Here is a 115,343-nt window from a genome sequence, read left to right as displayed (position 1 = left end):
TTTCCCGCTTGGACGCCGTTCTTCTCGAACGACGCTTTGATTCGTCTCCGCAGCTCTCGGCTCACCGCGTATTGTCGGCCGGGGCGGGTTCTCACCAGCATCAGGTAGTCAACTTCGCCGTTGGAAACGCGCTCTATACCCGGGACTTCCGGTTGGGCAACAATGTCATCCCGGAAGTTGGGGTCATTTCGCAACTCTTCCCCCACCTCTTGTAGCAATTTGAGCACCCGCTCGCTATTTTCGGTATAAGCCACAGAGATGTGCAGGGCGACCTGCGCCCAATCCCGCGTCAGGTTAGAAACAATGTGGATCTCGCTATTGGGGACCACGTGGAGCGTGCCATCGTCATCGCGGAGATTGGTGCGCCGCATGGTCATCTCTTCCACCTTGCCATGCACTCCGGCGATTCGCACCACGTCGCCTACGCTGTACTGGTTCTCTAAGACAATAAAGAATCCGTTGATGACGTCTTTTACCAGGGTTTGGGCGCCGAATCCGAGAGCCAGACCAGCAATGCCGGCGCTCGCCAATAGGGGGCCCATGTTGATGCCCAGCACTGGCAGAATTTGCATCAGCGCCAGGAAACTGATGACGAATGTGCCAACGCTATTGATCACTCCAGCCGCAGTACGCAATTGTTCGGCCCGCACCGCCCCTGAGAGATCGTGCTTCTGGCTGAATTGCACTAGCCTGCGGGTGACCAGCCTGAGCAGCCGAATCAATGTCCCGGCCACCACCACGACCACTACGATTTTCGGAACGTCAACGCGCAAGAACTGCAGCGCATCCCCGCGCCAATCGCGGAGCACATCTCGCAGCGTGGTCAGCTCGTGGGTTGCTGGCAGCATTGGATCTAAAGTGTCCGGGCCGGATTATAACAACTAGGCGAGATGCTCATCCGAGGTGACGCGTCTTGCAGCATGGTAGATTTATTTCCAGTGAGGTGATGTTGTGTTCGCCAAAGTTTGTTGTCGAGTCGTCGTATTATTTCTTGTCATCGGTATTCATTATGGTGCAGCGCAGATAGCTCTGCCGGAGCACCAGCCGGTGCCGCCTGAGCAGCAGCGCACCCGCGTTCCGGGCGAGGAAGCTCCTGATCTGGACCAAAACCAGCAGCAACAAGAAAGAGAACGCCAAAAGAAGTTTAATGCTCAACGTCACGAATCGTTGAAGCGCGACACCGATCGCCTTTTGCAACTGGCCACCGAACTCAAGCAGGCCGTGGACAAGTCCAACGAGCACACCCTCTCGGTGGACGTAGTCAACAAGGCCGCCGAGATTGAAAAGCTGGCCAAGAATGTACGAAACAAAATGAAAGGCTCGTAGTCACGACGACCTGATCTGCTCATGCGAATTACTCTTTATCTGCTGGCGATTTGTATCCTCCTGGTCGCAACTGCCGCCGCTCAGGAAAGTCCCTATTTTGTGACATACGACCATCATCTCGAAGAGGCTGGCAACCTCGAAATTGGGATTTCCAGCACAACTGGTGTGCCGCGCACAGGAGAGCGGGCCTTTTTCGCGCCTTATTTGGAGTTGGAATATGGCGCTAAGGGGTGGTGGACCACGGAGTTCTATCTGGAAGGCCAATCCACACGCGGCGACAGCACGATTTTCACCGGATGGCGGTGGGAAAACCGCTTTCGCCCTCTGGCCAGAGAGCATCCAATAAATCCGGTGCTTTATGTGGAGTATGAAAACGTTAACGAGGCCACCCGAATCCAGAAAGAGATCGTGGGCAACGCACCACCGGTGGGGGTGCCCAATTCCGAGCTGCAGCAGGAGCACGCCCATGAAGTGGAGGCCAAGCTGATTCTCTCCAGTAATATTCGCGACTGGAATGTGTCGGAGAACTTTATCGTCGAGAAAAATCTCTCTGGCAATGAGCCCTTTGAGTTCGGCTATTCGTTGGGTGTGTCCCGTCCGCTAGCCACCATGGTCTCAGGTAAGCCCTGCCGCTTATGCCGTGAAAACTTTGCCGCAGGAGTCGAACTCTACGGTGGGCTGGGAAGCAGTAAGGGGTTTGGTTTGCACCAGACGGCGCATTATTTTGCGCCGGGCATATCCTGGCAGCTCAGCGATAATTCCTGGCTACGTTTATCTCCTGGCATCGGGTTCACTGGAGACAGCAATCCACTGCTGCTGCGCTTCGGCTACACTTACGAGATTCGCGGTTTTGGCAATAAAGTGAAATCCCTGTTTCGGAAAAAACCATGAACTTTAAGACAGCTCGCATTATGGCAGTAAATTTATTCTTAATTCTCGCCCTGCCCCTACTGATCTCCGCTCAGGAGAGCCAACACCAACCTGATCCTACTTGGCAGGCTCCGGCCGAGGAAGCAGCCAAAACCAACCCTCTCCCTGACAAGACCGAAGCCGCCGCTGGCGGTCGCAAGCTTTTTCTGCGGGATTGCGCAAATTGCCACGGCCAGGATGCCCACGGTACGGAGGACACTGAAGCTCCCGATCTCCATTTGCCGGCGGTACAGAAGCAGAGTGACGGGGCGCTGTTCTGGAAAATCTCCAACGGCAACGTGAAGCGTGGGATGCCCGCTTTCAGCCGCACGCCGGAAGCATCCCGCTGGCAGATCGTCTCCTATCTCCGGACTTTAAAGGCTGGTTCGGACAGCACCAACTCCGAGCAGCCCGAATCGCGAAAGCCCGAATCGCAAAAGAACGATCCCAAAAAATGATTCTGCGAGCGTAAAAGGAAGAAGTCGTCGCCGGCATCCTCGCAGGCGAAACTACGCTCTTTACTGCGGCGCGAACACTTCTCCCAGGCAGGAGAGAACCGTGCTCATGCTTTTCCTTTTATGGTGCCGCGTTGTGATCGGGTGGTCCGAAGAGTGCTGGAGCAGATTGCGGCCCTTCAGTATCTACCGGTGGACGTAGCTTAGTTTTCCTTCAGTCTGCTGCTACTCGCTCTTCAACCCTTGCAGACGACTGGATCCTCATCCCGTAAAAGGATCGATGAACAAAGAATACTGAGATAGCGAAGAAGCACGCCGCCAGTAACCGGCTGAGTCCCGGGCCGGCATCAAGCGTGAGCTTCACTGCGAGTTCCACCGCCAGCAAACCAAACAGCGTGGTGAACTTAATCACCGGATTCATCGCCACCGATGAAGTATCTTTAAATGGGTCGCCCACGGTATCGCCAATTACGGTCGCGGCGTGCAATTCCGTGCCCTTCTGCTGCAGCTCCACTTCTACGATCTTTTTGGCGTTGTCCCATGCTCCGCCGGCGTTGGCCATGAAGATTGCCTGATAAAGACCAAAGATCGCAATCGAGATCAGATACCCGATGAAGTAGAAGGGCTCAACAAACGCGAATGCCAAGGTGCCGAAGAATACTGCCAGGAAGATAATGAACATCCCCTTTTGCGCATACTGGGTACAGATTTGCACCACCTTCTTGCTGTCCGCGACCGAAGCCTTCTCCACGCCTTCCAATTTGATGTTGGCCTTGATAAACTCCACCGCCCGATACGCGCCCGTGGTTACGGCTTGGGTAGACGCCCCGGTAAACCAGTAGATCATTGCGCCACCGGTAATCAGGCCCAGCACAAACGGCGCGTGCAGCAGCGACAGCATGCCTACATTGTTGGTAAGGCCCTGCGTAAGTGCCATGATAATGGAAAAAATCATGGTCGTTGCGCCCACCACTGCGGTGCCAATCAGCACCGGCTTGGCAGTCGCCTTAAAAGTATTTCCGGCCCCGTCGTTCGCCTCCAACAGGTGCTTGGCACGCTCAAAGTTCACCGGCATGTTGAAGTCTCTGCGGATTTCCTGCGCCACACCCGGAATCTGTTCGATCAGCGACAACTCGAAAACGGACTGTGCATTGTCCGTAACCGGTCCATAGGAATCCACCGCGATGGTGACCGGACCCATGCCCAGAAATCCGAACGCCACCAGTCCGAAGGCAAACACCGGCGCAGCCAGCATGATCGCGGCCAGTCCGTGTAAAGAGATAATGTACGAAACCCCCATCAGGGCCACCATGGTCAATCCCAACCAGTACGCTGAAAAGTTACCTGCGACAAAACCAGAGAGGATACCCAGCGACGCGCCGCCCTCCCTCGCCGACGTAACGACTTCTCTGACGTGTCTGGATTCCGTCGAAGTGAACACCTTAACCAGTTCCGGGATGACCGCACCCGCCAGCGTGCCGCACGAAATGATTGACGACAGCTTCCACCACAGCGTCGGATCACCACCCAGGTTGGGAATGATCAAGTAGGAAATCAAATACGTCAGTGCAATCGAAAGCAGGGAAGTGAGCCATACCAGAGAGGTGAGCGGCGCCTCAAAATTCATCTCATCAACATTGCCGTATCGCGCCTTCGCGACCGCGCCGTTGATGAAATATGCGCCCGCGCTGGAGACGAGCATCATAATGCGCATCACGAATAGCCACACCAAAAGTTGCACCTGGATCGCCGGCTCCTTCACCCCCAGGAGAATAAAAGTAATTAGAGCTACACCGGTGACGCCGTAAGTCTCAAAACCATCTGCGCTCGGGCCGACTGAATCGCCGGCGTTGTCGCCGGTGCAGTCAGCAATCACGCCGGGATTCCGCGCGTCGTCCTCCTTGATACGAAACACAATTTTCATCAGGTCAGAGCCAATATCCGCAATCTTGGTGAAGATGCCGCCGGCAATTCTCAGCGCCGCCGCGCCCAGCGACTCGCCAATAGCAAATCCAATAAAGCACGGTCCCGCGTAATCACCCGGAACAAACAGCAAAATGAAGAGCATGATCAGCAGCTCCACGCTGACGAGCATCATGCCGATGCTCATGCCCGCCCGCAGCGGTATCTGCGAAATCGGCCACGGCTTACCCGCCAGTCCCGCAAATGCGGTGCGCGAGTTGGCGAAAGTGTTCACCCGGATGCCAAACCAGGCCACCCCATAGCTGCCGGCGATTCCCACCAGGCTGAACGCCAGAATGATGGCGACGCGCACTGCCTCGTACTTCAACAAAACTCCAAAATAAAGGACGATGATGACCGCGATGAATGTTTCCAGGATGAGGATGAACTTGCCTTGCGTAATCAGGTAGGTTTTGCAGGTCTCGTAGATCAGTTCTGAAATCTCGCGCATCGCGCGATGGACGGGCAGGTTCTTCAGATTCACGTACATCGCCAGTCCAAAGAGTAGACCCAAGACGCAGAACCCAATCCCGATCAGCAGCAGATTGTGCCCATTCATTCCCAGGAAGGAAACCTGCGACAGGTCGGGCAACCTTAGGTTGGCCTCGCCACCCGCCTCAGGTTGGGCCATGCAGCCTGCAGCACTGAGAGCCACCAGGCCGAACACTGCTATGGAAGTTATCGCGAAACGGCGCACCTCGGACGCTATACATCCAAGCCATGCGGGCATAGAAATCCTCCACTCACGAACGCTTATCAGGGATAACCACGTGTTTAGGCACTTCCTTCCAGCACGAGCTTGCCCCAGACAACTACATGCGGCGCTGGGGGAGGGCCCGCCGGAATCCGAACACGCTTCCACTTCCAGACAGGATTGAGCTTGGCCGCGTCGGAGCAGCTGTTGCCGGTTGCGCACATGAAGGAAGTTCTTGTCCGCAGCCCAGAACAGGCAGTAAAGCACCCTTTTATAACACGCTGGAAAGAAGGGGGTCAATTCGTGGCGCCGAGAACTGTCCACTGGTCACTGGCCGCGGGGCACTGTTATGATATTTTTGCAAGCGCGCATCACCACACTCCTCAGTAGCTCAATGGCAGAGCATCCGGCTGTTAACCGGAGGGTTGTAGGTTCGAGTCCTACCTGAGGAGCCAATTCTTTTGTGCGGCTTGCCGCAAATCCGCAAAAAGAGCTCGGGTCAAATAAGGTTCAAGAAAGTTTACTGACGGGTTGCGGGGGTGTGTTTCCAAGCCTCTTCGCGACGGGCAGCCTCTTCCGGATCGAGCTGCGCCTCGGCCTGCTGCTTCACGAATTCCACCAGACGCTCTCCAAGAGCTACGTCCCCCTCCCCGGAGGCACCGAGATTGGGTACTCGGCCACTGGCATTACGGGATGGCGTCACCCGGATTGGCTGGGAAGCATCCGATTTGTGTCTACGCCGGCACGAGGCATGTCTTTCGACACCGCCTATGCTCGCTTCGGGGAGATTTACGCAAACACCAGCAGCGCGCCAGGAGAGTTTACCGGCGCAGTTGTGAGCACTCACACGCCACTTTACGATTTCCTCTTCCGCGAGCAGAACTATAACCAGGGGCGTTGGCTCACACCCGATCCGGCGGGAATGGCCGCGGTGGACGCGACCAATCCGCAGAGCTGGAAGCGATACTCCTATGTTATGAATGATCCTTTAGCATTGGTGGATCCGCTCGGGCTCAGATGGAACTTAGTTTGTCGGGACGTGGGTGACGGAGGAACACAGTGTGTTGAAGTGTGGGAACCAGACCCACCAGTGACCTCGGACCGGCCCGATCGGGGTGGTGATCCGGGTGGGACGGGAGGTGGGCATGGTTCAAAGGAGGCCGCAAACAACTGTATGATGCCATCCAAAGTTCAAAGTGCTGTGATCCCAGTCGCGGCGACGGCCGCTAAGTTTTGGAAGAAAACTGTCTTGTGGGGCCTTGGAGGATCCGGTGGGGCTGGGTTCGGCAAGGGGTTTGGAATGTACGGAAGCGTGTCCGTACAGATAGCTGTCAGCCCAAATGGGAATGCGGCCTACGTAATTACATTTGCTGCCCCAGCGAGTGTCACTGGTGCCGGGACCTACATGTGGCTCACGCCATCAACCAAAGGTGGCGGAATCGTAGGAGGGGCGCAGTTCGGTTTCTCGAATGCAACCGATCCCTCACAATTGAAAGGGCCAGGAATAGATGCTTCCGGTAGTCTTGCCGCAGGTTTGGGAATCGGCGCCGACCTTTCCGTTTCACTAGGGGGCAACTTTCCGTCTACGTTCAACGTCACGCTTGGTTTTGGTGCCGGAGGTCACGGGTCGGCAGGAGCCAAAACCAACACAGTCGTCCTGCCAATTTGTCACAATTGACGGTACCGTGAGGGAATCTATGAGGTTGTCTGCATCACCATTCGTTGTGCAAGTGTGGATGCCAATAATGTTCATTCTTGGGGTCTACTTGTTCTTCCACGGCATGCCCCCTGAACACTGGCTGATAGGCTTGCCACTGTTGTTGATCCCAGTTTTCATGTGTACGCTTGCAGAAGTCCAGGATCAGGGTCATCGCATACAGGTCAAAAGACTGTGGCACTCAATCGATCTAGCCAAGGAAGACGTCGCAGCCATTTCTCAGTCTTTCGTAGAGGGAATTGGCGTGCTACGGCTTCGCCGATTCGTGCCTCCCTGGGGCCGGGTATACTTTGTTACCGATTGGTCGAAATTGGGAGTCGCAAGCCCAGGGAGTGAAACAGACGGTACCGACAGCAAGTCTTCACGCTACTCTTTTGCTCTTGGGATGCTTGAGTCGCTTGTTGTTGCCATTTCCGGCTTTGTTGCAGCGCGAGCCATCACAGCCAGTGTTCACGATTTCAGACTTCAAACATCTGCCTTGCGGATTGGTGCCGTCACTCTCGCCGTTGCACTATGCGTGTTGTTCGCTGTGGCGAGAGCAAGAAGACCAAGTTTTGCGAATGTTGTCCTGTTTGTGGCTACTTTCATAGGTGGGGTCGCTCTCAGGTGATTTCAACCGATTCGTCACGACCCTTTCATAGCCGCAACAACGGGAAGTCAATTCGCAGAGACGCCGATGCGCGTGCTTCACATGAATAATTACTACCTAGGGTGGGTACCTGCTAGGTAGTACCCACGCTGTGGGCAGTAGGGTTAATTTTCGAAGATGTATGGCCTGATCACCGCGTCGGCAGCGTTCCAGTTCTCCACGCAGCCTACTCCCCGCTTGGAGGATTGTTCTCGCCCGGGACCCAAAGTCCCAAGAGCCAGCCGTGCGGAGATCGCGAGACTAGCCAATGGCCCTCTGTATAGCGGTATTCGGGAAGGAGAACTAGGAGCGAATTTACGGCAACTGCGATAGTTTTTCTCATCGCCCTTACTTGCGGTCCTAGTGGGTACGGTTCTGCATTTCTGGGTTTTGATTCGCCTTGACAGGAAGGAATACCTGTAGAGTATTTTGGTCCGTGGGGATGGTTCGCCACCTACGCACAGTATGGGCGGCTCGCTCGCGTGCACTCGTGGCGGACGTGGCCGCTGTATGCTGTTTATTCTTCGTACGTCGGCTTGTTAGTAGCGGGGCTCATATTGGCGCTTAGTCCGTGCCTTTTAGACACCGTACTTGAGGTGGCGCGATGAGGTCCGCACACATTCCAGCCGATATTTTGCTTTGGGCCTTTTCCTTGGGATAGTCACGGCTCTGTTCTTCACCGTACGAATACGACGTAAGCTTCGTGAGCAGGAGAACTTTCCCAACTTGAAGATTGTTGATTCTCCGGGGTGAGTACGTGCGCAATGACTTCTATGGAGCTTTAGTGGGCTGGATTGGCTCCTCAATTGTCCTAGCTATGTTCATCTTGAGGCGGAAGTGAAGTACTCTGCGGGTAATAGTTAAGTTTTCCACAATTCCCATGGCAGTTTCTAACGGTACCTCTATCTCTCTGACCGCTGCTGCCGTCAGCCAGGCCCCCGATGTTGGCTGGATTGCAAACTTCATTTAGAGCATCCCCGATGACGTGCTGCGCGATTTCTATCGCCATAATGTCTTCCATCTCTGGAGTAGCGATGAAGTTCCTGCGATGGTTCAAGCCCTTGGGAAGCGAGTCCACCGCGGCGTCCTAAGCACAACCCGCCTGAAGAGAGAAATCGTGGCGAATACAAATTGTTACTGTCCGTCAACTGCAGCCTAAACCCACCAAAGTAAGCCAAAAAGAAAGTACCGATTCCAAGCTTTTTGTCGTGCTTGATAGGCCTGGGTTGCATGGTATGTGGTTGGATTTCCCCCTGTTAACCGGAGGGTTGTAGGTTCGAGTCCGACCTGAGGAGCCAATTCTTCTCTAGACTTAGTTCAATCTCTCGCTCTGCAAGCCATCCGTCCTCCAGCATCTTGTTGATTTCAGGTTTGACCGCAGGTTCGAGTCCGACCTGAGGAGCCAAATTTTTTTCAGGGAACCCATGAGCCGCACTTCTTCTGGTGCAACATTGAAACCCGCCTCCTGAGCCTGTCTTCACGGATCATGGCAGATAAAAAAGTTTATAAAAAAGGTACAAATCAGCTCTCGTCTGTTATTATCCGGTAAACCCCCAGCTGACGAGGTATCCCCTAGATGATGAAATCCCCTGGTGCTTTGGGATTTTTATGCCTTGCCGTTTCGCTTGCAACCGCAACTGTGCCCACCGTGAATGTCCGCAATTATGGCGCACTTGGCAATGGTGTGGCCGACGATACGGTGGCCATCAAGCGCGCGATAGCTGCCATCCCGGCAAGCGGCGCCACCCTCTATTTTCCCTGTGGCACTTACCGCATCACCTCAAGCCTCTCTCCTATCAGGATTAGCGGCGTCAGTGTGATCGGGCCGACCACAAACTGTGTGACCCTGAAGGCCACGGGAACAGCGAGCCTGACGATGCTGGAGTTGGAGGGAGCAGGACTAAACGAGTCCCAGCTCCTAACCAGCAATACCACCGCAAATACCTTCACGGTCGCCGGCGGCGGGCTGGCGAAGCTTGGGATTCATACCGGTAGTTATGTTCTGGTCTCCGATGCTGCCACCCACAGCCACGGTCCTGGCTCGCCCTTGATTGCTAATCAGCAAATGGTAAAGGTAATCAGCATTAACGGCGACACCGCAACCATTGAGAATGGCTTCTCAACTCCCTACACGGTGGCCGCGAAAAGCTACATCCAGAAGATTGGGAGTCCTGTAGTAGGCGCCCTCATTTCGAATCTGGTCTTCGATGCGACTGCCAACACGGGAGCCGCGACTTTAGGCATCAATCTTGCTCTTGCCGCGGCATCGGTGATCCAAAATGTCACGGTAAAGAACATCCTGGGAGGGGGAATCATTTTGGACTGGGGCTACAACAACCATCTTCACGACGTAAGCTGTGTGAGATGCGGAGATGGAGGTGTGGGTACCCAATCCGTGATGATTCGACGACAGAGCAAGGCAGCCGTGCAGAACCTCACCATCACCAATACCGCGACTCAGTCGGTTTTCGGATTTGCTTTGCACGAAACCCATTTCAGCACGGTGAGTAACGTCGTGGTAGACGCCGGGGGATCTGACGGCAGACCGTTCAAATTGCAGCGCTCCAGCCACAACACCCTGTCCGACGTCACGGCGAAAAATGGCGGGGGAGGGCATAATGGCATCAGCGTTACCGATTACTCCACCTACAACACGTTTAATAACTGTGTGGCGCTAAACAACACGGGTAACGGAATCCTTACTTTTGGCGACCGAAATTCTCACAACACATTTAATAACTGCATCGCAAAGTACAACACTCAGGCCCAAATTGGCCAGATGGCAGCTTGGAACGGGACGTACACCGACTACTACAACAAGATCATCGGTGGAACCTTCTGCTGTGCCCGGGCAATCCATTCACGAGTGGTTGGTATTTTTTCTAATTACACAACTCTCAGCGGCGCTACCATCAGCGACGACTTGCACCTTTCGCGGAATGGGCTAACAGTGGCAGCATCTGGAGTTACAGTGCACAACAATCGTTTCAGTGGGAACCCTCTCGGGCACGATATTTATGTCACCAGTGGCTTGAGTTCGTCCTCATATTCCGGCAATGTGACGCCCGATGGCACGACTCCCGTCGGCACACCGTAGGGGCTCCTGCCTGGTCCGCAAGCGCGACGTGTGATTCGATAGTATGATGGATGCAGGTGATATTGATGATTGCTGGAACCACTACCAAGCCCTGCCCTCGTTGTCATGGAAGACGCACAGACGGTAACGGACATCTTTGCAAAGCCTGTCACGGAGCAGGCGAACTCCCCAGGCTGGAGGTCGCAAGACCGCAGTTGGTCCAGCCTACGGTGCGACCGACGAAAATCTCGAAGGGCGTCCTCTTTGATTCGCCACCTGTCTAAGGGGTGATTCAGCCATAAATTCCTGCTTATAATTTCGGGCCGGTTGGGCTTGTCATGGCCGAGTACGGGGGAAGATCCCAGCCGCCGCATAACTCGCGCCCCTATTGGCGCAACAGAAGTTTGCTCAGCACCGCCTGTTGCTTTGCGACTAGCAATTCGACGCCCCGGCGGGCGAGGTCCATCATTTGCCGGAGTTGCGTCTCATCAAAAGGGTGCTGCTCGGCGGTGCCCTGAATTTCCACAATTCTCTTGGCACCGGTGAGGACCAGGTTCATGTCCACCTCGGCGCGTGAATCTTCTTCATAGTTCAGGTCGAGCAGCGCCACTCCATCCACGATGCCTACGCTGGTGGCGGCGACAAAGTCGCGGATGGGCGCCGAAGTGAGGGTGCCGGCTTCGATTAGCTTCTCCAGTGCTAAGCCCATAGCCACAAATGCTCCGGTAATGGAGGCGGTTCGCGTGCCTCCGTCCGCCTGAATCACGTCACAATCAATGAAGATGGTGCGCTCACCCAGGCGTGCGAGGTCGCTGACCGCACGCAGGGAGCGCCCGATCAGGCGCTGAATCTCCTGCGATCGCCCACTCTGGCGCCCACGAGCAGCTTCTCGCGGAGTGCGAGTGAGTGTCGAACGCGGGAGCATCCCGTATTCGCTGGTGATCCAACCCTTGCCGCTGTTACGCAGAAACGTGGGTACTCCTTCTTCTACGGACGCGGTGCAGATCACCCGCGTGTTGCCCACCTCAATCAACGCCGACCCTTCGGCAGTGGGAATGAAGTCGGGCACGATGCTTACCGGACGCATCTGATCGGGGGCGCGATTGTCGCTGCGATAGAACATGTCGCTGATTCTACGGTAGAAGTTGAGGCGCGAGCGAATAGGCCTGTCTTTCAGTGACAACCGATGGCGTTGCTTTCAGCCGCTCTGTGCCGTCCCCGACTTTTCTCTGAAATGTTCCAATATTGCTTCCGCCTGACTGCGTGTCACCACGGCCGACAACGCAGCCGCGTCGGCTTCTCTTACTGCTTGCAAGCTCCCGAAGTGCTGCAGCAGCCGCCGCGTGGTGCTCTCGCCAACGCCGGGGATCTCTCGCAGTTCGGTCGAGCGGTCGCGCATCTGGCGGCGCTTGCGATGAAAAGTAACGGCAAAGCGGTGCGCCTCGTCACGGATCTGCTGGATCAGGTGCAGCACGGGGGAGTGCCGGTCGAGGATCACGGGCTCGCTCTCCTGTCCGAACACGTAGATGATCTCTTCCCGCTTGGCAATCGCGGCCAGCGGCTGGTTGATGATCTGCAACGACTCCAGCGCTTCGGCGGCGGCGTGCAGCTGGCCCAGGCCGCCATCAATCAGCACCAGATCCGGCATTTTTTTCTTTTCGGATTGCATGCGCTGGTAGCGGCGGGTCACCACCTCCCGCATCGAGGCAAAGTCATCCACGCCTTCGACGGAGCGAATAATAAATTTGCGGTAGTCCGACTTCTTCATTTTCCCTTCTTCCCAGACCACCATTGAAGCAACTGTTTCCGCTCCCTGAATGTGCGAAATGTCGAAGCACTCTACCCTCCGCGGGCGCTCGGGCAGGCCAAGGGCTTCCTGGAGCGCATCCTGAATGGCGCGTGCGGCCGGCTTCATTACCCGGAACCGCTGATCAAAGGACTGTTTGGCATTGTTGCCGGCCAGATCAATGAGCGACCGTTTCTCGCCCCGCTGCGGAACCACAATCTGGACACGCGCGCGACTGCCTTGCGCCGTCACCTTCTCGCTGAGCAGGTCCTCCAGGGTGGAGTGATCTTCGAAATCAACCGGCACGAAGATGGTTCGCGGCACATATTGCGCGTCAATGTAAAGCTGCTTCAACAGGGCGGAGAAGAATTCACCTGGGTTGAATGCCTCGTGCGTTGGGACGTTGCCGTTTTCCGCTTCTCCAGCTACAGGCGCTGGCGCCACCTGGTCCCAGAAGAATTCGCGGCGATCGAGCACGCGTCCCCCGCGCATGTGGAAGAGGTTGATGGCCAGCATTTCGTTCTCATAGTGGTATCCAAAAACGTCAGCGTCATCGCCTTCGACCGATGCAATGCGCTGCTTCTCCTGGAGTTGCTGCACCGTAGACACCAGGTCACGATACTTTGCAGCCTGCTCGTAGCGCTCCTCGGCAGCCGCCGTGTCCATCCGCGCGCGGAGAGAGCGGACAAGATCAGTGGGCCGTCCTTCCAGAAACGTCTTCACATCCTGAACGGCTTCAAGGTAGGCCTCAGGAGCGGCCAGGCCCTGGACACAGGGCCCCAGACAGCGGTGAATGTAAAACTGCAGGCACGCCCGCGGATGGTAACGGTTCAAATCCACATTGCAGGAGGGAACCAGGAAGTGACGGTGGATCAGGTCCACAATGCGGTACGCCAAATTGGCAGGGAAGTAGGGCCCGTAATAGGCGCTGCCGTCTTTGCGCAAGCGCCGCGTGACATAGACCCTAGGGTAGCGCTCGCCCAGGGTCAGCTTGATATAGGGATAGGTCTTGTCATCGCGCAGCAGGATGTTGAAGCGCGGCTTTTTCTGCTTGATAAGGTTGTTCTCAAGCGCAAGAGCCTCTTTATTGTTGTCAACGATGATGTAGTCAACGTCGGTGGCCTCTCGGACCAGGGAGCCGGTTTTGGCGTCCTCGGGCCGGCTTTCGAAAAAATAGGAGCGCACCCGTGAGCGCAGGTTTTTGGCCTTGCCTACGTAAATGACCTCCCCTTCGGCGTTCTTGTAGAGATACACCCCTGGGCTGGTGGGAAGGGTACGGATTTTGGCTTGCAGATCCATGTTGCTCAGGGTCTAAGCCGCGTCAGGCGGGCTTCAATCTACCAGACGCTGGGCTCTGTAAAAATTTTACGCCCTGTGCTGGCTTTGCTCACCAGAACGAAGTTCCGGCCTGGTGCAGGTTCTTTCACATGCTGTAAGTGATTGAGGTTCTTGTTATTAGATGATGGTTGCGAGTTGCTGGATTGGCAGGGCACGTGCTCAAATGGTAAGGCTGCTGCGGGCCATCGTGCACCGCGCATAGAAGGAGCCCTCCTCATGAATCGGATTTTCCTCGGATTTTTGGCCTCCAGCCTGCTGTTTAGCGCAGGCTGTGCCACCAAGAAATACACTCGCAATGAAGTTACACCCATCGTTAATAAGGTAAATGAGCTCGACGACCTGACGGCCAAGAACACCCACGACATTAAGGATGTGGACACCAGGACCCAGCAGGGCATCCAGCAGGTCCAGTCGAAGACCGCCGAGGTCGAGACCAAGACTCAGGCCGCCGCCTCGCAGGCACAGCAGGCGCAACAGCTGGCTGACCAGGCAACCAATCGCGTGACCAGCCTCACCAACACGGTCGCCAATCTGGATAATTACCGCGTGGTTGTGGATACCTCGGTCCACTTCGGCTTCAACAAAGACAACTTGACCAGCAAGGCCAAGAAGGCTTTGGATGAGCTCGCGGTTGAGATCCCCAATACCAAGGGCTACATCATCACGGTTGAAGGCGGCGCGGACTCCGTCGGTAGCAAGGATTACAACTACGACCTGAGCCAGCGCCGGGCCGATGCTGTTATCCAGTACCTCGCGGTCAAGCACAGCGTGCCAGCCCACAAGATTTACTTGATTGGCTTGGGCAAGGACAAGCCGGTAGCGTCCAACAGCGACGCCTCGGGACGAGCCAAGAATCGCCGGGTTGATATCCGGCTGATGACCAACACCGCCGAAGGCAAGACGCCCGCAAGCTCCAGCTCGCCGAGCCCGAGCGCCTCGCTGCGGTAATAAGCTTCCCTCCTCCCCGGAGGACTTCGCCAACCAGGCCATCCGTAATGGGTGGCCTGTTTTTTTCATGCAAGCGAAACACTCACCCCCATCCCTTCTGTGGTTTCATTTGGGTTTCCGGACTAAAATATTCCCATGGTGCCCCGGTTGTTTCTCTTTGTGTTCCTGGTGTTGGGTCTTGGTTTTCCGGCGATTGCGCAAAATAACGATCACCAGCAGGCCCCCGATCAATCGAGGCCAACTCAGTCAACCGACCCGTCCGATAAATCAACCGGCCAACCCGCCGAACAGGACTCCCCACAAGCAGATTCCCCCGCCCAGAGTGCTGAGGACCAAGCTCCCACCAATCGCGACGCCAATGCGCCCGGGGCCAACCAACCACTACCCCGCTCCGCAGGGTCGGAGCGCAGCAATGATGAAAGCTCCAGTCGGGACACCCTCATTGACCTGAGCCCTCCCTCGGACGACGCCAAGAACCACCCCAACAGCGGAACCGAGGACACCGACACCGGCGACGTGCAGGAATTCCGCCCCTTTGATCCCCATCGCGCCATGAAGGACATTGAGGTGGGCGACTTCTATTTCAAGCGGAAGAATTATCGTGCCGCCATCGGCCGCTATCGTGAGGCGCTTGAGTACAAGCCCAACGATGCTATCGCTACCTACGACTTAGCGCTGGCCCTAGAGAAAGTAAATGCGTTGGATGAAGCACGCGCGAACTACGCGGCTTACTTGAAGATCCTTCCTCACGGCCCTTCCTCCGAGGAGGCGCGGGCGGCATTGCAGCGCATCGACCCGAAAGATACGGCGGCTGTGAAGAAGTAGCGATGTCTATTTTTCTACGCGCATAAACTCGCTACTGGTGGCGTCCACTGCCACCTTCAGCTTGGCATTATCGAAATTGTCTCCATAGATCACGTGCCAGACCAGTTCGTTGGCACTGGCCCTCCAATTAAGCATATAGAACACCGGTTGGTCGGGGTTTGCCTTGGTCAACTTCTCGCCGCCATGCTTCTGCGCGACCTCATATGCTTTATCAGAGTCCACCTTCAGAAATGCCATGTCGAAAACTTGGGTACTGGTATTGTTCGGGTTGTAAGTATCTTCTGTGCCCGGAGTGACGCCGGGCGAAGGAGCGTCCTCGGCTCGCAGTCCCGACCAGACGAATGACTTCACCGCCCCACGTGAAGCGGACGCGAAGGACCCGCGCCAAACGCCGGACTTGCCGTCTTTACCCGTAGATTCTTTGGTGACCAGGGACTGTAATTGGTAAGGCCTGGCATCCGACGCCCAGCCGCGCGCAGAGATGTAAAGCTTCTGAAAGGCGGTGCGACCAGTTATTTGCTCCTGCTTGGGCGCTTCCGCCGGCTTTTTTTGCTGCTCTGCTGGCTGCTTGGGTTGTGACGAGCAGCCTACCAATGTCCCCAGCACCAACAGGTACACGAAAAGCTTCGTCATAGTAGTCGTCCTCGCTAAAATTGTAAGTCGCCAGGAGAAACCTCATTCTAAACGAACGTAGTAAATTGACTACGGATTTCTGAACGGTCGGATTGGCTCAGCTATGTGGCAAGTGGATTCCTGTCTTGACAAAACGCGGCGAGCAATTGACCAAGCCGTCGACGGCTTGAGCCTTGCGGAGCTAACGGCGCACGCCGAAGGAAAGTGGAGTCCGGCTCAAATCCTGGAGCACTTGTCCCTGACCTACAGCAGTACGGTAAAAGGATTGGGACGGTGCTTGGCTGCGGACAAACCCTTGGCTACCAAGCCCACCTTGTACCAACGCGCCGCCATTGCCTTGGTGGTCGTCTGCGGCCACATGCCGGAAGGACGACAAGCGCCTTCGTTCACCCGTCCAAAAGGACTTTCCGCCGAAGATGTGGTTAGGGTCATTCAAGAAAATCTAAGCAAGATGGAAGAAATCATTGGTCGGTGCGAAGCGCGCTTTGGAAAGCGCGTCAAGATCGCCGACCACCCCGTGTTGGGGCCGCTTACCCTCCCCGAGTGGCGGAAGTTCCATTGGGTGCATACCCGGCACCACTTGAGGCAGATCGCCAGAATGCGATCTGCACTCCTGCACACACATCTACTTAAATAGGTCGGGGTCCTACTCAGAAACCGAGTTGGGCATTCCAGCCTTGCGGGCTTCGTCCTTCAGATCAGAAAGCTTTTGCTTGGCGTCGTCCACCTGCTTTTGCTTGCTCTCAATCTTATCCTTGTAGTCACTGTCCATCTTGTCCCAGTCAGCCTGACTGCGCAGCCGGTTGCCGGCGTCGGCGTAGAAGGCCGCTGCGCGCAGCCGGTACTCGCGTTGGATAACGTCTAGCTCACGCTCCAGCAACGAAATAGAATCTTTCTGGGCGGCGAGCCGCTTTTTCCAGCCGTCCATCTCATCCTGAAACTTGGTGGCGTCGCTTTTGTCCTCATCGGTTTTCTTGTCCGCGGCCTTCGCGTCTTTGTTCTGGTCGTTATTAGCAGCCTGATCGCTCCCGCTGTTATCAGAGGCTGACTCTGCACGGTCGCTCTCGGGCGCCGGTTGACCTACCACAGAAATGGTCTCCTGCGGAGGCAGAGTGTCATTGGTTACGACCTTGGCGTGGGCCTTCTTTTCCTTTCGGGTTTCCCGCGCAGCCTCAGCGACGGATTGCGCGCCCGCAAAGGTGGCCGAAATGCCGACCAGCATTGCGGCTCCCAGTAAGAGACAGCACGCCATTCTCCCGGACATCCGATTGCATGTTGATTTCATAGAATCCCCTTTTTCGGCAGCACCTGCGGGCGCCACCCAGCGTACTGTGTTTTAGGCCAGCAGGGGGAGTGCTGGCGCGTGTTCTACATAAGTTGCAACGCCGTAACAACCAGGAACGGCGGGAGAGCTACTTATAAAAAACTTTCCCAATACCAGCGCAGAATGGAGTTCCCGAAGAAGAAAGCAAGAATTGCCACGCTTCCCAGAAATACTCCAAAAGGCATTTCGTAACGACGATAAACGATCTTGGCGGACTGCCAGGCCCGCTTCCTCGCCGAGGCGGCATCCTCATGATTGCGGAGCATGCGGCGGCGAGTACGCTTGATCCAGACCGCGAGCATGGTTCCCACCCCGAAGCAAGCACCTACAATTGAGGCCGCGAAGAGGGTGAACACCGTAAGCTTCAGCCCGAGAAATGCGCCGACCATGGCCATGAGCTTCACATCCCCAAATCCCATTCCCTCAGCGCCACGCAGGCCCAAATAAATTTTGCCGGCGCCGTAAATGAAGGAAGCCCCAACAATGGCGCCCAGCAACGCATCCGCGAAAGACAGCAAGTGCGCTGAAATATCCGAGCTGACGGGCATCGATATCAGGCCCGGAATCACCCGGGCAGCCAGGTCGTTGATTGGAACAAACAAGCTGAAAACCAGTCCCAGTACCAGCCCCGGCAATGTCATCCTGTCGGGTAGAAGCTTGGTTTCAGCGTCGGTGAAAATAAGGCCAAGTAGCAGGAAGCCGAAGACACAGTACTTCACCGTGGCCACGGTTAATCCGAAACGCGCATAGCAAGCCACGAACAGAGATGCAGTCAAGACTTCCACCGCGATGTAGCGCCCGGAGATCGCCGCTTTGCAATGGCGGCAGCGTCCACGCAGCACCAGCCAACTCAGGACTGGGACGTTGTCATAAAACCGAATCGGGGTGTTGCACTTCGGGCAGGCGGAGCCCGGGTGCACCACCGACAAATGCCGAGGCAGACGGTGAATGCACACGTTTAGAAAGCTGCCAAAGAGCAGCCCGAAGACGAAAATCGTGATGGCTACGAGCGGATCCACGAGTCTGTGCTAACGCCTTCTTTCCTCAGGGTTTGCTGTCAATTATACGGCCCCGCACGGGCCCTTCTGAAGGTGACTAAAGGCACTTGTACGGGCGGGCACGTAAAGGGGCAGTAAAAAACCGGTCGCCACGTGAATCCAGCGGCGACCGGCAACTCCAAAGGAGGCACGCGGCTATTTGTTAATGTCTTCCTTGGCCTGGAGTCGCTCCACCAGACGCTCCATGAAGGGCTTGGCACCCTCCGGTGCTGCCGCTGCCGAAAGCTTCATTTCCTTCACCGCATTGTCAAAGTCGCCTTTGGCGGTATGCATGCGAGCTATTTCGGAGTGCACCAACCAGTGGTTAGGGTTTTTCTTGACGTTCATCCTGAAAACCTCGAATGCCTGCGCTTGCTGGCCCTGGGTCTGGAGCTGGCGCCCGTAGGCATGGAGCTGCTGGGCATTGGCCATGGCGATTGCTTTGTTTCGGCTTACAGTGGCCGCGTCTTTTTGGCCGAGCGCATCCTCGATCCGAGATTTGGTCAGCAGATTGTCGTAACGCTCTTCAATTTGCAGTGACTTGTCCTCATATTTCAGCGCCTCCTGGAGGTCGCCCTTGTTCTCAAGCAGGTAAGTTGCAGCATCGTCCCATGCATCCCAGGTGTAGCCGGGCCAGCCTCGCAGTTGAGCGGGCAAACTCTTGCTAGTGATCTCGTTCACATTCACGCCGACCTTGAAGGGTACCGCCACCTTTTCCCAGCGTAACGTGACTAGTGCAGATTCGGGTTTTACTTCGTCGAAGTCATAGGTGAGGGCTTCATGGAAATCACTGGGTTGGGACTTCACTTTTACTCGCAGCGCGTCTTCCGCTTCGTTGTAACTGAAACTGCCCCACGCGGTGGCGGTCTTTGAAAAGATGACCGTCCACTCGTTTTCGCCGGGAATCATGTGCAGACCGTAAATGCCTTTGGGGAGCGATTGCCCCTCAATGCTTACCGGATCGGTGAACTCAATGGTGGTGTTCTCGTTGGCCCCCGCCCGCCAGACTTTCCCGTAGGGCACGACTTTGCCCCACAACTGGCGATTGTTCACCAGCGGACGATGGTAAGTGACGGTGACGTCCGTGATCCCAATTCGCTGCGTTACCACAGCACGTTGGCTGATGAGCGGGACTTTTAACAGTGACGACTGGCCGCCATTCTGAAATTGAGCCTGGGAACTTGGCGCAGTCAAAAGCAGAGCCTCGACCATCAACACGAGTGGCAGAATCCTCTTCATCATCATAGTTGCCTCCCTTTAGCGTTTCAGACGAAACACAGACAGTACAAACGTTCCTTAGACGAGAATCCTATCGGCTGGACATTCCGGGAGCATCGGAAGGTGTCGGATGACTGGTTTTCAGGGACGAATCCCGGCTAGGGGTTTGTGAACCGCTGCAGCATGCCGTCCAGAGCTTGCGCGCCGGGATCGTCCGCGGGCAGATTTCCCGACCATTTCACATGTTTGCGATTTACCAGTCGAGTGGTCGCGGGGAGAGAATGCCACCCTTCCCTCGTTTCTTCTTGTAAGGCGACGGAAAATCGTTCAGACGGCTTGTGCCTGCACTGCTTCCACTCAAGCAACGCGGCTTCCAGACCCTCAAGCAGCGCTTCCGACGGCAACAAACAAAAAATCCAGTCATGCTGCGCCATGGCTGCATAGCTATCAGCTGTCGGAGAGGAAACGGCCTGCTCTACTTTCGCGCCATGCTGGCGTGCTAACTCCACCGTTCGGTCGCGCGACCCGTGGTCAATGACCAGCACCTCATCACACGGGCGAAGTGAATCCAAAGCGCGGCCGATGCGCACCGCGTCATTGCGGGTGTGAAGCAGGGCAGTGATCTTCTGCAAGGATCCCTTCGGCATACGGCGGACATCGTAGCATCCCGAAAACGGAGCCCGAGGACCAGACTTATTTAAGTTGAGGATCCTACTGCAGCAGCTGCCGTAAGGGGACGCTTTTGTGTCCTGGGAAGTTCGATGGTGATCGCGGCCCCGGTGGGCTGAAGGTTTTGAACAGAAATTTCGCCACCGTGCTCTTTTATCAGGCCATAACAGATGCTCAGTCCCAGACCGCTGCCTTTGCCGACAGGCTTCGTCGTGTAAAAAGGATCGAAAGCACGGTTCGGGTCGGAGAAGCCAGCCCCGCTATCCGCAAAACGAACGACGACCTTTTCGCTCCGTGGAAACATCTCTACGGTGATGCGTTGTGCATCACACCCGGCAAGCGCATCTACCGCATTGCTCAGCAGGTTCACGAACACCTGCTTCATTTGGTCTTCGTCTCCCACCACTTTCGGCAACGTGGGATCAACCTTAATTTGCAGGTTGATGTTCTGGCTGCGCAGCCGGTACTCGTACAGGCCCACCGCGTCTCTCAGCAGAAGTTCGAGATCAATCGGTGCGTACTCTACCGTTTTCCGGCGCGCGAAGCGAAGTAAGTTATCAATGATGCGCTGCATGCGGCGGCTTTCGCGGCTGATCTTCTCGATTTTGGAGCGGGCATCCTTATGCAGCGATGCCTCGTCCAGCAAAAGTTCCGCGAATCCCGAGATTGAGGTCAAGGGATTGTTCAGTTCGTGAGCCACACCCGAGACCAGCTTTCCGATGGCTGCCAATTTTTCCGACCGGACCAGCTGCCGCTGCAACGTCTTGTTCTCAAGTGAGACTGCCAGATCAGCCGCGAGCAATTCAATTTTCGACAATTCCTCAGCCGTCACTCGCGACACATCACGGGGATCATCTAGAAAAATCGAGCCCACATATCTTCCGGAAGGCGAGCGCAGCGGTACGAACACCTTATCTCCGGTCTTCCAATAAGGATTGGGTGCGTAGTCGTGACCTCCTCCCACCGGTCCGTACTTTGCCACTTGCTCATAGGTAAGGTGGAAAGAATTTGCGCCGATCGGCCGTCCCGCTCCCACCAGTTCGGCGGTCTCAATGGTGGTCCAATTCGGGGCCTTCTGCTCTAGTTCATGTCCGTGCTTTGGTAATAGTCCTCCGTACCCTGCCACATGCAAATGTCCGTCATCGTCCGCCAACATGATCGCGACCCGTCGAAAGTTGCCGTAACGGGTGATAACCTCGGCGCTTTCCTGGCACATCTGCCCGGGATCGGCACCCATCAACAGTCGCGACGTGATCTGGGCAAGGTTCTGCACTTGCTGGTTTGCTTCGTGCTCGCGCTGATTCACCTCCTCAAGGGAGAGCGACTTGTCCTCCAGCAGCGTCAGGATCATTCCAAATGCCACGAAAAACTTGGGCACATTCCACATTTCAGGATTGATGGCTACTTTAGGCAACAGGTAGTCGGTGAGCGCACCCAGGGGAAACACAGCTCCCCAGGTGATGAACCCTACCATTGTGCTCACAACCCCCGGCGACGAACGCCGATACAGACGGTAAAAGCCGATCGCGGGTAGCCAGAAGACGATTGCCAGAATCGCGGTGTCGCTGTTGTCGTATAGATGGCGGAAAGCACCGTAGATTGCCCACATGCCAATTGCGTAACAGAACGCAACTAAGCTCCACTTCCAGCCTGCAATTGGCCAGTGAGAAAACGCAAACACCAACGGCCCACCGAAGAAGATCAGGGCGAAGCAGAGGATTTGTATCCAGCGCACCTCAATGGAAGGCGCGTACAGGCAGGCATGAATACAGATCGGCAAGCCCACCACGGCGAAGAAAATTTGTCGCCAGCGGCGGCTCTCCACCAGTACTTTGGTGGTTGAAGCGATCAGTACAGTGCCGGAGAGCTCCAAGCCAACCAGGTCGAGCGCATTGAACACCTGCCCGCGCCAGCCCGGGTAAAACTCGAATACCTGAGCGATAAAGTGGAGCAGGATCAGGCTCCACGAAATAGTCCAAAGTCGCACGCTGCCTGATTTGGCATGCCGTCGCAGTGAGAGAAATATGCCAAGCAACACGCATAAGACCAGAATCGTCGGAAGCCTGGCTAGAAGTGAGGCCATTGGTTTACTAACAGCTAAACGGCGGGGGAAGCACGCACAGAATGTTAGAGGAGCCGCTAGCCGCTAGCTAGAGGACTTTGGTAACAGATGCGTTCTGGAAAGAACAACTTGGCTTTCAACTACAGAGCCCAATTCTCCGCGTTCCAATAAAAAGACCCAGGACAAGCCTGGGTCCCTTCATGCAAGCTGGCTGGAGAAGTTATTGCACCTGCTGCCTATTGCCGTTCGGACCTTGCGACGTGGCATAGACGGAAAGCGGGTTCTGCAGTTGGAAGTTCAGCACGGTCTCAGAGGGTAGTACGATCTGCTGGCCCTTAGTCGCCGCCGAAACTCCGGTCCCCGCGCCTGCGCCTACAGCGGCGCCGATAGCAGCACCCTTGCCACCTCCTGCCAGAGCGCCGATGAGTGCGCCCAGGCCAGCGCCGGCCCCCACCTTCGTGGCCGTGGCCTTGCCCCGGGAACTACCAGCTCGGGAATATTGGTTGGTCTTCAGGTTGTAGGTCTTGCCATTCACCGAGAGTTGGCTAAGCTCCATGACAATGTCCGATTTGCCGGCGAATCGCCCGGCGCTCTTCACATCATCCAGAATTCCGGTTACCTCGTAGCCGGCTGGGATTACGACATTGCCGGATTCATCCGACAAAGGCGAATTCAGCGTAGCGCGGAAAGTCTGACCGCTCTGGCTCTTCTCCGAATCAATGGTGTCGATCAGTCGCACCGCGATACTGGTGCCTGCCGGAATCACCACTGGCTTCGGAGGTGGAGGCGGGGGAGGCGGGGCTTCAGCCGGTGTTGCCGCCGAGTTCACAGGCGTTGAATGGTTCGAGGCAGCTAAATTGTTGCTGGACGACGGTGGGGCGCTACGGTGGGTAGGCCGCCGAGCTTGCCGCCTCGGAGCCGGGGCCGGTGCTGCTTGTTCCTCAGCCGGCGCCTGCTCGGCGGGTGCCTCGGCCTGAGCCGAAGTCTGCACCTGCAAATTGTTCACTACGGTTTTAACGCCGCTCACCTGGGCCGCATCAGCCGCAGCCGTTGCGCGCTCTGCATCAGTATTGGTATAGCCGGAGAGGGTCACTATGCCGTTATTGGATTGAACTGTGATTTGGCGGCTCTGAACGCCAGGATCAGCCGAGATCTTGGCCTGCACGTTGCCGGCTAGTTGCGCGTCATTGGGGGTGCGCGAGCAGCCCACCGCCAGCCCAAGAATGGTCAGCAACACAACTGCGTGTATATAGAGCGATGTCTTCGCCTTCATAAATTACTCCTCTGAATATTTCGGGGCTCTGATCCAGTTTAGATGCAGAATAGCTGGTACTCCAGCAATAAATTAAATACCTGTAGTTCAGTTACTTACCCATATTGACGTTGCGCACGTACACAGGTCGCTGGGCAGCTGTATTTCGATTCCTCTCGTCCTGGAATAGGCTCGGAACTGCGTCTGAACGGGCTATGATGGCGTTGTGGATTCCAGGAATACAGATCTCTCAGTCTTCGTCCTCGCGGGAGGGAAGAGTTCCCGTATGGGTGGCGACAAGGCGCTTCTAGAGTTCGACCGGCGGCCCCTGTTGACCAGGATGCTCGAGCTGGGCAGCAAACTCAGCGACGACGTGCGCATCGTCGGCAGCAGGGAAAAGTTTTCAGGGTTTGGGCCAGTGATTGAAGATCTATATCCGGAGCATGGGCCGCTGGGCGGAATCCATGCTGCTCTCGGCCGGACCGATCGCGAGCTGAGCCTGGTGCTTGCCGTGGATTTGCCATTTCTGAAGGCGGAGTTTCTGGCGTGGTTGATTGGCCAGGCGCGACTCACCGGCAGCATGGTGACTGTTCCACGTGGCGGAGGTGGGTTGCAACCGCTGTGCGCAGTATATCGGCGGGATTTTCGGGCTTTGGCCGAGAATGCTCTTGCACAAGGCAAAAACAAGATTGACTCATTGTTCACCCAGGCACCCATACGGATTGTCGAGGATACCGAAATTCAGGGCTTGGGCTTTTCGCCCTCAATGTTCGACAATCTGAATACGCCTGCCGATTTAGAGGCCGCGCGAGGGCGTCTAGGAGGACTCAAACCACCTGTGGAATCCAACTCCCAGAGCAGTATTGTCGAGCCGCCGGAAACCTCACCTTCGACCGAATCTGCGCCGCAGAGTTCGGGCGGCGAAGCACCTCGCAAACCTTACATCGAATTCAAAAGCGTATCTAAATCGTTCGGCAGCAATTGCGTTCTGGATGATGTCAGCTTCGAAGTTTTGCCTGGAGAAACAGTCTGCATCTTGGGACGCAGCGGTGTGGGCAAATCGGTGTCGCTGCATCACATCATGGGATTTCTCAAACCTGACTCTGGCCGCGTAATCGTCGCTTATGAAGACATCACCGACTACGCCGAGCCGGAACTGCAACGCATCCGGAAGAAAGTCACCATGGTTTTCCAGAACGGAGCGCTCTTCGATTCACTGACCGTCGGCGAGAATGTGGCATTCCCCCTGCGGGAACGTGGCGACCTGAGCGAAGAGCAGATCTACCAAATCGTGGATGGTTTGCTCGAAATGGTCGGGGTAAAGCCGATGCGCGACTTGTTGCCGTCCGATCTTTCTACTGGCATGAAGCGCTCGGTGGCCATCGCCCGCGCACTCGCGGCAGAACCAGAATGCGTGCTCTACGACGAGCCCACTACCATGGTAGATCCACTGATGGCCCAGCTCTTGGGAGACTTGATTCAGAAGCTCAAATACCAGTTGAAGCTGACCAGCGTCGTGGTCACCCATGACATGCGCCTTGCCAAAAAACTGGCCGACCGAGTGGTATTTCTGCACGAGGCAAGAGTGTTATTTTTCGGCACCGTGAAAGATATGCAGCAGTCCGATGAACCCATCGTGCGCCAGTTCCTCACCTTGGATGAATTGCATCTGGACGGCGGACCGGCTGAGGTGCGAGCTGAACCTCCGGAGGGATGCTCGCAGGCTGAAGCTCGTTAGGTCGTCGGCCGCCCGGGCGAGCTACGCCTGTCTTCAGCGCTGGGGAGCGAGTCGAGAACTCTAGTCCCGTGGGGACGACTGAATCGTTGATATTTTTTCTGAGCGTTCTTCGATTTCGAGCGGCAATCGCCAGTTTTTCGCGGAGGCATGGCCGGCTTGCATCCATCCATAACGAGTCAGCAGCGATCCCGCAATACTCGACCAGGCCGCCGTGCGGCGCATCTGGCGTGAGCCACTAAGTGCGGCCACAATCCGCAATGCCAGCGGCGCGGGTCCGGAAAGCACGCCGCCCACACGGGTAATCCATCCGCTTGTACCCCGCTTCAAAGGCCGAAGTACGGGATCGCCCCGTCGCTCAATGTGGAAGCCCTCCCAAGTTTCAAACGCGGCCGCTCCGATTCCGAGCGCGTTGAGCGCTGCGTTGCGATGGCCCAGCAGCTCCAGGATCGAGACGGCGGAGTTCAATCCGGACATTCCAAAGTGTATTGGCAGCGTGCTGATGTTCTGATTCCAGACTGGAATTGCGGTCGCGCCGATCAACACGCCGGTGTAGTTGTGGAAGGGAAGACCGAGGGCGGCGGAGAATGTCTCCGAAACATTGGCCAGCACCCTGACGGGCGTGAAGTCGAATTTCTCGCCCAGCAATTCTGCAAACGCGGTTGCGCCTGAGAAAGTGCTGAATGCCGCCAGTACCCAGGCGCCGACCGACATGGGACTTTGCTTTTTGAACACCCTGAGCATGTTGAGGAATCGTTCCGGCCGGCCCAGGTCCGCGATCAGCAAGCCGGTGGACAACATGCCGCCGCCCGCTGCGATCAGGCGTGCGTGTCGCGTGAGTTCGCGATCACGCGCCACCCAGTTGGCGACGGCGCCGATCACCGCTGCCGACCCCGCAGCGCCGCCGACGAAAAAGTAAAGAGGAACCTCCCACTTCCACTGCGGCTGCTTCAGCATAGGAATGCCGTAGTAGCCGGTTTCGGGCGAGGCCTTGGGGAAGGGAGCTCCGGGAAGGCGAACACCAGGCGCTTCTACGCGGCCCCTGGTCTCTGCTTCGCGGCGAATTTCCAGCAGGCGAGCTTCGCTGCTTGCGTCAGGTGTGCGAGGAGGCTTGCGCTCGGGCAGGGGATCGGTGCTCATCGCAGCAATCTTCTCCGCTTGCGGAAGCCCTTATCTTTGGGCGACGCCAGAAATGCCAGGAGTGCGCCGCCTACCAGCATTGCTGAGCCAATGGCCGAGGCGCGCCAGCCGTCGCGAGCATAGATAGTGGGTATCTCTGGTTTCGGCGGCAGGTTGTACGTCCGGGGATCGCCACGCATGATGAAGAATGCGTGAATGCCTTCTACGCTGGTGTCTTGCGGATCGTAGATTCGAGCGTCGTCCATGCCGCGGCTGCGCAACTCTTCAACTCGTCCTTGAGCAGCCAAGCGTAATTCGTTGATTTCGCCGAACTTGATGGATTCAGTCGGGCACGCCTTGGCGCACGCCGGCGTGAGGCCGACTTTTTGCCGGTCATAGCAGAAGGTGCACTTGAACGCACGTCCATCTTTCTCGTTTTTCTGAATAACGCCGAAGGGACAAGAGACCACACAGTACGAGCAGCCGTTGCACACGTCGGGTTGAACGTAAACACCGCCGAATTCAGTGCGCACAATCGAGCCGGTTGGGCACGCTTCTAAGCAACCAGCCTGCTCGCAGTGCTTGCACACGTCGGAAGAAAACGTCCAGGAGTTTAAGTCCGCGGCGTTGCCGCCGAATCCAGGCTGCGGCTCGTTTTCTACAAATTTCACATGCCGCCAGGTGGAAGCGCCGACCGCGCCGGTATTGTCATAGGAAAATCCGCTCCAGTTCAGGCCGTCCTCGCCCACGCCGTTCCACTCTTTGCACGCGACCTCGCAGGCTTTGCAGCCGATGCACAACGTGGAATCGGTGAGAAACGCAGTTATGCTCATGCGGGTTTCGCCAGATGTTCTTTCAGTTGTTCGAGTGCGGCCGGACCGGATGCGCGCCGGCCGGGAGCAATATTGCACACCAGCGCTTTACTTTCCATGATGCGCACGTTGGGTTCTTCAGAGATTGCAATCAAGTCGTTCACAATATCGCCCTTCACCCGACCCTTGTAGCCCCAATGATACGGCAGCCCAACCTGGTGCACGGTGCGTCCGTCGACCCACAGCGGCCGCATGCGTGTAGTGACCAGTACGCGAGCCTGCACAATGGCGCGCGGAGTAGTAATCGTCGCCCAGCCTCCGTGTTCTAATTGGACTTCTGCCGCCAGCTCTGGCGAGACTTCCGTAAACAGCTCGGGCTGCAACTCGCATAAATGCGATAGAGTTCTCGTCATACCCCCGGCAGTGTGATGCTCGGTGAGTCGATAGGTAGTCAGAACATAAGGAAAGCGCTCGTCTCCCGGCGAGAAGGCGTATGGATTATCGGTGCGTTCTTTCTTGTCCACTGCCGGATCAGTTTGCTGCTTGGGATACAGGGCATTGCGCACTGGAGACTCAAGCGGCTCGTAGTGGGTGGGAAGTGGACCATCTTTCAATCCGCTGCTTACGTAAATCCAACCCGTGCCATCTGGATGCAGGATGAAAGGCTTGTCGCCAGCCAGAGCCTCAGTACCGGTTTTCTTTTTCAGGTCACCCTTGTAACCCGGAGGCTTTTCCAGATCGAAGTCTGGCGTGTCGCTACCCGTCCATTTTTTCTTTTCTTCGTCCCACCAGATTAGCTTCTTGCGCTCGCTCCATGGCTTGCCGTCGGGGCGTGCCGAGGCGCGGTTATAAAGAATGCGGACATCACCGGGCCAGGCGAAGCCCCAGCCGTGCCCCAGCAGTCCTTTGGGCTTGCGCTTGTTGGCCTTGTTTTCCGCGGGATTAGGGAAGACACCGGAGTAAATCCAGCAGCCACAGGCGGTCGAACCATCATTCTTTAGCGATTTGAAATTCTCCAGCAGCCTGTGATCAGCAACCGTCCAGCCATTAATCTCTTGAAGTATTGCTTCAACATCTGGTTCGGCGTCCGCGCCGTGAGTGGGATAGTCCCAGGTGAGCGCGTTCAAGCCAGCGTTGCGCGGATGGGGATCCTTGCGAGCCTTCTCTTTTATGCGGCGGCCCAGATGGTACATAAACCAGGTGTCGCTGCGGGCGTCGCCGGGGGGATCGACTGCTTTGTTGTGCCACTGCAACATGCGCTGAGTGTTGGTGAAGGTGCCATCTTTTTCGCCTTGCCCGGCAGCGGGGAAGAGGAAGACTTCTGTACCGATTTTCTCGGGATCGAGTTCGCCGCGTTCTACCTCGGGCGAGTCGCTCCAGAATGACGCGGTCTCGGTCTCCACCATGTCGAGCACCACCAGCCACTTCAGCTTGGCCATCGCCTTGCGCTCCAGGCGACTATTGGGCGCGCCCACGGCTGGGTTTTGGCCCATGACGAACAGGCCTTCCAATTTGCCATCAGCCATGTCGAGCCAGTATCCGAAGTGAGAGTGGTCGCCGGTAACGCGGGGCATCCAATCAAAGCCCCAGTTGTTTTTTTCGGTGGCTGCGTCGCCGTACCAGGCTTTGAGCAAGCTTATGAAGTATTTGTCGAAATTGGCCCAGAGCCCGGTCTTAGAGCTGTGCTTCTTCAAGTATTGCTTGAAGTCGTGGGAGTCTGCCTCGAAGAATGGCATGGGGAGATAGCCGGGCAGAATGTCGTACAGAGTCGGAATGTCAGTGGAGCCTTGTATCGAGGCGTGACCGCGCAATGCGAGGATGCCCCCGCCCGGCCGACCTATGTTGCCCAACACAAGCTGTAGGACCGAAGCAGCTCGGATAATCTGCACTCCCTTGGAATGCTGGGTCCAACCAACCGCGTAGCAGATTGCCGCTGTCCTGTCCGGCCCAGAGGCTGAAGTGAAGGTCTCTGCGGTTTTCAGGAATACGTCTTTGGGAATGCCGCAGTGCTGCTCGATCATCTCCGGCGTGTAGCGAGAAAAATGTTTTTTCAGCACCTGGTAAACACAGCGGGGATGCTGCAACGTGGGATCGGTGTGGTAGTCCCTGAGTTCTCCCGCTTCGCCGCCACGATCCTTGCCATGTCCGCCGCCGGCCTCAGCGTGGCCCGGGTGCTCGCTGGCGGTATCTTTGCGCGGCGCGCCTTCGTAAAGCCAGGTCTCGGGGCTGTACTTCCGCTCCTGGGCATTCCAGCCGGAGAAAACTCCGCCCAGGTCTTCGGTGTCGCGAAAGTCCTCGCGGAGGATCATGGGTGCATTGGTGTAGTGCACCAGGTATTCGCGAAACTCCTTTCCGTGTTCGAGAGCGTAGTGAATCAGACCGCCGAGGAAAAGAATGTCGGTCCCGGCGCGCAGCGGCACCCAAATGTCGGACATTGCCGAAGTGCGGTTAAACCGCGGATCAACGTGAATGATTTTGGCGCCGCGTTCGCGAGCAGCCGTCACCCACTGGAAGCCCACCGGATGGTTCTCTGCCATCGACGATCCCATAATGAGGATCGCGTCAGCGTTGATGAGGTCTTGTTGCGCGGTGGTCGCGCCCCCACGTCCGAAGGAGGTGCCCAGACCGGGCACGGTGGAGCTATGTCATATTCGGGCCTGGTTGCTGAGGCACACCATGCCCAAGCCGCCGGTGAAGAGCTTCTTGATTAAGTAATTTTCCTCGATGTCCAGCGTGGCTCCGCCAAGATGCGCAATAGCTTTGGTGTGCGCGACTACTTGGCCGTCCTGTCGCTCAACAAAGGTGCGCTCACGGCTTTCCCAGAGGCGGTCGGCAACCATGTCCATTGCGGTTTCAAGGTCGAGATCCTCCCACTGAGTGGAATATGGGCGGCGATAACGAACTTTCTTGAGCCGCGCGGGATGAGTGTGCAGCTCGAAGGTGTCCGCACCCTTGGGACAAAGATGGCCCCGAGAAACCGGAGACTCAGGATCGCCCTCGATCGAGATCATCTTGCCGTTTTTGTGAAAAATCAGCTGCCCACAACCCACCGCGCAGTAAGGACAAATCGAGCGAGTCACCTCCGCGCCTTGGGTTTTAGGGCGGAGCTTGTGAGTGTGTTCGGTCCAGGCCTCGGGACCGGTTCCATCGCCACCAGTCTTGATCTGTTGTATCAGCGGCCAGCGGTTAAGCAATCCTTTGATCATGAGGCATCTAGATTACAGGGACGCAGTAGGAGTCAGGTCTCCTATTTGAGAACATAGAACAACAGGTCGGGTTGCCAATCGCGAACACCCGATGATCGCCGTAAGCGCGGAAAACCTTGTATTCCGCGACGGTGCTGGTCAAATGCAGCCGGGACTGGTCCTCAGCTATCAGGCGGGAGGCCGGGAATGTCCGAACGGCCTTTCTGTGCCGCTTCAGGGCCGAGCTCCCACCAACGATTGCATCCCGGAGGCGATTATGACATCTGATTTAGCCTGGGCCGTACAATGGTCGTCTAATAAATGACGCTGCTGACCATGATCATGGGGTGCATGCAATCTCGAGGTCAGGAGGGGTGCTAGTGGGCTCGGAGTGTCTGCCATTCACACAGATTCCGCACAGCACCCGCTTGTTCTCAGATTTTCTATATAACCATCCGCGTGTACAGCAGTTTTATGCGCGAGTTCCTGATCTCAAGCAATGGGCGGAGAACGAAGCCGGCCAAATAGGCTATGACGACGCACGGCGGCAGCGCGTCGCAGTCATCCTCGAGCGACAAAATCAAAGCTGGGGTGCCGGCCCTGAAACCAAAACAAACCTGGCGCGGTTTCGTAAGGGCGCGGCTTGTGTGGTTACCGGGCAGCAGGTAGGGCTTTTTGGAGGGCCGCTGTTCGCAATATTCAAGGCGCTTTCCGCGGTTCGAATGTCTGCCGAGGCGACAGCCTCAGGCGTGGACTGCGTGCCCATCTTCTGGCTCGCCACCGAGGACCATGACCTGGCGGAGGTCAATCACACCGACCTGCTCGGCCCGGAAGGAACACTGCACAGTCTGAAAACGTCATCCCATGATGTGCTGGACGCTCCTCTCAATAAGATCCCCTTAGCCTCCGACATTCGTGAGCTGGTTGCGCAAGCTGCCGAAGTTCTGGGTGAGTCTGAGATCACTGAGATTTTGCGCCAGGCATATCGCCCCGGAGTCACCTTGGGCGACGCCTTCGCCCGGCTGTTCACCAACCTGCTGAGCCGCTGGGGCGTGATCATGCTGGATGCCGCTGATCCAGAACTTCACACGCTTGCGCGACCCATCTATAGTGCCGCCGCCGAACACGCCGTTGCCCTGGATGACGCGCTGCTCCGCCGCGGGCAGGAGCTGACCAAGGCTGGGTATCACGAACAGGTGAAGGTCACGCCCCTGTCCACGCTATTGTTTACGGTTCGTAATGGGGCGCGTGTCGTCATTCACCGGGGTGGCGGCGTTACCAGCGGGGCAAATGGCAATGGCTTCCGCGTTGGGCAGGAGAAAATTTCGTCGGCCGAACTGCTGAAGCGCATCGCCGAGCGCCCGCAGGATTTCAGCGCCAACGTCCTGCTGCGGCCCGTGGTCCAGGACTTCCTGTTGCCCACGCTGGCCTATGTCGCGGGGCCGGCGGAGATTGCCTATTTTGCCCAGGCAGCGGTGGTTTACGAGAAGCTCTTGCAACGGATCACGCCGGTTCTGCCGCGCTTCAGCGCTACTCTGGTTGAGCCCAAGCCCCGAGAATTGATGGAGCGCTATCGGGTGGGGTTAAGAGACCTATTGCATGGCTTGGAAGAGGTACAGCAACTGCTGGCTACGCGAGTGTTGCCGCCGGAATTGCAGGCCGCATTCGATTCCGCCGAGAAAACGCTGGAGCGTTCGGTCAACACGATTCGAGAAGCGCTGAGGAAACTCGATCCCACACTGGTCGATGCGGCTCAGCGTGCCGCCTCAAAGATGAATTACCAGCTCGAGCAGTTGCGTGCCCGCGCCGCTCGCGCGGAGTTACGTAGAAAAGAGATCCTGGCCCGCCACGCACTCCAGCTTAGCAATTCGCTTTATCCGCGCAAGGAATTGCAAGAACGAGAGATCGGAGGTGTTTCTTTTCTCGGCCGTCATGGTCTGGAGCTGCTTGAGCGCCTGTATCAGGCGACCGGCGCTGCCTGTCCCGATCACCAGATCATCTACCTGTAACTTCTTCTTCTGATCTGCGGTATCATCAGCCTATGCCCAAGGGCGCTCCAGCTTTCGAAGTCACCTGCCCATGTTGCAGCGCGGTTCTCAAAATTGATCCGGCCACGCAGGGCATAATTTCCCATGTCGCTCCGGTACGGCCCAAGACTTTTAACGACATGGAAGAAGCCGCGCGCGCCATGAAAGAACAGGACAGCAGGCGCGAGTCGGTTTTTCGGCAATCAGTCGAGGCCCAAAAACACGCTGCTGACTTGCTGGAAAAGAAGTTCCAGGAAGCCATGAAGCGGGCCAAAGAAACGCCCGACACTGGCAAACCCATCCGCGATTTCGATCTCGACTAGCGTGCTGCTGCTCGGCCACCGCGGCGCCCGCGTCCACAGTGTTCCAGAAAACTCACTGGCAGCGTTTCAGCTTGCGCTCAACGCCGGTTGTGACGGCTTTGAGTTCGACCTTCGGCGCACCAAAGATGGGGAAGCCGTCGTCTGCCATGACTCCAGGTTGCACGGTTTAACTGTGTCACGCCGGTCTTATGAAGCCCTGGTCAAGGCCCGCCTCCGAAAACTCTCCTCTGGTAAACCCGCCAGCGTTGCGTTGACCCTGGCCCAGCAGGCGGTGCTGCTTGCCCGCCTTCAGGACGTGCTGGCGCACTATGCCGACCGTGCCTTTCTCAACCTTGAATTAAAAGTCCCCGACCTGGAAAAGAACGTCATCGCGCTGTTGCAGGCCCACCCGCCCCACCGCGGGTACGTAGTCTCATCGTTTCATCCTCAAATAGTCAAAGCCTTGCACCGGCGCGCCACAGACGTTCCATTGGGATTGATCTGTGACAGCAAGCGTCAGTTGGCTCACTGGGCCGAGTTGCCCGTCCAATTCGTGATACCTCATCACAAGCTGCTCACGCAGAAGCTGATCCAGGAATTGCACGCGGCGGGAAAGCAGGTTTTCACCTGGACCGTAAACTCGGAACGAGTGATGCACCGCGCCGCGGAATTGGGAGTAGATGGTGTGATCTCGGACGATCCCATACTTTTGGCGCGCACCTTGGGATGAAAACGGATGAGCCAGGACAGTTCACGCAGCAAAATTATTTCGATTGCAGATTAAATTCGGCGGGCATTCCGGACTTTTCTGGCTTACGCAGAAAAGCCTCCCGCTCTGCGATTGCATTCTCCAGTTCAGAGGCAATCTGCGCCTCAGCCCAGCCCATCGCTTTTCCAATCGCTAGCGCCGCCGCCGTGCTGCAATCCTCTGACCAGCAGCCACCCAGCCCCACCGGCACGCGTCGAAGCAGGACATCCGCTAATGTTACAGCGTACTCATTCTGAAATGCGCTTACCCCCTCAGCCGCAATGTGCTCTGTGTGGGGACACAGTGGCTTGCGCAGCGCCTCATCTGCCTTCGCGATCCGAGCAACAGACTCCGCTCTCGGTCCATACCACCCCGCCATTGCCCGTGCCGTATTTGCTGGAATGCCGTATTCCGCGGCCACTTGCGCGGCCCAATTACCCAACAGCGCTTCCAAATCAACAGCCGCGGACCTCACCGATACCCCTCTGGGTTCCGCTGCGCTGATTCCGACTTTGCGCGCACATTGCCGGGCCAGGCTGGCAGCGGTGGTCAGCTTCCCCCCAATCACCGAGATCAAGCGTGCCGCCCCGTCCTCCAGATGATCGTGTAGCAGGTGACGCCGGGTCACCGCCGACGGACTTTCCGCCGGCGCATAAGGCAGAGGACGAACTCCCGCGTAGGAGTACCGAATCTGGTCAAATCTGAAATCCGCATTGGGAAACTTAATACGTACAGAATCCAGTAAATAAGCAATCTCGTCCGCAGTCGGCTGGGCGATACCGGGATCTTCGGATTGTGCTACCTCGGTTGTTCCTACCAGCAGTTGACCGTTCCAGGGAACCAGAAATATCGGCCGGCCATCTACCGCTTCGGTGTAAACCGCCGCCGCCGGTATCTCAGCCGGCTTGGGCAAAACAATGTGCGATCCGCGCACGCCCCCAATCATCCGGGGAGCACGCACTCCCGCCATCTCGCAGAAGCGGTCTGCCCAAGGGCCGGTCGCATTGATGACCCAATCCGCGATTACCCGAACTTCCGTACCGCTTGGAGTGTCTTTTAGCAGCACCGATCGCACACAACCATCGCGAACTTCCAGTTCGAGGACCTCGGTGTGGCTGCGTGCTGCAGCTCCGGCTTCGGTCGCATCGAAAAGCCACTCCGCAACCAGCCTCTCCGGAAACTCACATTGCGCATCTTCGTAGCTGAAAACACTCCAGCGGCTGCCGCGATCCAGCACTCGCTCCAGTTCCGCGGCAGAGTTGCCATTGCGATGCAATCCGGTCCGGCCTGCAAAGCGCTTGTAGAGCCACAGCCCAAAACGGATCTCGAGTGCGCTCCGGCGCGCATCAGGTCCAAGGGCCAGCAGGAACTCAATGGGCCGAACCAGGTAAGGTCGCTCACGCAGAAGTTGCTGGCGCTCCCGCAAAGATTCGCGTACTAATCCGATTTCACCGTGTTCCAGGTACCGCAGCCCACCGTGGATGATCCGGGTGGAACGGCTGGTGGTGCCGGCCGCGAAATCATGCCGCTCGACCAGCAGCGTGGAGCGTCCTGCACGCGCACACTCCCGCGCAATCGCCACGCCATTGATCCCGCCTCCGATTACGACAATGTCGAAATGTCGTCCGTCTAGGCTGGGCCGGATTGGTATTGCCGTATCCACCTCGACCATTTTAGATGCGGCGCGGCAGTATGGCTTAATGTCGCACGTATCACTCGGTTCGGGAAGTTACGCTGGGTGATAGCTTCGCTCAGGCGACAACTGAGTACTGACCGCGCACCGGCAAAGGATAACTGACCACTGACAATAAGGCTCCCGCTCATTTACAGTAGTTTGCAATGTCCTCCACCGGCGAAAGGTTTGAGCGGGCAGTGGCCATCATGGCGCGATTGCGCGCCCCTGGCGGATGTCCATGGGACCGCGAGCAGACCTTCGACTCCATTAAGCCTTTTACCTTGGAAGAAACCTACGAGGTTCTCGAGGCCATAGACAACCGCGATTGGCAGGAGCTCACGGGTGAGCTGGGTGATCTTCTGCTGCAGGTTTTATTTTATGCGGAGATGGCGAAAGAGCAGGGAAGCTTCTCCATCGATGATGTGCTGGACCGTCTCTCAATGAAGCTCGTACATCGTCATCCGCACGTCTTCGGAGATGTGAAGGCAGAGACATCCTCAGACGTATTACGTAACTGGGAGGCCCTGAAAGCCGAGGAGAAGAAGAAGCGCCTCGCCGCTGGCGGAGGCAAATCAGCGCATGACAACTCTTCACCGCAATCGGTGCTCGCCGGCGTCTCATCTGGAATCCCCGCACTTCTAGAGGCTTATAAACTCAGTTCGAGGGCCGCGCACGTCGGCTTCGACTGGCCGAACATGGAAGGCTTATTTGAGAAACTGAATGAGGAAACCGACGAGCTTCGGCAACAGCTCAGCCGCTTGCCAGTTGCGCCCAAGCCGCACGACCGCGGCATTGCTGGCGCCACGGGTCAAAAAATCCCTGATGAACTGCTTGCCAAAGTCGAGGAAGAAGTTGGGGACCTTTTCTTCGTGCTGGTCAACATTGCGCGCTATTTGTCGCTCGATCCCGAGTCGGCATTGAAGAAGACCAATCGGAAATTCAAGCGCCGTTTTCAATGGATGGAAGAGCAATTACGGGCAAGAGGTCGCGAACCACAACAAGCCTCTCTCGACGAGCTCGAATCCTTATGGCAACAAGCCAAACAGCAGGAAAGCGTGACGCGATGACAGCCGCCCCGGTGAAAGCCAATCCGCAGAAGAACGCGCCCAAAACGCACGAAGTCGTTGAAGTCCGTAACTGCCGTGGATTAGATGAGTTTCGCGCCTGCATCGAGCTGCAACGCGAAGTCTGGAACTTCACCGATGCAGAACTGGTGCCACTGCGCCTTTTCGTGGTAGCTGCAAAAGTTGGAGGCCAGGCCATCGGTGCGTTTGAAGGGAAGAATCTAGTTGGATTTGCGCTCTCCGTTCCCGGCGTGCGCACCGGTCATGCTTATCTTCATTCCCATATGCTGGCCGTTAAGGAGGCCTACCGCAATCGTGGACTGGGCAGGCGGATGAAACTGTTTCAGCGTGAGGAAGCGCTCAGTCGCGGTATCGAGCTTATCGAATGGACCTTCGATCCTCTGGAAATCAAGAATGCCTATCTGAACCTGGAGAAGCTGGGAGCAATTGCACGCCGATATAACATCAATCAGTACGGAATCACCTCTTCGCCTCTGCAGGGTTTTTTGCCCACCGATCGTCTTGTAGCCGAGTGGTGGCTCAGATCGCGAAGGGTTGAATCATTGTTGACTACCGGAAAACGTCCCGTTGCCCAGACGCAAATCAAGATTTCCGTCCCCGCCAAGATCTACGACTGGAAAGCCGCGGATCACGACCGCGCCAAAGCTGCCGATGTGCAGGGCCGTAACCGCGAGCAATTCCTGCAAGCATTTGCCGATGGCTTGGCGGTCCTTGGGTATGATCGCGATGCCGTAGGGAACGGCACATTCCTGCTGGGACGTTGGGACGAGGATTGGTCGTACGCTTCCAAGGCGAACTACACAAATGAAAATTGAAGCTGTGACCCTTCGCGAAATTCATATGCCGCTGGTCCATTTTTTTGAGACCAGCTTTGGGCGGACTTATAACCGCCGCGTCATGCTGGTAACCGTCCATTGCCAAGGCTTGGATGGATGGGCTGAATGTGTCGCCGGGGAGGACCCGTTTTACAGCGAGGAGACGGTTGAAACCGCATGGTCGGTCATCACGAATTATCTCGCCCCGGCAATTATGGGTCGGGCCTTTACGGCCGGACGCGAATGCGTGCCCTTTTTTGCGCGTGTGCGCGAACACCGCATGGCCAAAGCGGCAGTGGAGAACGCGCTTTGGGATGTGGAAGCACGTGAAAAAAAGCAGCCGCTGTGGAAGCTGCTTGGCGGCACACGACAGCAGATCGCATGCGGCGTCTCTATCGGAATTCAGGACAATGTCGAGCAGTTACTTGAGAAAATCGAAACTGAACTAGCGGCCGGGTACCAGCGCATCAAGGTGAAAGTGAAACCCGGTTGGGATGTGAATGTGCTGGAGCGTATCCGCCAACGCTGGCCCGAGATTCTTTTGAGCTGCGATGCAAATTCCGCCTACACCATGAACGACGTTGAGCACCTCAAGAAATTCGACCGCTTCAAGTTGCTCATGATTGAACAGCCCTTGTGGAACGACGATCTCTATTTTCATGCCAAGCTGCAGAAGCAGCTCAAGTCCACGATCTGCTTGGACGAGTCCATACGCAACGCGCGCGATGCCGACGCTGCGGCGGAACTGCATTCCTGCGGGATCATCAATATCAAGGTGGGCCGGGTGGGGGGCTTCAGCGAGGCCATCCAGGTGCACAATGTTTCCGAGGGGCACGGGATTGCAAATTGGTGCGGCGGCATGTTGGAATCGGGCGTGGGGCGCGTCCACAATATTGCGCTCTCAAGCTTGAAGAACTTTAAGCTGCCGGGCGACGTTTCCTCTTCCAAGCGTTATTGGAAAGAGGACATCGTCGAGCCCGCAGTCGAGGTCGCGCCCAACGGTACGATCGCCATTTCTGACCAGCCAGGAACCGGATACCGGGTGCGCGAGGATCTTATCGAACGGCTTACGGTCCGGAAGGAAACGATACGCGGCGAGAGCGCTTCGATAGCGTCTTAGTGGCGAGCGCTGTCAGAGGTGGCGGCGCTCTGGTTCTCCGCCAGTACGCCATCTTCTTTCTTCAGCAGGTCAATCCCTTGCGCGAACGTCAGGTTGTTGGGCACACGGCGGAATCCCGCTGAGTCTTCCACTTCTTGAATGCGTATGGATTTAAACAGCAGGGCCTTACCCGTAAAATTCAGTTGCATGTGAGTGGTGGTCCAGTACCCCTCCGCAGCAGGTCCTTGCACTACCACGAATCGGCCACCCTGGTTGAGGTGACCCAGAATGCCCCAGCCGAAATTCACGTCTTTGAAGAGGGTGCCGTCAATCCGGGCAATGCGCTGCCGTTTTGTATCAATCAGCAGAAAGCCATTCATCCCGGTGAACACTTCCTGCTCACGGGAGGGCGGCTCGAATGCCGGGTTCGGCCAGAACTTCAGTCGCACCAGTTCGTCCCCATCTTTGGAGTGCTCAATGCCCACGTACTCATAGCGGAATGCATCGGGCAGAGTTTTCACCATCTGCAGCACGCGTTCGGAATCTTCCTTCTGCTGTTTCTGCTTTTTACGGATTTCGGAGGGATTGTTGACAATGTTCTCCAGCCGCGCCATTTCCTGCTGATGCTGCTGGGCATTCAGTGGCTTGTCATCTACCGCAACCAGCATGCCCGCTGTCCCCTCGCGGGTCTCGACATATTCGCGGGTCTGCGTGGCTTTGGCGGTCTGCCTGCGGACACGAAACATCATGGATACACCATCGGTGTTGGCCTTTACTTCATTAGCCACCGCGCGGCGAACCAGTTCATTCGCATTAATGGCTGGGGGAGCCGGCTGGCAGCATTGGCCGGACGTAGTGGTTTGGGCCTTGAGCAAAACGGGGGGTGCCAAGCTGAAAAACATCCCCATGGCCACCAACCACCGAGAGATTGTCTTGGGTCTCATTTGGAACCCTGTGTAGAGCAGTTTACCCAATTAGAGTCACTAAATACCAAAGCTGTTGCTTCTCCCTTCCCCGGCCCCCTTTCAGGCCTTAAAAAGAAGGACCAGCGTTGCCGCCGGTCCCGAGGGAGGATTAGGTGGTTTAAAGCCATGTCGACCCGCTCGAAATAGGCAGTCCCATTGAAGATACGAGCCACGCGCGAGAGAAATCGTTGTTCCCCTGGTTTTTTTCGATCTCACCCGGTTAGCGCGACCCTTCCGACCGGGTCGACGCTGTTCTTCTAGCAAGGTAGATGCCAAATTGATATCACCCGGGGCCCCCAGGCCCCCGCGGCCTTGGGACTAGTAGCGTAAGGCCGGATTGCTGGCGGAATCTACGCTCCACCTCCAAATGAGCATCCCGACGTTCTCGCGCTGGCGTCCGGTTTGGTGTCAGGCGGGGCACCTGGCAAATCTACCGGGGCAATTTGAGGGATGATGGGTTAAAATCCAAGCACCAAGCAGAGTTCCTCGTCCAGCCACACCGAAGCAAATTGCGGCCACTGACGGGCGGCTGCGAACTCATGGTTTGCGAGGAGCACGGGACTATGTGGAAGAAAAAAGACGAAGGAGAGCCCACCGGGATGTCCCAACAGCCATTCGGTAATGCGAGCCACGAGGTCGGCAGAAGGCCAGGAACGCAATCTTCTGCCTTTGACACTCTCGCAAGCGATGTGGCCAGGATAGGCAAGTCGGTCGTGATCAAAGGTGAGGTCTCCGGCAGTGAAGACCTCTACATTGACGGCCAGGTGGAAGGAAGCGTTCAGTTAAAGGGACACACTCTTACCATTGGGCCAAATGGCCAAATCCGCGCCCGGGTACAGGCGCGTGGTGTGGTCATTCACGGAAAAGTTGACGGCAATGTCGAGGGCACCGACCGCGTGGATCTACGGAAGTCCGCAGTTCTTGTCGGCAACATTTCTACGCAGCGCATTGCGATTGAAGATGGGGCATTTTTCAAAGGAGCGGTGGACCTTGTAAAAGAAGTTGCTGCGCCGCCTCTAATGGGGAAGACTGAAGCCAAGCACGAAACCACGGCGGTTGCTGCCGCAAGCTCCACTTCGCCTGCAGTTGCGGCGCGACCCACTTCGATTGCTCCGCTATCTGGTATGGAGCAAAAAAAGCCCTGATACTCCTCAAGCGCGGGATCGGGTTGAACTAACGCAATTCACTCTGGTAAAAACTTGAGCAACGAGTCGAAATGGGTTCTGTAACTCAGGGTTTCATGAAGCTCTTCCGCGGATCCTCGCGAGCTCCCGGCCATAGCGATGGCCTGACTTCCCATCCCCGGTCCATCCGTCGCTCCAGCGGCTTGGGCGAGTTTACTCGCGCCCTCGATGGACACGATACCCTTTGCGTGCTCGACGTTGGACCTACCTCAGCGTCCAACATCCGCTACCTTACCGAACTGGGCCACAAAATTTACAGCGAAGACGTGCTGCTCGCCTCCCGTGATCCCACGCTTGTGCACCGGGACAAGGACGACAACAAAATTCTCGACGAAAAGCGATTCCTGGCCGAGAACCTCGCTTACGCCTCGCAGTCTTTCGACGCTGTGCTGGCTTGGGACATGGCAGATTTCATGGAGGAGTCTCTGGTGAAACCGGTGGTGGGCCGCTTGTGGTCCATGCTGCGGCCTGGCGGTCTGGTTCTGGCCTTCTTTCACACCAAGGATGCCGGCCCGGATGCGCCGTTTTATCGTTATCACATTGGCGGCAAGGACACATTGGAAGTGCAGCCGTTGACCGTCTCAGCCCCGACGCTTCTCTCCGAAGTGGGCAATGGCGGCTACAGCCGCGGCGCCGAAGACCGGGTGCCAGCTTATCGGTTGCAACGAGTTTTCAATAACCGACATATTGAGAACCTGTTCCGCGATTTTTCCGCCATTAAGTTCTTTCTTGCCCGCGATAATGTTCGCGAAGTTCTCGTAACCCGATAATTCTTTCTTTACTATCCGGCTGGCTCTTGTTCGATCGTTCCACGCGTGCTGCGAACCAATAATTTGCCGACTCTGGCGCGGCTCGCCAGCTTGAGCAACGGAAATCGCACTACCGAGGGGAGGTTCAGCAGCCGCCGCAATCGTGAGGAATTGCGAAATAAGGGCGAAAGTTCTTGCTGGTAGGCTTCCTCGTACGCTCGCGCCGCGATGGTAAGAGAAGTGTCGCCCCGCCAGAATGGGGCGAGTGCTCGAGCTGCCATTCTTCCACTCCGCAGGGCAATCGCGATTCCGTCACCCACAAAAGGATCAATGAATCCGGCAGCATCGCCGGCCAACAGGATATTTTCGCGAAGTGCTTTCGGGCCGCGAAAGTGCAATGGAAAGGTGGTGACCAATGCCGTTGCTGGTTCCCAACTGCGACTGCGTGCATGCAGTTCAGGATCTTGTGCGAACACCGCATCCAGCGTGCTGCCCATGTTCTTTCTCACCATTGCGCACACGTTAATTAATTGGCTGTTCCCTCCGGCCAGGCTGGCCGGCTGCACGCCACAATAGCCACCTTCAAAAAAGTACAAATCTACGGAAGTCGCTGGCTTGCATTCGAAGAAGTGGGCTTTCAAGCCGATCCATTTGTCCGCGGCTCCGTTCGCGTTCCCGAGTGCTCGACCGCGACCGCTCAGGTTAGACCATCTGCCCGACGCGTCTATTACGCTGCGGCCCTGAAATTCAGCATCTGGAGTTTCCACCCTAAAAGGGCCGCTGCCGTGAATTCCACGCACCGTGGTTTGGGATCGCGCGTCAATCCCGGCGTGTACGGCTGCGTCCCAAAGTGCTGCATCCAAATCAAAGCGCGAAACGCTCACCGCAAAAGGGTGAACAGGAGTGTGTATAACGTGATTGTCAATAAAAAGCTTTGCACTTGCGATGGGGACGGCGCGAGCGAGCAAAGACCCATTTCCTAGCAACGAATTCAAGAGTCTCAGAGACTCAGCAGAAATAAACTCACCGCAAACCTTGTGCCGAGGAAACCGCCCTTTCTCCAGCATCAGGACCGTTGCGCCATGTGCGGCGGCAGTGATCGCTGCTGCCGATCCCGCGGGTCCTCCTCCAATTACAATGAGGTCGTATACGATGTTTGCCATGTTCGGACGATCTTACTGACGCCTATTAGATGGACGCCGTTTGGTCACGTGCCCTCATTTATTTCCAGGCAATGATTCCCATGCGGAAGAAGTAGTGGCGCGAGAGCTCTACTTGACGAGCTCGCGTACCTGCCAATATGTCCAGAATTTCTTTCTCGGTGTAAGCGCGGCGAACGGACGCGGGCGCATCATGCCGGGTTAGCCGGCTGCGATAGAAGGGAACACCAGCGTATACCGCCGCCGCATGCAACGGATGCCGCACCAGGTCGTTGATGACCACAGCTCTCCTCGCCACCCGCAGTCCCTCATTCACAAACTGCACGATCTCATCCGGCTCCAGATGATGCGCAAACAGCCCACAACCGGCAACATCAAAGCTTTGATCGCGGAAGGGAAGAGCGCGCGCGTCGCCGACCACTCGTTCCCTACCCGGAGCTGGACAGTTTCTGAGATGGGCAAGGGAACGATCTAGCAAGGTAAATTGCAGCGTTAGGCCTTGCTGTCGCAAGCGCTCGGCGACCACCTTAGGCACGTAACCTGCTCCCGATGCTACTTCCAGCAGCGAAAGGCTGGATAAACTTGACTTCCTCGCCACTCGCGCCAGCAACTGGCAGGTTGAGCCAATCCCCCCAAACCAGCGGTTGAAGCCGCGCAGGTCGGCCAGGGATTTTTGAATTTCAGAGGGTGTCCCCGCGTCGCTGTCGAGCAGTTCGGGGATGACGACGCGCTTCATGCCGCCGTTCTCATGCAAATGGAAGCAAGGTGGAGATGTTATTAAACCTCGGCCAGTTCTTCTTCGAGCAACTGCTTGTTGTAGAGGTCTGTGTAATAACCGTTTCGTGCGATCAATTCATCATGCGCGCCGAGCTCCACGATTCGACCGCCGTGCAAAACGGCAATCTGGTCCGCATTGCGGACCGTGGACACCCGATGGGAAATGAAGATCGTGCTCCGGCCGCCCATGATTTCGCGCAAGTGGTTCAGGATTTTGTCCTCGGTGTGGGTGTCCACACTCGAAAGGGCATCGTCCAGAATGAGGATACGGGGATCACGAATCAGTGCTCGCGCAATGGCGGTCCGCTGTTTCTGTCCGCCGGAAAGGGTAAGGCCGCGCTCGCCCACGAGGGTCGCATATTGTTCCGGAAAGCTTTCGATGTCCCCAGCGATACTGGCAGCCTCAGCGGCTGAGCGCACTTGATCCTCGTTAACGTGGTCTGCTCCCAGCGCAATATTGCCGCAAACTGAGTCGCTGAAAAGGAACGTCTCTTGCGGAACAAAGCCGATGCTGTGCCGCAGCTGGTCAAGTGGATAGTCAGTGATTGGCCTTCCGTCGAGCAGCACGCTTCCCTGCGGCGCGTCGTAGATGCGGGGAATCAGGCTCACCAGCGTGGATTTTCCTGAGCCGGTAGGTCCAACGATGGCCAGGCTGGTGCCCGCGGGAACTCGCAGGCTGACGTTCTTCAACACCGAGGTTCCGTTGTAGCTAAAGTCCAAATTGCGGAACTCAATCTCGCCTCGAATGGGCCCAGGACTGGACATTGCAACGCTGCGGACTTCGGGCCGTTCCATCAGGATCTCATTGATGCGCCCCATGGACGCGGTGCCGCGTTGAAAAATATTGATCACCCAACCCAACGCGATTACCGGCCATGTCAGCTGCACCATGTAGGTGTTGAATGAAACAAAATTGCCCACAGTCATGCGGCCTTGAATGACTTCGCGTCCACCCAGCCACAACACCAGCACCACCGCCAGACCCAACAGCGTCTCCAACGTAGGCCAAAGCATGCCCATCAGCCGAACCAATTTCAAGCTGCGCTTGATGTACTCCTGATTCGCCTTCTCGAAAGAATTGATTTCGGCCTGCTCTTGGACGTAAGCGCGTATCACCCTCGCGCCCGAAAAGTTCTCCTGAGCGCGCGCGGATATATCGGAGAACATTGCCTGGATACGTTCGAAGCGCTCATGGATCCGGCGTCCAAAATACTGCACCACAACGCTCACCACCGGCAGTGGCAAGAAGGCAAACAAAGTCAGTCGGGGGCTGATCCGCAACATGAATGCCAGCGCCGCCACTGTGAACACGATTGTATTGGCCGAGTACATGATCGCCGGCCCCAGCAGCATGCGCACCGCGTTCAGATCGTTGGTCGCGCGGGCCATAATGTCGCCGGTCCGGGTCCGCTGATAATACGAATACGAGAGTCCCTCCAGGTGCCGGAATAAATCATTGCGGAGGTCGAATTCAATGTCGCGCGAGATGCCAATCACGATCCAGCGCGTCAGGAACTGGAAGATACCCTTGGTAGCCGCTACCCCGATCAGCAACAGCGCGTAAACCAGCAATTTGTGTTGCGTGACGCCTTTCTTCAAGTCGTCTATGGCGCTGCCAAGAATCAGCGGGAAGATGACCCAGATACCATTGTGCAGAAAGACGGAGAGCGTACCCCACACGAATCCCCACTTGTACTTCTTCATGTAGGGAAACAGGGGGCGTAGGTGATTCAGCATGTGCGTTTATAGATGAGATTCTAGCAGCGCCGGCTACAGGAATAATGCGGAACTACGTCGGGACCTTCAATACCAGATAGCCTCCCACTAGTGCGAAAATCAGATCAGGGGACCACGCCGCCATCGTCGGAGGCAGCTGGCTAAAATTTCCCATTGCCTCAAAAAGCCGAGTCACAACCATGTACGTAGCGGCGATGCCCAGGGCAATACTCACTCCTGTTAGTGCGCCCCGGCGTCCTGCCGAGAGCGCAAAAGGAATTGCTAACAAAGCCATGACCACTGTTACCAGCGGGAAAGAAAACTTTTCCTGCAGCTGCACTTTCAGTCGCACTACATCGAAGCCGGCTTGCTCCAGGTCGTCAATGTAACGCCGCAGCTGTTCGGTGTTCATTTCAGAGGATTGCTTCACTTCCTTCTTGAAATAATTGGGGGGCTCATCTAGCTGCGCGAACGTTGAGACATCAAACTTGTTGTAATCCCTGATAGCTGACCCGTAGAACGTGCGCGACCATCCGCGTTCGAACACCCAATTGGGTAAGCTTTCTTCCCAGTGCGCCCGGTCGGCATAAACTCGCTTGGCAATCTGAAAGTTGATGGGATTGAATTGGAACGCCTGGATCTTGGCAAAGTGATTGAATTCTGGGTCAAAAAACTCGTAGTAATAAATAGTGGAGTTTTGCCCCACAATCCAGCGGTGGTCCGGACGCAAATATGTTTGCGGCGGCTTGCCCTTGATCAGGTTGCGTAATGCGTCCTGCCTCCGGTTCACGCGCGGCAAATAGAACTGATCAAAGAAAAACAGGCCGCCTGCCAGCACTGCCCCAATCAGCAGTAGCGGTGCAATGATACGGTAAATGCTGATGCCGCTGGCCTTCATCGCCGTGATTTCGCTGGACTTTTCCATCAGGCCCAAGGTCACCAGCACTGCAAGCAGCATGCTGATGGGCGTGGTGTTGTAGATCAGATAAGGCGCCACCGTCAACAAATACTCGCCCACAATCGCAAATGGGATGTGATTGCGAACAATGTCGGTCAACAGTTCAAAAAATGTAAAAACCAGCACCAGGATCAGAAACGTGCTGACGATCATGGCCAGGTAGGTGACGAACTCACGCAGTATGTAGTCGTCAATAATCAGCGGAAAATCCATGCTGAAAAAACGCCGACGCCTGTAGACGCGCTCAAACGTGCTGCGTTGTCTGGCGCGGGTCATGGCCTGCCTTTTCATGGCAAGCCGCTGCTGCAAATCCAACCAGAGATTCCGCACGGAACCGATTTCCATGGGCATCCGGTCCACGCGCCAGAACAGGAACAAACCTCCGGCAAAGAAGAGCGCATTCGCAAGCCATACGCCTATGACGGGAGACAACTTGCCCTGCCTCGCAAGCGACACTCCGAACAGGGAAATGAAGTAATAAGCAAACACCAGCACGATAGTGAGAACTACACCGGTGGACTTACCGCCCTTTTTCGAGGAAAGCCCCAGGGGGATTCCCACCAATCCGAGCACAAGGCACGCCGTGGGCAGCGCAAACCTGCGCTGAAATTCAATCATGTCGAGGCGCGACTGATTGGGATCTTTGGCCTTAGCGGCATCTCGCAGCAATGCCCGCATTCCCAGTTCTGCTACCGGAAGCTGGCCCTGATTTTCCGGCGCGGGCAACGGAATCGGTATATCAGTCTGCGCGAAACTGGTGATCGAATACTGTTCCGGGTGGCGCGGAACGACTTCATGTTGCGAACCATTCTTCAAGTGCAAGTGCACGGTTTGAGGGCTGTCGCTGACCGCCATTCCCTCTTGAGCGATGATGATCTTCGGAGCGGAGGGATTGCTCACATCCGCCATGAATACGTTCTTCCACACCGCCGAGCGGGAGGTAGGGATGACGTCCCCAATATACAGAACGATATTTCTGAACCCCTCGTAGAACACCCGCGGCTGCACTTCGAATGACACTTGCGAGCTCTTCAACCTGTCCTGAAGACGATCGAGTGCCGCGGCTGAGGCCGGCGCCCAGTAAATGTTATTGATCATCGCCAATCCCCAGGCTGCTACAACAAAGATTGAAGTGATACGTAGGAATGTCGAAGCGCCAATTCCGCTGGCCCGCATGGCGGTGATTTCGCTGTCCGCCGCAAGCCGGCTCAATCCAATCAGAATGCCAACCAAGACTCCCATTGGGATAGTTAGTGTTAACGCGGTGGGAATGGTGAAGAAGAACAACTCGGCGACGCTGGGCAAAGGGGCGCTGGCGCGCACCACCAATTCGAGAATACGTTCCAGGTCCCGCAGAAAAATGACGAAGGTAAACACCGCCGCGCCGATCGCGGCATGTGACAGCACTTCGGCAAGAATGTAGCGGGTAAATATCCTCATCTAAAAATCCGGCCAGCTTCAGCGCTACTTATAAGCGGCCATTTTCGAAACCGCCTAGCCGAGTCTAGCACGCACAATAACCGTACCTTCGTGCCTTCAATGCTGAGCCCAGCGCGAGCTTTTTACCAAGTTGCGCATGCTAGACTTTTTTTGTCTGCTCTGATTTTGTGGGTGATCCAATTTCATGCCCGTGATTCGTGTAGTCATCCTGTGGCACATGCATCAGCCCTTTTATAAGGACCTGATCAAAGGTGAATACCGCCTGCCCTGGGTCCGTTTGCATGCGTTAAAGGACTACTACGGCATGGTCCGCCTGGCGCAGGAGATCCCGCAAGTCCACCAGACATTTAACCTGGTACCGTCCCTGATCACGCAAATTGAAGACTATGTTGGCGGAGTGGCGCGCGACCCGTTCTTTGAGCTGGCTGCCACCCCCGCCGACGAGCTTTCGCCGGAGGCACGTCGAGAGGCATTGCTGTACCTGTTTCAAGCTAATCCCGTACACCTGATTGGGCGCTATCCCCGCTACCGCGAGCTTTGGGAGCGCTACCACGGGGCGGGCGAGGATCCAGCCCGTGCGGTGCGTTTTTTTCAAACTCAGGACTATACCGATCTGCAAGTGCTTTCTCAGTTGGCGTGGTTTGACGAATTCTTCCTGGAAGAGCCGGAAATCGCCGCCTTGGTGCGCAAAGCACGGGGCTTTTCATCAGACGATCAGAAGTTTGTAATGGCACAGCAGAAAATCTTGTTGGCCCGTGTGCTGCCTGAGTATGCTGCTGCAGCGCGCAGCGGCGTGGTCGAAATCTCGACCTCTCCGTTCTACCACCCTATTCTCCCGTTGTTATGCGACACCAATGCCGCCGCGGTTTCCAGTCCCGGCCTGCCCCTTCCGCAAAACTCCTTCCGTCATCCCGAAGATGCCCGCGACCAACTGCAGCGGGGCCTCGATTTGCACCAGCGCATTTTTGGTGTGCGTCCACAAGGTGTCTGGCCATCGGAGGGCAGCGTCTCCGAGGAAGTACTCTCTATCGCCTCCAGCTTGGGCGTGCAGTGGATGGCAACTGACGAAGGCGTGCTCGGACGCACCCTGGGGCTAAATTTCTCGCGTGATACATCCGGCCGCCTTCCCAAGGATGCGCCCGAAAAGCTTTACACCATTTACCGCTATGAAAAAGATCAGGCGAAGATGAATTTGTTCTTCCGCGATCACACCCTTTCTGACCTGATCGGCTTTGTGTATTCCGGTATGCCCGCGCAAGATGCCGTGGCCCACCTAATCGCCAGCATTAAGCAATCAGCCAAGCCTGTGATCGAAAAGGGCCGCGATGCTGTGGTGTCAATTGTCCTGGATGGTGAAAACGCCTGGGAATACTATCCGCAGTCGGGACGGGAATTTCTCCGCCGGTTCTATTCTGCCCTCGCCGCCGATCCCCAGATCGAGGCGCTTACAGCGACTGAAACGATTGCCCGCCACCAGGAGTTCGGCAATCTTAAGTCACTGGTTCCGGGTTCATGGATCAATTCCAACTTTAATGTCTGGATTGGCGCACCGGAAGACAATCGCTCCTGGGATTACCTTTCCGACGCTCGTAAATTTTACGACCAGGCTGCGCCCATCGCCGACCCCGAACAGCGCAAACTTGCGATGGAAGAGCTCTTAATTGCCGAGGGCAGCGATTGGAATTGGTGGTACGGGCCTGAACACCACTCCGCCAACGATCGTGAATTCGATGAGCTTTATCGCCAGCACCTGACCAATGTTTATCATGCGCTGGGCGCGCCCCCGCCAGCGTACCTCGCGCATCCGATTTACAGTGGAGTTGCGCGCCCTACCTTCGTCCCGCAGACCGCATACATCCACCCCAAGATCGAAGGGGATATGGTGCGCTATTTTGCATGGCTGGGAGCGGCCATGTACACCGCGGCTCGTCGTGCTGGCGCTATGCATGGCAAGCAGTTTTTCCTGGATTCTGTCTTTGCGGGCATTGACGAAATTAATCTTTATGGCAGATTGGACTTCGCGGAAACTCCCATCCAGGAAACATTTGAAATTGTAGTGAACATTGAGAGCGAGTCTTCTGGGCCGACGGCAGAGACTCTGCGTCTGGAAGTTTCTGCAGAAAATGGGGCGATTCGTTCCTGGCAGCTGCGGCCAGAAAATGGGCATGCTCCCATGGCCAGCTCCGAAAGAAATGCCCAGGACGCCAAACTGGTTCTTGCGAAGAATTTTGAATTTAGGCTGCCGCTGCGCTGGTTGCATTCGGAAATAGGTTCCCAGCATTCTGCGGCCGATCCGTCGAGGAGGTTGCGGCTGCGATTCAGTCTTTGGCGGGACCGCCTTCCCATAGACGCTTTGCCATTGGAAGGCTGGATCACACTCAGGCTGGTGAGCGAGCCGGAACTGGCAGCCTCGGCATTCACCGCGTAAGCGAATCAGACCACCATCTTCGCCAGATGCACCGAAAATCCTGTCTTGGGCAGCAGGGAAGTCAATTCGAACACCTTGAACCCATCTCCGCTGACCTCCGCATGCCGGTATAACCCGGGTTCGCTTTCTGCCACTTCACGGCTGCCATCCGTGTGGTCCACAAAAGCTTGAGCTTCCTTGAGAGTAGCTTCGCCGTGAGAGCCGCGCGTCGTCACCGCCTCGGCCGAGTAGGAGCGCACAAGCTTGGGCCAATATTTTTCCAGCAGGTTAGCGCTGGCAAATATGTCCGCCCAGATGATTTGCCCGTTCACTGCCACCACCACTCCGACCGCGTTGTGGTTACGCAACTCCCGGATGACGCTTTGGTAATCGTGTTCCATCGGAGCGGCCACCGCATCAATTTTCTTTTGCACTTCCTGGTTGCTCATGACCGTGGCATACGAAGAAGTCTTTTCCACCTCAACCGCTTGCGGCATCGGAATGATCGCGACCATCTCCCTGGCTGAATTGCCCACCTCCGACCATACTTTGCCTTGGTCCTTGTCGGCCATCGCGCGTGCTCGCACTGCTGGTTGTGCCATCTGCGTTGCCAAGGGTTTGAAGTGAGCTGTTTTTTCAGTCCAGCGCCTCGGCTCAACGCAAAATACGCTCAGGTCAATGGGGTCGCTCTTCGGAGACACAATGCGGTCCTTGCCGATCACACGGTCCTGCTTGCCTCCAGTGACGATTTCGCCGGCCAGCAGAATCAAAGGTCGGTCCGAATTGTTTACCAGAACCAGACGATTGACTTCGGCCCGGCTGGCCTGACCGTCGGGGACTGGATGACCGCTGCGCGGCCGCACCAGTGCTATATTGCCGAGCTCCGTGACCACCACTTCGCCCGAACGCAGGCCCTCATCCAGCGTAAGGAATTCTTTGGTGTCGTGCGAAGCGGATGTGACCACTGGGAAAATGCTGAGATTGCCCTTGCGAATTGGCGCAAGCACCCGGTAATCGGATGTACTCTCCAGCTTTCCTGCTTTTACTTGTGGACTGTTCCAGAATAGCAACAACGCCGCTGCTGACACTACAATCGCCGCACCATAGCACTTTGACCGCTTCATAAATCGCCTTCCCTGACCAAAGAGACCTCTCCCTTCGCCGCTAAGCACGGCGTTCGTCTCTCGGTTTTCTCTTCTGGAGAAAGAACGATGAACTCTGGATTATTTGCATCAAAAAACTGGTACCATTCAGTTCTGAAGTGGGCAGAAATTCCAATCCGGGCGAACCGCCGTTCGTAGCGGTCTTGCAGGCAATCAGTTCAGACTTGTTCCGCAAAAGCGGCGCGCAGGAATTTGGCGTCAGCGAAAGCGAATTCCGCAATCTGCTGCAACGGGTTGCTTCGAAGTGTCTGTCGGCGAGCGCGTCGGCCAAAGATGCACGCTGCTTTTTTGAGGGCCTGCACCTTCCAGAATTGGCCCTGGCCCAGGCATGCGCGGATGGCAACGATTCTGCGTGGCAGAAATTTATGCTGCTGTACCGCGCCAAACTTTACTCGATGGCCCTGCACATAGCCAAGGAGGATTCAGCGGCGCACGATTTGGCAGAGTCTGTTTACGCGGACCTGTTTGGCTTGCGGACCCGTGACGGCTGCCGCCTTTCGAAGCTATCCTCGTACACCGGACGAGGATCGCTGGAAGGTTGGCTGCGTACAGTTCTTGCCCAGCAGTACATCGATCGTTACCGCACCCAAAGACGGTTGGTGAGCCTTGACGAGCAAGTCGAGGATGTGCCGGTCCCCACAGGCAAGAACGGAGCCGATCCACTCAACCACGCCGCTGGCGTGGTAGACAGCCGTTTGAAGGCGGCGGTGGATGCGTCGTTGGCATCGCTCGCTGCCGACGAGAGCTTTATGCTCTCGGCTTACTATCTCGACCAGCGCAGGTTAGTGGAGATCGCGCAGATGTTGGGTGTGCACGCCTCCAGCATCAGCCGGCGTCTCGACAAGCTGGCTGGCATGCTGCGCAAGCGGATCGTGGCGAATCTGGTGCGGCTCGGGCTGGATCGTCGCCGAGCCGAGGAGTTGCTGGATGTGGATGTCCGCGATCTGGAGGTAAATGTCCGGCAACATTTGACGCAAAAATCGCGGGTGCCCCCGTTCTCTAAAGAAGGGCGGGCCCGTACTCAGACCAGCAATGCACCGGAGTGAAAAGGAATTGCCAGAACTACCAAAATTCGTAATTGAGCGGCTGCGGAACTCGACAGCTCATCGGGATACGCTACATCATGGGGATGCCGGCCATCCGGATGCCGATCTGCTCACCGCATTCCAGGAAAGATCGTTGACCAACCCGGAGCAGATGCGAGTGCTGCACCACTTGGCGGGATGTTCCGACTGTCGCGAGCTCCTCGCGCTCTCCCTCCCCGAGGGGGAGGAAATTCGAATCCCGTCCACGTCCGCGGCGCGCTTCCACTTCTTACGGCCGCCAATATTTCGTTGGGCCGCTGTGGCCTCTGCGGTGGCAGTCCTCGCAGTGGCTGTAATGGTTCAGCGGCCGCAGCAGACCCTACCGGCGAGATCTTCGGCAACAAAGATGGCGGCTCCGCAATTGCCGAATCCTGCCCGCGAAGTGGTCTCGGCGGCACAACCGCCAATGGCTAATGAAACACGTGCCTCCAATGAGTCTAAGCCGTCTGCGTTCGCGGCCTTGAAGGAAAGCCGACCGGCACGAAGGTCCGCTGCAAACACGTTAGCCAAGAAGGATGCCGTCCGGCTACAGGGGCTGAAGAGCGCTGCTGTCGCGACTCCTTCTGCCGACCTGCTTGCTCGTGCCGAGTCAGCCGCGGGGCGTGCTTCAGAGACGAGCGAGGTCAACGTAGCTGCCGAGACCGCTCCTGCTGGAGCCGTGGGGAAGTTACCGGCCACCGCGCCCACCGCACAGGAAGAAATCAGTTCCCGAGCGGACGCTTCACCATCTCAGTACGCCTACCCCACCACGTCGGCTCGCAGGGTAGTGTCACAGTCGGCTGCTCCCGGAGTGCTTGCTGACGCCAAGACTAAAAAACAAGTTCCACCGCTGCGCTGGTCGCTTTCACCTAGCGGCGGCCTGCTGCGTTCTGCTGACGGAATAAGTTGGATTCCCATTGCAGTCGGGGAACCGGCCTCGTTCCGGGTTTTGTCTGTCATAGGCTCAGATATATGGGCGGGCGGCTCGGCGGGTACCCTGTTCCACTCTCCCGATTCAGGGCGGCGCTGGCAGCGCATTTGGCCAAGTGTTGACGGAATAGAACTGAAAGACGATATAACCCGGCTGCAGTTCTCAGACAGCCGTCACGGTGCCATCACCACGTCCGTCAATCAGAGATGGATGACGGACGATGGTGGGCAATCCTGGCGCAAATCGCCCGAATAATCTCCCTGGCCGTCGCGAACAAAGAGAGATTCCTTGCAGCACCGGCATCCTGCCCGGCTAGGTTCAAACCTGCAGGTGAACGATCTCGGGTTTCAGCTTCAACCCGACCACGTGTAGCCGTGCCACCGTCACCGGCAGTTTGAAACGTCTTGGTCCTGCGCTGCCGGGATTTAAATAGAGCACTCCGTCGCGGAGTTCGTGCTTGGGCTTGTGAGAGTGACCCGAGATCACCGCTGCAAATCCGGCCGCAGCCGCATTCAAATCCAGTTGCGCCAAATCGTGAAGCACGTAAAGAGATACGCCTCCGACCTGGAGAACATTAGTCTCAGGCAGCTTCCGTGCCCATGCCTCCGTATCTACATTGCCACGAACCGCAGTCACGGGGGCTATCTCGGCGAGCTGTCCAATAATTTCTGGCGACCCCACATCACCGGCATGAACGATGTAATCGGAACCTTTTAGAGCTGCCAGAGCCTGCGGACGCAAAAGGCCATGCGTATCCGAGATCACTCCCACGGTAAAGCGCTTTTCACTCATCGCCCTTACGTAGATTTAGCCTTACGCTGAGAAGCCAGCGGGAGTGCCCAGAATCGCGTATTTTTGCTGCAAGAACTTCTGCAACTTGGGAGGCAGCGTGGCCGCCAGTTCCTGCCAGGTGAGCAGCTTGCATCGCAGGCGCAAGGCCACCGGCCGTACCCACTGCAAAACCTCAAACCATAAACCGATCAGGTCTGGGCGGCGAGAGTCGCACATTAAGCAAAATGAGCAGCCCGAGGCATGGGCCGCCAGCACATTGCGGATCAGCTGGTAGCTGAAGTATTCACTCGCGCTTTGAGGCAGGCGCCCGCAATCGAAAACTTCACTAAAGTCGGAATACCGCTCCACCGCCGTTTTCTCTCTCCTTTGAAAATGGGCCTCGGTCAGCTTGGCTTCCACCAGCAAGCTGCCCACTCGCATGTCCACCTCTGTGCGGTCGAAGCGGCCGCCTTGCAACGGCACCCTCGCTCGATATCCAAATTCCGGCACACCTTCGGTGTCCACGCCCAGCAGTGAAGCCACTGGCATGTAAGCCAGGATCCGCGGGTAGCAGAAAATATTCATGAGCAGCGCATCGGAGCTGTTGCAGGAGTCCAGTTCGCTCCAGCAGCCGTTGTCAGGCTGCGGCAAGCGCTTGCGTTGTGAGTGGGTCTTGGCCAGGCGGCGCTGCCAGGACGGATTCCGCAGCATGGCACGATAACTCGTAGTCAAGAAGTTCCCGTGCCGGGGTCCCTGCGGATCGGGCTCAAAGACAACCGTGGGCACTCCCCCGTAGCTCAGCCGGTGCGGCGCACCAGCGGCCGATGCATACTTTTGGCTGCATTCGCTCAGTGCCCGGCGCAACTCGGAGATATACCCCAGGTTACCGTTTCCGCGGCTGTTGGGCATAGAATTGAGTGGCTCGCGATAAGTAACGGCTCTGCTGTTAAGATAGCAGGATCACCCACGTATGAGGAGTGTGGACATCAGCGCAAGTCGCCGGGTTGTCAACTTCTTGAGCATAGTGGCGATCCTTTTAGCGTCAGCGTTACAAGCAGCGCATCTTTGTGCCAGCACAACGCTCGTCAAACACTCGAACGTAGCCGCATCTTTTGCTTCCTCCAGCGGCAAATGTCTAACTTGTCTGATGGCACAGCCTTCCGGGCCGGTAAGTTTGCCATTTGCACTCTCTTCGAACCTTCATCAAACAATCTATGTTGGTTCGTCAGCGGAGCGGACCGTCAGTTTGGAAACTCCAGCCCTGGGCCCGCGCGCTCCTCCGATCGCATAAAACTGTTCTCATCTTATCTCTCGTCGGCAAAAGGTCGCGCTGGCCGGCAGTTTCTCTCTCAATTTCGGGGACCCGAATGAAGGAGTAATGCGATGACAACCCACAGGCTCTTGCTCTTTGTGTTGATCTCAAGCTCGATGTCTCTCCAGGCGCAGAATCCCCTACCCACTCAGGCAGTGGAGCGGGCTTCGGGGGCTGTAGATGCCAGGATCAAAGCTCTCGAAGAGCGCATTATCGCGCTCGAAGGGCAGGTTCGCGTTCTTAAGAGTCAACAGGTGGCGCAAGCCGCAGCGCCGGCCCCGGCGCCAGTCGCGCCCGCGCCATCTGCCCCGGCCCCCACCGTGCAAGTAGAGGCGGCGCCTTCCGCGGGCCCCTTGCCGGTTTACGGTGGTGCTTCAGCCGCAGCCAAGGCGCTGAATCCGGACATAAGCGCCATAGGCGACTTCATCGCCACCGGGGGAGGGAATTCCATCCGGCCGTCGCCAGCTCTTCAAATGCACGAATCGGAGCTCGGCTTGCAAGCCATTATTGATCCCTACGCGCGCGGCGATTTTTTTCTGTCATTCGGTGAGAGCGGCGTGAATCTTGAGGAGGGATACATTACTTTCACGGCGCTGCCTGCCGGGTTTGTCGCGCGCGCCGGCAAGATGCGTTCAGCATTCGGTAAAGTAAATACCATGCACAATCACGTGCTGCCCTGGGTGGACCGGCCTCTGGTAAGCGAAAATCTGGTCGGTGGCGAGGATGGTATCAATGACGCGGGTTTCTCCATTGAGCGTATTCTGCCGGCGCCTAAGGGAATCTTCCTGCAAGCCACCGGACAGGTATTTCGTGGTGACTCAGATGAAGTCTTTAAGTCGTTCCGCAAAAGCGATGTGAGCACGGTAGCCCACCTGCGCGGTTACCGCGATATTACGGAGTCCACCAATCTCGACCTGGGACTCTCCTATGCGCGTGGGCACAACGATCTCGGCTCCAATTTCCTGACCCAGCTGTACGGGATCGATGCGACTGTTCGGTGGAAGCCTTTACGCCGCGCCATCTATCATTCTTTTATTGGCCGCACAGAGCTGATTTGGAGCCAGCGGCAACAACTTCCGCTGGAGCAGCGCAGCTTCGGCTTCTACACCTCAGGGGATTACCAGTTGGGCCGCCGCTGGTTCATCGGTGGGCGGTACGATTGGGCTGATCGCAGCCGCAATGGCAGGTTCACCGATAAAGGCGGGTCCGCGGTGCTGACCTACTGGCCGAGTGAATTTAGCCAGATTCGCGGCCAATATCGCTTTACCCATTACGCTGAGGGTCTGGATGCCAACGAAGTGCTGATGCAAATACAATTTTCCTTGGGAGCGCACGGCGCTCACCCGTTCTAGGAGTCTTGATGCTAAACACCAATGCCCGTTCGTTAAGCCTCATAGCTATCGTTCTGGTTCTGGCAGTCGTATTGATGCCGGTTGCTGCCCAGGCGAAAAAGCTGACTGTGGTCACTTCCACCACCGATCTGGCATCCCTCGCCCAGGAAGTCGGCGGGGATCGCATTAACGTGGAATCCATCGCCAAGGGGTATCAGGACCCGCATTTCGTGGAGCCAAAACCCAGCTTTCTGTTGAAGCTTCGCCAGGCCGACCTCTTGATCGTAGTTGGGTTGCAACTGGAAATCGGGTGGCTACCGCCGCTGATCACGCAATCGGGAAACCCTCGCATCCAGGTTGGAGCGCCCGGGTATCTCGATGCTTCGCAATTTGCCGAAATTTTGGAAATTCCCACCGGACAAGTGACCCGTGCCATGGGCGATGTTCACCCTTTGGGAAACCCGCATTACTGGCTTGATCCGGGCAACGGCAGGCGCATTGCCAAGGGAATCGCGGAAAAATTGGGCGAACTGCAGCCCAAGGACGCTAGTTATTTTCAGCAACGATTTCAGGACTTCGACAGACGTCTGACCGGAGCGGAAAGAGTTTGGGACCAGCAATTGAAACCCTATCACGGCCGCAAGCTGGTGACTTACCACCGTTCATGGCCAAACTTTGTCAAGCATTTCGGTTTGGATGTGGTGGGATACGTCGAGCCGCGCCCGGGCATTCCACCCACTCCCAGCCACACCATCGAGCTGATTCAGATGATGAAACGAGACAATGTAAAGCTAATTGTGGTGGAACCCTACTTCGACTTGAAAACGCCAAACAGTATTGCCAGCGCAGTAGGAGGCAAGGTGTTAGTCTTGCTGCCCTCGGTGGGCGGGGAAAAGCAAGTCACAGACTACTTCAAGCTCTTCGACTATGACATTGCCCTTTTAATCAAAGGCTTCAAGGAAGTTGGACAGTAGCTCCCGAGGAGGACTATGGAAATTCTTCCATTTTTGCTGGCCCCTTTTCTCGCCAGTCTCATCCTCACCGGCATCCACGCCTACCTGGGCGTGCATGTGGTGGAACGTGGCGTCATTTTCGTGGATCTTGCGCTGGCGCAGATCGCTGCCTTGGGCGCCACCATCGCCATTCTGATAGGAATGGATCCGCACGGCAGTGGCGCCTATTGGCTCAGCCTGGCATTCACATTTGTAGGGGCGGGGATCTTTTCCCTGGCGCGCACCCGCCGTGGGCATATTCCCCAGGAGGCGTTCATTGGAATTGCCTATGCCGTGGCTTCGGCTGCGGCCATCCTCGCCATGAGTAAGGCTACGGGTGAAACCGAGCACCTCAAAGACATGCTGGTCGGCAACATTCTGGCGGTTTCCAAGCACGACGTCATCAAAACCGCGGCCCTTTATGGGGTCATTGGATTATTTCATTACATCTTTCGCCACAACTTTCTTCTTATTTCCACCCAGCCGGCTGCCGCCGCGGCCAGGGGATTGAATATTCGCTTCTGGGATTTCTTGTTTTACGCGTCCTTCGGCTTTGTAGTCACCTCTTCCGTATCTATCGCTGGAGTGTTGCTGGTTTTCTGCTACCTGGTCGTTCCCTCGGTCGGAGCCATGCTGTTCGCTGACCGGATTGGCCCTCGACTGGCGATCGGCTGGACCATGGGGACATTGGTTTCCGCGCTCGGAGTCTACTTCTCGGTTTTATTCGATCTTCCTACCGGCGCCACCATTGTATGTACTTTCGGCGCCGTGCTGATCCTGATGTTTCTCCTCCATGTGATTCTGCATCGCTTGCATCCCAACCACGAGCTGCATCGGGAGATGGAAGTGAGCGCGCGAACTGGCGAACGGCAATAGGACGGTGCTCTAGATCAATACGATGGAAGTAACATTACGTAACCTCCTCGAGGTGACCGCCGTACATTGACCTTTCGTGTAAAGGTGTTAGCTTGGAACTGTAGCCTCAAGCGTCTTCCCCCGGCTTTTGAGGCGGGGGTGACACATGAAAGCGCTGCATTTTTGGTGGGTTGCGGTGGGATTCGTGGTGGCCCGTTGGGTTTTTCGTCGTCAACCAGTTGCCGACCCGGTGGCGCGGTTGCGCTCCACTGGAGGCATGTAAATCCGGGTATTTAACCGAGAACCGCTTGATTAATGATCAGCCGGAGCTTTGAGGGGTTGTGCCGCAGCGGCAACCGGGTGAGCGGCCCTCTTCTCCATTAAAACCAAGTCAATTCCTGGGTACAGTGGGCTGATTTTCTGGACAAGGTCAAGTCCTGCCAGTGCCTCATCCCTTTTGTTCTCCCGCCAGAGAGTGCTTGCCAGAGCGAAATTTGCTCGGTCGTTCGTAGGATTGATGGCGACTGCTTGGCGCAACGTTTTTTCCGCCGCTTCTAGGTTGCTCTGCTCGAGCAGTATCTCGCCCTTCACCGCCAGTGCGTTATCGTCATCCGGGTTCGCGGCCAACACGGCTTGCAGCTGTTCCAGCGCCAGCTCATAAGGATGCTCCTGGGCCCGAGTCATCGCCAGAGCGTGACTGACCATGTCCCGCTGGTGCTCGGCGGCGGTTGCATTGGCCTGCTCTGTCTTCGACACTTGCTCGATGTTCTCCAGCAGCGGCCTAATCCATTCGATATTCGATTTCGCCGGCTCGGCTGCAAGCAGCTCAACGTCGGGAGCGCTGGCGAAGCGGCATGCGGTTAACGTGTAGCCGTGTTTTTTCCCGAAGATAGCCTGACCAAATAAGATTTGCACCTTGCTGCCGATAAACTCCGGACGCAATTTATATTTCGCCGCAAAGTCCGGGCTCACTACCTCATCAGTAAAATATTCCGCCAACTCGAGTTGGGCATTCCCTATCTTTACTTGGCCCAGGTACCGTACTTGCGCGGGTTTGAACGACGGCCCCACGGTGACGACCTTGGGCGTGGCGCGCACCCTATACCCACTCGACACCATGGCATAGTAGCGGGAAGCTTCAGCCGGCCAGGCGCTCAGGTCAAATTCGATTCGCTGTTTCAGTCGGCCGTTTTCGGCAACCGTCTTTACATACGAGGGATGGTAGAGCGGAATATCAAATCCCCACACGAACGCTACCGCTGCCAGGCTTGAGTTATACAGAGGAATGGACCGGTCATCGCCCAGTTCCCAGGAGCGCTTTTCCGTCCAATCAGCCGGAAGCTTTACCTTGATGTAGCGGTCATAGACGATCTGTTGGCTCCGGGCCGGCTGGGCGAACAGAAGAAAGAAAGACATAAGCAGCGCAGCAGTAACTTTTGGGCCGTGGTTTCCAGACATGGGATGAGTGGTCCGTGAGATCTGACTAAATACTGGCATATCCGGCGCTGCAAACAAGTAACTTAGGCCGGGTGTCCGCTTGTTCTAATACCAACGTGCGGATGTCCAAGCGTTACATAACTCCCTGTCTGGATAGAATTCCAAAATAGCTTCTTTAGTTATCAATTGAGTTCGGGTTGCGTTTTGCGCGGGGTCTCCGCAGTTAGAATGCGAGCAGGAATGATTTTCGAAAGCCAATTAAGAAACATCGCGGTTTGGCTGGTGTTCGCCATGCTTGAAGCGCCATGTTTCGTGGTTCCAGCACAAGCTCAGGACGCACAAGGTGCGGCGCAGCGCCCGTTGGGTGATGTCGCCCGCGAATTACGCAACAGCAAGAAGGCAGAGCTGCCGGTCATTACCAATGAAAATTTTTCTGAGTTACGCCAGCTCATCGAACTGACCGAGCGCCGCGATCTGGCTACCGGTCTGGCGATGTTGAGAGCGTTGCAATCGGAGCAGCCTCAAAGTCCGGAAGTGACCTGCAGTTTCTCTTTTACCGCGCAGAACCATGCTGTGCTGGCTGTTCCCATGCAGCTGGATCTGCCGGACTCCGAGTTGGCGAAGCTGGACGGTCCCGCGGCGATTGCGGGAGATGACCTGCAGGTCTCGGTTTACAACGGAACTACCTGGGAACTTCAGGAAATTACGGTTGGGCTTACCATTGTCAGACGCGACAATCGTATGGCTGCCGCAACTTTCGGTCCCGCCCGCCTATTGCCGGCAACGGCCGGAGATGTCCCCGCCCCTGACTCGCAAGCTTTGAGGCGTCCAGACACCACCCTGCTTTACCACCTGAAAGGTTCAGCTGAGCCATTGAGCACGGCCATATTCAAACAACCGCTTGGGATTACGCTTGCTCCCGGCCAAGAGTGGCATTGGGCGATCCTTCAGGCTAGAGGCATACAGCGGAAGTAACCGAAGAATCGGGATTGGGTTCGAGCAACTGAGATCCAAGCGGGCAGCTAAACATTGCCTAGATCAAATTTCCCGATTAGCCGATTCCGCGTTTACGCGATTCACTTAACTTCTTCTGATTTTCCGGTGCGGGCGCTGCGATAGGCGGCATCGAGCACCAACTGATTTCTCCATCCTTCTTCTCCGGGCACCGGAAACGACGCTTTGCCTTCCACCGCGTCCGCGAATGCGTCCACTTGACGCGCGTAAGCCAATTGATTTGAGACTTCCTCGCTGTCCACCACATCCCATCCGCGTCTCAGTTGGATGAGCACCGGCCGCTCCACGTTGAGCGCATCATCCACCCGCAGCACGCCGGTTTCACCTACAAGTTCCAGAGGCGTCCGATATTCGGCTCGCGTGGAAACTGCCACCGATCCCAACGTTCCGCGCTTGAACTCGAGTCCCAGCAGCGCCGTCGCCTCCACCTGCTTGGATTCGCTGTCTGCCGTCGTACTGGCGCTGACGCGCACGATCTCGTCATTCAAGATGTAGCGCAGCGCATCAATGCAGTGCACTCCAATATCTGCAATCGGCCCGCCTCCAGAAATGGAGAGGTCGTTCATCCATTTGCGCGCATGCCCCCGGCCATTGAAGGAAAACTCGGAACGCGCAAAGATCGGCTTGCCTATTTCTCCGGCAGCCACACGCTCCCGCAAGCGTCGGACGCTCTCCTCGAAACGAAACACTTGCGCTACACCCAGCAGTAGGTTCTTTTTATGTGCCGCTTCCACCATCTGCCGGCATTCCTTAGCATTTACGCCCATGGGTTTTTCCACCAGCACCGGCTTGCCGTGGGAGAGCGCCACCAGCACGTCGTGAAGGTGCACGGCATTCGGTGTGGTGACCAGTACGGCGTCCACTTCGGGCGATTGGGACAATTGCTCAACTGAATCGAACGCGAGCGGAATATTGAACTGCTGGGCTGAGGCGCGTGCCTCCTCCAGATTTCGCCGGCTCAGCGCGCTTACCCGCGAGTTCTTGGCTTTGGCGAAGCCCGGCATTAGCCGTTTAGTGGCGTGTAGTCCAAATCCGACGATGCCGAAGCGAACCATTTCGATCTTGTCAGGCACTCACGCCATCAGCAAGTTTGCCAATTCTGGTTGCTAGCTTGTCTGGTATTTGTGTGAATTGCCGAAGGCGAAGGGTAACGTCCGGCTTGGCAAGTGTCAATGAAGCGCAGCCAGACTTCATGTTTACAGTGTGTTAATTGTGACGCTTCAATGAGCAGCTCTGCGGTTGTGCAGACTCGTTCCATCCGGAAGCCACAAAACGACCGCCGCGGACCACTTTGGTGCGTACGCCCTCAATCACGGCAGGCGGCGTGTAGGTCGTATTTTTATCCACTACGACTACCAGCGCGGCTTCACCAGGGCTATCGTTACTCGCTCCCACTCCGACCGCAAACACGGCCGGATTTCTCATTAATCCGCGAGCCACCCGCGCTTTTACTGCACTCCCACGTCTGATCTCGGCTTCCGCCAACGCCGAGCTAGTTCCTGGGACAATTCTTGTGCGCACACCGTCAATTGTCGCAGGTACTACGTCGCGCGCTAGTTTGCCCTCCAATCTGGCGCTGTTGATTGTCACCAGAATCGCGGCCTCGCCGGGACTGTCTTCACTGGTTCCCACAGCCACTCCGGACACTGCCAGATTGCGCATCAGGCGGGTAGCGTTGCGCATCGAGACATTGGCCGCTCGGGCTTTCTCAGCCTCTGGTACGGCCGTCGTTACATTCGCTGCAATTGCGCCCACGGAACCCGCAGGACAGGCAATTGAGTGCTGGCCTCCGCCAACAATTACAGGCACCGCTCCGGTGTTCGGATCTGCCAAGTGATTGAGCACTTGCGCGATCGGATTCCCAATCGTTTCAAAGGGTGCGCCGTCACTGCCCGCGAACAGCAGTGCAATCGGCTGGGCAGTCTGGGCATTTACCATTAATGAACCCGAATCTCCACCCTGACTGAATTGTTGTCCGCTGACGCTCACCTGGTTGTCGAATTCCACCACGGTAAAGTTGGGGGCAGTCTTGCTGCATTTACTTTGGTACGCCACTTTTACTCGCGCGTTAATAGCGTCAATGGTAGAGCAGGTTAGTCCCGTACTGCGACCTGCCTTGGCTACCTTCATGGCGAGCGCAGGAAGAGCGGGAGCCAGCGCTGGGGCTGCTGCACATGCTGAATTCGAAGGCGATTGCAGGCAGGTATCTGGCGAAGGGCCAAACCCGAGAATCCGGCCTGACGGATCCACCATACTTGGAGTCACCGCCGCCAGCGCCGCATCCACAGTACCCGGCACAGGCGCGCTGTCCGTCCCCCCTGACGGAAGTTGCACGAACTGGCTCAGGGTCGCCACCGGAGTCGCCCGCGTGGGGTCGCAATGATTTGGCTCCGTGTCCACCAATCCCGGTTGGCCGATCAGTTCGCCCAGCGTGGCCTGGTTGGATCTCGCTAGAACGTGGTTGTTGCTCAGGATATATTGCGTCCCTGCACGGATCACGAGTACGCCCAAAGTCCCTGAACAACACGTGGTTGTCGTCCCGCTCGTGGTCGAGTCGTTCAAATTTCCGCCCGAGGTCCCTAGTTCAATAGGGGGCGTCTGGGGTGTCTGATTGGCGGCGCCTTGAGGAGGTGAAATGGTGACCGCGGCTGAGCCCATTCCTCCCGCCTGAGCAACGGCGGAAACTGTGACCAGTGGCGGCTTTGGCACGCTGGCGGGAGCGGTATATTGCCCCGCCGAAGTGATGGTCCCCAGCGTCGCGTTACCGCCGGTGCCGCCATCCACTTGCCATGTGACAGCTTGGTTGGTGGCGCCGCTCACCGCCGCCGAAAAGTGTTGCTGAGCGCCCGGAACTAGGGTTGCGGAAGAGGGAGATACCGTCACGGTGATGGTCGATGGGGTCGAACCCGAGCCACCGCCACAGCCGATGATGGGCAAAATCGAGATCACCGCGAGCAGGCATTTGCGCGCCTGATGCATCACGTTTCGCTCCCGGGGACTTGCGCAGATTAGATGCGTTCGCAATCCCTAGTTCCCGCGCCAAAATTCCCTAAATTATAAAGTCCTAGGATGACATTCGCAGGCGCGGAACGCGCTGGCAGCGCGTTACTTTCGGGTGGCGCGAATATGGGCCGATTGCACGCCGCGGACGGCCCATTTTCGCGTTGAATTAAGGGGGAGAGCCGCCGCTTTCTTAACGACTCGAAAGCCTCACTTTGACTTCGGCTTCGGTCGGGGCGCCATTGCAGAGGGCTGGTACATAACGCCACCGGCGAACCGTCTCTACCACTTTGCGGTCGAGAGAGGCCCCAGCGCCGTCCAGAACAAACGGGCTGTAAACCTGACCGTCGGTTCCGATAATGAAGTTCACGGTAATGCTCACGTTGTCAGGAATCGCGGTCAGCACAGAATGCGGCGTCGCCAAAGCTTTGGGCGGCTGCGACGACCCACACGCCATCTCCACATCCGCCTCTTCTAAAGGCGCGAAATTGAGGATGTTCACCGAACCGCTCAGGAGGCGTTCGTTTCCAACCCGCTGGGGATGTCTTATTGGGGAGGTCCGGAAACCCTCCGGGCCAGTCGAGGCCAGGCACAGGGTTGAAGCAAGGACTGCCATCAGCGCAACCTGGGGGAGACGAGTAATCATTGTTATGACCCCTGCTCTTTTCACTCGTAACTTGCGAGCGAGAAGTCTGGCACCCTGGGGAGGGCAGCCTCATGATGGCAATTGAAGAACCAACAATCCTTTCCGGGGATCGGCGGTAAATACTTGCGGAGACTGTGAGTTACACCTACGAGCCGAAATTTGTACCGGACTCAGGTGAAATGTGTTGCAGCAAAGCAGAAACTCTCTTTGACTCAGAACCGTTTCCCCCACGGGTGGCGGCGGGCCAAGGACCGTGCTTGAATCGATTTAAGAAATTCCTTGACTCCCGTTCCTGCTGGGCATGAAAATGCCCACCTTACACGGCTCCCCCTTCATGACCTTGTTGCAATGTTTTCAGGTCCAACTACCCCAGTTGGACACGGAGATAAAGCCTCATAATCGCCCCAGCCGGTGCGTCTGGGGGACAGTATTTTTGATTCTGCTCTGTCAGGCCGCATTGGGGCAGTCAGCGCACAACCGGAATCGAAACCCCGATCGGGTGCAATCAAACCAGGCGGAACTCGAGGCCATTTCGACGCAGGCCCAGGAGGCCATGTCAGCCAAGGATTGGGCAGGCGCCTCCAAGCTATTGCAAAGACTCGCGGAGCTGGCTCCCGACACTCCCGAGGTTTTCGCCAATTTAGGGGTAGCTTATTACTCCCAAAGCCGTGTGCTGGATGCGGCCAATGTTTTCGAACGCGCACTCCGCCTGAATCCCAGGATGACCAGGGCCCAGACGATGTTAGGCCTCTGCTATGCCGAGCTGGGACGGCATCGCGAGGCAATACCTATCCTTAGATCGGCCTTTCTCCATCCGCCGGACGATCAACTAGGGAAACTCATCGGGCTCGACCTGCAGCGTGCCTATTCTGGGTTGCAGCAAAATGACAAGGCGATGGGCGTGGCCGATGAACTGCTCAAGCGCTATCCCAGCGACCCCGAAATCCTATTTCAGTCCTCGCGTCTGCATGCGGATCGAGCCTACGAGCTCATGTCTCAGCTTATGCAGCGGGCCCCCGATTCGGTTTGGTCTTACTACGCAACCGCCGAAGTTCATGAGAGCCTGCAGCACTACGATCTGGCGATCGCGGAGTACAAGAAGATCCTTGAAATAGATCCCCGCATGCCAGGTATTCACTTCCGCTTGGGGCGGGCGATCCTCCGCAGTTCTAAGGAAGCAGATGCGGTTGACGGCGCACTGAAGGAATTTGAACAGGAGCTTGCCGTTACCCCGGAGAATGCCGATGCCGATTACGAGATCGGCGAGATCTATCGCCAGCGCGGCAAATTTGGGAGTGCCATCGAGCACTTCTCACGCGCCGTCCAACACCATTCCGATTTCTCTCAGGCGCGCATGGGTCTGGCTAGCGTCCTCATGATCCAAGGAAGACCGCGGGAAGCGCTTGCACAACTGCTGGAGGCCGTTCGCAGCGAACCGGAAAACGAAGTTGCGCACTTCCGGTTGGCCGCAGCGTACAGGGCGCTGGGTGATACCGCAGCCCAGCAAAGAGAAATGGCGCTGTTTCAGAAGCTCCATTCTGCCGGTTCCCCTAGAGCGCCGCAGCTCTCCGGCGCGTCCGTGGCCGCGGATGTGACTCAGCAAACGATTGACCCCGAGAACCGGACGCCATAGCTTCCCGGGGCATAGCACTTTTCAGAACGACACGTACGGGTAGGACATTTGCAAGTGATGGTCACAAGCGGAGGTTTCATCATGCACCGGAATACGGTTGTGGGAGTGCTTGTAATTTCCTTGCTGCTCAGCTTGCCGCTTACTCGCGGTGCATTTGCCCAGGCGGTGTTTGGCAATATTACCGGCACTGTGACGGATCCTAGCGGCGCTGCCGTTCCCAACGCCCAAGTGGTGATTACCGACACGGACCGCGGCGTCTCCTACAACACCACAACGAACTCGGTGGGCAATTACACGCAAACTCACCTGCTGGCCGGGCACTACCAAGTAAAGGTGAAGGCGAGCGGGTTTACGGAGTCCTCGGCCGCTGCCGAGGTGCAGGTGGACGCAACCACCCGTGTGGACGCTCAGGTCAGCGTCGGTAAGGCAGAGAGCAGTGTGACTGTTACCGCCGAGAGCCCGCTGCTCAAGACTGACCGTGCGGACGTAAGCACCACCTTGTCCGCGGCTGAAGTGGAGCGTCTTCCCATCTTTAATCGCAACATCACGACGCTACTGCTGGCCTTGCCTGGATCGCAATTGAACGGCTTTCAACATGCCTCAAGCGAGAATCCTCAAGGCGGGCTGCAAGTCAACGTCAACGGCCAATACTTCTATTCCAATGGATTCGAACTTGACGGGACCGAAAACCACAGCAATGTTTTAGGCATTGCGGTCGTGAATCCCAATCCCGACTCGCTGCAGGAATTCAAAGTAACCTCCAGCAATTACGACGCAGAGTTCGGAAACGTTTCCGGAGCGCTACTTCAAGGGACCACCAAGTCGGGGACCAATCAGCTTCACGGTTCGCTTTTTGAATATCTCCGCAACGACGTGTTCAATGCGGCAGATCCCTTCAGCCATCTTAAGCCGCCGCTGCGCTGGAACCAGTTCGGAGGTTCAGTAGGCGGCCCGCTGCGTAAGGACAAGCTTTTCGGTTTCTTCGACTATCAGGGAACCCGGCGCAGGACGGGCGGAGCCCTTATCACAACTGTGCCCACAGCTGCGGAGCGCACTGGCGATCTGAGTGCGCTATTGGGGAACTACATTTGCGCTAACGGAACGACCTCAGCTAGCCCCTGCTCCAATCCTGTGAATGTGACCACCACCGAAGGCGCCACGGTGGCGGCGCGGGCAGGAATGGTGTTCGATCCGAGAAGCGGCAATTTTGATCCCACCACCGGAATTTTCGACGGTACCGGGCGCAAAGCTTTCTCCAGCGGCGGGCGTCTCAATGTCCTACCGACACCGAGTGCTTCCATGATGAAGCTACTCAATTTCCTACCCATGCCGAATTTCGGCGCTCCAGGCGATGTGGCAAACAATTTCGCCGCAGGCTTTTCAGAGAAGTTTAATTCCGACCAGTACGATGGCCGGATTGACTACAACTTTTCTGAAAAAATGCACTTCTTTGGCCGTTACAGTCTGGCCAACTTCGATAAGAACTCCCCCGGCGCTTACGGCGATGAGGCTGGCGGTCCTTCCGCCTTCCATTTTGCTGGCAGTTCGCTGGCGCGAAATCAGAGCCTGGCTTTGGGTGCAACCTACGCCTTGAACCCCACACTCATCACCGATTTCCGTTTCGGCGCTTACCGTTACCGGGTTCGTGTGCGGCCTGGTGGCTTCGGTACTTTTCCCGCATCCGACGCCGGTCTCATCGGCCTAAATCGTGGTACACCGGAAACCAGCAGTATGCCGGCCTTTTATGTAAATGGAGATGGCGGGTTTAATTTCGGCTACGGGCTTAACGTCAATCAATGCAACTGCCCGCTGAATGAAACCGAGAACCACTTTCAGTGGGTAGATAACTGGACGAAGCAGAGCGGCAACCACACCATTAAGTGGGGTGCAGACGTACGCCGCGCCCAAACTACCCGCATTGACAGCGGCAATCACCGATCGGGCGAATTGACCTTTGCTGACAGCGTCACTGGCAGCGCGGATGTGGACACCGCTGCAGCTGGCAACGCCACCACCGGTCTTGGGCTTGCAACCTACCTGCTCGGCGACCCCAGCTTCATCGCGCGTAACTTCACCGGTCCGGGCTTTTACCCCAGCATTCGCCAAACCCGGCTCTATTTCTTCGGGCAAGACTCATGGCGCGCCACCTCGAAGCTGACGGTTAACTACGGGTTGCGTTATGAAAACTACCTGCCCCAAACCGGCGCCAAGCCTGGTAGCGGAGGCAGCTTTGATCCCACCACGGGAGAAGTGCTTGTCGCCGGGGTTGGCTCCGTCCCTTCGAACTTCGGCATTAAGCCGTACAACTTGGGATTTGCGCCACGGCTGGGCCTGGCCTATCAACTACGCACAACGACAGTCGTGCGTGCGGGATACGGTCGCAGCTTTAACGCGGCTGGAGTAGGAGCTGTGTTCGGCCAGAACCCGGAGGTGGATCCCCCAGTGCAATTCGGTCAGTTTTTGAGCGCACCAAATAATTATTCGCCGGTGGTGCCGAATTTTCTTGCCACAGGTCCGCCACTCCCTCCGCCTGTTCCTATTGGCTCAAACGGGCGCTATCCCCTGCCTGACGGTGTTGGCGTCTATTTCTATTTCTTTCCCTTGGACACTTATCGCATTCCCCTGTCTGATTTCTGGAACCTATCCGTGCAACATGAGATTCGTTCCAATCTGACGGCCGAAGTCGCCTATGTGGGCAACGTTGGCCGGCATCTCTTCGCTAATAGGAATACGAATCAGGCCGTCCCCGGCCCAGGTGACTTCGGCCCACGCCGTCCGTTTAATAAGTTCGGTCTTTCGCAGGGCGTTTACGATGTTTGCAACTGCGATAACTCAAGCTACAACGGCCTGCAGGCAAAATTGCAGCAACGCACCTCCCATGGATTGGATTTCCTCCTGACCTATACCTGGTCGAAAGCCATGACCAACTCTGAAGGTGGCTACAACTTCTCAGACAACTACAACATTCGGGGCGATCACGGTCCCGCCAGCTTTGATCACACCCACGCCTTGACCCTGCTTCACACTTGGGACCTGCCCTTCGGCAAGGGCCGCCGCTGGGGATCGAAGACGAACAAGGTTGCGGATGCCTTGGTGGGTGGCTGGCGTTTTAGTGGAGTGACTACGCTGCTGTCGGGCGCCGCATTTACCCCCTATGTCTCCAATGCTCCGCTGCTCAATACGGATTTCAACAGCGTGCGGCCAGACATTATTGCCGATCCCCATGTCTCCAACCCCAACCGCAACTTGTGGTTTAACCCCAGCGCTTACACATCGCCGCAGCAGCCTTTCCGCAACGGCACGGCGTCCAAGGGGTCTTTGCGTGGGCCAGCGCAGTACGTCTTTAACCTGTCGCTTTCCAAGAATTTCATGATCACAGAGAACAAGAGCTTGGAATTTCGGTGGGAGAATTTCAACGCACCCAATCACACTAATCTGGCACTGCCAGGTTCAACCGTGGACGTTTCGGGAGCGGGACAAATCACCGGAGCGGCCACTGACATGCGCCAAATGCAGTTCGGATTGCACTTCCGATTTTGACGGATGACGATGAGGCCGGAGCGCAAGTTTCTCCGGCCCTTCGTGTTAGCATCGTTTTCATTTTTCTCGCTGTGAACTTGTCTTTAAGGAAATTAAGAAAGGATTTCATTCCAGCATGAGTATGCCTCTTCGGCTTCTTGCCTGCGCCGTATTGCTTACTTCGCTCAGTTGGTGCCAGCTTCCTCAAGCTCCGACGAATCCGCCTCCAGATGAGCGCTACAAGGCCGACATTCTGCTGGTTGTCGGGCATCCCGATGACGACATTGAGGTTGCCGCTTACCTGGCCAAACAGATCGAGCAACAGCACAAGCGCGTGGCCGTGGTCTATGGCACCCGCGGCAACTCGGGAGGAAACGGCGCCGGCCAGGAGCAGGCAGCCGCGCTCGCCGATGTTCGCGAAATGGAATCGCGGAAATCGCTTGCCTCATACGGCGTCACCAACGCCTGGTTTTTGCGCGGTTCGGACACCGCTAGCCAGGACGTGCTGCACTCGCTGGAAACCTGGCATCATGGCGCTGCTCTCGAGGAGATGGTGCGTCTGGTTCGTCTAACTCGCCCAGAAGTCATTCTCACCTGGATGCCCAATTTCGTCGTAGGCGAGAATCACGGTGACCATCAGGCAGCCGGTGTGATTGCAACGGAGGCTTTTGACTTAGCCGCGAACCCCGTAATCTTCCCAGAACAGGTTAATCCCCCGCGCAATTACTCCACGATCAACAACTACGGCGAAGGATTGCGACCCTGGCAACCTAAGAAGATTTATTACTTCTCTGATTCCTTGCGATTCGATTTCTACAAAGGTAATGGACCCGAATATCCCACCAGCGATGTTTCGCCGGCGAAGGGAGTTCCATACTCAAAAATCGCTGCCGATGCCTGGAGGTACTACAAAACCCAGGCCGACTTCACCGAGCAGCAACTTAAAGAATTTACTGAGATGCCGGTGAGGCTGATCTTCGGCAAGTCCCTGGTTGGCGGTTCGCCGACAAGCGATGTATTTGAGGGAATTACTGCCGCGCCTATCAACTATGTCCGCCCGCGTGGCTACCAGCCTGAAGCACGCCAAGGGGTTTCATTGGAGTTGGGCGGACCTTGGGCCTTCTACCATCGTTTCCGCACCGCCCACAATGTCGAGCATATTGAAAGTCTATTTCCTGCGGAAGCCGGAATCGCACCCGGAGACAAGTTGTTGCTGCCCTTGCTGATTCACAACGACACTGACTCGCCCAAGCAGGTGACTCTTCGCGCCACCTTGCCCGCTGGCTGGAAGCAAGAGCCCGGTGACCAGGTGTACCCGGTACGTGCGCATGATACCTATCCGGTTCAGCTCGCAATCAATCCTCCGGACGGTCAAAAGGGGTGGCAAAACTTGACGTGGACCGCGGAGAGCGACGGACAGAAGGCCGGATCAGTGGCCTTACGCGTTAACGCCGGCTCCAACGTTATGCCGCAGTAAATTCCGCTACACCATCTCTTTCACTTTGTCAGCAAGAATGGTCAGGATGATCTTTTTGCGGTTGGGCTCGCCGCGCGCTAGCGACTCTGCGAAGTGCAAAGCTTGCTCAGGTTTGATCTTTGCCGGCATCGGCGGCTCGAATGGATCCACTACGGCCCGCAATATCGCTGGCCCGGGCGCATTCAGGAATGCGTCCATGGTCTCGCCGCAGTTCGCAGGATCGTCCACAGAAAACCCAACCCCGCCACACGCGTGCGCAAATTCCGCAAAATCTATAGGCGCGTTGTCAATGACGTACTCGGGATTTCCCAGGAACACCATCTGCTCCCACTTGATCATGCCCAGGCTGCGGTTATCCACGATCACAACCTTGATGGGCAATTTGTATTTCACTGCTGTCACAAACTCGGCCATCAGCATGGAGAATCCCCCGTCTCCCACAAACGCAACGCACTGCCGGTCAGGATAGGCGACCTGCGCCGCGATCGTGTAGGGCATGCCATTGGCCATACTCGCCAGAGTGCCGGAGATGCTAAACATCTGGCCGCGCCTGGCGCGGATCAGACGCGCCCACCAGGTAGCGACGGTTCCGCAATCGCAACTCACGATGGCATCATCTCGCAGGCGCTTACCGAGTTCCCATGCCACCAGTTGCGGCTTCATCGGCTTGTCGTTGCGCGTCGCCTGCTTTTCCATCAGTTGCCACCAATCTTTCATTCCCGCCTGGGCAGCTTCCAGGAAGCTGCGGTCCTCTTTACGGGTAAGCAGCGGTATCAGGTTTTGCAGAACAATTTGGCTATCTCCCATCAGTCCAACCTCGACCGGATAGCGCAATCCAATCCGCTTGGGATCGCTATCTATCTGCACGCTCTGGGCTTGGTCCGGCTTGGGCATGAACTCCAGGTACGGGAATGACGTGCCCACCATGAAAATCGTGTCGCAGTCCTCAATTGCCTCCTGCGATGGCTTGGTCCCCAGCAGGCCTATCGGACCCGTCGTGTAGGGACTGTCATCCGGGACAGCCGCTTTGCCCAGCAATGGTTTGATAATGGGGCCAGCCAGAATGTCGGCCACCTGTTCCAGTTCATCGGTCGCATGCAGCGCTCCACGCCCGGCGAGGATCGCAACTTTCTTTCCTTCATTCAGGATGTCGGCCGCTCTCTGCAATTCGCTGAGAGCTGGAATTTTCATAGCATGCGCGCGCACAGCGGAAGTGTGGTGGGGGATGTTGCGCTTCGAACGTTTCCAGTCCTTAACGTCGATTTCCTGAAAATCCACCGGCATGGTCACGTGAGCCACGCCGTGATAGGCAAGAGCAGTGCGGCATGCCAGGTTCATCACGTTTTGAACGTGAGTTGGACCCATGATGCGCTGGTTGTAAACGCACACATCTGCGTACAGTTTGTCCAACTCCACATCCTGCTGCGTGAACGTGCCGATCAGGTCGTGGTATTGCAGCCCCGTGATGGCCAACACCGAAGCGCCGTCCATTTTGGCGTCATAAAGCCCGTTCAGCAGATGAATTCCGCCGGGACCGGAGGTGGCCACGCATACACCCAGTTTTCCCGTGTACTTGGCATAGCCGCAAGCCATGAAAGCGGCAGCTTCTTCGTGCCGGACCAGAATGAAGCGGATCTTGTCCTTGCGGGCGCGAAACGCCTCAATGATTCCGTTGATGCCGTCTCCCGGCAAACCGAAAACAACCTCAACACCCCACTCGAGCAAACATTCGACGAGCACGTCTCCTGCGGTCATAGCGACGTCCTTTCGCGGAACTCCTCAGCTTCATCATCTGCTGGAACTGATCAGTACGATGCCCGTGCAGAACGTCCCGTTTGCTAGGAGGAAAGTCGCGGGTTCAGCCCTGGTGAGAATTCCTGATCTGCATTACGACTTCTTGATGGGTGTGCCCAAATACCATTTGCCGCATTTTTTCGGCTGATGTCAGGTTTAGCGCGGTATATACTAATCCGACTTGGCCATCGCGGAGAGCGAGCGATCTGGCACCCTGCCACGGGCTTCTCTCATGGCCTGTTTCCTGGTTTATCAGTCGTTGACATGAAAGAGGACAAGAAGCCGCCGCCAAACCCCGACGATGCTACGCTCGTGCCCGAGAATATGCGTCCTGTCTCAGGCGCTCACCGGGATGCGGCCGCTACCCTGACTCCTGTCCCTGAAAGTAAAGCCTTTCCAGCGCAGACCATTTCCGGCGAGACCATTGCTCCGGGGGCCGTCGCCGCCAAGCGCGCGCCCATGTCGGCAGGTTACTGGGGATCCCCAACCGCACTCCCCGCGGGAACAATCCTTGCCGGACGGTACGAAATTCTGCAAATGCTAGGCGAAGGTGGTATGGGTGCGGTTTACAAGGCCACCGACCGCGAACTGGAACGCACCGTCGCTCTCAAGGTTATTCGGCCTGAGCTCGCTGGCAATCCTGCCATCATCCAGCGCTTCAAGCAGGAACTTATCCTGGCGCGGCAGGTTACCCATCGCAACGTAATCCGAATTTATGACCTCGGCGAAGCCGAAGGCGTGAAGTTCATCACCATGGAATACGTTGAGGGGCGCGACCTGCACAGCCTGCTGCTGGAACGGCAGAAGTTCACGCCTGAAGAGGCGGTGGACATCATGCAGCAGGTCTGCCTGGCGCTCGATGCCGCGCACCGCGAGGGAGTCATCCATCGCGACCTGAAGCCGCAGAACATCATGCGCGACGCTCAGGGCCGCGTGGTGGTGATGGACTTCGGACTGGCACGCTCACTAGAGGCGACCGGAGGCATGACCCAGAGCGGCGCTCTCATCGGCACCATGGAGTACATGTCCCCCGAACAGGCTCTGGGGACCGAACTCGATCAGCGTTCTGATCTCTTTACCGTGGGCTTGATCTTCTACGAACTGCTAAGCGGCAAGACCCCTTACAAGGCCGACACCGCCCTGGCCAGCTTGCTGAAGCGCACTCAGGAGCGTGCCATTCCTGTCGCAGACTTGGAAAGCAAAGTCCCGCGCGGCCTGAGTAATGTGGTCAGCCGGTGCCTGGAAAGAGACCTCAAGCTGCGCTACCAGACCGCGCAGGAGCTGCTCAACGATCTCAGCGTCTGGCAAGGGAACAAAGCCGCCGCCTCGCTCGGCTTCCCACCGGTCAGGCCATGGGGACAAGGTTTCCCTTGGGTCGCTGCCTCGGTGGTCCTGGTGGTGCTGCTCCTCGCGGGAACCGGTTACATCTTTCGCGACAAACTATTTTCGAAGTCAACCGCCACCAGAACCGCGCCCGCCGGTCCCCAGGTGTCTTTGGCCATCCTCCCGTTCCGCAATGCCTCGGGTGACCCATCCCTGGACTGGTTAGGACCCACTCTCGCGGAAATGTTGAACACTGCGGTTGGTCACTCCGCACACCTGCGCACGGTCTCTCCTGATCGTGTGCACCAACTTTTGACCGACTTGCGAATTGGTCCTTCCACTAGCATCGATCTGGCTACACTCGCTCGCATCGCAGAATCTAGCAACGCCGACAACGTCGTGTCGGGACAGTTTGTCCGATTGGGCGACCAGATCAAGATTGACGCCACCCTTCAGGACATAAACCGAGATCGGCGGATCCCGCTGAAGCTCGACCCTGCCGGCGAGAAGGATATTCCCGCTGCTGCGAGCCGCCTCGCCGAATCGATCCGCCAGAATCTTTCTGTTTCGCCTGACGTACTGAAGGAACTCAAGGCCAGCTCTTTCCAGCCAAGCTCCAAATCGCCACTCGCACTTCGTGATTACAACCAAGGCGTACAGCTCCTGCGCGAGGGCAAGAACCTTGAAGCGGTGAAGAGCTTGGGATCCGCTACCAAGGAGGACCCACAATTTGCCCTGGCGTTCTCGCGCTTGGCCGACGCGAACTCCGCCCTCGGTTACGATAGTGAGGCGGAGCAGGTCTCCCGCAAGGCGATCGAGCTCGCGTACCAACTGCCACTCGCGGAGAAATATCTTATAGAAGCGGCTCACGCTCGAATCGTGAGGGACAACAAGAAAGCCATCGAAGCTTACGAGAACTTGTCCAAGACTCTTCCCGACAATCCTGACGTGCAATACGCTTTGGGCAGTCTCTACCGCGATGAGGCTGATTACGATAAAGCCCGGGCGCTATTCTCACGCATCTTGCAGGCCGACCCCAAAAATATCCGGACGCTCTGGCAAATGGGTGCTGTGGAGATGATGAGCGGCAATCCGCGGGCCGCTCTCGATCCTTTAACGAAGGGTCTGAGCCTCGCAATTCAATCCGACAACCAGGAGCAAAAGGGACTGATCTTGTTGGCCATGGGTATCTCCTATCGCCTCATGAATAAGCCCGATGAGGCTTTGCGTAGTTTGCAGGAATCGTTAGACATCAATACGAAGATCGGACAGAAGCGCGCTATGGCATCCGACCTAAGCAGCATGGCGCAGGTACAGGCACTCGTCGGGAAGTCCGATTTAGCCCTGACCAGCTTTAATCGAGGATTGCAGATCGAGCGTGAAATCGGAGCCAAGAAAGAGGCCGGTGACACCCTTATTGATCTCGCTAATCTTTATCTTGACCGGGGACAATACCAACAAGCCCTGAAAATGTATAAAGAGTCACTACAGATTCAGCGCGATTCCGGCGATGAAACCAATCAAGCTCTCTGCTTGAACAATATCGGTAACGTCTACCTCCGGCTCGCCGATTATGAGGGCGCTCTCACTTATTTACAGCAGGCGTTCCAGTTGCGCCAGAAACTGAATGTCCCGCCTGACATTGCCGACACTCTCCACAATCTTGGTGTTGCCTACGGCAACCTTGGCCATGATGAGCAGGCGATGGCGGACTTCATCAAGGCGTTGGATCTTGACCGAAAGGCATCGGACAACCGTGGCGCAGCTTCCCAGTCACACAGCATGGCATTCATTTTCGCCCGTCAGGGCCGCTATGGGGCCGCCGTGAATGCGATGCAAGACACGCTCAAGTCGCTTCGAGATGCCGGGGACCGCAGCATTGAGCTGGCGCAATCCCTGAATGATTTCGGCAGATTTCTTGCGGAGGCGGGAAGGAGCGCCGAAGCCGCTGCTCCCCTGAATGAAGCAGAACTATTGGCGCGTAACCTGAAGAACAACTCATTACGCGCAAGCCTCCTGAATACACGCGGCGACGTGCTGTTCTACGCCGGAAATGTGGGCGGGGCGAAGGCGATGTATCAACAAGCCTTAAGCACCGCTTCCCAGGGCGGACAACCGGAGGATGTTCTTATATCGAAGATCAATCTTGCCAGGGCAGCGCTCGTCGAGGGACACGCGACCGCGGCCGCCAATGAATTTGCCCACCTGCAACAGCAAGCAGATTCTCTTGGCCAACGACAACGCTCGCTCGAGTGTTCCGTCTATCGAGCCGAAGCAATCGTGCAGAACAAGGACTACACGCGCGCTCGCCAGGAACTACAACAAATCCTGGGTAATAGCGAGAAGCTGGGTATGCGCATGGAGAACGCCAGGATCCATTACCTGATGGGGACCTCACTTCGGCTTTCGGGCAATATTTCGGAAGGGGCTGACCAGTACCGGCAGGCCCTACGCCTGTTAGACGACATCAAAAAGGAAGCCGGGGCAGAACATCTGCTGGACCGTTCTGACCTGAATAAAATTTACGCGGAAGCCACCCGCGGAGCCAATCTCCAGAAGACCTAACCGCCAGAGTCTCCCGTCTTGCCTACTCCTAAGCATCTCGGTCGCTCAAGATGAAGTATTGAGACTAGTCGCTACAAACATGCGGCCCAAAAAAACCGGACCGCGTTGGCGGCCCGGTTTAGTTTTCAAAGCAATGGTTACTGGACAGTAAGTGGCGCCGTATTGTTGTAGAACACAGTGCCCGACTTTATGGTGGTCGAGAACTTAAACAGTCCCGTGCAGGCATTGCTCGGGACTGGCAGAAGGAAGCTAAACGATCGATTGAAACCCACCGGCGCGAGGCGAACAGGGAATCCACCCTGTTGTGCGCCTGGCTTCGGAGGAGGTGGCAGCGACACTCTCGTCTGAGTACAGACGCCACCTTGTTTATGTGGCCCCTCAAACGTGAAAGTGAGTAGCCCATAGCCGTTAGTTGAGGATCCTGGTTGAGGACTGCAGCCCCTGATATTTCCTGCAACCGTGACTAGGCCGCCCGGAGGCACGGTTGGTGCGCCGGACCTTGGCGTAATCGTGAATGCCAAAAGCTGGCAGTCCAGATTGAGATCGATCACCGTCTCCTGACCGTTGAGACGTTTACCACCTCCACCGCTACCGCAAGGCGGGGTGGTGCAGCCCGGCTGGAAGGACTTGGTGATGTTCGTCCAGTCGGGACCCGGGACATGCCCGATTAAGTGGGAGTCGTCATCGTGAGCAATCACATATGCCCCGCTTGTGGGATCCAAACTGCTGCTGTACTGCGAGTCCAGACCGATTAAAGCCGGGTTCGGCACCGATTGATTAATGGTCGTGCAGTCGGGGAACTGATTGCCAGCCGCATCGAAACACTCGTTGGTTATGATCGCGGCGTCATTTCCGCTAACCCGCAAGCAACGCGGGTTCGCGGCCGGTGGGCCTGGGATGGAAGATCCGCCGAAATACGCGGTGTCTCCGGGATTTCCTGCCGCCACTGTGGCATCGCAAACGGCGCCATCCACCAGCCTCAGAACGTCTCTCATTTTGGCAACGCCACCCATCTGCGTGCTGGCGGGGAAGGTAATACTCTGAGTCAGCGGACCGTCCGGTAGCAGGACGGTTGTGGTGCCTGGCGCTACCGGTTTGATCTCGCCGACGGTGACGTTACTGCTAAATCCGCCGCAACTGCTGCTGTCGCTTGGACTTATATAATCGCTATCGGGCGGGCCTGTCGGCAATACGAGAGTGACTGAGCCCCCGGGAGAATCGGGCCCATCCCCAGGAGAAAGTGACCCTGTAGAGCTGTCAGATACTGTCCCGCAACCCGATGACTTACCTGAGAGAGTTATCGTTCCAGTGAAAGTGGATAGGCCATTGTTCGTGACCGTTAGGAAGCCCGTGTCAGGCGAGGCGCATACGGTTACGGCCGTGTTGCAACCCTCATAATGGTATTCTGTCGTGACATCGAGTCGGTAGCCTGGTGAGCTCTCCGTGGTGAAGGAATATTGGCCATGACTCTGGGTCACTTCGAAGCTCGGATCCCCTGGCTCGTTATCGCAACCACTCGGCGATCCACCTTGTAACACGTAAGAGTCACTAAGAATTTCGTCGCATGGACTCGACCTCGGAGCCCCGGAATGAATCTGCGAATCGGTTATGAACAGGTCAATGTTCTTGACGGCGTCACCCTGCGAAACAGTGCCTTTAATTTCGAGCACCGCCCCGGTTTGGGTTGCACCCTGCGCCCACACAATTCCGCCAACAAACAAGGTTAGCGCCACAGTACAGATACATCGTGTGACGTGCTTCATGCTTCTTCTAGATACCTTCATGGATTGCACTCCTCAGAGTGGTTGGCCCGGGGAAAAATGAAATCCCGTTCCCACCTTAAAGACAAGAAATTTGTTCTTAGGCCGATGGAACAAATAAAAGGGAACAAACGGGTGAATACGTTGGAGGATTCTGCTTTTTTGCGTTAGCCGTGTCAAGGAGTTTTTTATGAATTTATGGCTAAAACGCTCGACTGACGGGCATTTCAGAGGAAACAGAGGCCGCCGGCAGGGTCTTGCACTTCTTTGCGACAATGTCGCATTGCTTTGCCCGGTCTTGTGTAGAACTTGGGATTAAGCAGAGTTATGCACACTCGGGTCTTGCGTATTCGCCCGTGACATTGAACGCGATCAAGCCCTTGACCTGTCTTTATGGTTCCGCCCCAAAACTCGCGATACGGTACAATACAAGCCGAAGCCATACCGACGCCAACTTTTTAGGGGACGTAGTTCAGTTGGTTAGAACGCTGCCCTGTCACGGCAGAGGCCGCGGGTTCGAGTCCCGTCGTCCCCGCCATTCCTATCAATGGCTTGCGACAAGAGCGCCTGAGATACGCGACGATTTGTGTCGTCGTTTGTGTCGTAACCGCCTGTTTTGTCCTGTTGATCGGCGCGCTGTAAAAGTGACTTTGTGCGCGAGGATCTGTTGCTGGTACACGGAAAGGGCAGCCGCGAACCATGGCCGGATATTTCGGTCACCGGCCGCGGCGTCTTCGGATGTTCCTAACGCCGACTTATTGATGACGGGCCATGATGGATGAACATGGCCATTCCAGCAAAAAGCAGCAGCACCGTGAAGGCGACAGACAAGACATAGTAGACAGCCCGCACTTTGGGCCAAAGCCAACTCGGAAGCCGATCTGAAAATCTGTCACCCCATGTCGCAGTCAGGCGCGGCGGTAGTTCGGATTCTTCGGTATCGGCCTTCCATCTGGATGCGATCCAAGTGGCGCGCAGATTGGAAAATAGCACCCCTACAAAGAAGACTTTCAGTATGCTGGGTAAAATTGGAAGTTCTGCAAGCGCGAATACAAACGCCATTGCAGCGGCGTAGCGGCTGTGCTCGCGGATGCCAACACCGCTCAGATAGTAAAAAACGAAGGCTACTGCCCCCGCGATAGGATGCCCGATTGCCACCGAGCTGAGAAACGCCAGAATCGCAAATGCTGTGCACAGCAAATATCCCTGCACTCCAAGATAGTCCACATCGGCGCCACTCTGAATTGACGGCCAGAAGAGACTCTTGAGACGGCTTTCGCTACGAGGCGTGGAGTCCGCCAAACCAAGGGTTTGCATCGCGGGCGGTATATTACTCCAAGCAGTGCCGGGCATACAGGAAAACAACGCGCTCAGGCGGTCCGTTTCAGATCTCGTTCGAGATCACTCTGGATAATGTTGAGTTTTCTCTGGTGCGCCTGTCGTGCTTGGTCTGCCTTGGCAATTTCCGAGTTCACTTCGCCACCAATCAGGATTGCTGCGCCTGTCAGGTACAACCACAACATTAAAATGATCACCGCCCCGAGCGATCCGTAGGTCTGGTTGTACGAGTTGAAAAAGTGCAGGTAAATCCTTAGTCCGAAGGAAATCAGTAACCAGAGCACCACACCCACCGCAGCGCCGGGCGACACCCAATGCCACTTCGGACGTTCCACATTCGGGGCAAAGTAGTACACCAAGGCAAACCCTACGCCCATACAGGCGACCACAATGGGCCACTGCGCGATTTTCCAGGTGATCACGAAGGCGGGCCCTAAACCCACAGTGCTGCCGATAAATTCCGCCAACTTGCCGCCATACAGGGTCAACACTAAGGCGCAAAGAATCAGGGCCGCCAGCGCCGCGGTCAATCCCACCGCGACCGCTCGCTTTTTCCAATAAGGCCTGGTCTCTTTTACTCCGTATGCAATGTTCAGGGTTTCGACAATAGCTCCCATCCCATTCGAAGCTGCCCAGAGCGCGCCCAATAAGCCGAGTACGATTTTGCCGCTGCCTCGCGCCTCAATAACTTGCGTAATCGTTTGGCTCACCAGCTGGGAAGCTGATCCCGGCATCGCTTGGGCGAGGTACTGCATCAAGCTGTTTCGCAGCTCGGTTCCCGCGGAAGCAAAATATCCCAGCGCCGAGAGCAGCACGATCAGCAAAGGAAACAGTGCTAGCAGAAAATAGTAGGCGAGTTGAGCCGATCGTCCGAAGACATCGTCTTGATTGATCTGCTGGCCCACTCGTTTGGCCAGCTGCAACGGTGTCAGGCCGCCAAAACGCCATTGCGATTCCATCACCCCTCCAATCTGCACACGCGGAATTCCGGACCGGTCCTGCTCGAGGTTACGCAGCCTCTTGCTCAAATGCCCTTTGATAGCCGCGCCCGTCTCCAAAATCAGTCAGACCGGCGAGCACTGTCATCAGCACCGCTTCCGCGGTAAAAAACGTCTTCTCGCGCTCATCTTCAAAATCCATAAACCCTGGCAGGGTAGCTGTCATTGCCGCCAATCCCATATCAATCTTGCCATGTGTCGGAAAGGTCACCAGCTCAGCAATCCCGGCAGGATAATCAGTGAGCAGGCTAGTGACGGTCTCGGCTGCCCCACAAGCCAATGCGCTAATACCTGCACGTTTATTGCGTCGCATCATGAAAATCCCTCCCACAAAGAATGTGGCAGCGATCACGTAATCCAGAACGCCATGCACGTTGGGGGAAATGACTTTAGGAGCAGGCTTTGTTAAACCTTTGACAACAGCTTGTAAAATTGCCACAAATAACCTCCCGGACAAATAAATTCGCGACCAGACCTCTCTGATGTCGTTCTTCTTGATTGGAGGCCTACACATTTACAGCGGGATGGCCTCCAACCTTGGTCGAATGTTCGTAGATGCAATGTCGCGCGCGAGGGTGCTACACACGCGAAACTGAAAACCGGTGCTGAGCGGAAAGGCTTTAGCCGAGTTGACCGGCGCTTAACTCACGTGAGCTAGAGTACTCGGCGTTCTGTTCTGCTGGAGAGCTGTGTAGCAGTAGTTCAGTTACAATGAGCCTCTCTGGTTTTGATCCAACTACAAGACGGACGCCAACCTTGACGAAACCGCGCGCATTAATATTCGTGTTCTTTCTGGCTACCCTGGCCGTTGCCTATCAGCGAGAGATTGCAAGCCGTCGCACATTGCAGCTGCCCACAAGCAAGTTGCTGGTCGCTCCCGTGCCGGGTCGCTTAGGTGATACCAATGGCCTTCCTGTAACCGCTGCGTTAAGCCCAGACGGGCATTATTTGGTGACGCTGAATGCTGGTTATGGGACCGCCGAATCAGAATATCGGCAATCGCTCACCGTCCTCCACCTGGAGAGCAATCACATTTCCGACTTTCCCGAGCCGCGTCTCGCCGGTCACGCGCGTCAGTCCTTCTTCATCGGCCTGACGTTTAGTGGCGATGGACAGAGGCTCTATGCCGGCTTTGCTTCCATAACTGATCCCACCGGCAAGCGGCCACGCGACACGGGCAACGGCATCGCGGTATATGGTTTCGATCACGGGCGAATCTCGCCAGAGCGATTCATTCCAATCCCGCTGCAACCCTTGGCAAAAGGCAAGCAAGTACCCGCTGACCTGGCAAAGGTGCCCAAAGGCAGCGCGATTCCTTATCCCGCCGGCATCGCAGTGGTGCCAGGTAAGAGCGAGAAGCTGCTGGTCGCCAACAACTATTCAGATAACGCTGTGCTGCTCGACCCGAGAAAAGGAAAGATCCTGAAGCGTTTCGATCTGAGCACCGGTCCATTGGTGCCGTCGGCGTTTCCCTACGGCGCAGTCGTCACTCGTGACGGAAAACGCGCATTCATCAGCCTTTGGAACGCATCGCAAGTTGCTGAGCTTGACCTCAAGCACGGTCGAGTGACCCGATCCGTGCCGCTGCTCAAGCCGTCATCCGCCACCGCTGCGGGCTCTCATCCCACCGCCATGCTGCTGAGTCGCGATGAGAGCTTGTTGTACGTGACACTCGCGAATGCAGACGCCGTTGCGGTTGTGCAAACACGCGACGGCAAATTACGCGGACTGCTTTCCACCCGTCTTCGTGGTCAGGAGTACGGAGGAACCTATCCAAACGCGCTTGCGCAATCCGCTGACGGAAAACATCTGTTTGTGGCTAATGCTTCCTCGGACGCGGTGGCGGTATTCGATGTTTCCAAGCTCGCGGATCGCGAGGCTGGGTCGTACCCGGTTGCGGCACTCGGATTTATTCCCACCGATTGGTATCCCACCGCGCTTGCGGTCCGCGGCGACGATTTGCTCATCGCCAGCGGCAAAGGGCAGGGAACCAGTCCCAATCCCATGCTCCAACACTCGTCGGAGGCCGGTTATATCGCGACTCTGCTGCATGGATCCATCGCTCGTCTGAGCATCAGCAAAACGGAACCTCAATTGGCAGAACTTACGCGGGAAGTCGAGCACAGCAACTTAATGAATGGCGAAATGGGGCAGCTTGCGTTCCGCAACGGAACGAATCCCATCCGCCACGTCATTTACATCATCAAGGAAAACCGTACCTACGATCAGGTCTTCGGGGATTTGAAACCTGGCGATGGCGACCCTTCGCTCTGCATGTACGGAGAGGACATTACGCCCAATCAGCACAAATTGGCGCGCCAGTTCGGAATTCTGGATAACTTCTACGACAGCGGCGAGGTTTCCGGCGACGGGCACGTCTGGTCCACTGCCGCCATTACCAGCGATTACACGGAAAAAACCTGGCAGATTGCCTACCGTGGTGGCGAACGGACCTACGATTACGAAGGCGAGGTAGCAGGGAACTCTCCATTAGCTGACAACGAACCTGACGTCAACGAGCCGCAAACCGGTTACATTTGGACGAGCGTCGCCAGTCACCACCTTACATATCGCCATTATGGCGAGTTCGTGGCTACATCGTGGTGTGGCGAAACCGAGGCCCAGCAATCCCCCCAGCAGGGTACGCCTTCCCCGGCAGCAAGTGAGTGCGGACGGATCGAGGTAAAAAAAGGAGAGCCTCTGCCCCCCAATGTGGGAGTGCCGCATGGGTCGCCCAGCCCGTATCCCTGGCGCATACCGTTACCAGCGCACAACCTTCCCACAAAACCGGAATTGCGCGGCCACTTCGATCCCAATTTCCCGGATTTCCGCGTTGAATACCCTGACCAGCTACGGGTGGATGAATTCCTCAATGAGTTCAGCGGATTCGTCCGAGCGCGGCAACAGGGCAGCGGTGAAGAGTTGCCGGCCTACGTTTTGCTCAGATTGCCGAACGACCATACTTCGGGCAAGCGACGGGGCTCGCCTACCCCCTCAGCTTCCGTTGCAGACAACGACCTGGCGGTTGGACGCGTCGTCGAAGCAATTTCACACAGCGCTTATTGGGACGACACCGCTATCCTCGTTTTGGAAGACGACGCGCAGGATGGCGCCGATCATGTTGATGCGCATCGCAGCATCGCCTTGGTCATCAGCAAGTACTCACCCGGTTCACCAGCACAGCCGGTTATCGACCACCACTTCTACACCACGGTAAACCTGGTGCGCACCATCGAAGCTCTGTTGGGATTGCCGCCCATGAACAACAACGACGCGCGGGCGGCGGTTATGTCGCCGCTCTTTGCCGGACAAGGAGATCAGCCGCCATTCACCGCCGACTATCGCAATCGCGACAATGGATTGTTGTTTACTATGAATGCCGCCACCGGCAAGGATCAGGATGAAGAGGATTCAGAACTCATGGACTTCACCCACGAGGACCGGGCCGAGGCGTCCCAATTGAACGCGATTCTGTGGCGGGATCGCATGGGCAATCGGCCGATGCCGCTCTCCAACCATGCTGCCTTGGGAGGACCGCGTCATCGTCACTTCTAAAGAGCGCGTCTGAGGTCGGACTTGCTCAACCCCGCCTTTTGCCAGAAAAACCAACACTCGGGGACACCGGCCAATTTTCCGAGCTGAATATAAGCCTCTGCCGGAGGTTCATTGATTGCGCGCTCCCAGCGGGACACCGCCATAGCAGACACGTTAAGCTTTGCTGCAAACTCTGTCTGGCTGAGTTCCAACTTGTCGCGCAGGTTCAGAATTCTTTCCGCCCACTCGGGTCTTGCAAGCTTCGCTGCCGTACGCATAATTGAGTTCTTGACACCCTTAACGCTGGCGTTATATTAAAAGTGCAAGTCCCCAAGGGTGGACGTGCAGAGTGTCACGATTGGTGACAGGACATACTACCAAAAATCGTGAGCTGGCGCGATACGCTCAATATCGCGGTTTGTATGCCCGCGTCGCCCGGAAACTGAAGGTGGATCGCTCATATGTAAGCCGCGTGGCACGTGGCGAAAGACGCTCCAAGCGAGTATCAGAGGCCCTGAAGGTTGAGTTAAAGCGCATTCAGAAGCTCTGATTTCCACACCCTTCATTCCACCGCCCATCTCTCCCGTTCACCGGCTTGTTAAAATCGAGGCGCCGAGCTCCCTGCCAAACATGTCTGCTCAATACCAGCCTTTCGCCGGCGCGAACCGCTGATGATCGCCGCCTCGCTGAGCCCTGCGATTAAGCGCACGCGTCTTTTCGCAGCTTCCTGCACGGGCATGTTCATGTTCGGCATCGTTTTAGCACTGCTGGGTACCTTGTTTGGACTTCCGCAGGTTCACTCCCGGCTGCACATAGATCTTGTGCAAAAGGGTGATCTCTTTCTGTTGCTGTACCTGTGCATCTGTCTCGCGACCTTGGGCGTGGGGCCTCTCATTGATCGTTTCGGCAACAAGCCAGTGCTGCTGGTCTCATCCCTGTTGGTTGCTGGCGGGCTGCTCGCCTTTGCAGCTGCTCAGTCTTTCTGGGCAGCTGCCGCCGCCACACTTGCCCTGGGATCAGGAGGGGGCGGCCTGAATACCGCGGCCAATGTTCTGGCCTCAGATCTTTATCCCGAGAACCGCGGCCCCATGCTGAACATTCTGGGAGTATTTTATGGCTTCGGCGCGCTGTTCATGCCGCTCGTGACCGCCAGCGTCGCCACCCGCATACCGATTCCGGAATTGCTGATTGCTTCCGCTATCTTGCCGGCAATGTGCGGCATCTTGTACGCGCTGCTCACGTTTCCTGCCACCCGCGAGCCGCACGCAATTTCTTTGCAAGAACTCGCCGAGGTTTTGCGACATCCGGGCTTGCTGCTGTTCGGATTTCTTCTGCTTATTGAATCAGGAAATGAGGCGGTCCTCGGCGGGTGGACGTCCAGCTACTTGATCACGCTCGGCGCCCAAGCCCGCATTGCAACCTGGGTGCTCGCGGGATATTGGGCGGGCCTGATGCTCGGTCGCGTGGCAGCATCGCGACTGCTGCGGTGGTTAAAGGATGTGCAACTCGTGTTGCTGAGCGCTGCTGTCTCACTGGCGACCTGCGCCGTGCTGTTGCTGGTCCGTTCTTTGCCTTTGCTCGCAGTGGCCGTTGCCTCGACCGGTTTCGCATTCAGCGCTATCTTTCCCACCATCTTGGCCATGGCGGGTGACCGCTATCAGCGCAACGCCGGAACAGTTTTCGGTGTGCTATTTGCGGTCGGGCTGGCGGGAGGAGCCGTATTTCCCTGGGGAGTTGGTCACATCTCGCAAGCCTACAGTGTGCGCGCCGGCATGGCCCTGCCGATGATTGGCGCAGCAGTGAATTGCATTACGATCTGGATGATTCGGCGTCGCCAAATCGAACAGCAACGATAGGTACAACATCAAAAGCCTTCGGCGACTAAACGCTCCAACGTAACCGAACCCGGCGCCGAACGCCGCAGCATCTTCTCCACATATTTCGCGATCAGGTCAACTTCCAGATTCACCTTATCGCCCGGCTTGAGGGATCGAAGATTGGTCACTTCCAGGGTGTGAGGAATTATGGCAATCCTAACCGTTCTCCCTTCCACCTGGGCTATCGTCAAGCTGATTCCTTCTACGGCCAGCGATCCCTTGAATACCACATAGCGTCCGAGTTCATCCGGGATCTCGACCTGCAACCAATAGTCACCGCCCTCGCCAATTTTTTCTAAGCTGATCACGGTTCCGGTTCCATCAACGTGTCCCTGAACCAGATGTCCTCCGAATCTGCCATCCGCTTTCATCGGCAGTTCAAGGTTCACCAGCGATCCCTTGCCGATACCGGAAAAAGAAGTGCGCATCCACGTCTCCGGCGCAAGGTCGGCCGTGAACGAGCCTGCGGCGATATCTACCGCCGTGAGGCACACGCCACTGACCGCAATGCTGTCACCTTTCTTTAATTCACGCGCCAGCCGGGAGCAGGCCACGCTTAGCCGCCTTTGGCCGTGATCTTCGACTATCTCCTGAACGCGTCCGACTTCCTCGATCAACCCCGTAAACATCGTGTCTCCGTCTCAATCTCCGTAAGGATCGCGCAAGTAGCCTTCCACCGCAAAGTCTTCACCGAACCGGTGCAGAGCGAAAGAACGCAGATGGGCGGCTTCGCTCATCCTTCGAAAACCCTGTCCCGCAGCAAAAGGAACTGACCCCGTTCCCGCCAGAATTTTGGGCGCGTAGTACAAAAAGACCTTGTCCACGACTCCCGAGGCCAGCGCTGTCCAGTTAACCATAGCTCCGCCCTCAATCAGCAAGCTGGTTATCTCTGATTTTCCCAGACGGACGGCAATCTCCCGCATTCCCGGCCTCCCATCCGATGAACCAAGCGGCACTTGCTCCACTTGAACCCCGCGCTCCTCCAGTTGCCGCCGTTTCTTCTCTTCAGCAAACGAGCACAGCACCAGCAAATCATCCTTTGCCGTTTTCACCACACGGGACTCGAGCGGGAGCCGCAACCGTGAGTCCACAATCACCCGTAGAAGGGCCCGCCTCCGCGGCTTTCCACTGCGATCCGTCAGCAGAGGATCATCCGCGATGATAGTGCCTACTCCCACCAGAATGGCGTCGTGCTGGTGACGCAGTTCCTGCACGTGCGCTCGGGCCGCGTCACTGGTGATCCAACCGCCGCTCACGCCGCCCCCACCCAGGATCGCAGAAGCTGCGGATTCATCCGAGGGCGGCGCAATCTTGCCGTCGAGAGTCATGCCCGCTTTAAGCGTCACCAACGGGGTTTTGTGGCGGATATATTTGGCAAAGGCTTCGTTCAATTTGCTGGCTTGCGCTTCTCCCGCCCCAACCAGCACTCGAATTCCGGCAGCGCGCAGCCGGGCGAATCCTTTGCCACGCACCTGCGGATTTGGGTCGGCGATAGAAGCAACTACCTGGCGAATTCCGGCGGCAGTTAGAGCGTCGGTGCAAGGCCCGGTACGGCCTTGGTGGCAGCAGGGTTCGAAGTTAATGTAAAGGGTGCTTCCACGCGCACGTTCACCCGCCTTCTCGAGCGCAATCACCTCTGCGTGTTTAAGGCCGTCATAAGTGTAATGGCCGCTGCCTACCACCTCGCCAGAATCGCTAACCAGCAACGCTCCCACATTGGGGTTGGGTGATGCCAACCCCACACTCTGCTCGGCCAATTGCAACGCCTGCTGCATGAACTGCTCGTCAGTAGCTTTTGTCATCTCATGAGTAAGTGCAAGTGAATCTACGGAATTCCGGGCGCCCTTGCGACGTGCCCTTCTTATTCGAACAGGGAATCCACGAATTCCTTTGGCTGGAACGGCAATAGATCGCCGGCCTTTTCGCCTACTCCCACGTAACGGACCGGCAATCCCAGTTCGCGGCTGATGGCAACGACAATCCCCCCTTTTGCGGTGCCATCCAGCTTGGTGAGCACAACTCCGGTTACACCCGCCGACTTCGTAAACAAGCGCGCCTGCTGCAAACCGTTCTGGCCGGTGGTAGCGTCCATCACCAGCAAGGTCTCGTGAGGGGCGCCGGGAATGATGCGCTGTGCAGTACGCCGCATCTTCTCCAGTTCTGCCATCAGATTCGTCTTGGTGTGCAGACGGCCGGCCGTATCCACGATTACATAATTCACATGGCGGGCGGTGGCGGCCTGAAGGGCATCAAAGAGCACGGCCGAAGGATCGCCACCCGGCTTTGTTTTGATTACTTCCGTGCCCGTGCGCTGTCCCCAAATCTCCAGTTGGTCAATCGCCGCTGCTCTAAACGTGTCCGCTGCGCACAGCAGGACCGATTTTCCATCGGCCTGCAGTACGCTGGCCAGCTTGCCGATAGTCGTGGTCTTGCCGGTACCGTTGACCCCCACCACTACGATGACCTCCGGGACGCCATCCACCTTTTGCACGGGTTGAGAATTTCCTTGATTGAGTACGGACAACAGCTCTTCCTTCAACAGACGCTTGAGCTCTTGCACGTCCTTGATCTGCTTCCGGTCTGCCTTGTCCCGCAACTTCTCCAGCACTTCGTGGGTGGTCGTCGTCCCAAGGTCAGCCCCAATAAGGGTAGCCTCCAGGTCATCAAGTGTGGCGCGGTCAATTTCCTTGTTGAAGGAAATTACGTCCTCGATCCGCTCGCTAAGATTCTCGCGAGTGCGCGAGACCGCCTCCTTCATGCGGTCTAACAATCCGGGTGTTTGCTCGACGCTGCCAAATAAGGTTTGAATCATGCTTTACCTGAATAAGTGTTATCTCTCCAATTATAGACAACCGGCGAGGCTCGCCCGGTGCACTCATTGACAGCCAGAAATCCACCGCGATATCGTTCCGCTTGCGTCCTGGTGATTGATGGCGGTTGGGGAGTTTCCCTATGAGAACTTCCATAGTGGTTCTGCTTTTCGTGTCGCTAGCCCTGCTTGTTCCAGCAGCTTACGCCGATAAAGACGACGATGATGTAGTGCAATTCGGAAAGGCGGTTTACGTCGGCCCGGATGAAACCGCTGGAGACATTGTCTGTATCGGATGTTCCATACGAATTGCAGGTAAGGCTACCGGCGATGTGGTGTCGGTAGGCGGTTCTGTCCAGGTGAACGGAGACGTCCAGGGAGACGTGGTGGTGGTCGGCGGGGCTCTGCAGCTGGGGCCGGAAGCTGTTCTGCATGGTGACGCAACCGCGGTCGGAGGCGGCTTGCAACGGGCGCCCAGCGCGCAGATCAAAGGAGAAGCGGTCAACCAGCGCCTGCCATTGGGACTCAAAGGAATGGGATTGTTGCTGCTGGCTCCATTGCTTGGCCTGTTATTAGTCGGAGTTCTTCTGGCTGTACTGGGCTATGCCATTCTCGGAGAGCGACGAGTCCAAACCATTGTCCTGACTTTGCGCCGCCACACCGGATTGGCTCTCCTCGCGGGTTTGGGCGCCTGCGTTGCCTTCTCCGTAATGGTTACATTCTCACATGGGGCCGGACCGGCAAGCCTGCTAATCATAGGAGCATGCAGCCTTGCGATGTTTGTGATCGTAATCGTGGGGTATACGGGTGTTAGTGCTTGGGTAGGCCATCGGATCACCTCCACCGGCGCTGGAATAGGCGCGGTTGTAGTGGGCGCGATTGTTGTAGGCCTGCTACAGGGCATTCCCTTGCTAGGCGTTATCCCGCTTCTCATTTTTGGGCTGTTTGCTCTCGGGGCGGCGGTTTTGAGCGGGCTTGGAACCGAACCAGACTGGCTGCAACACCAACTCGCTTCGAACCCGACTGCTGGGCAAAGAGGAATGCCAGGAGCTGGCACTTAGGATCTTTCGCAAGCGACTCTAGAACCGTCCGCTCTCGACGGCAGCCGCTACATCAGGTGGCAATTCGGCCTGGGCCTTCGACGCTGCTTCCAACGGAGTGGCAGTGGCTACCGAGCGTACGTGCAATTCTCCCCGATAAAAGACTGTGGTCAAGGCAGCCACCACTTTGGGATCGAAGCGCTTGTTAGCCAGGGAATTGATGATCCGTACCGCATATGCGGGGTCGTGTGCCGCCTGGTAAGGACGGTTCGTGGTAATGGCGTCAAAGGTATCGGCCACTGAAATGATGCGCGCCAGCAGCGGAATCTGCTCGCCCTGATAGCCGTGAGGATATCCGCGTCCATCCAGCGACTCGTGGTGCAACTCGATGCCCGGAATCATCTCCTTCAATTGCTCGACGGGGCGCAGAATGTTCGCGCCCTTGGTGGTGTGGGTCTTCATGATCTCGAACTCTTCCGGCGTAAGTGCACCCGGCTTTTTCAACACCCGGTCCTCAATTCCGATCTTGCCCACATCGTGCAGCTGGGCTGAGATGCGCACGATCTCAATAAACTCCGGCGGCAAGGCAAGCTCCGTGGCGAGCAGGACGGAATACCTGGTAACGCGATCGGAGTGACCTCGAGTGTAGGGGTCCTTTTCGTCAACCGCGCCCGCCAGCATCTGAATGGATCCGAAGAACAGCGCCCGGTTCTCTTCCGCGGCGCGCTTAAGGTCGGCTACAAAATGCTCCAGGTCTTGAGACATAGTGTTAAAGGTCTCGGCCAGTTCGCCGATCTCTGTGCGGCTCTTCAGATGAACCCGCTGCGAAAAATCTCCACGCGCAATGGCGCGGCTGGATTCGGTGAGCACTTCCAAAGGATGCGTAATCTGGCGTGCGGCAAAGCTGCTGATCGCCAGGCTGATCAGCACCAGCAGTAACGCCAGCAGTCCAGCAGTGCGTTGCATCTCGTAGACACCGCGGTAAGCTTCTTGCTGGGGTTTCTGCACGATGACCGCCCACTCCAGGGAAGGCGCTGGGCTGTAGGTCCCCAGCATGGAGATTCTCTGCTTGCCCATTCCTATCTCAAATTCCTTCGTGGCAACGAACTGCGCGCGGCCGCCCTGGTCCACAAAATTCTTTACGATCTCGACATTCGACATGTCCTGGCCGGTAGCAAATTCAGGAGTAGCGCCTGCCACGAGTCGGCCCTGGCGGTCGACCACGTAAGTACTCAGGCCGCCCGTACTCACTTCCTGCAAACGCCTGATAAGGAACTGCAGGTCAACCACGCCACCGATCATACCCACAAAATGTCCGTTCACCATCACCGGCGCGCTTAGCAGCATGATGGTGCGGCTCTTTTTCCCGTCTTGTAGCGTGAGTGCCTCGCCGTTATAAGGTCGCCCGTCCCGCGACGCAGCATAGGCACGCTCAAGTTCACGTTGGAGAAATGCATCCGGAGTGATACGCCCGGCTGAGATACCTTTGGCTTCGCTGTTGAGTAAGGTGGCGTAAGCCAGATCGTCTGAGGAAGAAACAAAATTCTCTAGCAATGCGCGCAGCTCAGGAGCGCTTACATGGCGGTTGCTGAAATCGCCACCGCTGGCCACTTTCATGGCCGAAGAGAGATTGCTCAGCATCAGGCGCACCGTTCCCAGGCGGTGCGAAATATCGTCCGCCAAAGAGCGCGTAATGGTGTTTTGCAGCAGCATTTCGTTGGTCTTCAACCGATCACGGTTGTTGCCCACCAACTGTCTGGAATAGAAGTACATGGGCACCACGCTGACCGAGATCAAAACGGCGAGGATCAAGTACAAGATGGGAATACGCGAGGGTATGGGCAGTCTGCGCAGCAAAGATCGCGTGCTCATCGGTCAGGCCAAGTTGTGGGGAGGTCAAGCTAGATTGTACTTTGCGGTGTTGAACCACAAACGCAAATTGCGGCTGCGCAGGGTTACCAAAGTACCCGTTGAGCGGGTACCCGCTTTCGCTCATCCCGTTCCGAGGTTCCGATAAAGCCCCACTTCGCTTGTGGCTGGACGGGTCATCAATTCGCGGATCGCTTCACGCGGCAATTTTCCTAACTGCAGGATAGCGTGCATCTGCTGGGTTATGGGCATTTCCACATTGAGCTTTCGCGCTAATCCAACCGCGGCATTAGTTGTGAGCACACCTTCCGCAACCATTCCGTGCATACCCGTCACGATGTCTTCCAACTTGCGGCCTCGCCCCAGTTCTACCCCTACGGAGCGATTGCGTGAGAGATCGCCAGTGCAGGTCAACACCAGATCGCCCAGTCCGGCGAGGCCAGCCATGGTTTCCTGGCGTCCGCCGCTCGCTATCACCAGGCGAGTTATCTCGGCCAGGCCCCTGGTGATGAGTGCCGCTACTGAATTGTGACCAAGGCCGAGGCCATCACAGACGCCTGCGGCAATCGCAATGACATTCTTGAGCGCTCCACCTAATTCCACCCCAACAACATCGTGGTTTGTGTAGATACGAAATGAAGGACCACTGAACTGCTGCTGCACCGTCTTCATCAGTTCATCATCTCGCGATGCAATCGCCACCGCGGTGGGATCGCCGCGCGCGACTTCCTTTGCAAAAGAGGGACCGCTGACCGCCCCAATGCGAGAAGTCTTGCGATTCGCACTCTGCAGGACATCTGCAATCACTTCGGTCATTCGCAACAGAGTTTCATTCTCCAAACCCTTTGTGGCGCTAACCAGCAACATCTCGGGTGTCACCAACTGTGCCATGTTCTTAAAGACTCGCCGGCAGTGGTGAGAAGGCATCACGCTGACCACGATTTCGGCTCCATTAAGAGCGTCGCCGAGGCTGTTGGTGGGCGTCACCGATTCCGGCACCGGATATTCAGGAAGAAACAATTCATTTACCCGGCGCATAAGGATCGACTCGCGCACCTCTGGCTCGTGTGCCCAAAGCCTTACCTTGTGTTCCGGCTTGCGCCCCAGAACAATGGAGAGCGCAGTCCCCCAGGCCCCGGCGCCAATAATCGCGATTTCGCTCATGCGACTTCTCTCATCGGTTCCTCAGGGCAAAGTGGGGCTCATTGCGATTGAGCAGGCGGGCAATGTTTTGGTGATGCCGGGCAATGATCAACACGGCCACAGCTACAGACACGCCCAGTACGGGCCGCATTGCCAATCTGCAGAGCCCGTAAAGCCAATAAATGAAAATGGGCAGCGCTGCCGTCGCCGCAATCGAAGCCAGGGACACATACCTGAACCACCACAGCACTGCTACAAAAACTAGTAGTGCGCCCAGAACTGCCAGCGGTACCAGAGCAAGAAATGCGCCCGCGCCGGTTGCTACTCCTTTACCTCCTCGAAATTTCAGCCATATGGGAAACATGTGTCCTAACACCACAAAGAAAGCAGCCACAGCCAGAGTGCTGTACAACGGCTGAGCGGGTGCACTCCACTCGGTTTCAAAACTTCCAACAAGCTTGACCGCCAGAAAACCCTTGCCTGCATCCAGGAGCAGAGTTGCGAGTCCAAGCAAGGGCGACGACCGCGCCACGTTGGTTGCGCCAATGTTGCCGCTGCCGCTGGTTCGGACGTCGGTTCCGCGAAAAACTCGCAGCAAAATGTAACCGAAGGGGATTGATCCCAGCAGGTACGCAACCGACGCGGCCATTAGAAGTGAATTCCGCATTCAAGAGAGCGCGAAGCGTTCCAGCCTGGTATAGCGTGGGCCCGCGGGCGAGAGCTTGCTTTCGTACAGGAAGAACTCGCGGGCGGTCATTGTACCGAACTCTGGCACAGGCATGGCCGCTAATTTATCCTGCAAGCGCTGAAAATTGCGGTTGGTGCGGTCACCGGAAAGATGCTTGGGCGCACCTGAACTTCGTCGCTCCTGGCTTCCCCGCGCTAGCGTAAGGTGCGGATTGAAAGCATGATCTTCGGCCGGCAAGCCTAGATCAACTAGCCGCTGCTCCACTAGGGCTGCGAGGGAAGCGAGGTTCGAATCAGCCTCCACCCCAGCCCAGAAAACGCGTGCCGATCGCTGCGTGGGAAAAAATCCGAACCCTCGAAAAATAATTTGACTCGATTGCGACTGAATGCCAGCAAGAGCTTTCTTTATATCTTCTGCTCGGGGAGACGGCTGTTCACCTATGAATTTCAATGTAACGTGGAGCGATTCCGCACGGACCCAGCGCGCGTCAGGTGCGAACTCCCGCACGCCTTCAAGGAAACGCGCGATACGGTTCCGGATCTCATCCTCAATATCGAGGGCTACGAATAATCGCATGACAACTTATCATTCCGAGCGTCGCGAAGGACCCTTGCCGGAACCTCGTCCGTTCGATGTCTTTCAGCGCTAAATCAAGGCTCACATCAATTTTCTTCGCAACATATCCAACGCTTGTTGTGATGCCCACCAGCGTACTCGCTCGCGGTCTCCGGGAAACTTACGCTCCATTACCTCGGTGTTGTTTCCGTCCGAGATGGCGTGATACACCAGCCCAACCGGTTTCTCCGTCGTGCCACCGGTCGGTCCAGCAATTCCTGTTACCGCCAGGCCATGCGTCGTCCCACAGCGCTTGCGTATGCCTTCCGCCATTGCAGTTGCCACTTCACTGCTTACTGCACCGTGTTTCTTGATCAGCGCGGGAGGCACATCCGCAAACTTCGTCTTCAATTCATCGGAGTACACAATCGCCCCACCCACAAAATAGCGTGAGCTGCCACTTACCGAGGATAACCGTTCGCCGATCAAGCCTCCGGTGCAGGATTCAGCCACTGAGACTGTCGCACCACGCATCTGCAGGTAATAGCCCACGATCTGCGCCAGAGACTCTCCCTTAGTTGAGAAAATGTATTCGTCAAGCTCGTCTTCCAACTCTTCTGCCAGTTTGTCTACCCGTCCCTGTGCAACCTCAAGCGAATCGGCACGCGAGCGCAAGTGCAATTCGATTTCTCCGGCATAGGCCAGCACCGTTGTCTGCACCTGTGGATATTTCTGGTAGATCGGCGCGATTCGCGAGTCGCAGCTTGATTCACCTAACATCGCCACCTTGAGCACGCGGCTGGCAATAAACTGCGGCGGCAGCTTGGCCTTCAGGCGCTCCTCACACTGTTCTTCAAACAGCGGTTTGAGTTCGTGGGGTGGGCCGGGCAGCAGGATGATAATTCGCTCCCGGCCGTCATAGGTGCCGGTGAGCCATTGCCCGGGAGCGCTGCCGTTGGGATTCGGCAACACCGTCGCCCCGGCGATCACGTCGGCCTGCTTCAGGTTATTTTCTGTGATCTTGAATTTATATTTTGTAAAACGCTTTTCAAGAGCGGCGATAATTTCCGGGTCGCGGTTCAGCGGCAGCATAAGCGCATCGGAAACCGCCTCGCGCGTCAAGTCATCTTCTGTAGGGCCAAGCCCACCCATGAAAATGATGACATCGGCTCGGGCCAGCGCGATCTTGCTCGCTGCCATCAAGTGCTCTCGCGAGTCTCCTACGATGGTCTTGTAGTCCAGCTCTACGCCAAGCCGGTTCAGCTTGTCCGTTAAGTAAAGAGAATTTGTGTCCTGGCGGAAAGGAGTCAGCAGCTCCGAGCCAATGGCAATGATCTCCGCGTTCACGAAAGCAGTGTAAATCAGGGAAGCAATTCTCGGAGGTCAGTTAGTCCAGCAGGGCCTTGCCTTGAATATTCCACGAGAGATGATGCACCCCATTGGTCGTAGCCAGAACAGCGGAGCGGCCAGGAGCGAATGCCAACCCGACCAGGCCGTGGCCAGCCACTTCGAGCGACGCTTGCTTGTCTGGCGTAATTTTGACAATGCCCCGTTTGCCCCCAAGCGATGCAGCAACATAAAGGTTGTGGTCCGCGTCGAATGCCAACCCCTGCGGTCGTCCCAGGCCGCGATAAAAAATCGAGACCTGCCCCTGCGGATTTATCCGGTAAACCGAATCGAAGCTGGAGGTCGTGGGCCCGGTGATATACAGGTCGCCTTCGCTGCTGAAGGCAAGGTGGTACGCAGAGACACTTGGCTCAAGGGTGGCAAAAACAAAAATCTGTCGGTCACGGCCGATTTTGAAGACTGTTCCACTCCGGTCGCCGACATAAAGGTTCTGGTCGCGATCAAATGCGATCCCCGTGGCCACGCCCATTCCTTCTGCGTATGCGGACATCGTGCCGTTGGGCGCTACTTTATAAACCGTCCCGTCGTATCGCGAAGACACGTACATCTGACCTTCGCGATCAAATGCGATCGCCGTCGCGTTCATCATCTCTGAGAGAAACGGCTTGACCGTGTAGTTGGTGTCAATTTTGTAGATTGCCACTGGAACTTTCTGTCCGCGTGACCCGGAGAACGTCACATAGATGTTGCCTTCAAGGTCAAGCGCCGGATTGGTCACCGGGTGCAGGTTTTCGGCAATCGTAACCGCCACTTTCACTTCGTGCCCGTTACTGACGTGGCCATTCGTGGCGACAACCACTGGCCCAGAGGTCGCCCCTTCCGGTACCCGAGCAATCACAAAATCATCGGAGCTCACCAGGATCGAGCCCTCAACTTCGCCGAACTGCACCCGGGGACGGCGTAACTCCGGTGGGCGCAAGCCGCTGCCCACAATGCGGATCTCCCCGCCTGGCAGAGCTGCGGCCGGCCGGACGGAATCAATCCGCGGCTTGCCATTGACGTTTTTCTTGCCCAGAACCCGGTCGGAAATACCCATCCTCTATATACCGCAGCAATTTTCAGCGCAGCCAGCCAAGATGAATCAGAAGCCGTGCCACCACCAGGGCATACAAGCCTGCGCCAACATCGTCGAGCATGATGCCGGCTCCCGCCGGGATACGTTCCAGATGGCGCAGCGGCGGCGGCTTCACGATGTCGAACGCCCGAAAAAGTATAAAACCCGCCAGCAGAGATTTCCAACTGAGCGGCAAGGTAATCAGTGCAATCAACTGGCCGGCTACTTCGTCAATCACCACAAAGGAGGGGTCCGCGCTGCGGCTAGCTCGGGCCACCCTTGTTGACGCTGGAATTCCGACCAGAATCACAACTCCCGCCAGCACGATCGCGACCCAGTACGGCCTCTCCGCATCGATTCCACGCGCGATTGCCCACCAGAGCACTACGGTCGCTGCTGACGCCCACGTCCCCGGCCCGGGTCGGAGCCGGCCAATCCCGAAGAACGTGGCCAGCAGAGTCGCCCACAGCGGCCCCGAAGCGCGTGCGGCGGGCTCAGTGTCGCCGCTTGTGACCAGCGTCGTCCGACTCCCCCGTGGGTCCCGGTTCACGGTATTCACCGTCTGGAGAATATTCCAAATTCGCGTTTTCCGGGTCACTAATCGGGCTGGAAATTACATAGGCGCCGCTGGCCCACTTTCCCAAATCGATCAGCCGGCAGCGGTCGCTGCAGAAGGGGAAATCTGGCTCGTCGCGCAGAACTATTTTCTTGCAGGTAGGACAGCGTAGGCTGCGGACACGCTTGCGAGGCATAACCAATCGGGTAACTTCGTAATCGGGTAATCGGTAATTCAGAATCAGAATTTCGGGGCCCGGGTTTCCAATTCCCCGATTCCGCACTTACCACCTTACACAATTTTGCCTACCAGGTCGTAATCGTGGGCTTCCGTGATCTGGCAGCGATAAAACTCGCCGGGCTGAACATCCTCATGGTCCCCGGCGTCATTGATCAGCACTTTGCCGTCGATTTCAGGGGCGTGCATCGCGGTTCGCCCTTCCAGCAGCAGTTCGGTTTCGCCCGATGTGCCCTCGAGCAACAGGTCGAATTGCTTGCCGACCAGCGCGTTGTTCTTCTTGCGGTTAATCTGCCGCTGGATTTGCATCACCCGCTGCTTCCGCCTCTCAATCTCTTTCGAAGAGAGTTTTCCATCCAGCTGATGAGCCCCCGCTCCCTCCTCGTCGGAGTAACCAAATGCTCCCATCCAGTCGAACTGTGCCTGCTTCACAAATTCGCACAATTCTTCGAAATCGCTCTCGGTCTCCCCGGGGAAGCCGACAATAAACGTACTGCGTAGAGTGAGGTTGGGAATGACCTTTCGCATCTTTTCAATGGACCGCAGGAAAATCTCGTACCCGCCGCCGCGCTTCATCCGTTTGAGGACCGAGGCTGAAGCGTGCTGCAGCGGCACATCAATGTATGAGCAAATCTTTTCATTGGCCGCGATGGTTTCCAAAAGACGCTCGGTAATTTTGTTGGGATAGGCGTAAAGAAAACGCACCCAGCGCAACTCGGAAATGCCCGCCAACTTCTCCAGCAGCAGCGCCAGCCCATCTTTCAGACCGAAATCTTCCCCGTAGCATGTAGTGTCCTGGCCGATGAGCGTGATCTCGCGCACGCCACTGCTTGCCAGGCGTTCGGCCTCTGCTATTACTGACTCAAAACGTCGAGAACGAAACTTGCCCCGCAACTGCGGAATGATGCAGAAGCTGCAGGGGTGATCGCAGCCTTCGGCGATCTTGATGTACGCCGAGTGCCGCGGTGTCGCCAGCACCCGCGGTGTGCTCTCGTCATAAAGATAGTTGGGCAGATCGGAAATCGCGCCGTCCCAGCTCTCACGTGAGAACCGCCCCTGCGCAGCCCGCGCCTCGCCTTCCGGGCGAGAGCCGAAGATTACAAAAGGTGAATTCTGCTCGGTCCTCGCGGCAGCGCTGACACCCGTCGCATTGAGAATTCCTTCCAGTTCACCGGTCCCAACCACGGCGTCAACTTCAGGAATGTTCTTCCGAATCTCGTCCCGATACCGTTCCACCAAGCATCCGGCCACCACGAGTTTCTGGGCCCGGCCTGCCGTCTTATGGCGAGCCATCTCCAGGATCGCGTCCACCGATTCCTGTTTCGCGCTCTCTATAAAGGAGCAGGTATTCACGACGATGACATCAGCATCTTCCGCATGCGGCGTCAGTTCGGCGCCGGCCCGGCTCAGCAGCCCCATCATGACTTCGCTATCTACCAGATTTTTAGGACACCCCAGGCTCACAAAGCCGACCTTCTTAGGCTTGGCTGTCCTGGATTCGTCGGCGGGTGGCGCTACAGTGGGCTCTTTGACCAGCATGGAATCTATCTATTCTAACATTCGTAAGTTAGGGAGCTTGGTCACCTTCCGGGTGCGCCGACCCTCAATCCCCGGATTTCCCGCCGCTCGTCACTTCTTCGAACAATTCAGGTAGTTTCTTCGCGTCTTCCGCAGATTCCGCGAAGCGGGCGCGCTCGTAATGATCGGTGAATTGAGTCACCCGCCGGCGTACACGGAAATCCTCAATCGTGGTTGCGAACTCGTGCGGGGTTTGCATCGGCGATTTCTGCCATCCTCGGCGGGAGAGAGCCCGTATCAGCCGCTCATACCAGATGCTGGCAGCCAGGTGCGGTGAGCGTTCCGGCCGCCGCGCCACTCGGCGGTATTGCAGGCGTTTCCACAACCAGCCACCGTTCAATGCGAGCAGAAGTGCCGCCATGGCGCCCATGCCATATCCTGCCCACCGCCCTGGGGACAGGCGGACGGAATCCTGCACCTCTCGCGCGAGTTCCAGCAACCTGGCATAGCGCGCGCCCAGCCATTCGCGGCTGCTTTCCCATACCGCCCGTCCCGAGCGCGTGCTCTGCTGCGCCAGGGTGTGCTGGTGGCCAAAGTCGTAGTTCACTACCCACTCGCGCCAGAACTGTGCGGCAGCGTCCATATACAACCACAGACGGTGCCAGCCGATGTGTGCCTGGGCATCGCCTGCGGGTGTCGGGTCGAACGTCACCCATCCTTGCCCTGGGAAGTAGGCTTCCACCCAGGAATGAGCGTTGCGCGCACGGACCAGGTAGCTGCCGGTCAAGTCGTTATATTCAGCTCCGCGAAAGCCATTCACTATTCGCGAAGGGATGCCCAGAGTACGCAGCATCACGGCCATCGCGGAAGCGAAATACTCGCAGTGTCCTTGCTTCCGCACGAACAGGAAGTCGGCGATGGGATCACGCGGAATGGTTCGCGGCAGCTCTAAGGTGTAGCCCAACTGCGTGCGCAGATACTGCTCGATGCTGACCGCCTTGTCGTAATCATTGCTGGCGGTATTCGTGACCTGCCGAGCCAGGTCGTGGACTCGCGCATCTACCTTCGGCAATTGCAGGTAGCGCAGCGCGATCGAAGCCGGATAGTAGTTACCGCTGGTTGCTCGCAGCAGCGCCGCTGGCGGTTGTGCGAGTTCAGAAACACCGTCGTAGCTGGTAATAGCGCGCTCGCGGTCCGCATTGAATACAGCTCCCCCCCCATCGATTGCGATCTGCCGGTACGGCCCGCCAACCGAAACCGCCTTAGGCGCCAGAAAGAAGACGTTGGTTCCAATCGGCTCCATGATTACCCGATAGCGCACCGGGCGAGAGGGCAGGCGTGCTCCGCGTTCTTCCGGCGCCGTGGGAAGTAGAAAACGTCCGTCATTCACACGTGGCGCTTCGATCTGCGCCAAGGGATTCGACCAGCCCCGCCCATCAAACAATCCCAGCGATAGGCCGCGCCACTTCATTTCCGAAGCATCGCCGGGCGCTCCTTCGATCTGGATGTGCATGACCAGAGAATCCGATTGCTGAATTATGCCGATTTGTCCCAAGCGCACATTTTCACTGAATCCCGTAGCAAATTCGGTTCCCGGAGCATAAGCGCCCAGGTACCCGGCGGAGACGCGTGGTATCAGGAAGAAAATTGCTGTACCCGTCAACAGAATGAAGGTAACGAACAGCGGCCCGCAGGCTGCCAGCCAATACCCCATCTTCTGCTGGGCCGCCGGTGTGTCATCCTCGCGTGCGCGCACCACCGCCAGGGCCGCAGACCGCCGCATCTCCATCAGAATGAAAGTGGTCACCGCCACCAACATGAACAAGGTGAACCCAGCCAGGAAGATGCTGTCCACCGTCAGCACCGCCGCGGCCAGCACCATCAAGAACGAAAGCACCGCCAGGTACACGTAATCGCGCTCGCGGCGCACAGAAAACATCTTCACCGCCGCCGCAAACAAGACCAGGTGCACGGTTGCGCTTACGAAATTTCGCGAAAGCAGGAAGATGTCCGCAGAATAGAAGCCCACGTAAATGAGCGTCAGCAATGATGTCATTCGTTCTGAAAACAGGAATTGTCGCCCTCTGGCGAGGAGGTACCCGCGGGTGGTGAGTGCAGCCCCCATCAGAAGCAGCGAGGGGCCGTCCAATTTACCAGTGCTGTCTACACTCGCAAACCCGGCTGCCATTAGCAAATACAACGAGACTTGAAAGTAACGCTCTAGGGTGTTGGCAGCGGCAGCGGTGGCGGATGGCGGCGCTTGGGCGTCGAAGAGCATGGCTCGCGTTACGGCTAATCTGCTGATCTATTGTTAGCTAGTCCAGGCTCGAAGGGAAGAGGCAAAAGGGGCACTCAAAACAAAAAGCCAGGCACCGGGAACCCACTGCACACGCACGAGCCCGTTACCGTTGCTTCCTTCCGGACCTGGCGGGATTGGCGGGATTGCGTTGCGCGGGACCGATACCTGACCCTAACCATTTTACCATCGCCTCTCCGGACAGGCAGCCCGAGTTTCGCTCTTGATGCCGCGCCAGTGTCACCTCACGCAAATACGTTAGACAATTCTGAGCTCCATCCCTCACAATAGATTTCAATTGGAGAATTCATTGAATAAGATGCTGCGCGCCAAAATCACTGCTTTGGGTACCTACGTCCCGCCTCGGCTGCTCACCAACCACGATCTCGAAAAAATGGTCGAGACCTCCGACCAGTGGATTTTCGAGCGCACTGGAATCCGGGAGCGGCATATTGTGGACAAAGGCGTGGCGACCAGCGATTTGGCAGTGAAGGCGGCCTGCCGGGCGCTTGCCGAACGGGGGCTGGCTACCGACCAGATCGGCGCGATCATTGTTGCCACCGTCACCCCTGACATGTTTTTTCCCTCAACCGCCTGTGTAGTGCAGCACAAACTCGGCGCTAAGGGGACCTGGGGATTTGATCTGTCGGCGGCGTGCTCGGCTTTTATTTACGCTCTTCAGACCGGCGCTCAGTTCATTTCTACCGGCGCGCATAAGACGGTGTTGGTGATCGGTGCCGACGCCATGTCTTCCATCATTGACTACACCGACCGCGCCACTTGCGTAATTTTTGGCGACGGTGCCGGTGCAGTGCTGCTGGAGCCGAGCGAAGATGACGCGACCGGCATCATTGATTTTATTCATGAAGTTGACGGCTCCGGCGGCTGTGCTCTTTATATGCCCGGCGGCGGTAGCCTCAATCCTGCCACCCACGAGACCGTGGACAAGAAAATGCATTACGTTCACCAGGATGGCCAGGCGGTATTTAAGTTCGCGGTACGCAAACAGGCCGACATCTGCGAGCGTCTGCTCGAGCGCAACAATTTGAAGGGCAGCGACATTGATGTGTTCATTCCACATCAGGCCAACAAGCGCATCATCACCGCCACCGCGGAGCGCTTGAGCTTGCGTCCGGAGAGCGTGATCATCAATATTGACCGTTACGGAAACACCACCGCCGGTACGATCCCGCTTGCCATGGACAGCGCGCGCCAGGAAGGCAAGCTGAAGAAGGGAAGTCTGGTAATGCTGGCATCCGTGGGCGCGGGATTTACGGTTGGGGCCACGCTTCTGCGCTGGGCGTACTGAGGCAGTTTCGAGTTTCAGGTTTCAAGTTCAAGTTCAAGCTTACTAACCGCTTTTCCTGGGCTAAAATCCTCTGTGGTTTGATCTTCCCTGCGGAACCTTGGCGTCCTTTGTGGTGAGATTTTCCTTTGTGAACCTCTGTGCCCTCCGTGGTTAAGGCGTTTTGAGTTGTTAGTCTGCAGAAGCTTGAAACTCGAACCAGAAATTCGAAACTATTTCTTTTTTATTTCCTCTCTTTTTGCCGCTGCCTCCAGCGGCCTCTGCGGCTCAGTCATACGCTTGGGATCGAGGATCTCGGCAATTTCTTTCTCGCTGAGTAGCTTTTTCTCACGTGCAATATCGATGATGGACCGGCCGCTGGCCACCGATTCCTTCGCAATCTCTGCCGCCTTGGCGTATCCGATGTACGGATTCAGCGCCGTCGCCAGGGACACCGTGCTCTGCGCGTAAAAATTATTGCGCTTCTCGTTGGCCGTGATCCCGGCGATGCAGTACTCGGTGAACTGGTGCAGCATGTTGGTCAGGATTGTGATGGACTGCAGCACGCTGTATGCCATCGTCGGCATCATCACGTTGAGCTCCAGCTGGCCCGCTTGCACCGCCAGCGCGACTGCAGTGTCATTGCCGACCACCTGGAACGACACCATCGCCGCTAGTTCCGGAATCACCGGATTAATTTTTCCCGGCATGATCGAAGAACCCGGCTGCAGCGCCGGCAAATTGATCTCCGCGAAGCCTGTGTTGGGCCCGGAAGCGAGCAGCCGCAGGTCATTGGAGATACGAATCACCTCCAGCGCCAGATTCCGCAGCGCGCCCGAAACTGCCGCCATGGCCAGATTTGACTGCATGGCGTACCGCATGTCGTCCACGGGTTTCAACTTTTGTCCGGATATGCGCGCAAGGGCAGCGATCGCCTTCTCACGATAATCAGGGTGAGTGTTGATGCCCGTTCCCACTGCCGACCCCCCTAGTCCCAGTTCGCGCAGCAGCTCCGAAGACTGGCGTATGGCAGCACTCGCCCGTCGAATGGCGCCTGCATACGCCGTGAACTCCTGTCCCAGTCGCATGGGCACGGCGTCCTGCATATGAGTGCGGCCAGACTTCAGGACGTCGTGAAACTCTTTACCCTTTTTCTCCAGCGCCGCAGCGAGAGCTTCCAAGGCGGCATACAGCTTCTCCAGCTCCAGAAGGGTCGCCAGCCGCATCCCGGTAGGAAATACATCGTTCGTGGACTGCCCATAATTGACGTGATCGTTGGGATGAACTATCGAGTACTCACCCAGACTGCCGCCCAAGATTTCAATGGCACGGTTAGCGATCACCTCATTGCTGTTCATGTGGAAGCTGACGCCGGCGCCTGCCTGAAAGACATCCACCACGAACTCGCCGTCCCACTTACCTTGCTGCACTTCCTTCGCGGCTTGGACAATCGCGCGAGCGCGCTTTTCGTCAATCAATCCGAGTTCGAGATTTGCTTCGGCCGCCGCCTGCTTCACCATGCCAAAGGCGCGGATCAGCGTAGGATGCGCCCGCATTCCGGAAATAGGGAAGTTCTCCACCGCGCGCGCGGTTTGGATTCCGTAATGTACGCCGGCAGGAATTTCTTTGGTGCCCAGCGAATCTTTTTCGGTGCGCGTCAGGTCTTTAGTGGCGGTGGCCATAGTCACTCCTGATGAGTGCCGCATCAACTGGACTGAAACTGCTTACGCGATCGAAGCTCAGCGAAAATTATAGCAAGCGGCTGGCGTGGGGAACCCGCCCTGAGCTGTCGGTATGAGGCCGCACCAGGAATCATCACCAACCGGGTGCGCGAAATTCCACATGCTAGAATCGCTTTTTTGCCGTGCGAACGCTGAGCATCTCAGTGCCAGAGTTGCACATTCATGGCGCTTCAGAAGACCACCGAAATTCCCGACACCCTTACCCGACGCCAGGCAACGTCGCGTCTCCATGCGAGCGCCGACGTGTTGGTGATCGGCGCCGGACCTACGGGGCTGGCCTGTGCCATTGATGCGCAGAACCTGGGATTGAAGGCGCTCGTCCTCGACAAAGGCTGCCTGGTCAACTCAATTTTTCATTATCCGGCGCACATGACCTTCTTCACCACGCCGGAACTGCTGGAAATTGGCAATATCCCTTTTAATACTGCCAACATGAAGCCCACGCGTGCTGAAGCCCTGGAGTATTACCGAAACGTCGCCCAGCACTATGAATTGAATGTACATCAGTATGAGTGGGTGAAAACCGTTAACGGTCGTGACGGCGATTTCCGCATCACCACCAATGACCGGGCAGGTCACATTTTCGACTACACCACTAGGAAAGTAATCGTCGCAACCGGCTACTACGATCTGCCAAACATCATGGGTGTACCGGGCGAGGATTTGCCCAAGGTCCACCATTATTACAATGAGCCGCATCCTTATTACGACAGCGATGTGCTGGTGATTGGTGGCAAGAATTCGGCCGCTATTGCGGCCCTGGAGCTGTGGCGGCACGGCGCGCGCGTAACTCTGGTCTACCGCGGCCCTGGCATCCATAGTCACGTAAAGTACTGGATCAAGCCCGACATTGAGAACCGCATCAAGAATGGGGAAGTCGCCGCCTATTTTCGCAGCCAAGTGCTGGAGATCCTGCCGGAATCAGTCGTAATTGAGACGCCAGAGGGCGAGGTGGTTCAGAAGAACGACTTTGTTTTCGCCCTCACCGGGTATCACCCAGACTATGACTTTTTGCGCAGCATGGGCATCGAGCTTTCAGCGGATCAGTGCCGCCCAGTTTGCGACCCGGAAACGCTGGAGAGTAATGTCCCGGGAATTTATGTTGCAGGGGTAATCGTCGCCGGCTCGCGAACGAATGAGATCTTTATCGAAAACGGCCGCTTTCACGGACAGCTCATTGCCGCAGATTTGAAAAGGAAACTGAAGCCGGACACTGCTTGATTCAGCACTTCGGCAATCCTTTTTCGATGGCCGTTCCTTCTTCGTAATCGTTCCAGGTGTCAATCAGCAAAAAAGGCAAAGGATGCGAATCGTTGTAATACGCGCGGAACATTCGTAGCGTGTCTTCGAATGTCCGACCGCACCGGGAATTGATGCGCCGGTTCCGGCTCCAGCCAGCCTTGCGATCATCGAACCCTGGCCAAGCGCCGCCTACCGCTATCTTATCGGGAAATTTCGTATTCACCGTGGTGTAGAAGTAGCGCAAGTAATCTTCTCCCCAGTTGTTCCCGTCCGGGGTCCAGCCTCCCTTGCCAGGATTCACCCACGCATAGAACCCATCAAACGCACCGTTATATTGGCCATCGAAATCCTTGTAGATAAGCAAGGGCTTGTCGGGCATTGGCCAGCTATCTACTCCCTGTCGCACCTGGTTCCAGTTAGTGCCCGCGTTTTTGGGAAAAATGAAGATCAGCGGGCGCCCATTCAACCTCAGGTAAGCATCGCGTGACGGACCAGCCTGCGGCCCAATGTAGAGATCATAGGCATAACGCAAGTCAACCAGCACGGCATCGGTTGCGGAGCCCGGCGAGTCCACTGCCTCGTCATATTGAATCGCAACCTTAAAATTACTTTCAGCAGCCACTTTTTGTAGCTTGGCATAGTTGCCATCTTCAAATTCCTTGCGTGGCCCGTACCAGTTCACCACAAAACCTGAGATTCCCAGCTGCCGCGCCTGCGCTATTTGTTTTCGCAATACCTCGGCGTCTCCAGATGAATAACCGACGTTCATGTGGCTCTTATTTCCGAACCACGGCTGATAAGCGGCCAGCAGCTGCGGCCATGGTTCAGGGGACTGGATAGTTGCCGCGCGCAGTGCTTGTTGCATGTTGCTGCGATAACAACCCGCCAGGGGCAGGAGCAGCAACGCCACACAAGGCAAGAGCAGAAAATGAGTGAATGAATGCCGGACCGTCATATTAGGTTTGTAGTGCGTAAGAAACGTCAGACTGCTTAGATGTCCAATCCAGCAGCAGTGTTGGACAGGGATGCTGGAGCTTGTTTTGCAAGGCATAGATACATAAACTCAAGCCGCCTACTCCATGGCCGCCCTGCTCCACATCACTAACGGCGACTCGGTGATCTTCGGTTTTCGAGAGGCCGGTCTCGAAGGCGATTATTTGTCCTGGCTCGATTTGCTGTATGAAGGCCCGGTTCCCCCGGTCAGCTTCGACGAGCTTTCAAGCATTCGTAGTCGCCATATTGCTGACCTGGCCTGGGCAACTTACGAAACAGCCAAGGCGCAGTTCGCCGCGCGCGACCAGAAACTAAAATCGTTCCGCTCATACAAAGAAGTAGTTTTATGGTTCGAGCACGACCTTACCGACCAGCTGCAGCTCATTCAGCTCTTAGATTGGTTTGCGGGACAGGACCTGGGTGACACGCGCCTGAGTTTGATTAACATCAACGCCTATCCGGGTGTTGTGCCGTTTTATGGGCTTGGGATGTTGAATGGTCAGCAATTGCTCAAGCTCTTGCCCGACCGCAAGACGGTTACACCTCAACAATTCTCCTCCGGCCGGGCGGCGTGGAAGATGTTTTGCGCGGCCGAGCCCTCCCTCTTACTCGCTCTCATCAAGGCCGACCTGCCTGGGTTGCCATTTTTGAAGTCAGCTGTGCTGCGCTTCTTGGAGGAATATCCATCAGCGCACAACGGGCTATCCCGTACCGAGCAGCAGATTCTTCTTGCAGTTGCTGACGGAAAAAAAGAACGAGGTGAAATGTTTCTGGCTACTCAAGAACGCGAGAGTACACCCTTTATGGGTGACTCCTCGACTTACTTACGTTTGGATCGGCTCGCCGCAGGTCACAAGCCGGCACTCGAAAAAAGCGCGGTGGGTACATACTCAATTACCCAGTTCGGAAGAGGCCTGCTCGCCAGTAAGGCAGATTGGATCCGCCACAATGGGATAGATCTCTGGTTCGGTGGAGTGCATCTGCAAAGCGACAGACACGGCAAAGACAGTCCCTGGCGCTGGGATCGAGAACAGCAGACCTTAATCGCTCAGCCTAAACGCCGAAGCTAAATCGGGAGCCCTAAAAGGGTATGTCTTCGTCGGTAATTGTGGTCGCGTGCGCCACGTCGGCTTCGGGCACGCGCTGGTCGAAACTGGCTGCAGCGCCCCGGCTGCGGCCACCGGCGTCATCCCCGCCACCCGAAGCATCCCGTTGTCCACCCAGCAATACGATATCGTTGGCTACAATCTCGGTCATATACTTCTTCTGACCGGAGTCTTTGTCATCCCACGAACGGGTCTGCAAGCGTCCTTCGACGTAAACGCTGCGGCCCTTCTTCAGATATTCGCCGCAGATTTCCGCCAGCCGTTGCCAGGCAACAATGTTGTGCCATTCGGTGCGGTCCTGCCACTGGCCTTCCTTATCTTTGAAACGCTCATTGGTTGCTATCGAGAACTTCGCGACCGCCATGCCGTTGGGCGTGTACTTCACTTCCGGATCTTTGCCGAGATTGCCGATGAGGATGACTTTGTTAACACTTTTTGCCATGGGAGACGCTCCTCTTTAATCTATGCGAGTGCCCTCCGGGGCTCCGGCCGTGCAAGCCTGGCTGTGAAATGAACGGCGGATGTCCTGGGATTGGTGAGCCCAATATAACAGAAATATTGCGGCTTAAAGTGTTTGCCCGGAAATGTTGCAGTGTGAGAGTGTCGTTTCGGTTCGACCCGGAACTCTTACGACGCTGCCGCCGATTCTTCCGTCTGGTCGGCAACTTGGGCTGCCATCGCATGATGACGCCGGGCCAACCACACCACCACCACAAACAATATTCCACCCACCAACTGGGCGGCGATGGCGGCGTGGAGCGCGCTGGGCAAACCATACCGGTCCGCCAGTCTTCCCACCAAAGGCGGCGCCACTGCCATAGAAAATAGGTTAACAAAAAGAGAATAGAGTCCGAGCGCGGTGGCGTGGCCTTGCGGCGAAATTAGATCGTGAATAGTTGCGGTCACCGGGCCGTGATACCAGCTCATGAAAAAGGCCCCCAGTCCGAACAGCACCACGAATCCCATCTTGCTGTGGCTTTCAATGGCAAAATAAATCAGCGGCGCGGCAATAATGAAACCGATTGGAATCACTATTGTTCTGCCCCCCAGCATTACCTGTGAAAGTTTGTCCGAAACCGTCGCTCCCACTAACACCCCGCACATGCCGGATAAAATCGACGTGAGTCCCAGCACTACACCGGATTCACTCGCGCTGAACCCTTTATAGGTCTGCACCAGCTCCGGTCCCCATACGATGTATGTATAACCGGCGAACGCGCTGAACCAGCCCGCAACCAGAACCATCACATACGCCGGCACACGCAGCAGCTCAACGATGGGGAACAATGCGTCTGGCGTAACGCGCCGCGGTTCACGCAGCTTAAACACCGACAAACCCAGCAACAATCCGGGGAAGCCCACTATAAAAAATGCGGGACGCCATCCGAACCACTGCCCCATGATGCCGCCCAATGCCATTCCCACTGCCCCGCCCACGAACATGCCGATATCAAATACGCCTTGCACTCGCGCTCGCATGGTCTTAGGAAAAGCCGCCGAAATGATCGCCGCTCCCGCAGGCGTGTAGGCTGCTTCGCCCACTCCCACCAGAGCGCGTGCGGCCAATAATCCCCGGAATGAGCGCACCAATCCACTGAAGAAAGTTGCAGCGCTCCAGAAAAGAACCCCACCCGCAATCACCGCCCGCCGCGAGGTACGGTCCGCTAGCATTCCCAAAGGCAAACTTACGATTGACAGCACGATGGTAAACGAAGTCGCGAGCAATCCAGATTGGAAGAAAGTCAGGCCGAAGTCCCGGCGCAGAAAAGGGAACAGCGGGAATATCATCTGCCGGTCAACGTAGTTAACAAAGTTGATCAGCATTAACAGGGTAAGCACCCGTCGCTGGTACGAACTGAAATTCCCGAAGCTCATAACCAAGAAATGTCGTGCCCTGGCGCGTTTATTAAACGCAGACTACCAGACCCGACCTTCGCCGCAAGCTATAAAGCAAGCGGCAAACATGAAACAGTGTGACACTGTTCTTTACAACTTTGTTTCGACAAACGCCCGGCTGATTGAAAAGGCACGCACCCTCACGTAAACTCGCTCCACTTTTTTCTTCTTTGGCTTGGGAGCCGCAATGGCGGACTTAGACGCAGAACCGCAACTCGGGTCAAGCGATCGCCCTGCCAGTGAACGCCTCGACTCCTGGAAGGAAATTGCCGCCTATCTCCGCCGCGAGGTCAGGACGGTCCAACGCTGGGAGCGCAGTGAGGGCCTCCCGGTCCATCGCCATCTTCACGAAAAGCTGGGGACGGTTTACGCCTACCGCTCTGAACTCGACACCTGGTGGCACAGCCGCCAGGCCGGCATTGAAAAGCAAGAGCAAAGCAATCAGCATGTCACAAGCGAAACCCCCGTAGAGGCGCCGAAGACAGCAAAGCAAAACATCCACGTCTCGCGTCTTGTTTTCGTCACGCTTGCAGTTGCCTTTACCATCACGATCGCCTCAAATTATGGCCAGATTGCCCGATGGATTGAGCACTGGAGAAATCCCGCTCCTTCGAGAGTGAGAGTAGCCGTCCTGCCCTTCAAGAATCTGGGTGGAGATCCTGACCAGCAGTACTTTGCCGCCGGACTTACGGACGAGATGATCGCCCGCTTGTCCCAGGTCAGCCCGCAGAAGATCCGCGTCGTAGCTCTGAATGCAACTTATCTCGACAAACCTCTGCGTGAGATTGGCAAGGAATTTCAGGTGGGCTACGTGCTGAAGGGGAGTGTCAGACGTGCCGGAGGGCGCGTCGGAGTAACGGGAGAACTGATCCAGGTTCAGGATCAAACTGAAGTTTGGGCACAAAGCTACGAACGCGATCTGAGCGACGTGTTGCAAATTCAAAGCGAGATCGCCCGTGCGATTGCCAGCGCGATCAGCAGCAAACTGCCAACCTCCTCAACCCCTGCTCCCCAGGTTGACCCCGAAGCCTACGAAGCGTATCTGAAAGGCCGGTACTTCTGGAACAAGCGCACTCCTGAGAGTCTGACCAAAGCTGTCCAGTACTTTGAACATGCCATCGCGAAACAGCCCAACTATGCTGCCGCACACGCGGGCCTCGCTGACTGCTACGGACTGCTCGGCTCAGTGCCATACACCGCGCTACCGCCTAAAGCTGCATTTCCAAAAGCTGAGGCCGCCGCCAACAGAGCGCTAGAAATTGATCCCAACCTCGCCGAAGCGCATGTATCTCTGGGCTACGCCAAATTGGTATACGAGTGGGATTCCAGTGGAGCACAGCGGGAATTTCAGCGCGCTCTGCAGTTGCGTCCGGACAATGCCACAGCACACCAGTATTACGCCTACTATCTGACCGCCATCGGCCATCTACACGATGCGATTGCCGAACGTAAGAAGGCGCAAGAACTGGATCCACTCTCGCCAGTGATCACATCCGCTTTGGGCGAGGTGCTCTATCTCAACCGGCAGTTCGACGCGGCCATCGAGCAATACCAGAAATCGCTGGAGCTTGATCCGAACTTCGCGATCGGGCTCATCAATCTGGGACGGGCTTACGGTCAGAAGGGCATGCACGCCCAGGCAAAGGAAATCTTTCACAAGGCCCTGGCAGCTGCCGGGGAGGATCCTGGAATCCTCATGTTGCTGGCCTACGAGGATGCCATCACCGGAGATTCCGTAGGCGCCAAGGAGATCCTGTCGCGCCTGCGCCAGCTTTCGGCCGGTCGCTACGTACCCGCAGCATACATTGCTGTGGTTTACGAAGGCTTGGGCGATAAAGACCAGGCATTCCGCTGGCTTAGCAGGGCATATGACGAACGTTGCGATTACCTGGTGTATCTTGCCAGCGAACCTATGGGCGATAAGCTCCGGGCCGACCGCCGATATCAGCAATTGCTCAATCGCGTAGGCCTCACCGGGTCAGTTGAGTCGCGCAGCTCTGTCCGATACGACAAATTGCGACATTCCACCTAAGGAGCTTTGTCGCTTGCGCCGCAGACTCATCGCAAGCTACCTTCCCGGCATCACTTCGGCTGAATTTCGCAGCGGCTACGGTCGCAGGAGGCCTTTCGCAATGCGGGGGAGAGCTTGTAAGTCACTGAATGCCAATGTTTTGCTCCCACTTAAGCGGCGTCAGACTCTCTTAGACCAGCAATTTCAGCCGTTCGCTACAAATGGATTCGATTCAGCAAGGAATAGTACAAGAATGGCAACGACTACCCGAATGCTAGTGGTGTATCTTGCATAATCCGTTAGCGAACAGAACTTCCACCCCAAGCCACGAAATGAAGGTGAAGCGATGAGCACTTCGACGCATCCTGTGAACAACAGCGGACTTATCCAGATCTCGACGGTTGAGGAAATGATTCGCCAACGCGTGGCGGAAGAGCGTGCCCGGCTGGAAAAGGAAGCTGGCATTGTGCACAAGCAGACGCACAATTTCCATAAGCCGATTGAACATGCCTTCACAGCCGATCAGCGGCCTCGGACCACGCTGCTTTTTGGTGGCCTGACTTGGAAGCACGAAAAACTAGTACAGGGTGCCTTGGAAGGCTTGGGATACAAGTGCGAAGTCGTGCCAACGCCGAACGTGAAGGCGTTCCAGCTGGGCAAAGAGTACGGCAACAACGGGCAGTGCAATCCCACATATTTCACTGTCGGCAACCTGGTGCAGTATCTGCAACAGTTGGAAGAAGCTGGCCAAAAGCGCGAAGACCTGATCAATAACTACGTCTTCCTGACCGCGGGCGCGTGCGGGCCCTGCCGCTTCGGCATGTATGAGGCTGAGTACCGGCTCGCCCTCCGCAATGCCGGCTTTGACGGATTCCGCGTCATGTTGTTCCAGCAGTCGGGCGGGCTCAACCAGGCCGAAGCAGAAGCCGGTTTGGAAATGAATCTGGACTTCTTCTTGAACATGCTCAACGGCATGAACATGGGAGACGTGATCAATGAAGTCGCGCATCAGATTCGCGCCTTTGAGGTGAACGCCGGCGAAACCGATGCAGTGCTCGACGAAGTTGTGGACTACATGTATGAAGTGCTTCGGAAGAAGTCACCGTGGACGGTTGAAGAACGTCTAGGCAAAGTTGCGGGCATGCTGCCGATGAAGGGAACTGTCGAGTATCTGGGCAAATTCCTGGAGCAGCTCTACAGCGATGATTACGTGCAGGCGCTGAATCACGTTCGCGACCGGTTTAACTCGATCAAAGTGGATCGGCTTAAAGTGAAGCCGATCGTGAAGATCACCGGCGAATTCTGGGCTCAGACTACCGAAGGCGACGGCAATTTCAACATGTTCGCTTTCCTCAACCGTGAAGGCGCACAGGTCATTGTCGAGTCCATCGCAACCTGGATCAATTACCTCATCCATCAGGCGATCCAGAAGACCAAAGACCGGCGCGGGCTGGAGGAAGGTGCGGTGATGCCCGCCGGCTGGCGCTTGGATAAGCACGCCAAGATTGAATGGACTTACCGCAACAAGCTGATGAAACTGAAGGCTGCGGAGATGATCTTTGCCCGCGAGTACCACAAGATCGTGGAGGCGCTCGGCGGGACAGGGCACAAGCTTGTCAACCAATACGAACTGCAGCGCGTGGGACATCCTTACTACAACACCCGCGCAGAAGGCGGCGAGGGCCACCTGGAGGTCGCCAAGAACATTTACTACACTAATAAAGAACTGGCGCACATGGTGCTATCGCTGAAGCCGTTCGGCTGCATGCCTTCCACGCAATCTGACGGTGCACAGTCGGCCGTGGTTGCGCATTACAAAGACATGATCTTCCTGCCGATCGAAACCTCCGGCGAAGGCGAGATCAACGCTCACAGCCGCGTCCAAATGGCGCTGGGCGAGGCCAAAGCCAAAGCCAAGCTGGAATTCAAGGACGTGTTGCAGAAGATCGGCAAGAGCGCTGACGAGCTAAGGGAATACGTAGCGCAGAATCCGGAGCTTTCGGCGGCACTCTATCAAGTGCCGAAATACAAAGGCGTGATTGGGACTGCAGCGAATTTTGCCATTGATGTAGCCGAGAAGATGGGCACCAAGGTTCCGTATCACGTGGAAGCGCACTGAAGCCGCGGCGAAGCAAATTGGACTGTACGTTAGCTTCGTGAACCTTCGCGTCCTTTGTGATTAAAGGTTTTTGCTGTTTGGGTTAGGAGACCGATGCCAGGAATCACCGAAAAAGCGGATCCGCAGAAGAAATACGACCTGCTCTGGATGGGCGTTGACGTAGGTTCCACCACGGTAAAAGTCGTGGTGATCGACGGCGACACTGACGCCATTCTTTGGGCGGACTATCAGCGGCACGAGACCAAGCAGCCGGAGAAGGCGATCGAGATGTTGAAGGCGATCGCGGCTGACCTTCCGGCAACGCCGTTTGAGAATTACCGCGTCTTCATCACCGGCTCGGGCGGCTCGGGCATTGCCAAGCACATTGGCGCCAAATTCGTGCAGGAAGTGAACGCGGTGTCACTGGCGGTAGAAAAACTCTATCCCGAATGCGGCTCGGTGATCGAACTCGGCGGGCAGGACGCCAAGATCATCATCTTCAAGGAAGACCCCGAGACCGGCAAAAAGAAAAAGCTGCCTTCCATGAACGACAAGTGCGCGGGCGGAACCGGCGCGGTGATCGACAAGATCAACGCCAAGCTGCGTATTCCCTCCGATCAGCTCTGCCAGATGGGCTATGAGGGCCTGAAGCTGCATCCCGTGGCGGGCAAGTGCGGCGTCTTCGCCGAAACCGATATCAACGGCCTGCAGAAGCAAGGCGTTCCGCCACCCGAGCTGATGGCGTCGCTGTTCGAGTCCATCGTGCAGCAGAACCTTTCGGTGCTTACCCGCGGCAATACGCTGCGTCCGGTTGTGCTGCTGCTCGGCGGTCCGAATTGCTACATCAAGGGCATGAGGGATTGCTGGAAAGCGAACATCCCCAAGATCTGGGAAGAGCGGAATTATCCGCTGCCCGAGGGCGTGGATCCGGAAGAGTTGGTTCGCACGCCAGACAATGCTCAATATTTTGCCTGCATCGGTGCGGTGGAGTTCGGCAAGCAGGAAGACCCCGGCATTGGCGTTTACCAAGGCTACGAGAAGCTGGAGTGGTACATCACTGAAGGCCGCGCAATCGAAAAGGCCAAAAAGGGCGGCGGGCAGGCCTTAGCCAAAGATGACGCCGAGCTTACTGCGTTCAAAACCAAGTACGCCAAGAAAAAGTTTGTGCCGGCAACGTTTGAACCAGGGCAGGTAGTCGAAGGATTCCTCGGAATTGACGGCGGCTCAACGTCAACAAAAGCTGTGCTGGTGGATAAGGACCGCAACGTTCTTTGCAAGACTTATCAGCTCTCGCACGGTAATCCGATCGAGGACACTCAAGAGGTTGTCGCCAAAGTTGCGAAGCAGGTGAGCGACCAGGGGGCCACCCTGCGAATCATGGGTGTGGGTACGACCGGCTACGCTAAAGACATTTTGAAAGACGCCGTCGGGGCGGACGTAGCGCTGGTCGAGACGGTTGCGCACACACAGGCGGCGTTGCACTTCTATCCCGATGCTGATGTGATCTGCGATGTCGGCGGTCAGGACATCAAGATCATCGTCCTTAAAGACGGCCGGGTAAAAGATTTCAAGCTCAACACCCAATGCTCGGCGGGCAATGGTTACTTCCTGCAAGGAACGTGCGAATCGTTCGGCTTCAAAGTGGAA

88 protein-coding genes, 2 tRNA genes, 1 other RNA gene and 1 pseudogene (1 of these 92 running past the window's edge) are annotated in these 115,343 nt (G+C 56.7%); 41 read left to right on the top strand and 51 right to left on the bottom strand.

Annotation, left to right across the window (positions count from 1 at the left end; all coding sequences use genetic code 11):
- Positions 1–848, bottom strand: the 5' portion of a protein-coding gene (locus VFA76_08945; protein ID HZR31963.1) for a mechanosensitive ion channel family protein. Its footprint begins 52 nt before the window's first position; the window shows 848 of its 900 coding nt (coding positions 1–848); the start codon lies at positions 846–848; the stop codon falls past the left edge of the window.
- A gap of 103 nt (positions 849–951) precedes the next feature.
- Here VFA76_08945 and VFA76_08940 point away from each other — a divergent pair, with 103 nt between their 5' ends.
- From VFA76_08940 to VFA76_08930, 3 genes are read left to right on the top strand one after another with little or no spacing between them, the layout of a single operon-like run.
- Positions 952–1,326: a hypothetical protein gene (locus VFA76_08940; protein HZR31962.1), complete on the top strand. Its 375-nt coding sequence runs from the start codon at positions 952–954 to the stop codon at positions 1,324–1,326.
- Between the two features lie 21 nt (positions 1,327–1,347).
- Positions 1,348–2,217: a hypothetical protein gene (locus VFA76_08935; GenBank protein ID HZR31961.1), complete on the top strand. Its 870-nt coding sequence runs from the start codon at positions 1,348–1,350 to the stop codon at positions 2,215–2,217.
- A complete protein-coding gene (locus VFA76_08930; GenBank protein ID HZR31960.1) occupies positions 2,214–2,693 on the top strand; it encodes a c-type cytochrome in 480 nt (159 codons plus the stop codon). Before VFA76_08935 ends, VFA76_08930 begins: the two co-directional genes overlap by 4 nt.
- Before the next feature lie 211 nt (positions 2,694–2,904).
- On the opposite strand, the gene VFA76_08925 is transcribed toward VFA76_08930, so the two are convergent.
- Positions 2,905–5,382, bottom strand: a complete 2,478-nt coding sequence (locus tag VFA76_08925) for a sodium-translocating pyrophosphatase (protein HZR31959.1) — start codon at positions 5,380–5,382, stop codon at positions 2,905–2,907.
- 344 nt (positions 5,383–5,726) lie between these two features.
- On the opposite strand from VFA76_08925, the gene VFA76_08920 reads away from it, so the two are divergent.
- From VFA76_08920 to VFA76_08910, 3 genes are all read left to right on the top strand, one after another.
- Positions 5,727–5,801 (top strand) — tRNA-Asn (locus VFA76_08920).
- An 86-nt stretch (positions 5,802–5,887) separates the two neighbouring features.
- On the top strand, positions 5,888–7,024 hold the full coding sequence (locus VFA76_08915) for an RHS repeat-associated core domain-containing protein (GenBank protein ID HZR31958.1): 1,137 nt from the start codon (positions 5,888–5,890) through the stop codon (positions 7,022–7,024).
- A gap of 2,243 nt (positions 7,025–9,267) precedes the next feature.
- Positions 9,268–10,788 (top strand): glycosyl hydrolase family 28-related protein, encoded by a 1,521-nt coding sequence (locus tag VFA76_08910; protein HZR31957.1) that lies wholly within the window; start codon positions 9,268–9,270, stop codon positions 10,786–10,788.
- Between the two features lie 364 nt (positions 10,789–11,152).
- Here the strand turns inward: VFA76_08910 and rph are convergent, their stop codons facing one another.
- Both rph and uvrC read right to left on the bottom strand, forming a co-directional pair.
- Positions 11,153–11,890, bottom strand: a complete 738-nt coding sequence (rph, locus tag VFA76_08905) for a ribonuclease PH (protein HZR31956.1) — start codon at positions 11,888–11,890, stop codon at positions 11,153–11,155.
- A gap of 75 nt (positions 11,891–11,965) precedes the next feature.
- The gene (gene uvrC / locus VFA76_08900) at positions 11,966–13,852 is read right to left on the bottom strand and encodes an excinuclease ABC subunit UvrC (protein HZR31955.1); all 1,887 of its coding nucleotides are present in this window, start codon (positions 13,850–13,852) and stop codon (positions 11,966–11,968) included.
- A 255-nt stretch (positions 13,853–14,107) separates the two neighbouring features.
- On the opposite strand from uvrC, the gene VFA76_08895 reads away from it, so the two are divergent.
- Together VFA76_08895 and VFA76_08890 are read left to right on the top strand one after the other, a co-directional pair.
- Positions 14,108–14,839, top strand: a complete 732-nt coding sequence (locus VFA76_08895; protein HZR31954.1) for an OmpA family protein — start codon at positions 14,108–14,110, stop codon at positions 14,837–14,839.
- A 135-nt stretch (positions 14,840–14,974) separates the two neighbouring features.
- Positions 14,975–15,664 carry a tetratricopeptide repeat protein gene (locus VFA76_08890; GenBank protein HZR31953.1) on the top strand — a complete coding sequence of 230 codons (690 nt, stop codon included), beginning with the start codon at positions 14,975–14,977 and terminating at the stop codon, positions 15,662–15,664.
- 6 nt (positions 15,665–15,670) lie between these two features.
- On the opposite strand, the gene VFA76_08885 is transcribed toward VFA76_08890, so the two are convergent.
- On the bottom strand, positions 15,671–16,297 hold the full coding sequence (locus tag VFA76_08885) for a hypothetical protein (GenBank protein HZR31952.1): 627 nt from the start codon (positions 16,295–16,297) through the stop codon (positions 15,671–15,673).
- 112 nt (positions 16,298–16,409) lie between these two features.
- Between VFA76_08885 and VFA76_08880 the strand changes: the two genes are divergently transcribed.
- Positions 16,410–16,934 (top strand): DUF1569 domain-containing protein, encoded by a 525-nt coding sequence (locus VFA76_08880; GenBank protein HZR31951.1) that lies wholly within the window; start codon positions 16,410–16,412, stop codon positions 16,932–16,934.
- A 9-nt stretch (positions 16,935–16,943) separates the two neighbouring features.
- On the opposite strand, the gene VFA76_08875 is transcribed toward VFA76_08880, so the two are convergent.
- The 6 genes from VFA76_08875 to VFA76_08850 all read right to left on the bottom strand — a co-directional run bounded on the left by VFA76_08875 (position 16,944) and on the right by VFA76_08850 (position 23,880).
- Positions 16,944–17,519 (bottom strand): hypothetical protein, encoded by a 576-nt coding sequence (locus tag VFA76_08875; GenBank protein ID HZR31950.1) that lies wholly within the window; start codon positions 17,517–17,519, stop codon positions 16,944–16,946.
- Positions 17,520–17,713: 194 nt separating this feature from the next.
- Complete coding sequence (locus tag VFA76_08870; GenBank protein HZR31949.1) at positions 17,714–18,640, bottom strand: prepilin peptidase; 927 nt, start codon at positions 18,638–18,640, stop codon at positions 17,714–17,716.
- Positions 18,641–18,814: 174 nt separating this feature from the next.
- Entirely contained in the window at positions 18,815–19,903 is a 1,089-nt protein-coding gene (locus tag VFA76_08865; protein HZR31948.1) for a DUF2911 domain-containing protein, read from the bottom strand.
- Positions 19,904–20,034: 131 nt separating this feature from the next.
- Complete coding sequence (locus VFA76_08860) at positions 20,035–20,523, bottom strand: hypothetical protein (GenBank protein HZR31947.1); 489 nt, start codon at positions 20,521–20,523, stop codon at positions 20,035–20,037.
- Positions 20,524–20,573: 50 nt separating this feature from the next.
- Positions 20,574–22,628, bottom strand: coding sequence for an ATP-binding protein (locus tag VFA76_08855; protein HZR31946.1), 2,055 nt, complete (start codon positions 22,626–22,628; stop codon positions 20,574–20,576).
- Positions 22,629–22,827: 199 nt separating this feature from the next.
- Positions 22,828–23,880, bottom strand: a complete 1,053-nt coding sequence (locus tag VFA76_08850) for a BON domain-containing protein (protein HZR31945.1) — start codon at positions 23,878–23,880, stop codon at positions 22,828–22,830.
- Between the two features lie 205 nt (positions 23,881–24,085).
- Here VFA76_08850 and VFA76_08845 point away from each other — a divergent pair.
- Positions 24,086–24,535: pseudogene (locus tag VFA76_08845) on the top strand (molybdenum cofactor guanylyltransferase).
- Between the two features lie 267 nt (positions 24,536–24,802).
- A complete protein-coding gene (locus VFA76_08840) occupies positions 24,803–25,597 on the top strand; it encodes an ATP-binding cassette domain-containing protein (GenBank protein ID HZR31944.1) in 795 nt (264 codons plus the stop codon).
- 60 nt (positions 25,598–25,657) lie between these two features.
- Here the strand turns inward: VFA76_08840 and nrfD are convergent, their stop codons facing one another.
- Genes nrfD through fdh form a run of 3 tightly spaced genes read right to left on the bottom strand, consistent with a single transcriptional unit; the run spans position 25,658 to position 30,731 of the window.
- Positions 25,658–26,734, bottom strand: coding sequence for an NrfD/PsrC family molybdoenzyme membrane anchor subunit (nrfD, locus tag VFA76_08835; GenBank protein ID HZR31943.1), 1,077 nt, complete (start codon positions 26,732–26,734; stop codon positions 25,658–25,660).
- A complete protein-coding gene (locus VFA76_08830; protein ID HZR31942.1) occupies positions 26,731–27,546 on the bottom strand; it encodes a 4Fe-4S dicluster domain-containing protein in 816 nt (271 codons plus the stop codon). Before VFA76_08830 ends, nrfD begins: the two co-directional genes overlap by 4 nt.
- Entirely contained in the window at positions 27,543–30,731 is a 3,189-nt protein-coding gene (fdh, locus tag VFA76_08825) for a formate dehydrogenase (protein HZR31941.1), read from the bottom strand. Before fdh ends, VFA76_08830 begins: the two co-directional genes overlap by 4 nt.
- A gap of 359 nt (positions 30,732–31,090) precedes the next feature.
- On the opposite strand from fdh, the gene bshC reads away from it, so the two are divergent.
- The 3 genes from bshC to VFA76_08810 are packed head-to-tail and all read left to right on the top strand — an operon-like array spanning position 31,091 to position 33,769.
- The gene (bshC, locus tag VFA76_08820) at positions 31,091–32,719 is read left to right on the top strand and encodes a bacillithiol biosynthesis cysteine-adding enzyme BshC (GenBank protein HZR31940.1); all 1,629 of its coding nucleotides are present in this window, start codon (positions 31,091–31,093) and stop codon (positions 32,717–32,719) included.
- A 32-nt stretch (positions 32,720–32,751) separates the two neighbouring features.
- Positions 32,752–33,060 (top strand): hypothetical protein, encoded by a 309-nt coding sequence (locus tag VFA76_08815; protein ID HZR31939.1) that lies wholly within the window; start codon positions 32,752–32,754, stop codon positions 33,058–33,060.
- Position 33,061: 1 nt separating this feature from the next.
- Positions 33,062–33,769 (top strand): glycerophosphodiester phosphodiesterase, encoded by a 708-nt coding sequence (locus VFA76_08810; protein ID HZR31938.1) that lies wholly within the window; start codon positions 33,062–33,064, stop codon positions 33,767–33,769.
- A 34-nt stretch (positions 33,770–33,803) separates the two neighbouring features.
- Here VFA76_08810 and VFA76_08805 read toward each other — a convergent pair whose 3' ends face one another.
- The gene (locus VFA76_08805; protein ID HZR31937.1) at positions 33,804–35,459 is read right to left on the bottom strand and encodes a glycerol-3-phosphate dehydrogenase/oxidase; all 1,656 of its coding nucleotides are present in this window, start codon (positions 35,457–35,459) and stop codon (positions 33,804–33,806) included.
- Between the two features lie 167 nt (positions 35,460–35,626).
- On the opposite strand from VFA76_08805, the gene mazG reads away from it, so the two are divergent.
- The 3 genes from mazG to menC are packed head-to-tail and all read left to right on the top strand — an operon-like array spanning position 35,627 to position 38,482.
- Positions 35,627–36,529: a nucleoside triphosphate pyrophosphohydrolase gene (mazG, locus tag VFA76_08800; protein HZR31936.1), complete on the top strand. Its 903-nt coding sequence runs from the start codon at positions 35,627–35,629 to the stop codon at positions 36,527–36,529.
- On the top strand, positions 36,526–37,362 hold the full coding sequence (locus VFA76_08795) for a GNAT family N-acetyltransferase (protein ID HZR31935.1): 837 nt from the start codon (positions 36,526–36,528) through the stop codon (positions 37,360–37,362). Before mazG ends, VFA76_08795 begins: the two co-directional genes overlap by 4 nt.
- Positions 37,352–38,482: an o-succinylbenzoate synthase gene (gene menC / locus VFA76_08790; protein ID HZR31934.1), complete on the top strand. Its 1,131-nt coding sequence runs from the start codon at positions 37,352–37,354 to the stop codon at positions 38,480–38,482. Before VFA76_08795 ends, menC begins: the two co-directional genes overlap by 11 nt.
- Here the strand turns inward: menC and VFA76_08785 are convergent.
- Positions 38,479–39,405, bottom strand: coding sequence for a hypothetical protein (locus VFA76_08785; protein ID HZR31933.1), 927 nt, complete (start codon positions 39,403–39,405; stop codon positions 38,479–38,481). The genes menC and VFA76_08785 overlap by 4 nt on opposite strands.
- Before the next feature lie 584 nt (positions 39,406–39,989).
- Here VFA76_08785 and VFA76_08780 point away from each other — a divergent pair.
- Positions 39,990–40,571: a polymer-forming cytoskeletal protein gene (locus VFA76_08780; GenBank protein ID HZR31932.1), complete on the top strand. Its 582-nt coding sequence runs from the start codon at positions 39,990–39,992 to the stop codon at positions 40,569–40,571.
- A gap of 71 nt (positions 40,572–40,642) precedes the next feature.
- Positions 40,643–41,380, top strand: coding sequence for a methyltransferase domain-containing protein (locus tag VFA76_08775; protein HZR31931.1), 738 nt, complete (start codon positions 40,643–40,645; stop codon positions 41,378–41,380).
- Positions 41,381–41,391: 11 nt separating this feature from the next.
- Here VFA76_08775 and VFA76_08770 read toward each other — a convergent pair whose 3' ends face one another.
- From VFA76_08770 to lptF, 4 genes are read right to left on the bottom strand one after another with little or no spacing between them, the layout of a single operon-like run.
- Positions 41,392–42,522 carry an FAD-dependent monooxygenase gene (locus tag VFA76_08770; GenBank protein HZR31930.1) on the bottom strand — a complete coding sequence of 377 codons (1,131 nt, stop codon included), beginning with the start codon at positions 42,520–42,522 and terminating at the stop codon, positions 41,392–41,394.
- A 58-nt stretch (positions 42,523–42,580) separates the two neighbouring features.
- Positions 42,581–43,255, bottom strand: a complete 675-nt coding sequence (locus VFA76_08765; GenBank protein HZR31929.1) for a methyltransferase domain-containing protein — start codon at positions 43,253–43,255, stop codon at positions 42,581–42,583.
- A gap of 41 nt (positions 43,256–43,296) precedes the next feature.
- The gene (locus VFA76_08760) at positions 43,297–45,033 is read right to left on the bottom strand and encodes an ABC transporter ATP-binding protein (GenBank protein HZR31928.1); all 1,737 of its coding nucleotides are present in this window, start codon (positions 45,031–45,033) and stop codon (positions 43,297–43,299) included.
- A 52-nt stretch (positions 45,034–45,085) separates the two neighbouring features.
- A complete protein-coding gene (lptF, locus tag VFA76_08755; protein ID HZR31927.1) occupies positions 45,086–47,410 on the bottom strand; it encodes an LPS export ABC transporter permease LptF in 2,325 nt (774 codons plus the stop codon).
- Positions 47,411–47,594: 184 nt separating this feature from the next.
- Between lptF and VFA76_08750 the strand changes: the two genes are divergently transcribed.
- Positions 47,595–49,838 carry a glycoside hydrolase family 57 protein gene (locus tag VFA76_08750; protein HZR31926.1) on the top strand — a complete coding sequence of 748 codons (2,244 nt, stop codon included), beginning with the start codon at positions 47,595–47,597 and terminating at the stop codon, positions 49,836–49,838.
- A gap of 5 nt (positions 49,839–49,843) precedes the next feature.
- On the opposite strand, the gene VFA76_08745 is transcribed toward VFA76_08750, so the two are convergent.
- Positions 49,844–50,941 carry a DUF6569 family protein gene (locus VFA76_08745; GenBank protein ID HZR31925.1) on the bottom strand — a complete coding sequence of 366 codons (1,098 nt, stop codon included), beginning with the start codon at positions 50,939–50,941 and terminating at the stop codon, positions 49,844–49,846.
- A 137-nt stretch (positions 50,942–51,078) separates the two neighbouring features.
- On the opposite strand from VFA76_08745, the gene VFA76_08740 reads away from it, so the two are divergent.
- Positions 51,079–52,026 carry a sigma-70 family RNA polymerase sigma factor gene (locus VFA76_08740; GenBank protein HZR31924.1) on the top strand — a complete coding sequence of 316 codons (948 nt, stop codon included), beginning with the start codon at positions 51,079–51,081 and terminating at the stop codon, positions 52,024–52,026.
- Positions 52,027–52,033: 7 nt separating this feature from the next.
- A complete protein-coding gene (locus VFA76_08735) occupies positions 52,034–53,230 on the top strand; it encodes a zf-HC2 domain-containing protein (protein HZR31923.1) in 1,197 nt (398 codons plus the stop codon).
- Between the two features lie 63 nt (positions 53,231–53,293).
- Here VFA76_08735 and VFA76_08730 read toward each other — a convergent pair whose 3' ends face one another.
- A complete protein-coding gene (locus VFA76_08730) occupies positions 53,294–53,767 on the bottom strand; it encodes a metallophosphoesterase family protein (GenBank protein HZR31922.1) in 474 nt (157 codons plus the stop codon).
- A gap of 21 nt (positions 53,768–53,788) precedes the next feature.
- Entirely contained in the window at positions 53,789–54,655 is an 867-nt protein-coding gene (locus VFA76_08725; GenBank protein HZR31921.1) for a hypothetical protein, read from the bottom strand.
- A gap of 474 nt (positions 54,656–55,129) precedes the next feature.
- Between VFA76_08725 and VFA76_08720 the strand changes: the two genes are divergently transcribed.
- The 3 genes from VFA76_08720 to VFA76_08710 are packed head-to-tail and all read left to right on the top strand — an operon-like array spanning position 55,130 to position 58,257.
- The gene (locus tag VFA76_08720; GenBank protein HZR31920.1) at positions 55,130–56,410 is read left to right on the top strand and encodes a TonB-dependent receptor; all 1,281 of its coding nucleotides are present in this window, start codon (positions 55,130–55,132) and stop codon (positions 56,408–56,410) included.
- Between the two features lie 8 nt (positions 56,411–56,418).
- Positions 56,419–57,363 (top strand): metal ABC transporter substrate-binding protein, encoded by a 945-nt coding sequence (locus tag VFA76_08715; GenBank protein ID HZR31919.1) that lies wholly within the window; start codon positions 56,419–56,421, stop codon positions 57,361–57,363.
- 15 nt (positions 57,364–57,378) lie between these two features.
- A complete protein-coding gene (locus VFA76_08710; GenBank protein ID HZR31918.1) occupies positions 57,379–58,257 on the top strand; it encodes a metal ABC transporter permease in 879 nt (292 codons plus the stop codon).
- A gap of 291 nt (positions 58,258–58,548) precedes the next feature.
- On the opposite strand, the gene VFA76_08705 is transcribed toward VFA76_08710, so the two are convergent.
- A complete protein-coding gene (locus VFA76_08705) occupies positions 58,549–59,652 on the bottom strand; it encodes a tetratricopeptide repeat protein (protein ID HZR31917.1) in 1,104 nt (367 codons plus the stop codon).
- 261 nt (positions 59,653–59,913) lie between these two features.
- On the opposite strand from VFA76_08705, the gene VFA76_08700 reads away from it, so the two are divergent.
- Complete coding sequence (locus VFA76_08700) at positions 59,914–60,648, top strand: hypothetical protein (protein ID HZR31916.1); 735 nt, start codon at positions 59,914–59,916, stop codon at positions 60,646–60,648.
- 101 nt (positions 60,649–60,749) lie between these two features.
- On the opposite strand, the gene VFA76_08695 is transcribed toward VFA76_08700, so the two are convergent.
- The 3 genes from VFA76_08695 to VFA76_08685 all read right to left on the bottom strand — a co-directional run bounded on the left by VFA76_08695 (position 60,750) and on the right by VFA76_08685 (position 64,333).
- Positions 60,750–61,760 carry a Gfo/Idh/MocA family oxidoreductase gene (locus tag VFA76_08695; protein ID HZR31915.1) on the bottom strand — a complete coding sequence of 337 codons (1,011 nt, stop codon included), beginning with the start codon at positions 61,758–61,760 and terminating at the stop codon, positions 60,750–60,752.
- Between the two features lie 133 nt (positions 61,761–61,893).
- Complete coding sequence (locus tag VFA76_08690; protein HZR31914.1) at positions 61,894–63,669, bottom strand: hypothetical protein; 1,776 nt, start codon at positions 63,667–63,669, stop codon at positions 61,894–61,896.
- Between the two features lie 211 nt (positions 63,670–63,880).
- Positions 63,881–64,333 carry a TonB family protein gene (locus VFA76_08685; GenBank protein ID HZR31913.1) on the bottom strand — a complete coding sequence of 151 codons (453 nt, stop codon included), beginning with the start codon at positions 64,331–64,333 and terminating at the stop codon, positions 63,881–63,883.
- Between the two features lie 433 nt (positions 64,334–64,766).
- Here VFA76_08685 and VFA76_08680 point away from each other — a divergent pair, with 433 nt between their 5' ends.
- From VFA76_08680 to VFA76_08670, 3 genes are all read left to right on the top strand, one after another.
- Positions 64,767–65,966 (top strand): tetratricopeptide repeat protein, encoded by a 1,200-nt coding sequence (locus VFA76_08680; protein ID HZR31912.1) that lies wholly within the window; start codon positions 64,767–64,769, stop codon positions 65,964–65,966.
- A gap of 81 nt (positions 65,967–66,047) precedes the next feature.
- On the top strand, positions 66,048–69,506 hold the full coding sequence (locus tag VFA76_08675; GenBank protein ID HZR31911.1) for a TonB-dependent receptor: 3,459 nt from the start codon (positions 66,048–66,050) through the stop codon (positions 69,504–69,506).
- Between the two features lie 115 nt (positions 69,507–69,621).
- Positions 69,622–70,962, top strand: a complete 1,341-nt coding sequence (locus tag VFA76_08670) for a PIG-L family deacetylase (GenBank protein ID HZR31910.1) — start codon at positions 69,622–69,624, stop codon at positions 70,960–70,962.
- Positions 70,963–70,968: 6 nt separating this feature from the next.
- Here VFA76_08670 and VFA76_08665 read toward each other — a convergent pair whose 3' ends face one another.
- Positions 70,969–72,717 (bottom strand): thiamine pyrophosphate-dependent enzyme, encoded by a 1,749-nt coding sequence (locus tag VFA76_08665; GenBank protein HZR31909.1) that lies wholly within the window; start codon positions 72,715–72,717, stop codon positions 70,969–70,971.
- A 303-nt stretch (positions 72,718–73,020) separates the two neighbouring features.
- Between VFA76_08665 and VFA76_08660 the strand changes: the two genes are divergently transcribed.
- Positions 73,021–76,644 (top strand): tetratricopeptide repeat protein, encoded by a 3,624-nt coding sequence (locus VFA76_08660; GenBank protein HZR31908.1) that lies wholly within the window; start codon positions 73,021–73,023, stop codon positions 76,642–76,644.
- 137 nt (positions 76,645–76,781) lie between these two features.
- Here VFA76_08660 and VFA76_08655 read toward each other — a convergent pair whose 3' ends face one another.
- On the bottom strand, positions 76,782–78,428 hold the full coding sequence (locus tag VFA76_08655) for a hypothetical protein (GenBank protein HZR31907.1): 1,647 nt from the start codon (positions 78,426–78,428) through the stop codon (positions 76,782–76,784).
- Positions 78,429–78,865: 437 nt separating this feature from the next.
- Between VFA76_08655 and VFA76_08650 the strand changes: the two genes are divergently transcribed.
- Positions 78,866–78,942: transfer RNA gene (locus tag VFA76_08650), tRNA-Asp, on the top strand.
- Positions 78,943–79,148: 206 nt separating this feature from the next.
- On the opposite strand, the gene VFA76_08645 is transcribed toward VFA76_08650, so the two are convergent.
- The 3 genes from VFA76_08645 to VFA76_08635 are packed head-to-tail and all read right to left on the bottom strand — an operon-like array spanning position 79,149 to position 81,179.
- Positions 79,149–79,721, bottom strand: a complete 573-nt coding sequence (locus VFA76_08645; protein ID HZR31906.1) for a hypothetical protein — start codon at positions 79,719–79,721, stop codon at positions 79,149–79,151.
- A 53-nt stretch (positions 79,722–79,774) separates the two neighbouring features.
- Positions 79,775–80,770, bottom strand: coding sequence for a YihY/virulence factor BrkB family protein (locus tag VFA76_08640; GenBank protein ID HZR31905.1), 996 nt, complete (start codon positions 80,768–80,770; stop codon positions 79,775–79,777).
- Positions 80,751–81,179, bottom strand: coding sequence for a hypothetical protein (locus VFA76_08635; GenBank protein HZR31904.1), 429 nt, complete (start codon positions 81,177–81,179; stop codon positions 80,751–80,753). Before VFA76_08635 ends, VFA76_08640 begins: the two co-directional genes overlap by 20 nt.
- Positions 81,180–81,496: 317 nt before the next feature.
- Here VFA76_08635 and VFA76_08630 point away from each other — a divergent pair, with 317 nt between their 5' ends.
- Positions 81,497–84,295: a bifunctional YncE family protein/alkaline phosphatase family protein gene (locus tag VFA76_08630; protein HZR31903.1), complete on the top strand. Its 2,799-nt coding sequence runs from the start codon at positions 81,497–81,499 to the stop codon at positions 84,293–84,295.
- Here VFA76_08630 and VFA76_08625 read toward each other — a convergent pair.
- Positions 84,292–84,552 carry a helix-turn-helix transcriptional regulator gene (locus VFA76_08625; protein HZR31902.1) on the bottom strand — a complete coding sequence of 87 codons (261 nt, stop codon included), beginning with the start codon at positions 84,550–84,552 and terminating at the stop codon, positions 84,292–84,294. The genes VFA76_08630 and VFA76_08625 overlap by 4 nt on opposite strands.
- A 71-nt stretch (positions 84,553–84,623) precedes the next feature.
- Here VFA76_08625 and VFA76_08620 point away from each other — a divergent pair, with 71 nt between their 5' ends.
- Entirely contained in the window at positions 84,624–84,824 is a 201-nt protein-coding gene (locus VFA76_08620; protein HZR31901.1) for a hypothetical protein, read from the top strand.
- A 121-nt stretch (positions 84,825–84,945) separates the two neighbouring features.
- Positions 84,946–86,130: an MFS transporter gene (locus VFA76_08615; GenBank protein HZR31900.1), complete on the top strand. Its 1,185-nt coding sequence runs from the start codon at positions 84,946–84,948 to the stop codon at positions 86,128–86,130.
- Between the two features lie 8 nt (positions 86,131–86,138).
- On the opposite strand, the gene VFA76_08610 is transcribed toward VFA76_08615, so the two are convergent.
- The 3 genes from VFA76_08610 to ftsY are packed head-to-tail and all read right to left on the bottom strand — an operon-like array spanning position 86,139 to position 88,963.
- Positions 86,139–86,780, bottom strand: coding sequence for a riboflavin synthase (locus VFA76_08610; protein ID HZR31899.1), 642 nt, complete (start codon positions 86,778–86,780; stop codon positions 86,139–86,141).
- A gap of 12 nt (positions 86,781–86,792) precedes the next feature.
- The gene (ribD, locus tag VFA76_08605) at positions 86,793–87,953 is read right to left on the bottom strand and encodes a bifunctional diaminohydroxyphosphoribosylaminopyrimidine deaminase/5-amino-6-(5-phosphoribosylamino)uracil reductase RibD (GenBank protein HZR31898.1); all 1,161 of its coding nucleotides are present in this window, start codon (positions 87,951–87,953) and stop codon (positions 86,793–86,795) included.
- 59 nt (positions 87,954–88,012) lie between these two features.
- Complete coding sequence (gene ftsY, locus VFA76_08600; protein ID HZR31897.1) at positions 88,013–88,963, bottom strand: signal recognition particle-docking protein FtsY; 951 nt, start codon at positions 88,961–88,963, stop codon at positions 88,013–88,015.
- 140 nt (positions 88,964–89,103) lie between these two features.
- On the opposite strand from ftsY, the gene VFA76_08595 reads away from it, so the two are divergent.
- Positions 89,104–90,021 carry a hypothetical protein gene (locus VFA76_08595; protein HZR31896.1) on the top strand — a complete coding sequence of 306 codons (918 nt, stop codon included), beginning with the start codon at positions 89,104–89,106 and terminating at the stop codon, positions 90,019–90,021.
- Between the two features lie 18 nt (positions 90,022–90,039).
- Here the strand turns inward: VFA76_08595 and VFA76_08590 are convergent, their stop codons facing one another.
- The 11 genes from VFA76_08590 to ffs form a co-directional block, all read right to left on the bottom strand.
- Positions 90,040–91,857 (bottom strand): HD domain-containing phosphohydrolase, encoded by a 1,818-nt coding sequence (locus VFA76_08590; protein HZR31895.1) that lies wholly within the window; start codon positions 91,855–91,857, stop codon positions 90,040–90,042.
- Positions 91,858–91,992: 135 nt separating this feature from the next.
- The gene (locus tag VFA76_08585; GenBank protein ID HZR31894.1) at positions 91,993–93,033 is read right to left on the bottom strand and encodes an NAD(P)H-dependent glycerol-3-phosphate dehydrogenase; all 1,041 of its coding nucleotides are present in this window, start codon (positions 93,031–93,033) and stop codon (positions 91,993–91,995) included.
- Between the two features lie 10 nt (positions 93,034–93,043).
- Positions 93,044–93,661 carry a glycerol-3-phosphate 1-O-acyltransferase PlsY gene (plsY, locus tag VFA76_08580; GenBank protein HZR31893.1) on the bottom strand — a complete coding sequence of 206 codons (618 nt, stop codon included), beginning with the start codon at positions 93,659–93,661 and terminating at the stop codon, positions 93,044–93,046.
- A gap of 18 nt (positions 93,662–93,679) precedes the next feature.
- Positions 93,680–94,276, bottom strand: a complete 597-nt coding sequence (thpR, locus tag VFA76_08575) for an RNA 2',3'-cyclic phosphodiesterase (GenBank protein HZR31892.1) — start codon at positions 94,274–94,276, stop codon at positions 93,680–93,682.
- 81 nt (positions 94,277–94,357) lie between these two features.
- Positions 94,358–95,602, bottom strand: coding sequence for a competence/damage-inducible protein A (locus VFA76_08570; protein HZR31891.1), 1,245 nt, complete (start codon positions 95,600–95,602; stop codon positions 94,358–94,360).
- A gap of 40 nt (positions 95,603–95,642) precedes the next feature.
- Positions 95,643–96,698, bottom strand: coding sequence for a gluconolaconase (locus VFA76_08565; GenBank protein HZR31890.1), 1,056 nt, complete (start codon positions 96,696–96,698; stop codon positions 95,643–95,645).
- A 22-nt stretch (positions 96,699–96,720) separates the two neighbouring features.
- Positions 96,721–97,266 (bottom strand): phosphatidylglycerophosphatase A, encoded by a 546-nt coding sequence (locus VFA76_08560; GenBank protein HZR31889.1) that lies wholly within the window; start codon positions 97,264–97,266, stop codon positions 96,721–96,723.
- Complete coding sequence (gene yacG, locus VFA76_08555) at positions 97,211–97,468, bottom strand: DNA gyrase inhibitor YacG (protein ID HZR31888.1); 258 nt, start codon at positions 97,466–97,468, stop codon at positions 97,211–97,213. Before yacG ends, VFA76_08560 begins: the two co-directional genes overlap by 56 nt.
- Before the next feature lie 95 nt (positions 97,469–97,563).
- Positions 97,564–99,048 (bottom strand): 30S ribosomal protein S12 methylthiotransferase RimO, encoded by a 1,485-nt coding sequence (gene rimO / locus VFA76_08550; protein HZR31887.1) that lies wholly within the window; start codon positions 99,046–99,048, stop codon positions 97,564–97,566.
- A 64-nt stretch (positions 99,049–99,112) separates the two neighbouring features.
- On the bottom strand, positions 99,113–101,305 hold the full coding sequence (locus VFA76_08545; protein ID HZR31886.1) for a DUF3488 and transglutaminase-like domain-containing protein: 2,193 nt from the start codon (positions 101,303–101,305) through the stop codon (positions 99,113–99,115).
- A gap of 88 nt (positions 101,306–101,393) precedes the next feature.
- Positions 101,394–101,491: signal recognition particle sRNA small type (gene ffs / locus VFA76_08540), an RNA gene on the bottom strand.
- A 151-nt stretch (positions 101,492–101,642) separates the two neighbouring features.
- Between ffs and VFA76_08535 the strand changes: the two genes are divergently transcribed.
- Positions 101,643–102,632 (top strand): beta-ketoacyl-ACP synthase III, encoded by a 990-nt coding sequence (locus VFA76_08535; GenBank protein HZR31885.1) that lies wholly within the window; start codon positions 101,643–101,645, stop codon positions 102,630–102,632.
- 209 nt (positions 102,633–102,841) lie between these two features.
- Here VFA76_08535 and VFA76_08530 read toward each other — a convergent pair whose 3' ends face one another.
- The gene (locus VFA76_08530) at positions 102,842–104,290 is read right to left on the bottom strand and encodes an aspartate ammonia-lyase (GenBank protein ID HZR31884.1); all 1,449 of its coding nucleotides are present in this window, start codon (positions 104,288–104,290) and stop codon (positions 102,842–102,844) included.
- Positions 104,291–104,512: 222 nt separating this feature from the next.
- On the opposite strand from VFA76_08530, the gene VFA76_08525 reads away from it, so the two are divergent.
- On the top strand, positions 104,513–105,571 hold the full coding sequence (locus tag VFA76_08525; protein ID HZR31883.1) for a YpdA family putative bacillithiol disulfide reductase: 1,059 nt from the start codon (positions 104,513–104,515) through the stop codon (positions 105,569–105,571).
- A gap of 1 nt (position 105,572) precedes the next feature.
- Here VFA76_08525 and VFA76_08520 read toward each other — a convergent pair whose 3' ends face one another.
- Positions 105,573–106,547: an endo-1,3-alpha-glucanase family glycosylhydrolase gene (locus VFA76_08520; protein HZR31882.1), complete on the bottom strand. Its 975-nt coding sequence runs from the start codon at positions 106,545–106,547 to the stop codon at positions 105,573–105,575.
- A 124-nt stretch (positions 106,548–106,671) separates the two neighbouring features.
- Here VFA76_08520 and VFA76_08515 point away from each other — a divergent pair, with 124 nt between their 5' ends.
- Positions 106,672–107,655 (top strand): hypothetical protein, encoded by a 984-nt coding sequence (locus VFA76_08515; GenBank protein ID HZR31881.1) that lies wholly within the window; start codon positions 106,672–106,674, stop codon positions 107,653–107,655.
- A gap of 10 nt (positions 107,656–107,665) precedes the next feature.
- Here the strand turns inward: VFA76_08515 and VFA76_08510 are convergent, their stop codons facing one another.
- Both VFA76_08510 and VFA76_08505 read right to left on the bottom strand, forming a co-directional pair.
- Positions 107,666–108,133, bottom strand: coding sequence for a single-stranded DNA-binding protein (locus VFA76_08510; protein ID HZR31880.1), 468 nt, complete (start codon positions 108,131–108,133; stop codon positions 107,666–107,668).
- Between the two features lie 185 nt (positions 108,134–108,318).
- Positions 108,319–109,566, bottom strand: coding sequence for an MFS transporter (locus tag VFA76_08505; protein HZR31879.1), 1,248 nt, complete (start codon positions 109,564–109,566; stop codon positions 108,319–108,321).
- A 208-nt stretch (positions 109,567–109,774) separates the two neighbouring features.
- On the opposite strand from VFA76_08505, the gene VFA76_08500 reads away from it, so the two are divergent.
- From VFA76_08500 to VFA76_08490, 3 genes are all read left to right on the top strand, one after another.
- Positions 109,775–111,619 (top strand): tetratricopeptide repeat protein, encoded by a 1,845-nt coding sequence (locus VFA76_08500; GenBank protein HZR31878.1) that lies wholly within the window; start codon positions 109,775–109,777, stop codon positions 111,617–111,619.
- A gap of 325 nt (positions 111,620–111,944) precedes the next feature.
- Positions 111,945–113,717: a hypothetical protein gene (locus VFA76_08495; GenBank protein HZR31877.1), complete on the top strand. Its 1,773-nt coding sequence runs from the start codon at positions 111,945–111,947 to the stop codon at positions 113,715–113,717.
- 93 nt (positions 113,718–113,810) lie between these two features.
- The coding region (locus VFA76_08490; GenBank protein ID HZR31876.1) for a BadF/BadG/BcrA/BcrD ATPase family protein at positions 113,811–115,343 on the top strand (1,533 nt) is incomplete at its 3' end.

Source organism: Terriglobales bacterium (assembly GCA_035651655.1).
Taxonomy (GTDB): Bacteria; Acidobacteriota; Terriglobia; order Terriglobales; family Acidobacteriaceae; genus DASRFG01.
The sequence above is the reverse complement of the archived record's forward strand: the minus strand, read 5'-3'. Positions and strand labels throughout refer to the sequence as shown.

Coding starts and splice junctions, on each gene's coding strand:
- VFA76_08935 (HZR31961.1), top strand. CDS start 1,348: ATGCGAATTACTCTTTATCTGCTGGCGATTTGTATCCTCCTGGTCGCA.
- VFA76_08930 (HZR31960.1), top strand. CDS start 2,214: ATGAACTTTAAGACAGCTCGCATTATGGCAGTAAATTTATTCTTAATT.
- VFA76_08925 (HZR31959.1), bottom strand. CDS start 5,382: ATGCCCGCATGGCTTGGATGTATAGCGTCCGAGGTGCGCCGTTTCGCG.
- VFA76_08910 (HZR31957.1), top strand. CDS start 9,268: ATGATGAAATCCCCTGGTGCTTTGGGATTTTTATGCCTTGCCGTTTCG.
- rph (HZR31956.1), bottom strand. CDS start 11,890: ATGTTCTATCGCAGCGACAATCGCGCCCCCGATCAGATGCGTCCGGTA.
- uvrC (HZR31955.1), bottom strand. CDS start 13,852: ATGGATCTGCAAGCCAAAATCCGTACCCTTCCCACCAGCCCAGGGGTG.
- VFA76_08895 (HZR31954.1), top strand. CDS start 14,108: ATGAATCGGATTTTCCTCGGATTTTTGGCCTCCAGCCTGCTGTTTAGC.
- VFA76_08890 (HZR31953.1), top strand. CDS start 14,975: ATGGTGCCCCGGTTGTTTCTCTTTGTGTTCCTGGTGTTGGGTCTTGGT.
- VFA76_08885 (HZR31952.1), bottom strand. CDS start 16,297: ATGACGAAGCTTTTCGTGTACCTGTTGGTGCTGGGGACATTGGTAGGC.
- VFA76_08875 (HZR31950.1), bottom strand. CDS start 17,519: ATGCTGGTCGGCATTTCGGCCACCTTTGCGGGCGCGCAATCCGTCGCT.
- VFA76_08865 (HZR31948.1), bottom strand. CDS start 19,903: ATGATGATGAAGAGGATTCTGCCACTCGTGTTGATGGTCGAGGCTCTG.
- VFA76_08860 (HZR31947.1), bottom strand. CDS start 20,523: ATGCCGAAGGGATCCTTGCAGAAGATCACTGCCCTGCTTCACACCCGC.
- VFA76_08855 (HZR31946.1), bottom strand. CDS start 22,628: ATGGCCTCACTTCTAGCCAGGCTTCCGACGATTCTGGTCTTATGCGTG.
- VFA76_08850 (HZR31945.1), bottom strand. CDS start 23,880: ATGAAGGCGAAGACATCGCTCTATATACACGCAGTTGTGTTGCTGACC.
- nrfD (HZR31943.1), bottom strand. CDS start 26,734: ATGAGCACCGATCCCCTGCCCGAGCGCAAGCCTCCTCGCACACCTGAC.
- VFA76_08830 (HZR31942.1), bottom strand. CDS start 27,546: ATGAGCATAACTGCGTTTCTCACCGATTCCACGTTGTGCATCGGCTGC.
- VFA76_08815 (HZR31939.1), top strand. CDS start 32,752: ATGCCCAAGGGCGCTCCAGCTTTCGAAGTCACCTGCCCATGTTGCAGC.
- VFA76_08805 (HZR31937.1), bottom strand. CDS start 35,459: ATGGTCGAGGTGGATACGGCAATACCAATCCGGCCCAGCCTAGACGGA.
- mazG (HZR31936.1), top strand. CDS start 35,627: ATGTCCTCCACCGGCGAAAGGTTTGAGCGGGCAGTGGCCATCATGGCG.
- VFA76_08795 (HZR31935.1), top strand. CDS start 36,526: ATGACAGCCGCCCCGGTGAAAGCCAATCCGCAGAAGAACGCGCCCAAA.
- menC (HZR31934.1), top strand. CDS start 37,352: ATGAAAATTGAAGCTGTGACCCTTCGCGAAATTCATATGCCGCTGGTC.
- VFA76_08785 (HZR31933.1), bottom strand. CDS start 39,405: ATGAGACCCAAGACAATCTCTCGGTGGTTGGTGGCCATGGGGATGTTT.
- VFA76_08780 (HZR31932.1), top strand. CDS start 39,990: ATGTGGAAGAAAAAAGACGAAGGAGAGCCCACCGGGATGTCCCAACAG.
- VFA76_08775 (HZR31931.1), top strand. CDS start 40,643: ATGGGTTCTGTAACTCAGGGTTTCATGAAGCTCTTCCGCGGATCCTCG.
- VFA76_08770 (HZR31930.1), bottom strand. CDS start 42,522: ATGGCAAACATCGTATACGACCTCATTGTAATTGGAGGAGGACCCGCG.
- VFA76_08765 (HZR31929.1), bottom strand. CDS start 43,255: ATGAAGCGCGTCGTCATCCCCGAACTGCTCGACAGCGACGCGGGGACA.
- VFA76_08760 (HZR31928.1), bottom strand. CDS start 45,033: ATGCTGAATCACCTACGCCCCCTGTTTCCCTACATGAAGAAGTACAAG.
- lptF (HZR31927.1), bottom strand. CDS start 47,410: ATGAGGATATTTACCCGCTACATTCTTGCCGAAGTGCTGTCACATGCC.
- VFA76_08750 (HZR31926.1), top strand. CDS start 47,595: ATGCCCGTGATTCGTGTAGTCATCCTGTGGCACATGCATCAGCCCTTT.
- VFA76_08745 (HZR31925.1), bottom strand. CDS start 50,941: ATGAAGCGGTCAAAGTGCTATGGTGCGGCGATTGTAGTGTCAGCAGCG.
- VFA76_08730 (HZR31922.1), bottom strand. CDS start 53,767: ATGAGTGAAAAGCGCTTTACCGTGGGAGTGATCTCGGATACGCATGGC.
- VFA76_08725 (HZR31921.1), bottom strand. CDS start 54,655: ATGCCCAACAGCCGCGGAAACGGTAACCTGGGGTATATCTCCGAGTTG.
- VFA76_08720 (HZR31920.1), top strand. CDS start 55,130: ATGACAACCCACAGGCTCTTGCTCTTTGTGTTGATCTCAAGCTCGATG.
- VFA76_08715 (HZR31919.1), top strand. CDS start 56,419: ATGCTAAACACCAATGCCCGTTCGTTAAGCCTCATAGCTATCGTTCTG.
- VFA76_08710 (HZR31918.1), top strand. CDS start 57,379: ATGGAAATTCTTCCATTTTTGCTGGCCCCTTTTCTCGCCAGTCTCATC.
- VFA76_08705 (HZR31917.1), bottom strand. CDS start 59,652: ATGTCTTTCTTTCTTCTGTTCGCCCAGCCGGCCCGGAGCCAACAGATC.
- VFA76_08700 (HZR31916.1), top strand. CDS start 59,914: ATGATTTTCGAAAGCCAATTAAGAAACATCGCGGTTTGGCTGGTGTTC.
- VFA76_08685 (HZR31913.1), bottom strand. CDS start 64,333: ATGATTACTCGTCTCCCCCAGGTTGCGCTGATGGCAGTCCTTGCTTCA.
- VFA76_08675 (HZR31911.1), top strand. CDS start 66,048: ATGCACCGGAATACGGTTGTGGGAGTGCTTGTAATTTCCTTGCTGCTC.
- VFA76_08670 (HZR31910.1), top strand. CDS start 69,622: ATGAGTATGCCTCTTCGGCTTCTTGCCTGCGCCGTATTGCTTACTTCG.
- VFA76_08665 (HZR31909.1), bottom strand. CDS start 72,717: ATGACCGCAGGAGACGTGCTCGTCGAATGTTTGCTCGAGTGGGGTGTT.
- VFA76_08660 (HZR31908.1), top strand. CDS start 73,021: ATGAAAGAGGACAAGAAGCCGCCGCCAAACCCCGACGATGCTACGCTC.
- VFA76_08655 (HZR31907.1), bottom strand. CDS start 78,428: ATGAAGGTATCTAGAAGAAGCATGAAGCACGTCACACGATGTATCTGT.
- VFA76_08645 (HZR31906.1), bottom strand. CDS start 79,721: ATGCAAACCCTTGGTTTGGCGGACTCCACGCCTCGTAGCGAAAGCCGT.
- VFA76_08625 (HZR31902.1), bottom strand. CDS start 84,552: ATGCGTACGGCAGCGAAGCTTGCAAGACCCGAGTGGGCGGAAAGAATT.
- VFA76_08615 (HZR31900.1), top strand. CDS start 84,946: ATGATCGCCGCCTCGCTGAGCCCTGCGATTAAGCGCACGCGTCTTTTC.
- VFA76_08610 (HZR31899.1), bottom strand. CDS start 86,780: ATGTTTACGGGGTTGATCGAGGAAGTCGGACGCGTTCAGGAGATAGTC.
- ribD (HZR31898.1), bottom strand. CDS start 87,953: ATGACAAAAGCTACTGACGAGCAGTTCATGCAGCAGGCGTTGCAATTG.
- ftsY (HZR31897.1), bottom strand. CDS start 88,963: ATGATTCAAACCTTATTTGGCAGCGTCGAGCAAACACCCGGATTGTTA.
- VFA76_08595 (HZR31896.1), top strand. CDS start 89,104: ATGAGAACTTCCATAGTGGTTCTGCTTTTCGTGTCGCTAGCCCTGCTT.
- VFA76_08585 (HZR31894.1), bottom strand. CDS start 93,033: ATGAGCGAAATCGCGATTATTGGCGCCGGGGCCTGGGGGACTGCGCTC.
- plsY (HZR31893.1), bottom strand. CDS start 93,661: ATGGCCGCGTCGGTTGCGTACCTGCTGGGATCAATCCCCTTCGGTTAC.
- thpR (HZR31892.1), bottom strand. CDS start 94,276: ATGCGATTATTCGTAGCCCTCGATATTGAGGATGAGATCCGGAACCGT.
- VFA76_08565 (HZR31890.1), bottom strand. CDS start 96,698: ATGGGTATTTCCGACCGGGTTCTGGGCAAGAAAAACGTCAATGGCAAG.
- yacG (HZR31888.1), bottom strand. CDS start 97,468: ATGCCTCGCAAGCGTGTCCGCAGCCTACGCTGTCCTACCTGCAAGAAA.
- rimO (HZR31887.1), bottom strand. CDS start 99,048: ATGCTGGTCAAAGAGCCCACTGTAGCGCCACCCGCCGACGAATCCAGG.
- VFA76_08545 (HZR31886.1), bottom strand. CDS start 101,305: ATGCTCTTCGACGCCCAAGCGCCGCCATCCGCCACCGCTGCCGCTGCC.
- VFA76_08535 (HZR31885.1), top strand. CDS start 101,643: ATGCTGCGCGCCAAAATCACTGCTTTGGGTACCTACGTCCCGCCTCGG.
- VFA76_08530 (HZR31884.1), bottom strand. CDS start 104,290: ATGGCCACCGCCACTAAAGACCTGACGCGCACCGAAAAAGATTCGCTG.
- VFA76_08525 (HZR31883.1), top strand. CDS start 104,513: ATGGCGCTTCAGAAGACCACCGAAATTCCCGACACCCTTACCCGACGC.
- VFA76_08520 (HZR31882.1), bottom strand. CDS start 106,547: ATGACGGTCCGGCATTCATTCACTCATTTTCTGCTCTTGCCTTGTGTG.
- VFA76_08515 (HZR31881.1), top strand. CDS start 106,672: ATGGCCGCCCTGCTCCACATCACTAACGGCGACTCGGTGATCTTCGGT.
- VFA76_08510 (HZR31880.1), bottom strand. CDS start 108,133: ATGGCAAAAAGTGTTAACAAAGTCATCCTCATCGGCAATCTCGGCAAA.
- VFA76_08505 (HZR31879.1), bottom strand. CDS start 109,566: ATGAGCTTCGGGAATTTCAGTTCGTACCAGCGACGGGTGCTTACCCTG.
- VFA76_08500 (HZR31878.1), top strand. CDS start 109,775: ATGGCGGACTTAGACGCAGAACCGCAACTCGGGTCAAGCGATCGCCCT.
- VFA76_08495 (HZR31877.1), top strand. CDS start 111,945: ATGAGCACTTCGACGCATCCTGTGAACAACAGCGGACTTATCCAGATC.